This is a genomic window from Belliella kenyensis (genome assembly GCF_022549675.1).
Taxonomy (GTDB): Bacteria; Bacteroidota; Bacteroidia; order Cytophagales; family Cyclobacteriaceae; genus Belliella; species Belliella kenyensis.
The window spans coordinates 173,014-288,356 of record NZ_JAKZGR010000004.1; the positions used below are offsets into that span (position 1 = coordinate 173,014).

The window sequence follows — 115,343 nt, forward strand, 5'->3', positions numbered from 1 at the left end:
GCTGGATAAGAATATATTTTTCCTAGCTGGGTATTTACATCTCGCTTGTTTTCACCAATAGTTTTGGCTGAAAAGTACATGCTCCCATGTACTTTTTCGAAAGTTCTATTGAATTCCACTTGATTCTTGATTTCTTCGGGATCTTCCCAGCCTTTCTCACCTACCCTATATATCCCTTGTCCAATATACAAATGGCGACCGAAGGAATTCTCTTCCCACCATTTCACTAGGGTTTTGTACTCTGCCTTTTCGAATCCTATATGCCAATAAAGCTGTGGAGTAATATAATCTATCCATCCCTTTTCCAACCATTTCAAAACATCGGCATACAAATCATCATAATTGGTAACTCCAGCCTGCGTATCAGACCCTCTTGGGTCTTTGTCTTTGTTTCTCCAAACACCAAAAGGACTAATTCCAAATTTCACAAAAGGTTTTTCTTGCTTGATTCTTTGACTAAGTTCTTCTACGAAAAAATCAACATTGTATCTTCTCCACTCATCAATATCCTCGTAGCTTTCTCTACCATATTTCTCATAAGATTTATCATCTGGGAAGTTTTCATTTGCCACTTTATAAGGATAGAAATAGTCATCAAAGTGCACTGCATCAAGATCATAATGCCTCACTACTTCCATGATAGCATCAAATACAAATGCTCTAGCTTCTGGAATTCCTGGATCGTAGTACCATTTTCCACCATATTTCACAAACCATTCTGGATGCTTTACCATGGGATGTTCATCTGATGGGGTGAAATCCTTGCTCATACTTGCTCTGTAAGGATTGAACCAAGCATGAAACTCAAGACCTCTCTTTCTTGCTTCTTCTATCATGAAAGTCAATGGATTGTAATAAGAATCTGGTGCCGCGGACTGCTCACCCGTCAGAAAAGCGGACCACGGTTCATAGCTCGATGGATAAAATGTATCCGCTGTAGGTCGAATCTGCATGATGATAGCATTCATGCCTGAGGCTTTAAGCTGATCTAGTAGCTTTACATATTGCTCCTTTTGCAGCTGTGAACTCAAGCCACGTTGATTTGGCCAATCGATGTTTTCCACAGTAGCGATCCATGCAGCTCTCATCTCCCTTTTTGGAGCATTTTGAGCAAAGGAATCCTTTGGATAGAAAATATGGATAGTCAAAAAAATGATCAAGAAATATTTCATGGTACAAGTTGACATCATGACTGGATTTAGGGTTTATTTAAATATTTTCTAATACTGCTTTTACAGAGCCGTGTTTCAAAAGCAAAGCTTTGGCTTGCTCTTGACTAAGCTCAGGTAATACTTCTACTATCATCCTTATACCTCTTTGAATTAGCTTTTGATTGCTAAGTTGCATATTGATCATTTTATTTCCTTTCACTTTGCCTAGCTTGATCATCAGGGCAGTGCTGATCATATTGAGTATCAATTTCTGCGCTGTACCAGATTTCATTCTAGTACTGCCAGTGACGAATTCAGGTCCTACTACCGCTTCTATTGGGACATCCACATGTTTTGCCAATTCAGATCCTTCATTGCATGTAATGCATGCTGTCAATACACCATGAGCCTTGCTAGCTTTGACTCCTCCGATCACATAAGGAGTACGTCCTGATGCAGCTATACCAACCACTGTATCAAGATCTGAAAGATGATATGCTTGCAGGTCTTTCCAAGCTTGATCGATATCATCTTCGGCTCCTTCCACTGCCTTCCTAATGGCAGCATCGCCTCCAGCTATCAGGCCTACTACCAGATCTGGACTTGCTCCATAGGTAGGGGGAATTTCTGATGCGTCTAGAATTCCTAATCGCCCAGAGGTACCTGCACCTATGTAAAACAACCTTCCGCCTTGCTCGAATCTCGACACCAACTGATCTAGTAGAAGTTGAATGCTTGGTATACATTTTTGTACTGCCATTGCCACCTGTTGGTCTTCCTGATTTATCCCATTCAATATCTCTATCGTTGACATTTTTTCAAGGTCAACATATTTAGAATCTAATTCTGTAGTGGTCATCTCTAATTATTTTATTTGAATCTTTGATTTGAAAATCATCATACTTTGACGCCTGTATGATACTGTATCAATCCCTCCATGGGATTCTTGACGATCTGATTGATCTCAATATGCAACCTTGCAGCCTCCTCTACTATAAAAGATTTAAAATGAAAAGCCACAGATCCCACTATGGTAATTGGCAAATTTTCATTTTCTGGAAAGTATGGTAAAACAAAATATTCGAAAAACTTCCTGAAGTTTTGGCTAATCACCTGAGCAAACTCTTCCACCTCACTGTATTGCAAAAGGAAAGGCACAAAAGAAGCCAAAAACCTATTCACAAAAGGCAAGTTATACAAGCTATCTAAAATTTCTCTGTCATCTAATTGGTAGAAATCATAGAATTCTTTGGTAATGTCTACAGGAAGTTTTTTTTGCAACACTAGAGAAAGTACGTCTTTCCCCATGACTGCTCCGCTTCCATAGTCTGCCAGAAGGTATCCTAATGAAGGGACATTATTTATTATCTTTTCACCATCATACACACATGAATTTGCTCCAGTACCTATAATGCATGATATTCCGGGGGCATTTTGAAGAGTACTTCTAGCTCCTCCGAGTATGTCTCCCTCCACCTGAATATCAAAGGCATTAGGCAATACAGTTTCTAATACATTTTGGATGATTGAGGCTTTCTTAATTTTTCCGCAGCCTGCTCCATAGAACAATATCCTGTCCACATCATTCACTTGATTGCCCACTACGCTTGAAGCTACCTCCTGTATTTGACGTTCACTTACAAAATATGGATTCAGACCTATGGTGGTTTGAGTTTTGACTTTGTGCCCTTCAGCGTCTAAAAATATCCAGTTCGTTTTGGTGGATCCACTATCTGCAATCAATATCATAGATTTTTGAATAACGTTTAAAACATGCAATACCAAAATTGGCATTGACTCATCATTACAAAAATCAATTTTATTTTAGGCATTCATATCCCTGAAAATGGGGATTTCCTATAATCACTGAATCAACCTTTTCTTGTAAGCATTCTTGATCAATTCCGCTGTATTTTTTGCACCTAATTTGTAGAGCAAGTTTTTACGGTGAGTTTCTACAGTATTTTTGCTGATGAAAAGCTTGTCCGCTATTTCATTGGTGGTCAATCCAGAGGCTATAGACTCTAGTACCTCGAACTCCCTCTCTGAAAGCTTCTCTGAAATTTGTTGCTTAAAAGTATTTTTGATAAATGAGTTTAATAAGGTCTGCTTGACTTCATCGCCAAGGTAATTTTCTCCTTGATGGAGTGACTTGATTGCAGCCAGAAGATCTTGAGCCCCAGTATTTTTCAAAATGTATCCATGAGCACCAGCTTTGAGCATATCGGAAATAAAACTCCTGTCATTGTGCATAGACAAGCCCAAAATCTTCACCTTCGGATGAGTCAAAATCAATTTCTTTGTAGTCTCTATCCCATCCATCTCTGGCATATTGATATCCATGATCACGATGTCTACTTCCTTCGTTTCACAAAAGCTTAAAACTTCCTTTCCACTCATGGCTTGACCGACTACCTCTATCTCTTCTGAAAAATTAAGGATAGACTTCAACCCATCAATAAACATTTGGTGATCATCAGAAATCAAAATCTTAATCATAGTCGGTACCATTAGTTCCTTAAATTTCACAAAAATTAAATTGGAATTCCAAAAATATTATAAAAAAAGCCCCCAAACCGAAGTCTGAGGGCCTAACCAACTAATCAATCATTACTAAATCTCTACACTTTCTACATTTTTGAAATAGACTTGTTGATCTGCATCTAGATCTACCAATACTGCTGAATCTGGCTTGACATATCCAGCAAGAATCTGCTTAGAAAGCTCATTGAGCACCAATCTCTGCATGGTTCTTTTCAAAGGTCGAGCGCCAAACTGAGGATCGAATCCCACTTTTCCTAAGTAGTCTAAGACTTCCGCAGTAGCATCGATTTCAATATTAGATGCTTCAAGCCTTTTTTGAATTTCTCTCCATTGTATATCTACTATCTTCCTGATGACGCCCTGATTTAGGGGTTCAAACATTATCGTCTCATCTATCCTATTGAGAAACTCAGGTCTGACAGATAATTTCAACAGATCATAAACTTCTGATTTTGTCTTTTCCATCACCTCATCTTTGTTCCAAGCTTCCATCTCAGCAAATCGCTCTTGGATGAGGGTAGAGCCTATATTTGTTGTCAAAACGATTATGGTATTTTTGAAATTGGCAATTCTACCTTTATTGTCTGTAAGCCTTCCATCATCAAGTACCTGAAGCAGAATATTGAAGACATCAGGGTGGGCTTTTTCGATTTCATCAAGTAGTACCACAGCATATGGTCTCCTCCTGACTGCTTCGGTAAGTTGACCTCCTTCATCATATCCTACATAGCCTGGAGGTGCCCCCACAAGTCTGCTGACTGCATGCCTTTCTTGATACTCCGACATGTCTATTCTCACCATGGCGTTTTCATCATTGAAGAGGTACTCAGCCAAAGCTTTGGCTAGCTCCGTCTTTCCTACTCCAGTAGTACCCATGAATATAAATGAGCCAATTGGTCTCCTCGGGTCTTGTAATCCAGCTCGGCTTCTTCTCACTGCATCGGACAAAGCAGTGATGGCCTCTGTCTGACCAGCTACTCTTTTCCCTAGTTCATCTTCTAAGTGAAGAAGTTTTTCTCTTTCACTTTGGATCATCTTGCTGAGTGGTATGCCTGTCCATTTGGAAACTACAGCAGCAATGTCTTCATGATCTACTTCTTCTTTGAGTAGTGGCGAACCAGCCTGCATGGCTTCCAATTGATTTTGAAATTCTGCGAGCCTTTTCTCAGCTTCGACTATCTTACCATATCGAATCTCTGCCACTTTACCGAAGTCTCCTGCCCGCTCTGCTTGCTCTGCTTCAAGTTTGAGTTTATCTATAGATTCTTTCTCATTCCTTATTCCTGTGATTACGGACTTTTCGCTTTCCCACTTAGCTTTGATGCCTTGTCTTTTTTCTGAAAGCTCTGCAATCTCTTTACTCAGGACTGTCTCCTTATCCTTGTTGTTTTCTCGTCTTATTGCTTCTCTTTCGATTTCGAGTTGCATGACTCTGCGATTAAGCTCATCTAGCTCTTGGGGCAGTGAGTCTATCTCCATACGAAGTTTTGCTGCTGCCTCATCCATTAGGTCAATGGCTTTGTCTGGAAGGAATCTATCCGAAATGTAGCGTTGAGAAAGCTCTACCGAAGCTATTACAGCGTCATCCTTGATACGTACTCCGTGGTGAAGTTCATATTTATCCTTGATTCCTCTCAAGATAGAAATGGCATCTGCTGCGTCAGGTTCATCTACTATTACTGCTTGAAACCTTCTCTCTAGGGCTTTGTCCTTTTCGATATACTTTTGGTATTCTTTCAAAGTAGTAGCTCCTATAGCGTGCAGCTCCCCACGTGCCAGAGCAGGTTTGAGCAAATTCGCTGCATCCATAGCCCCCTCACCTCCACCTGCACCTATCAAAGTGTGGATCTCGTCTATGAAGAGGATGATTTCCCCTTCAGAATCAGTGACTTCTTTGATCACAGCTTTGAGTCTTTCTTCGAATTCCCCTTTGTACTTGGCTCCTGCCACCAAGAGCCCCATATCCAAAGAAATCAAAGTCTTAGACTTCAAGTTTTCTGGCACATCTCCACTCACTATTCTCTGAGCTAGACCTTCTACAATGGCTGTCTTACCTACACCTGGCTCACCTAGGAGAATTGGATTGTTTTTTGTCCTTCGGGCTAAGATTTGAAGTACTCTTCTGATCTCTTCATCTCTTCCTATGACGGGGTCTATCTTACCTTTTTTAGCAAGCTCGTTTAGATTTTTGGAATATTTTTCCAAAGCCCTATATTTTGATTCTGCATTTTGATCTGTCACTTTATTTCCTTTTCTAAGTTCCTTTATAGCTTCAATTGTGGCCTTTTCTGTGAGGCCATGGTCTTTTAACATTTGTGCGGTCTTATCTCCACCTTTCAACATGGCTAAAAATAGATGCTCTATGGTCACATACTCATCACCAAATTCCTTGGTGAATTGCTTGGCCGTGTTGAGTAAATTATTTGTAGCATTTGAAAGGTAGGGTTGTTGACCTGTTCCTCTTGGCAAGCCTTGAATCAACTCCTCCATTCGTCTTACCAAAGATTCCTTATTCACTTTCAATCTGCCGAAAATAAAATCTACTACATTTTCATCTACTGCAAATATGCCCTTAAGCACATGTGAAGGCTCTACAACTTGTTGCTGTTCTGCAATAGCCAACTCTGCAGCCTTTTGTATTGCCTCTTGAGACTTGATCGTATATTGATTGAAATCCATGATAGCTGTATTGGTTTTGTGATGATATTGATACAAAAACTATGGATCAAATAAGCAACCAGATCAAATAATCGGAAAAAATGTCATAAAAACCATCCTAAATACCTGAAAAGCAGACATATTGACACTTGTGTCCATATGTGTAGAAATAAAAAAGTCTGAACTCAGGAACATGGTAGAGTTCAGACTTGTATGATGATGCAAGCCTACTTTAGAGCAGCAAAAAGAAGCTAGCAACAAATTATTTTTACATGGTGAAAAACAAAGTCTTACTTCTCAATCTTCTTTTGATCTATACCGTTTGAGATCTCTTTCAAACTTTGCTATCTCAGCATTGGCTTTTTCTACATTAATTTCAAATTGCTTTTGTTTTAGCTCCATCTTGGCAATATTTTCTTCTGTAGTACCTTTTTGCTTTGCCTTTTGGATCTTGAGGTTTTGTTTAGACAAGCTTATTTCCTCTTTTTGCCTTTTTGTAAGGGCTTTATCATAGCCCTTTTGAGCTTTTTCCAAATTTTTAATTCGCTTAGCCTCTGCTTTTTCTGCTGCTTGGATTCGCTTAAGTTCTGCTTGTTGAGCTTTCAATTCTTTCTTTTCCTGAGCAAGCTTTTGCTTTTCTTCTTTTTGGGCTCTTTTGATTTCAGCAAGCTCTGCTTTGGTTTGCTCCATTTCGTTTGAACTCTGAGCATATGCTGTCCCTGATAGGATAAAAGCACAAAACAATGCACTAAGAATAAGTTTAATTTTTTTCATAACAATTTAGTTTATCAATTTTTGAAAATATTATTCTATATTGTATAGGTAAATATACCTTTGAAAAGCGAGAATTTGATTCAGTCAACTTTGTATTTAAATATGTATATCATCATCTAATATTTGTAAAAATTAGCATGTTTACACCACCCAATTCATGATAGATCAATTACAATTCAACTTACTTTCCGTACCCGTTTTCATTACAAGTATACTATTTCTTTTTCTAATAATTCTCAGCAAGAAAGATGGAAATGAATATGGTGAAAAGTATTTTAATTACCTCATGATAGCCTGCTTTTCTTACTCCATACTTTATGGCTTCGAAATAATATCTACAAGTAAGATCTACATCATTTGGATATTCAAATTGGAATTTATTGGTGGTGTTTTGTTGACTCCGCTTGTTTTGGCTTTTGTACTCAAATACTCAGGTAATGAAAAATATCTAAATAAATTTGGGAAAATTATAGTTTTTGGTTTTCCAGTAATTTTTTTAGCGACACTTTTCACTAATCAATATCATGGTATGTTCTACAAGAGTTTTGATATCATTGAGCATCCATCGTTTTATAGTATATCATTTGTTCCTGGACCAATACACTGGATATATGGGATTTACAACATCATTATCGTGATCATTTCCAACATCCTTTTGATCAGGATGCTCTTATATGTACCTAATGCATTTTCAAAGCAAGTCTTGATCATCCTACTTGCTACACTTATCCCATGGTTTACACACATATTAGACTTGTTTGAAATCGTCGAAACTCATTTGGACTTGGTGCCATTTTCATTGGCACTGAGTGCTATCTTCATGTACTGGGGGCTCTTCAGGCTGAATCTATTAAAGTCCATGCCTATTGGTTTTGAAAAGATTTTCAACGAACTCAATGATGGTATAATTATTCTGGACTACGAGGGCAGCGTGATCACCCATAACAAAACGGCCGGGTCACTCTTTCAGCTCAAGGGTTCATTAAACAAAAACAGTGTCATTAGCAAATGGCCTCAATTGAGCTCACTATTTGACACAAGCAAAGTCCCCAATGATATTGAGCTTCAAACTGAAAAAAAACAGACGCTTGTTCTAAAGCGAGAGTCAACCTTTGGGGATTCATCGGAGAGTGAGAGGATATTCTATTTAAAAATTCGAGACATTACTGGTGAGAAAGTAACCCAAGACATACTTCAGGCAAATGAGTGGAAGCTTCAAAAAGCAAATGCTGACTTGAGAAGAAATGAACAGATGCTGAAATCTATTGCTCAAGCTACCAAAGAACTGCTTTCGAACTCAGACTTTTCTACAGCCACCCAAAACGCAATCACCATCATTGGAAAGGGTTCATCAGTAGATAGAGCCTATTTATTCGAAAATAGTGAAGATGATTTTGGGAATATTTACAGTTCCCAAAGATTCGAATGGAGCACTGACGACGTCCCCGCAGAGATCAATAATCCAGAGCTTCAAAATCTCCCCATGGATATATATGGAGATGCCGTTCTCTTCTTAGCTGAAAATAAAATCTATCAAGCTATCGTATCACAACTTGAAGACGAGGATATCAAGAAACTATTAGAAAGTCAGAAAATCAAATCCATTTTACTGATCCCTATTTTTGTAGAAGATTACTTTTGGGGATATGTAGGTTTTGATGACTGCAAAAATGAACGGATTTGGAGCGAAGCAGAAGCTGCTTTACTTCTAAGCTTTGCCGATAGTATTTCGAATGCGATAGAAAGAAAGAACCTTGAGCAGAACTTGGTCCAGTCTATGCAAAAGGCAAAAGAAGCAAGCGTCGCAAAATCGGAATTTTTAGCTAACATGTCCCATGAAATAAGGACACCTCTTAATGGAGTCATTGGGTTCTCTGATTTATTGATGAGGACAAGTCTGGATCAGACGCAAAGAAACTACCTCAAATCGATCACCCAATCTGGAAACCTTCTCCTAGAACTAATCAATGATATTCTGGATTTTTCGAAAATTGAAGCTGGAAAGCTTGAATTGAACCCAGTGGAACTGAATCTCAAAGAGCTTGCGGAGGAGTCCATGACTGTCATAAAGCCGCAGGTTGAAGAAAAGAATCTCAAACTCATACTTTCTTTGGATCAGGAGTTGCCAAAATATGTGCTTCTAGATATAATAAGGATCAAACAAATCCTCATGAATTTACTCAGCAATGCTGTCAAATTCACCGAAAAAGGTGAAATAGAATTAGCTATACAGGTAAATGAATTGGACCAAAGATCTCAAACTGTATCCCTCACGTTTATAGTAAAAGACTCTGGCATTGGAATATCTAAAGAAAAGGAGAAAGTCATATTTGATGCATTTGCTCAAGAAGATAGCTCCACCACTCGGAAGTATGGTGGCACTGGACTAGGATTGACTATTTGTAATAAACTACTCGAACTTATGGACAGCAGACTAGAACTGGAAACTCAAGTGGGCATGGGTAGTAAGTTCTATTTCACAATACAAGCCGTTGTCAAAGAATCTGAAATGATAATCCATGACGACAGGTCAATTCAGCATGAGCTAAGTGTAGATACAGGGTTTCTTAAAAATAAAAGCTTCAAAATACTACTTGCCGATGACAATCCTGTGAATATGCTTCTTGCAAAAACAATCGTAAGAAATGTAGTACCTTCTGCTTCTATCTCCGAAGCTAGAAATGGACTTGAAGCAGTAGAGCTTTTCAAATTGCACAAGCCAGATTTGATATTCATGGATATTCAAATGCCCGAGATGAGTGGGTATGAGGCTACTCAAGAGATTCGAAGGATCGAAAAAGACACAAAGACTCCAATCATCGCTCTCACTGCCGGTACCGTAAAAGGAGAGTATGAAAGATGTCTTGAAGCAGGTATGGATGATTATCTAAGTAAACCAATTTTGGTTTCTGACATTTCAGCAATGCTTGGCAAATACCTCTTCAATAAAGAAGAGATCCTTACGCCAAAATACGAAACGAAATTTGAAGAATATAAACACACAGATCCTGAGTTCTTTTCTGAGCTAGTCTTGGTAAGTCATGAAAATCTAAAAAAACTTCAAAAAGAGCTCATCGATTATTCAAAAGGAAATAACATCATTCGGATAAAACAGACCGCCCACTCTTTGAAAGGCATCGCCTTAAACTTGGAATTGAATAAGTTAATCGGCTTGTCAGAATCACTGGAAAGAATAAAAGATATTCATGATCTAGATCACAACAATATCTTATATGATACCATAGCAGAAATCGGAAGTATTCTAGAAAAACTCCAAAAAGAAATCAAAAATTAACAATCATATAAAAATGCCTTTGTGCGTCAAGGCATTTTTATATGTGTCATGGAGGAATCTATGCGGATTTGGCTACATCTTCAATGGACTTCCACACCCTGAAGAAGTTCTTGCTACAAATTTTCTCTATATCTTCTTTTGAATATCCAAGCTTCAATAATTCAGCAATCAAATTTGGATACATCGAAGCATCTTTGAGTCCTTCTGGAAGTGTATCACCTACACCATCGAAATCGGAACCAAGACCAACATGATCTATTCCTACGAGTTTTGCAACATAATCAATATGCTCTGCCACTTTGGAAACGTGCACATTTGGTCTATTGTCAGCCATGTATTTTTGAATATACTCCTGAGCAGCGGTGTCACTTCTTGACAAACCTTTTTCTTCTAGCCACGAAGCAATATGTTCTCTATTGGCTGTATTTCTATCCGCAAAAGCCTGATCTACGAAGCTACCCCCGAAGGTAATCATGACTAGACCATCCTTCTCTGCTATTTTTTTGATAATCTCGTCAGACACATTTCTTTCAAATCCCGGAGTGAAATTCCGAGCTGAACTATGTGTGGCTACTATCGGAGCTTTACTAACTTCAGCGACATCAAAGAAAGTTTTATCAGTAATATGTGATACATCTATGATCATTCCCAACCTGTTCATTTCTGCTACTACTTCTCTTCCGAATTCGCTCAATCCACCATGTGTCTCCGAGTCATCATAAGAAGAATCACCCACAAGATTATCTTTACCATGCGTAAGTGTCATGTAGCGAATTCCTTTGTTGTAGAAATAGGCTACATTGTCGATATCATCTTCAATAGCAGCGGCATTTTCTATGCCCATTGGAAGAGATAAGAGTCCCTTTTTGAAATTGTTTTCAATATCATCTACTGATTTGGCTAATGCCACTTTATCTGGCCAAGTTGCTGCCATCCTTTCTACCATCATGATCAGCGTATCGGCCAATGCTTTTGCTCCTCCACGCTCTTGGTAAATAGCAGGTATATAAATAGCCATAAATGGTGCATCTATCCCCCCTTCTCTAGCCCTCACATAATCTATATTTCCAGACTCTTGTCTATTGATAAAGTCATAAATTTCTCCATTCATAGTATTGCCTAGGTTATACATTCGAAATGGCAAATCCATGTGACCATCTACGATGATTGTACTTTGAGCAATCTCTTTGGCAACCTCTAGTCTTTCTTCATCACTGAGCTGGGTGTAATCGACTTCTTGAGGTTCTGTACCACAAGCAAATGCCATAGTAGCTCCTAGAGCGATTGATAAAATTTTTTTCATAATCATAGCTTTTGTTATCCATTCAATTTAATGATTATTCAAAAAATCAAAACCTTAAGATTTATAAACGGTTATATTTATGGTATAAAACAACCAAAATCAAATACACAGTTAAAATCTAAAGCAAAAAGATAAATAAACTAAATAAAAACTAACTAAATCACCAAAAAACAAACCAATATGAAAAAGAATGTAATCACTTATTTTTCTCTGATGTCTCTTCTTAGCTTTTGGGCATGTAGCGGAGGATCAAAAGAAACTGTCAAAGAAGAGGATGAATTGGACAATATAGAAGAATTGTCTCCTTCACTGACACTCTTGTGGCAGACAGACGATGTATTATTGACCAATGAATCCACGCTTTATGATGCAGAGACTGGAAAAATTTATGTTTCCAACATCGATGGTGGTCCAAATGAAAAAGATGGAAAAGGTTTTATCAGCATAATAGACAAGGAAGGCAATATAATAGAAAAAGACTGGGTCACTGGAATCGATGCTCCAAAAGGTATGGGAATAAGTAGTGGCAAACTTTACGTCACCAATATTGATGAAATAGTAGAAATTGATATCGAACAAGCTAAGATAATAAAGAGACATAAAGTCGAAGGTGCCAAGTTCCTGAATGACATTGATGTACACAATGACAAAATCTACTTTTCGGATATGGAAACAGGAAAAATACATTACTTACTCAATGGAGAATTATTCGATTTTGCAAAAGATCAAAAAAATATCAATGGACTGCGAGTAGCTCCAGATGGAACACTATATGGGCTAGATGGTCAAGGATTGAAAAAATATGACGAAGAGGGTGAGTACGAAATGGTGAATGAAGCTGTCACTGGTGGGGACGGGCTGATTATCATCGATGATCATACATTCATCGCCAGCAGATGGCAAGGTGAAATCTACCTTATCAGAGACGGAAAAGAAACCCTCATCCTTGACACAAAGCGTGAAGAATCAAATACTGCTGATATAGATTTTATTCCAGAAGAAAACATTCTCTTGGTACCGACGTTTTTCAAAAACAAGGTCGTTGCTTATAAATTATCTTATTAATTAGGAAACTTAAATTAGAAATCTGGTTTTCCTTACATCAAATCAGTATAATGTCCGTATCTTTATAGGAGATTTCTCATTGTCAAAGCACTAGAACATTGTATTGTCAATGGAAAACAAGATTTACTATGAACAAGTCAGAACATATCAATTACGAATTAGAAAAGAATCTAGAAGTTATCAGCCAGCTTGATGCCTTCGTAGGTCATGCGGTAGACAATACCCTAGTAGATCCAGACGAATGCTGGCAACCTACTGACTTCTTGCCAGATATGAGCTCACCTGATGCATTTGATCAAGTCAAATTGCTTCAAGAAAGAGCTGCTGGCATTCCTGATACCATCATCACTTCCCTTATCGGAAACATGATCACGGAAGAAGCCCTGCCTAGTTATCAAACTTACTTCAACTTACTGGAAGGTATCAATCCTGAAGGCAACTTACTTAGCCCTTCTGGATGGGTAAGATGGTCAAAAGCTTGGACTGCTGAAGAAAATAGACATGGCGACTTGCTCAATAAATATCTCTACTTATCTGCAAGAGCTGATATGAAAAAAGTTGAGCAAACCATTCATAGACTAATTTATAACGGCTTCGATCCAAAGTCAGAAAAAGATCCATATCAAGCGATTATTTATACTTCTTTCCAAGAAAGAGCTACTAAAATATCTCACGTAAATACAGGTAAACTAGCAGATAAAGCAGGTGATGATGTCTTGTCAAGAATCTGTAAGACCATCGCAGGCGATGAAGCTAGACATGAGAAAGCCTATAAATCGTTCATGTCGGAGATATTCAATATAGACCCAAATGGAGCTATCCTGGCATTTGAAAAAATGATGAGAAAGCAGATAGTCATGCCAGCTGTACTAATGGGAAAAGGTGGATCCAATCCTACACTGTTTGACCAATTCTCTGCCATCACACAAAAAATTGGTGTGTACACAGGCTGGGATTATGCTAGAATCATAGATCACTTGGTAAAGTTATGGAAAATAGAATCTCTCACAGGACTAAACGATATGGCTTCCAAAGCTCAAGATTACTTGTCAAACCTTTCTGAAAGATACATGAGATTAGCGGATAGAATGAAAGCTCCTGACGAAGTTCAACTCGCATGGCTTAAGTAATATCGATTCTTAATCAAATATCCCTAAAAATACCGATGATACTCATCGGTATTTTTTTTATCCAAATAGGAACAAATTTACCATAATTTACATTACATGTATATACATTAATTACAAGCTATGAGAACGATCAAAAACATACATGCTGCTTCATATCACCCAATCGCTGACCTTATTACTTACAACCCATTACCTTCAGCAAAACTTTCCCAAATTGACCCATTTATATTCTTGAATCATCATGGTCACCAAACTTACCCCAAAAACAACCACGGGCTGCCATTTGGCCCTCATCCTCATAGAGGCATGGAGACGGTGACATTTATCCTTGAAGGTGATATCATGCACAAAGACTCTGGTGGACATGAGTCTGTAATCGAAGCCGGAGGTGTACAATGGATGACCGCAGGAAGTGGACTGATACATGCTGAAGTGAGCTCTGATAAATTTAAGAAAGAAGGAGGTGATTTAGAAATATTGCAATTGTGGGTCAACCTACCAGCAAAGTATAAAATGACCAAGCCAAGGTATTTGGGTCTTCAAAAAGATGAAATCACAAACTTCAAGCTCGACGAAGGCAAAGTAAATGTACAACTGATAGCTGGTGAATGGGAAGAGAAAAAAGGTTCTTTCGAAACCCTCTCTCCCATTACGATGAGTACCATACATATGAATACTGGTGGAAGATTTACCAAAAATATCCCTCAAGAAGAAAACATTTTTTTCTATGTCGTAAAAGGCACAGTCAAAGTAAATGGGGAGCTTATAAAGTATAGAAATCTTGTGGAATTCAATCAGGAAGGTGAAGCTGTGAATGTAGAAGCTACAGAAGACGCCATCATTATACTTGGCCATGCACTACCTTTCAACGAACCTATGGTAGCTCAAGGTCCCTTTGTGATGAATACACAGCAAGAGATCCTGCAAGCATATCAGGATTATCAAGCTGGTAAATTCGGTACTTGGAATCACTAATTGTATTTTGAGCTGGATAAGGGTATTTTAAAAAACAAAACCATTGGAGATAAGTAATGCTTCAATGGTTTTAATTTTTTTAGTAAACATAACAACACTTCTTGTATCTACATCGATAAGATCAGTGTCAAAAATACTTTATCAATTCACATCAATGATATCCTGCGAAATCAGTCGATATATTTCGGCTACTTGCTCGTTGTAATTCAAGAATTGAAAATGATTATCAAGTGTATTATAATCTCCACGGATTGCAGGGCCAGTTTGAGCACGTTTGGCTCCTATCTCTAAGCTTTTGCTGATTGACTCGATGATCAGTGGCTTGAGCATTTCAAAATCCAAGCCTTGTCTACCCATGATCTCTTCTGATAGGCGAAGCATATGATTGGTAAAGTTACTTGCAAATACGGCCGCAACATGAAGAGCCAGCCTATCTTTAGATTTGACCACATATACTTGGTCTGACAGACTTTTAGCCACCTTTTTCAAATGTTGCAAGGTCTCTTGATCTTCTGACTCCACTAGAAATGGGACATCATCAAAGTCTATCTCTCTTCCTTTGGAAAAAGTCTGTAAAGGATAGAGGATACCTGTATAGGAAGCTGAACTATACCCCAATATACTCAAAGGCACTGTGCCAGAGGTATGGACTAGAATACTACCTTCTGGCAAGATGATCTCATCTGCAATCTCGGAAATCGCACTATCGCTCACAGCTAAGATGAAAAGCTTTGCTTCACTTTCGGAAAAATCAAGATCATCTTTGGCTTCTGCTACATATACTTTGTCACAGACTTTGGATGCTGATAGTAGATCTCTACCATATACCTCAGTGACCGTATGACCAGCATGCTCTAGCGCTGGTACGAGGTGAGTAGCCACATTTCCAGTACCCAATACAGCTATCTTATAGTTCATCCTGAAAGATAAAGAATATAACCTTACTATTCCACCCCTTTGTCTCGCATCTTCGAAAACTCATCATACCTTCTGTATATTGCTACACAGAATCCAATGAGCATGATAATGGTACCTGCCCAAAGTATGTTGATCTGAGGCTTGATCATTGCCTTGAGTACGACGTAATCCTTTTGAGTCCTATTTACGGTAAAGATAAACTTGTTCTCCTCAGGAATGATGTTGGTCAGCTCTACTTTCACACCGAGTTCATCATCGATCACTGGGATTCTGCCTACCTGATTGTTTCGGATGATAAATATAGGCTCTAGAACTTTCTCTACATCGTAATCTTGCACTACAAGCCTAGCCTTTACTGCAACATCACCATCAAAAAGCTGCATACCATCCAATTCAGTGACCACATCTGCGCTTTCGAGCTTAGTCACCATGTCTGAGATATGCACCAGTTCTCCTGGAGATACTTCATAAGTTTCATCCTCTCTCCACTCTGGATCTTCAAGATCACTGATCACCGATACGAAGGTATATAGATCTTTGTCAAGAAATCTCCTTGAATCTGGAGAAGAAAGTAATCCCATAGATGAATTGTATTGTGCCATTGGGCTTAGCGAAAACTTAAATTCATCTTCTTGATAGTAATCGATTTTGAAGTAATCGTTTTCTTCTAGCACAATATCTACAAACTCACCCTCTCTGTGGTAAGTCTTTCCGTTCACAACTATATCAGCTAAAGCTATGGCTTGATTGACTTGTTCTGTTGGCTTGAGCAGCTTAGCATAGACAAGTCCTGGCACACCTACAACTTTCTTCTGTCTTCCTCTGTAAATGGCTGTGTACTCTTTGATTTGTGTTGGTTTATTGATCCATAGCAAGGCATGCTCCTTGTTCACTTCATCTTCGAAATCATTTCTGTATGTCAATCCTGACAAATTTTGAGAGATGACTTGCGAGTATCCAGAGGAAAACATCACCCCTATCAATATCATTCCAAGACCTATATGTGCCAATGAACCTCCTGCAAGCTTAAATGTAGACTTTTTGAGCAACTTACTCAAGATCGTGGCATTGGCAACAATCGTGAAAGTACCTGCCATCACGACCACCATGTAGCTTACATTGTACACTTTGCCCAAGACAATAATCCCTGCTGAAAGCAATACAGAAATGACATATGGAGTGACTAGTGTCTCTTTCAATGTCTTTGCATCCATCTTTTTCCACCAAAAAAACTGACCCACAGCTGTCAATAAAGCTAGGACAACGGCAAACCACAACTGAAACTTGGTATAGAAACCTACTTGATCGGCTGGAGGTGCCATATTTGATATACCACCGAAGCTTTCCACTATTGCATTCCATACAGGAATAGACGTAGGAAGAATGACTTGAAATGCCATAAGCCCTAAAGTGGTCGCTCCTATAAATATCCAAAACTCTCTTGAATAGACTGAAGCTTCCCTTTCCGAGCTTGGTATATGCTTCCAAGACCTTACGGCCAAGAAAATAGCCATAGCCAAAAAGAACAGCATGTATATCAACAATTGACCTGACAAACCCAAGTCAGTAAAAGAGTGTACAGACGAATCACCTAAGACTCCACTTCTTACCAAAAATGTAGCATAAAGCACAAGGATAAAAGAGGAAATTACGAGTACAATGGAGGTCTTCAGTGCTGTAGCACTTTTCTTGTATGTAATCATGGTGTGAATCCCTGCCACTAAAATCAACCACGGAACATAGACGGCATTCTCTACTGGATCCCAGTTCCAATACCCACCAAAGTTCAGGGTAACATAAGCCCAATAAGCACCCATGATGATTCCCATTCCTAAGATCATGGCAGAGAAAATCGCCCATGGTAAAGCTGGTCGAATCCACTCAGCATATCGCTTTGTGGCCAAGCCTGCCATAAGAAATGCAAAAGGCACTAAGGTACTCGCATAGCCCAAAAACAAAGTGGGAGGATGAATGACCATCCAAATGTTCTGCAGTAGCGGGTTCAGTCCTGTTCCATCTTCTGGAACAAAGTCAGGGTTGATCTGGAAGATCGGAGCAGAGACTGCATCTCTCAGTAAAATGAATGGAGAGCTACCAATCTTCAAATCTCCAATCACAACGCCTAATATCATGGAAACCAAAAATGCTTGCACCAAAGCAAAAACAATCATCACAGGTCCTTCCCAAGCTTTGTTGGTATGTATGACTACCAAGCCTAGCACCACATTCCAGAAGATCCAAAGAATAAATGCTCCTTCTTGCCCCTCCCAAAAACTAGAGATCATATAGTGAACAGGAAGCGCCGAGGAGGAGTGCGAATAGGCATAAAAATACTCGAATCTGTGATTGTAAATAATTTCAAAGAGTGAAATCGCTACAGTCACAGATGCTACTGAGTGTATGTAAAACATTACGCGACTAAAATTTCTCCAGTTGGCTTTGTCAAGCTCATTTGCTTGATAGTATTTATAATAAGAGAAGGCCGTAAGCACTGCACTTACAAAAGCAAGTATAGTAGCCATATGACCTAAATTACCCACAAAGGTATTAATCATAATTTCTAAATTTTCAGATTTACATTCCCGCCGTGCTCACCTCGTTTTCTTGATATTTGGATGGACATTTCATCAAGATTTTGTCTGCCATGAATATCTCATCATTTTTGTAGCCTCCTATCACGACTACTTGTTCTGACCTGTGAAAATCAGCTGGCACAGGTTCATTGTAAAAAACGCGCTGTTCGGTTCCGTCATTATCGACCATCAAAAAATAAAAAGATGTCTTATCTTCATTCACTTCAATTCCTTCTACTGCGCCAGAAGCGTTCTTTTTAAGTTGCCCCACTACATGTATAGCTTTGTCTTCTCCTTTTGCCTTCATCGCTTTGGCTGTGGCAAAGCTTTCGTATGTACTTGCATCACCCAGCATAGAAATAATAATGACTATGGCTATAGCTATAACTCCCAGTCCTAATATATGTCCCTTTTTCATATTGAAAATGATCTTTAATTGAATTTACTTCCCCTCCTGTACCAATTTTTCCAATCTAGCGATCTTACGATCAGTACTTATGATATAAACCAAGATTCCACCGAAAACAATCCCAATTATCCCCACTAATACGTAAATTTTCCCTTCCGAGCGCATTACGTCTGCCATTTCTATACTGGAATTTTGATAATCTTCTTCGGTGATTGCTATTTTTTCCTGAGCCATACCTTGCAAGCTGACCAAGAAAAACAAGATTACTATTAACTTCTTCATGATACTTGATTTATCAATTTATCTTCAATTCTTCTCTCAATTCTTTTTAACCTTACCCTGATCAAACTCATCCATGTGCCCAAAAGAGTCCATCCAATTACCGCTGGATAGAAAACCATACGAAGATTGCTATCCATATCGTAGGCATTGAAGCCTGGATTTCCTCCATTGCCTGGATGTAAGCTATCTGTAAGTCTTGGCAAAACGAATATTAGGGGTATAAATGCTGCAAATGCAAAAATATTGTATACTCCACCTATCCTAGCCCTTTGCTGTACATCTGTAAGAGAATTGCGTAAGATCAAGTAAGCAAAGTACATTAGCAAACCTATCGCTGAGGCATTTTGTTTGGGATCTCCACTCCAGTAATCTCCCCATGTAAATTTGGCCCATAGCATGCCTGTGACTATACCTAATACACCAAATAAAATGGCTGCATTGGTGAATTCTATCGCAATATCATCATGACGGAGATCATTGGTGCGAAGGTACTTGATGCTGTATATTACTGCCACGACTAGCATGATGATCATCCCAAACCACATGGTGACATGAAAGTATAAAGCTCTTATGGTTTCGTTAAGAATAGGTAGTCTCGGAACGTCTAATACTAGACCCCCAATGATGGTGTAGGCCAACAATAATATGGTCAAAATTTTCCACCAGCTAAATTTCATGTGTTAATATTTATCTTTATTTGATTTTTAAGTCTAAGCTGAATTCACTTCAAAAAAGACTTGCAAACAGAACGACACTACTTTGAAAGGCTTTACAGTAAGAAAAAGCCCAGCAAAAGGCTCAAGTATTTACATCTACCTCTAGCATTTCGAGTGCAAAAATAAGGTATAACTTCCTGATTCTTGCCTTTTTTATGAGATATTTGAAAAGCCTTGCCTGCTGAAAAAATAAAGCAATATTGAATTTTAAGAATACAAAATTCAGATTGGCTAGAATCTACTGATTCAATAATATATTCTTCTAAATCACCAATTATGACCAAAGTTTACCACTTTTTTAGGTTTTCCATGGAATTAAAAAACTAATTTTTAATATTTACAAATCTGTAAACATCAGATACTTAACACCCTTTTGTACCATATTTTTACCTCAGATTAATCTATGAATCAAGCTTTTACCAAAAGAAACATTCTATTTCTTGGATTAATGCTGTTTTCTATCTTTTCGTTTCAGCTAATGGCGTTAAAAGTTGGTCAAAAAGCTAATCTACCTTTAAGCCTAGAAGTTGATTTCGACTTTACCCATTCAAACACTTGTGGAAATCAAACAGTCCGATTTTTTCACAGATCTCCTTTGGGCACTCAATTGTCATACGCTTGGAACTTTGGAGATGGTAATGTATCAGATCAAAGAAACCCTACTCACACCTATAACATCGTAGGTATCGGAACACAAACCGTTTCTGTAAGCTTGACTGTAACAGATGAAGAGGGTAATACTGGCACCCGCATCCAAACCCTGGAGATACAAAGAATCCCCAGCTTAGACATGAGTGCTGATTCTAATATTGTCACCTTTGACAATATCACCTACTTCGTCATGTGCGAAAATAGTAATTCAACTTTTACATTTTACAATACTTCAAGTACCGCCCTCAACAATGAAACGTACACCATCGACTGGGGCGATGGATCTCCTCTGGCAACTTTACAAAACTGGAGTGAACTTAGTCATACCTATCCCATGGGAATTTATGACATAACTTACTCTATAACATCATCCACTGGCTGCACAGCGACGAAGAAATATGGTGTTTTTGTAGGAGGAAATCCTGCTGTAGGTCTAGGAAATCCAGGTAATACCAATGTCTGTACAGGGTCTTCAATAACCTTCCCCATATCTGGTACTGATAACAACCCAATAGGAACACGGTATATTGTGACCTTTTCAGATGATCCTAGCAATCCACAGATTTTCCAACATCCTGCCCCCAAATCTGTAACGCATACCTTTGAACGCGGATCTTGCAATGAAAATTCTAACAGCTTGTTCCCTAACTCTTTCTTTGTCACTATAGTAGCAGAAAACCCATGCTCTGGATCTCTTGCTACAGTAGTCCCAATTTACGTATCTGGAACCCCAGCACCTGAAATTCACATTCCAAACGATGTGTTGTGTGTAAATAATGGTGTCAACATCTCCAATATTTCACGATCTGGAGACGATATAAGCACCAATGGACAATGCTCAAGACCAAAGAATGTATGGGAAATAACTCCTTCTACAGGATGGAGTCTATCCAGTGGATCAATGGGAAGTATGATCAATCCAAATTCCGTAAACTCATGGGTAAGTGGTACTGAAAATATCCAACCCTTGTTCACCGAGCCAGGTACATATACGATTAAACTGACCACAGGAAATAGATGCGGAAGTGAAGTAACAGAGAAAACCATTTGTGTACTTCCCACTCCTGAACCCAAGTTCGAAATAGAGCAAAATAACCAATGTGGACCATCCACGGTCAAATTAAAAAATATTTCCAATGTACTAGAGCTTTGCGAAAATGACATGTTCACTTGGTCTATTTCCCAATCAAGAGGATGTGGTGTAAATGCAACCTGGTCATATACCACTGGAAATGACAGTTCTCCTGAGGCAGAAATCGAATTCAATAGCCCAGGTGAATACAGTATCACACTAAATGCAGTAAGCTCTTGTGGCGTCTATCGAGAAACTAAGAGTGTGGTAATCGCTGCCGCTCCCACAGTAAATCTCAACTTGCCTCAAAGTATATGTGGCTCATCGCCAATCAGACCATCTGCCTCTGTAGCCTCTTGTGGGGATGAGCAGACATCATACTTGTGGACATTCGAAGACGGGACTCCGTCCTCCTCATCTTCTATGATACCTGGAGAAGTTACCTTTACTGGATCTGGAACGAAGAAAGTTACACTTGCAGTCACAAATATTTGTGGTACCACCGAGATCACTCAGGAGATCACAATCAATGATTATCCCATTCTCGATCTGGGAGAAGATATAGAAGCATGCTTTGGAGAAACTATAGCACTAGGTAGTCAGGTTAGCTTTGAAGAAAATCATACGTATAGATGGTCGTCTTCTCCTTATGTCAACATTTCGAACTTTAATATCCATAACCCAACGGCCACACCACAGCAAACTACCACATTCTACCTGCAAGTAACAAACACACGAACAGGCTGTGTCATCTCGGATGAATTTACCGTAAAAGTAAACCCCGCGCCTTCCATAAGTTTTGATCAAAGCGATCAAAATATATGCTCAGGTGAAACATCTAATCTGGTAAACATCATTACAAATCCAGTAGGTGAAGATGTAAGCTGGACATTAGCTATTACTGATGTCGAAGGAGTGACTCAGACGACTGGAACTGGCTCTATTCCAGCACAGACCTTGATAAACAAAACCGGAACGGTGCAAGAGCTGGTATATACTGCTACTATAGAAGGCCCTTCAGCAGGAGACTGTAGAATCACACCTACTCAATATAAGATCACCGTACACCCAGAACCTGTTCTTCAGAATGATCAACTGGAAATCTGTAGTGACCAACCAATCAATTATTTTCCTATCTCTGGTATTCAAGGAATGACATATACTTGGACAGTCGACTCAAATCCGGGAATCATTGGGAGTATCGATCAGTCTATTGGATCTCCAAGTATCAATCAAACTCTTAGAAATATTACAAACACACCACTCAAAGTTTTATACACAATCACTCCATATTTGAATGATTGCAAAGGAGATGACTTTGAACTTGAGGTTACCATATTGCCTTCTCCATCTGTGAACTTCTCTATTGGCGAACAAAGTCTTTGTAGTGGCGAAGCCTCCCAAGAAATCCAAATCAGCTCAGACGTCAATGGGGCGGAGTTTTCATGGGAAGCGAAAGCGAATGGGATCGAAGGAGTAATCCCAAGCGGCACAGGAAACAGGATCCCCATACAGACATTGATTAACAACTCGTCTGCTCCAGTCGTGGTAGAGTACATGGTAATGGCTAGCACATCCGTTGGAGGAAATTGCTCTGGTGTACCGAGTTCATATAGGATCACAGTGTACCCGAGGCTTTCGATGACTTCCACCATTTCAGACTACTCTGGTTATGCGATTAGCTGTGCTGGTCAACACGATGGATATATCAACCCCATCATACAAGGTGGAGATGGAAATTACACGTTCTCTTGGATAGGCCCTAATGGCTTTGTATCGAGAGAACCTTACATTCAAAATTTATTTAGTGGAACTTATACACTATCAGTTGATGATGGTGTAGGCTGTCAAATCAGCCAAAGCTATACCTTGACAGAGCCTTTGCCGTTGGCCTTAAATATAGAAAATACTGTAGACATTCTTTGCGCTGGACTAAGTACAGGGGCTATCTACATGTCTGTGGGTGGAGGAGTGCCTCCATACAGTTATCAGTGGCAAAAGGATGGCGAATTACTTAATACCATGTCATTGCACTTGGAAAATGCTCCAGCAGGAAATTATATTTTGACTATCACAGATTCGAATGGTTGCCAATTAGAATCCAGCCAAGTAACGATCTCAGAACCAGACACTCCCTTACTAATTGAGCATACCAAAGGTGATATTTCTTGCTATGATGCCAATGATGGTTTTATCAATTTGAACATCACAGGAGGTGAGCCTCCATATCAAATCATATGGAGCAACAACTCTACACAGCCTAGTCAGCAAAATTTGGGACCAGGCACATACATTGTCCAAATAATCGACCAAATTGGATGTATCAAATCGGAGACGATCATCATCGAAGATGCACCTCTATTTAGAATATCTCCAGAATTACGGCAAATATCATGCTTTGGAAAGAACGATGGCTATATCAAACTGAACTTCGAAGGAGGTGTGGGACAGCCAAGTGTTCGGTGGGATCATGGAGAAGACAAAAGCGAATTGTTCAATTTGTCATCAGGAACATATGGTGTTACCATTACCGATGATACAGCCTGCGAAATCAGGAGTGTATTCAATATCATAGAGCCTGGATTATTGGTGATAGAGAGCGCTGTGACAGATGCATTAGACTGTAATATACCATCAAGTGGTGCAATCAATATAGAAATTTCCGGTGGCACTCCCCCTTTTACCTATTTGTGGAGTAATGGAAGTATTTCAAAAGATTTGCTAAGCCTCAATAAGGGTCAATATAGCCTTACTGTGACAGATGCAAATGGATGTCAATCCTCTAGTGTCTTCTCCGTAAAACGACCAGAACCTCTTCAATTATCAGCTATCAGACGAACCAATATCACATGCGAACCCAGATTGATTCAAGAAGAAATAGAGCTGTCGATATCTGGTGGAGTAGCTCCTTATACTATAAATTGGTCAGGTGGTGAAGTAAATCAAAACGGATATAATATGCAAACCAACCAAGCTGGTTTATATGCAGTTGAGGTCATTGATGGTCATGGATGTATTAGGCGTGAATCTTTTGAAATAGTACTTTCGGATGTTATTCTAGAGATAGGAATAGAATCTGCAAGCTTTGAAAGCTATCAGACTCATCTGGTAAATCATGAAATTCAGTTTTTAAACAAATCATTTGGTGATATCCTAACATTTCATTGGGACTTCGGGGATGGCAATTATAGCTTTGAGGAGAACCCAACTCATCAATATCAGGCAGAAGGAGAATATGAAATAACACTGAGAGTCACTGATATATATGGATGCTACTTGACGACAAGTCGAACAATACAGGTTTATGATTATTTTCTGAAAATCCCAGATGCATTTACCCCAAATGGTGACGGAACCAATGATTTCTACTTTCCAAAATTCCTCCATATTGAATCTTTAGAGTTTTGGATACTCAATAAATGGGGAGAAAACATTTATTATACAAAGGACATGATGTCAGACGGCTGGGATGGAACCATATCTGGTACAGAAGCCCAAGCTGGGAACTACGTGTACCGCCTAGAGTTCAAGACTCTTGATGGGAGAAAACAACAAATGACTGGGGTATTTTTACTATTAAGATGATGAAAAAACAAGCTTTGATACTATTCACAATATCATTGATATGCAGCAGTATATTGAAAGCTCAGGACTTTCATTATTCTCAATTTTATGCCGCACCATTATTTCTCAATCCAGCACTTACAGGTAGCACGGAGCTGACCAGGGTAGGTGCCAATTACCGAAAGCAATGGCCTGGATTGGGGCATGATTTCAATTCATACTCAGCATATTTTGACCATTACAGCTATGACCTTAGAAGTGGTTTTGGTATAGCTATAAACTCATTCCGTGAATCTAATTTCAACATTAGCACTACGGATTTTTCGATGTTTTATGCATATAACCTTCGTTTAAGCGAATCTATGAATTTTAGAATGGGTACCCAATTGGGACTAGTGAGAAGAAATGCCGCACTTGACAACATTATTTTTGGAGACCAAATAGATTTATTTTCGAGATCTATCAATCAAAACACCATAGATAATCTTCCAGATTTTGACCCTTACACGTATCTTGATATTTCCTTCGGAGGACTACTGACGGGAAACAGCTTCTGGCTCGGTGTCTCTACCCATCACATCAACAGACCTAGTTTGAGTTTCTATCCAAGCCAAGACTTTGGATACCTCCCCATGAAATGGAGTGTACATGGTGGATACACTTTACCATTAGGATCGAATGGATATTGGGGATCAACTTATGACAATCAGGTCTCCTTGTTGGTGAATTATAAAAATCAAGCTCCGTTCAAACAACTTGATCTAGGTACCCAAGCAATATATAAAGGAGTAATTTCGGGGGTCAGCTATAGGGGAATTCCTGGTGTCAGAAACATGCCAAATCAAGATTCGATAATCTTTCTACTTGGTCTTGCCCTTGATTCAGGTGTGAAAATTGGATATAGCTACGACTTCATGATTTCTAATATTGGAATTCAAACTAGAGGTGCCCACGAAATATCGATAAGACATCAATTCCTAATGGGAAATGCTAAATCAAGAAACCAAAGAAGTAGAATACTAAAATGCTTCGACTACATGATGTAATTTCAATTCATTGAAAAATAGTTCACCTTACCAAACTTTTCCTAAACCTGACATCTGATATCAAAAAGAAATTCTCAACTTCTCCACAGGTATGGAAATAAAATGTAAGCTGTAGCAGAAATGATTGCATTGATAGCCATCAGGGTAATGATTTTATCTAAACTTACACTCCAATCTAGGCCATCTATTGCATTTTTTGACACCCTTATAGCCATCAGAAGTATGGGGATGATTACTGGGAAACTTAAGATAGCCATCAATGTTGCATTATTGCTTGCTTTGGAAGCAATCGCCGAAACCATCGTGAGGCAAGCCGAAAATCCCAATGAGCCTAAGACCAAATTCAGCAAAAATAGCCCTTGATCTTCTACTGGATTGCCTAATATGATAGAGAAAACCAAATAGCCCAACAAAGCCAATACTAAAGTCAAAATCGAATTGTATATCATTTTAGAAATGATAATCGACTCTGGGGATGCGATCATGTAATAGTATAACTGCCTTCCTTGATGCTCCTGCACAAAACTCTTTGCCACTGCATTGACCGCCGAAAACAAAATGATGATCCAATACAAAGCATTCCATGTAGGCACCCCGATGTTTCCTTGCTTTGCACCTACGCTCAAGTAGGTAATAAATACCGCCGATATCACATACAAAAGTATCCCGTTCAAGGCATACTTTTGCCTCCACTCCAAAGTGAGTTCTTTGATGATTAGGGTATTTATTTGCTTTAGCATGAGAACAAAGTTAATACAAGATGAGGAGATCATCATGGTAATCGAAAAAAGTAAGGAAATTTAAAATTAAAATAAAAAAAACCAAATCATTCATCCAAACATCATTAGACTGGTTTGTATCGTATCGATACTAAATTTTATGGGGGGAGTCAAGCCTTATTGCCTTTGCAATCATTTATCGAGTAGATTCTCTAATCACTAGGGTTGTTTCCAGCTGTTTTGACATTATCGTGGTGTTTTTTTCTTCTATCATTTTGAATAAAATTTCAGCAGCATGCTTGCCAATTTCAAAAGCGGGTTGCTTTACTGTAGAAAGTTGTGGGCTTATATATTGTGCTATAGGCTCATCAGCATAGCCGATGACAGAAACTTCATCAGGAATGCCAATACCTCGCTTTTGCAATACTTTGATAGCATCATATGCATAATAGTCGCTAAAGGCAAAAATCCCATCCACTTCAAATTCGTCAAAGATTTGATTGAGCTTCTTCTCAAATTGCTCATCCTCACCCATCAAAATCAAATTTTCTTCAAGGGGAATATTATTTTTCTTCAAACCTTCCACATATCCCAAGTACCTATTGAAACTAGTCGAGATATATTCGGGCCCTTTGATGTGCAGGATTTGCTTACAACCCGTTTGAACCAAATACTGAACCGCATCCAATGATCCTTGAAAGTCGTCAGTGACTACGTAAGAAGTATTCAGGTCTTCACAAATTCTATCAAGAAGTACCAAAGGCGTCCCATCTTCTATGACTGTCTCAAAATGACTCAAATCATCCGAATCATTCCCTACCGCAGCCAAGACGCCATCGACTCTAGTATTTAAAAAAGCCATGCATGACTTTTCCTCTTTCTCTTTGAGTTCGTCTGAAGTACAGATAAAAAGTTGATAACCCTTCTGAAATGATACACTTTCGATACCTGCAAGAATGTTATTAAAGTAATTGTGGGTAAACTCAGGAAGAAGTAAGCCAATAGTAAAAGTTTTGTTAGAGACCATACTTTTGGCTATTTGATTAGGCCTGTAGCCTAATTCTTTGGCCAATTGAACAATTTGATCCCTTCTGGATACGCTGATACTCTCGTGTCCATTGAGTGCTCTAGAAATAGTGGAAGGTGTTACCCCCAATACTTTAGCAAGATCTCTTATACTTACTCTCTTCTTATGCATAGTCATAGGATATTCAAGATATAAAATTCCTTCATAATATCTGCTCCAAGTTTCAATCAAAAGTATAATATTCCATTTTTCAGTTGTGATAAGCCTGCTAATACCACCTAATTTGAATTCTTTTTGCTGACAAAGACGTAGACTATCTAGCTTCAAAACAAACGTTTGACTGGAATGGCAACAGATTTTAGCTTAACATTACCTACTCCAAACTTATTCAAACCCAAAATGAAGAAACATTATCTTGCCATTGATCTAAAAGATGACCCTCAATACATCTCTGCTTATGAGGATTGGCATAAAGAGTCATGGCCCGAAATCAAACAAAGCATTTTTGAGTCAGGAATTAATTCAATGGAGATATTCCGAACAGGAAATAGGCTGGTCATGGTGATAGAAACTGAACCTAACTTTTCCTTTATCAAAAAAGCCCAAATGGATGCTTCCAATCATAAAGTACAGGAGTGGGAAACTATAATGAATCAATATCAAGAACCACTCCCTTGGGCAAAAGAAGGTGATAAATGGACCATTATGAAAAGAATCTTCCACTTGTCCAAGCCTAATTCTAATTCCCAAAACGAAAAACATATCCCTTTCAATCATGAAAAATAACCTAAAAACACCCTTTATCTACCTTGTCATCCTAGCAACCTTTATAAATTCAAAGATTTATGCTCAAGAAGTTTTTCATGCTCCCATTGGCCCCAACAATGAACCTCAACAGTCGGGGAAATTTGAGGCAAATTGGGAATCATTAAGTAACTACGAAGTCCCAGAGTGGTATAGGGATGCTAAGTTTGGAATCTGGGCGCATTGGGGGCCTCAGTGTGAGCCTGGCCAAGGTGATTGGTATGGCCGTGAAATGTACAAGCAAGGAAGTAGGGTCTACAATTGGCATACGGCAAATTATGGACACCCTTCACAATTTGGCTTCAAAGACATCATTCGCAATTGGAAAGCAGAAAATTGGGATCCAGAGAAGCTTGTGGCTATGTACAAAAGAGCTGGAGCACAATACTTTTTTGCCATGGCCAATCACCATGACAATATGGATCTGTGGAACAGTAAATATCAAGAATGGAACAGTGTAAATCTTGGCCCAAAAACAGACATCATTGAGCGATGGGCTCAAGCAGCAAAAAACAATGACTTGCCGCTTGGACTAAGTGTACATTCAGCTCATGCTTGGCTATGGTATGAGACTGCCCAGCAATCGGATCATGAGGGGCCACTGAAAGGCGTACCTTATGATGGAATACTGACCAAAGATGATGGCAAAGGTACTTGGTGGGAAGGACTTGACCCGCAGGCACTATATGCTCAAGATCACCCTTTGAGTGAAGAAGCCAATGATATAGCTACCATTCATGGACAGTGGGATTGGAAAAATGGTGCTTCACTACCCACTGTTGCCTATAGCGAAAACTTCTACAATAGGACTATGGATTTGATAAATAAATTTAATCCTGAACTCATCTACTTCGATGATACAGCTTTACCGCTATACCCAGTATCTGATGCTGGTTTGAAAATAGCAGCACATTATTACAATCAGAACATGAAGCTAAATGACGGTAAATTAAATGCCGTGCTCTTTGGGAAAATCCTTACCGATGACCAAAAGAAAAGCTTGGTATGGGACGTAGAAAGGGGAGCTCCAAATGAAATTCAAGAACTCCCTTGGCAAACGTGTACTTGCATTGGGAATTGGCATTATAGCGAAGATTACTATAATAATGACAGATACAAGTCAGCCAAGGAAGTGGTTCATACTCTTATAGACATTGTAAGCAAAAATGGAAACTTATTATTGAGTGTGCCTATCAAAGGAGACGGTTCTCTGGACGACAAAGAAATCAAAATCGTCAATCAAATTGGTGACTGGATGGATGTGAATGGAGAAAGTATCTTTGGCACCAGGCCTTGGGTAGTCTACGGTGAAGGCCCCGCTGTGGAGACATCAAACCCTATCAGTGCACAAGGTTTCAATGAAGGTAAGATCAAGTTTGGATCAAATGACATCAGATTCAATCAAAAAGATAAAATCTTATACGCTAGCGTGTTTGGTATACCAGACCAAAGTATAAAAATCAAAAATCTTGGTAAATCTTCACAAAATGCTCCAAAAATTAAAAAAATAGAACTTTTAGGAAGCAAGGAAAAGGTAAAATGGAAAGTTGAGAATGATCATCTTACTGTTGAAAAGCCAAATGCAGCTCCAAATGAGGTAGCCTTAGTTTATAAAATCTACCAGAAATAATTCTCAGGAATTCCTTTGACCATATTGAAAAATATTCTAATAAGTGTTATTTTAACATTTCTTTAAACAAAATTCTCAATAGATACCAAAATACACAGTGAAATGGAAGTCAAATTGATTTTGGCTTCCATTTTTCAACAGTGAACTTATGAAATATATCGTCTGTGAAAACCCTGGAAAATTCACTTTAAAAGAAGCCCAAAAACCTATTCCAAAAAAAGGTGAAGTATTGATTGCTATCAAGAAAATTGGGATTTGTGGTACTGATATCCATGCATATGCTGGCAACCAAGCGTACTTTTCTTACCCTAGAATATTAGGCCATGAACTAGCGGCAGTCGTAGAGGATCCAAACGAGGCGGATTTTGTAAAGGGAGAAAAGGTAATCCTTATTCCTTATTTACATTGTGGCAATTGTATCGCATGCAAGTCTGGGAAAACCAATTGCTGTGTCAATATGCGTGTCATGGGTGTACATGTGGATGGAGGCATGCAAGAATACTTAGCTGTACCGAATTGGTCTTTGCTCAAAACCCCCAATTTGTCCTACAATGAAATGGCACTTGTAGAGCCTTTAGCCATCGCTGCTCATGCTATCAGAAGAGCAAATATCCAGACAGGGGAGCAGGTACTGGTGATGGGATGCGGCCCCATAGGCTTAGCTATCATGGCAATAGCAAAAATCAAAAGAGCCACAGTAATTGCACTTGACATCAACCCACAGCGAATAAAGTATGCAAAAGAGCAAATCGGTGTAGATCACGGAGTCATTGCAGGGCAAAATGCTGATGAAGAAATCAAAGTGCTGACAGAAGGCTCAAACTGTCAAGCAGTCTTCGATGCCACTGGAAGTAAAGTGGCACTAGAGTCTGGTCCCAACTATATGAGCCATGGTGGCAGGTATGTCCTTGTTGGACTATCCAAAGGTGAGCTGGTGTTCAGTCATCCTGCAATACACGCAAAAGAATCTACCATCATGTGCAGCAGGAATGCAACACAAGAGGATTTTGATTTTGTGATCAATATGTTAGGCGAAAAATTATTCCCTACCGAATCTTTTATCACGCATGAAGCAGCTTTTGAAGAAATGATGGCTGTTTTTGATAGTTGGATCAATCCTGAAACACAAGTGATCAAAGCTACTGTAAATCTCTAATCTCAGAACCCCCAAAATAACCCCATGTCACAATCCTTAAAAATAGACGCACATCAACATTTTTGGAAATATGACCCATTAAAACATGCATGGATTGACGATAGCATGTCTGTGCTCAAAAGAGATTTTCTTCCAAATAACCTCAAGCCAGTACTTGAAAAATCAAACTTAGATGGATGCATAGCTGTACAAGCTGATCAAAGTGATGAAGAAACTAAATTTCTTTTAGATTTAGCGCAAGATAACTCCATCATCAAAGGTGTAGTAGGATGGGTAGATTTACAATCTCCTCAGCTCGAATCCAAGCTAGAAAAATTTTCTTCCCAACCACTTCTCAAAGGATTCAGGCACGTACTTCAAGATGAAGCAGATGATGAATTTATTTTAAGATCGGATTTTATTAGGGGATTGGAGCTACTTTCCAAATTTGATTTTACCTATGACATTTTAATTTTTCCAAAGCAGCTAGCTGCCGCAAAAGAAGCGGTATCCCAATTGCCGAAGCAGGCATTTGTGCTAGATCATATTGCCAAACCCGCGATAGGTGGAAAAGTTACAGATACTTGGAAAAAAGGTATCCATCAACTCGCTCAGTATGAAAATGTATCTTGCAAAATTTCTGGGATGGTGACTGAGGCAAAATGGGATGAATGGAAGTATGAAGACTTTATTCCTTACCTAGACTTTGTATTAGAACAATTTGGAGCAGATAGACTCATGTATGGTTCAGACTGGCCTGTATGCACGCTTTCTGGTAAATACCATGAGGTATTTGGTTTGGTGAACCAATATATCAGCACATTATCTAGCTCAGAACAAGCTTCCATTATGGGGGAAAATGCAGTTAAATTTTATAAAATAAACTAAAACATGGACTTAGGACTAAAAGACAAGGTATACATAGTGACTGGAGGCTCAGAAGGAATCGGAGGTGGTATCAGCGAAGCAATAGCTCAAGAAGGAGGAATACCTGTGATTGCATCATGGTCAGGAGAGACCACAAAGGACTTTGTGAGTAAACTAAGAAATCAAGGAAGTAAGGCTGATTATATCCTTGGAGACCTTCAAAGCACTGACTACTGCAAAGATGTAGTAGACTTCACAATCCACAGATATGGAAAAATCGACGGCATCATCAATAATGCTGGGAGTAATGATGGCGCAAGCCTCGAAAAGGGCCCAGAAGCATTTCGAAAGTCTCTATTGCTCAATCTCAATCACTACTTTGATTTGGTACATTTTGCATTGCCTTATCTTAAAGAAAATCAAGGAAGTATTCTGAACATTAGCTCAAAAGTAGCACTTACAGGACAAGGTGGCACTTCTGGCTATGCAGCGGCAAAAGGTGCTCACCTAGCCCTTACTCGAGAATGGGCACTGGAGTTAGCTCCTTATGGGATTCGTGTCAATGCAATCGTACCAGCTGAAGTCATGACTCCCTATTATAAAAAATGGCTAAAAGTTACTTTTGACAATCCTGAAGAAAAGGAAAAACAAATCTCTTCAAAAGTTCCATTCGGAAGTAGAATGACAAAAATAGAGGAAATAGCATCCCTAGCAGTATTTCTAATATCCCATAAGTCCAACCACACCACAGGTCAGTTCCTCCATGTCGACGGAGGCTATGTGCATTTGGATAGGGCAATAACTTAAAAAAGATTGAACTATAAAAGAATGGAAATGCGATTTGGTTAGCTATTTCAACTCTTGGAATGACTTGAGCTTGGAATGAAGCTTATATCTTCAAATCTAGTCCATAGCCGACAATGAACAAACCCAAAACCCATCATGACTAAAAATAGCAGAAATGCGCTTGCATTTGTCTTAGTAACGAGCCTCTTCTTTATGTGGGGCTTGGCCAATAACATGACCGATACTTTATTGGCTGCATTCAAGAGGGTACTTAGTTTGACTGATTTTCAGACATCCTTTGTGCAAAGTGCCTTTTACGGTGCCTATTTTTGTTTAGCCCTACCTGCTGCATTTTTGATCAAAAAATATAGCTACAAAACAGGTATTTTGATTGGGTTAGGACTCTTCATTGCTGGAGCATTGCTATTCTACCCAGCAAGTCATTCTATGGTTTATGGTCATTTTCTATTGGCTTTGTTCATCTTGGCTGGTGGACTTTCGATCTTGGAGACAGCCGCCAACCCTTATATCCTAGAGATAGGCTCACCCGAGACTGCGACCAAAAGACTGAACCTAGCACAATCCTTTAACCCAATCGGATCCATTTCGGGAGTCATCTTGAGTAAGTACTTCATACTTTCTAAACTTGATCTGGCATCTATGGAAGAGAGGGGCAGTATGGACATTGGCATGCTTCAGGAGATACAGGGTAGAGAATTACAAGCCGTCATGGGGCCTTATGTAGGAGTGGCCTTAGTACTGGTAGTGTTATGGCTGATTATTTTCTTTTCTACCATGCCACAAGCCAAAGACAATGACCAGTTGTACTTGAAATCTTCATTCTCTAGATTGATCCAAAATAAAAACTACTTGATGTCTGTGGTAGCACAGTTCTTTTATGTAGGAGCTCAGATAGGAGTATGGTCTTTTACCATCAGGTATGTCATGGAAGAGCTTTCTATCATGGAAGCTGATGCCTCCACTTATTACATAGCAGCATTAGTTGTATTCTTGATTTCTAGATTCATATGCACCTATCTGATGAGCTACATCCAACCAGCTAGGCTATTGCAAATATTGTCAGTTGCAGCCATGCTACTCTTGGGTTTGGCTATTGTGGGCAGTGGCTATTTTGGTGTGATAGCTTTGATATCAGTTTCGGCATGTATGTCTTTGATGTTTCCGACAATTTTTGGGCTTGGACTCAAAGGACTTGGGGAAGACACCAAAATTGGTGGTGCAGGCTTGATCATGGCGATTCTTGGCGGGGCAGTGCTTCCTGTATTCCAAGGACAAATGTCGGATTACACTGGCAGCATCAAGCTGGCATTTATCATACCCATGGTCTGCTTCTCAGTGGTGTACTATTTTGGTAGAATATCAAAAGCCAGTTGAAAATCAAAATTTATAAATACTCAAAAATCGATGTCCATTAACCGAATTCTTCTAACAGAGATTCGCCCGCAGAAAAATCTTGGCAAGTCCAGTGCCATTGGTTTGCAGCAACCCGAAGGTGGCGATTTCGAAGCACTTCACTGGCAACCAAGCACAAACTGTGATAGAAGTACAAAGCTTGATTTAACCACTGAACCGCCGCTTTTGGCTAGTGGGCTAAATATTGTGCGTTCGGTGTTCGTTTTTCATCTCGTTTTTCAATGTCGTTTCTGTCTTGCGTTGGCTTTGGAAGCTCTTTTAAAAGCTTTGGTCGAGCGTTGGCTGGTGCGGCTTTTAAATGTGCTTACAATTGCTTTGCAATCACGAACTCCAATCAAATTAAAAGCTCGTGAGTAAATAGCGTGGGCTTTACATATTACTTATCAATTCCTTTGCTTTGTCCAACGTATAAGCTCCTTTAATTTCTTTTTTGTCAAATACCATAAAATAAGCAAAGTCTTGTCCAGCTTGCCTTTCCCATTCGTTTCCAAGTCGGCATTTTGCTTCACTGTCTGAACCGTCTAAATGGTCGCCTTTGGTTTCTATTAAAATGGTTTTGCCCGATTTGGTCTGCATAATGAAGTCAGGGTAGTGGTTGGCTTTAAATCCGTTGATGTAAAAACCTTTGCCACGTTCTAAGTTCCTATGCCAAAAGGCAACATTTGAAGAAGTTCCAATTTCCATGGCAACACGTTCTTCAAAATTATTCATTGAGCCTTCTCTTTCGTAAAGTGAATTTCCAATAGATGAACCGGTATTTCCCGGCACAATTTCATTACCCAATTTCCAATTTGCTTTGGTGTTGATTTTTTTAGATTTCAACAAGTCCATAAAACGTCCTTCGGCATAAGAGTCCGCTAATTGACGAATTTTACTTTTTATCTTGTCTGTGTAACTCCATTTTCTTACCAATATATCACGAAGTTGTTCGGTGTTCATACCGTTCAAAATACGACCAATGTAAATCTTGATTTCTTGGTCAGGAATTGGGTACATATTTCCAATAATCTGCATCATCTGGTGTGTGATGTCTGTTATTTGGTTGTCTTTTGGTTTAGCTAAAATGTATTCTGCAATTGGGTCTTTTACCATACTATCTTCAATCTTGGTAAAAGATGGACGGTACTCGTTCTTTTTAGATTCTTCTAAGTCAATTTTATATAAGTCGGATGAAATTTGGTCAAAGTCTATTTTGATGTTTTCGTCTGACAGTTTAAAATCCTTGAGCAAGGATTCACGATTAAGTAGCTCTTCATCTGTTCCAAAAATGTCGCTTGCGGTTACTTTGATAAAGAACTGCGGAAACTCAATTTTGTTAATGAAATCTTTGTTGGATTCTTTGACTTTAAAACGTTTTACCTTAGTACCCATTTCTTGGAATATATTTTCATCAACAGGTTGTTTTTCCTGTTCCTTTATTTGCGCTTCTAATTGTCGGTTTTGTTCTTCTGCAATGGTTTCAATTTCTGTAATTGCCGAGGTTGTCTCTGTTTCTTCCTCGTTTGCATTGGGGTTAAACGTAACTCTGCTTTTGTCAATAATTTCTTCCGTCTGCTTGGTTTGTTGCTCTGGGAAAAGGAAAGATTCAACGGGGTCAGTTTTAACTGTTTTCTTTTCTTCTTCTGTCATTTTATCGACTTTGCGATAATCTTTTTCACTAAAACCTGATTCTTGCAGTCCTTTTACAATGCTTTGTAAGGTTTCGTTGAATTTGGCAGATGCGGTAAGTACATAAGAAAGATTTAATTGAAATGATTTGTGTTTCTGAACATAAGGCTGACGTAAAACACGACCCAAAATTTGCTCCACATCCACCGAACTTGATTTGTCGGCCAGTGATGCCAAAATGTAAGCAAATGGACAATCCCAACCTTCTTTTAATGCGTTAATGGTAATGATGTAACGAACTTCGCATTCTTTGCTCATCAAGTCTATCCCCTTCAATTCATCAATACTGGCTGTTTTGATTTTGATATGACTTTCTGGAATGCCTAAACCTAATAATTGTTCTTTCAGTTTTTCAAATGTGGTGTTGTCGTCTTTGGTTTTTGGTTGTGCTTGAAACAACACAATCGGTCTAATGTATCTACCGCCTTCGGCTTCTTGCTTTTTAGCCAAGTTTTCTAATTTGCGTTGCAAATGCAAAGCGTTGTTGATGACTTCCGTTTTGTCGTGGTTGTTATACACGATTACAGGAAGTTTCACCATGTGTTCTTTTTTCAGCTCTATGGCGGGTACAAGACTTACAATATTGCTATTATCTTTTGGTGTTGCGGTTAAGTCAAGAATGAAAGAAGGATTTAAGTTTTTAAGCATATCTACACTCAAATCACTTTCTGCGTTGTGACTTTCATCTACCACCAAAACAGGATTGAGGTAACGCAACACATTGATTAGTGCCGTATCGTCCACACCACTCAAAATATGTTCGCTGTTTTTGTATTGCGAAACAAAAGATTCTAGCTGACCATTTTCTTGATATACTTTTCTATCTTCTTTTTTGTTGGCTCTCAAACTTGCAAAGCTCATAACAAAAACGCTCAACTGGTCTTTTACCACTGTGGGGTTGAAATTTGAACCTTGTAATAAATCAGATTTTTGGTAAATCTCTACTCGGTTGTTAAAAAGCGAATTGAGTTTTTGGCGATATGGATGTTCAGGATTGGAAAGGTTATTTACCGTTTGTTGTAATAAATTACTCCAAGGCACTAACCAAATTACGGCCTTGGGTTTTGCAGTATCATAAGCTGAAAAAATGGTATGCAAAGCATTAACTGCAATAAAAGTTTTTCCACCTGCCGTTGGTACTTTTACACAAACGTGGGCTCCATTAGGAATGTTGTTTTTATAAGATTCCATTCCTGTACCATCCAAGGGATTGTAGGGGCCAATTTTGTCTTCCCAATATTGATTGAAAGCTTTGGCTAAACTTTTATGTTCTTGAACATACTCTAAGTATTCTTCAAGATTCTCAATAACTTTTCGCTGGTATGATTTCAGTTCCATATTTCTTTTTTTTCACCGCAGAGGCGCAGAGGACGCTGAGGTTTTCTTTGCGTTCTTTGTGGTTAGTCTTTCAATTTCTTAATTTGTTTATCAAAGTCAGAAATGATTTTTTGTGTCTTATTAAACTGCTCGTATTCTTTGCCTGCTTTGGAAATAGCTTGCCCGTGAGACTTAGTTCCTTTACCTTCTAAAATTTTGAATTCGTTGAAGTTCAAAAACTTATCTACACTGTTTGCCAAACTTTCCATTGTAAATGTGTTTTCTCGCTCAATCAGGTTTTCGATATAATCAAAATAGCCTGTTACTGTGCGTTCCAATTGTTTGATCTCTTTTTCTTGTAGGTAGTTCTTGGCTATAGTAGTATCAGATTTTAAGATTCTGCCTTCAGGTGCGTTTTTCCAAGTGGTCAAACCCATATTTTCTTTTTTTGCATTAGCATATTTATAAATAATTTCAGCCGCTGTTTGTCCTGTAATGGCAAAATGAAATTTGTTTTGCACCATGGCATAAAAATTCTTGGTAATTTCAGCTTTTGGGTCGTAATCAATGCTGCATTCTGCAAAAATGTCTGTGATTTGCTGATAAATTCTGCGTTCATTGGCTCTGATGGAACGAACACGCTCCAATAACTCTTTGAAATAATCTTTGCCAAAGACTGCTTCACCTTGTTTCAATCGGTTGTCGTCTAACACAAAACCTTTGATAATATATTCTTTCAGGGTTTTGGTAGCCCAAATTCTAAATTGTGTGCCTCTCTGTGATTTTACACGGTAGCCAACAGATATGATTACATCAAGATTATAGAACTTCACGGGCTTGTCTGAACCACTAATGTGCAAAATTTGCACATTGCTTTTTTCTTCCAATTCACCTTCGCTGAAAACATTTCCTATGTGTTTGGTAATCACACTTCTTTCACGGTCAAAAAGCTGACTCATTTGCTCTTGGGTAAGCCAAATGGTTTCGTTTTCCAACAACACATTCAATTTTACCTCACCTTCTGGTGTCGTGTATAAAATAAAGTTGTTCTGCTTTGGTGTTAATTCACTCATATTTTTTATTCCTTTTTCAGTTGTTTCCAAAATGGAAATAGCTCAATTAAGCATTCATAATTCATCATTAAAACCGTGTAATGTCTCTTGGTATTTTTTTGAAAATGATGTTCTTCTTTGCCATAAAATCCTTTGGCAACAAACAATTGTCGGCATAGATTACATATTGCTCACCTTTGGTTTTGATGAGTTCTAATGCGTCAAAATCCAAAGTGGTTAGGCGGTCTTTCTCATAGATAAAATAATACACTGTTCCGTCCTTTACACCCAGTTCATATTGATAATTGATGGATTTGGATTGCGGATTGGTAGAATCATCAATCTGAAATCCAAAATCATAAATCGAAGAGCGGGTTTCTGAAAACCAAATGTATTCCCTGATTTTCGCTAAGCCAACTTGCTCGTTTAGGTTTTGGTTTTCGTCAAAGAGTGGCAAGCCAAGTTCGTAAAAATCAAATGCTCCGCCAGTACCTGCTACTGCTTTTGCACCTGTGCCAAATCCTTTGCTTACACGCTTTACTCTTTCTGCTGTAATATCATTAGCATAATCTTCCATTTCTACCAAAATGAATTTACGATTGCCACCGTCTTGTTTGTTCAAGTTTAAAACTGCGTGTGCCGTAGTGCCTGAACCAGCAAAGGAGTCGAGTATTATACAGGTTTTATCATTTATTATTGATAAAAAATACTTTATTAAAGATATTGGTTTGGGAAAATCAAAATTTAAGCCCATTAACTTCAACTCATTACTCATATTTTGAGTATTTCCCATATTCATTAGAGAACTAATAACATGACTTTGAATTCCTCTTCTTTTAATATTTTCTATAGCTCCATTTTCAGTGAGATAAAAATCTGTGATCTGGCCTTTTGTGTCTAAAACTGAGGACAAGCCATTCTCAATAAACAATTCAAAAATTCTTTTTGAACTCCAACCACTTTCCACTTCTACTGGAACTACAAGTTTATAATTTTCCACAATTGCGTCTTGATTAAAAAATGGAAAAACATCGTTTCTTTTTTTAATTATTCCTTTTTCGAATTTGGCTGGAAATCCAATCGGAAGCGTGATTTTACTTATAGGATTCTTACTTCCATTTTTCACTATCGTATTTACAATATCATCTTTAAATATTTTACTATTTTCATCAACATTAGGATCAACAACTTCCGGAAATGAAAAGGTCGATGCATTTTTTGAATAGCAAATTATATATTCGTGATTAATTTTAATTTTTGCCTGATTATCAAAATTACCATCTGTCCGCCAAGTAAATGTTGTGATGAAATTTTTTGCTCCAAAAATTTCATCTAGAATATGTTTCAAATTTTGATATTCTATATCATCAATAGATATAAAAATTACTCCATCATCTGCCAAGAGTTTATGCAATAATTTTAAACGAGGATACATCATACACAACCATTTGTCGTGTCGGGTAAGGTCTTCGCCATCTTTACCCACTACTTCGCCCAACCATTTTTTTATTTTGGGGTGGTTTACATTGTCGTTATATACCCAACTTTCGTTTCCTGTGTTGTATGGTGGGTCAATGTAGATGCACTTTATTTTTCCTTCATATTCGGGTAATAAACTTTTTAAGGCTTCAAGGTTGTCGCCATGTATGATTTTGTTTCCGCTATAGGTCGATTCTGTTTGTTCTCCATTTTCTGCTGTAAATCCGTATTTGTGTTCCAATACTCGGTACGGTACATCTTGGTGGTGGCTCACCACTTTATCTTTTCCTATCCAATTGAGTGTTGGCATACTAATTCTTTTCTTTGTTTGATATTATCAATTCTTTCACGTCAATGTCCAAAATCTCCGCTATTTCCATCAATGTTTCCAAGCGTGGTTGTTGTCGGTTTTGAGCATAAGCGTTTACCATATTGTAACTTTTCCCAAGTTTTTCAGCCAACCAAGTCTGCTTAATTCCTTTCTGTTCCAACACTTCCTTAATTCTGTTCATTGTTATTCGGTCTTGTCTATTTTCAAAGGTCTCATTGATTACTCACGGCACTACAATTTTTATTGGTGTTCGTGAATCTTTCAGATTTCGCTTTCGCTTATTTCAGACGTTATTTTGTCAGCTGCAAATTTAGTCAGTTTATTTTAAATATCTCAAAAAACTGTGTATATAATGTAAATATTCTGTTCAGGTGCTTTGGGAAGACGCAAGCTCTTTTGGTTTTTTAGCGTTGGTCCCGATAGCTATCGGGATGTCGGCAAAAACCAAATGTGCTTGACCGAGCATTGGCTTTTTACACTGACGCACAACTTTCATGTAGGCGAATCTTTCCATTTGGAAGTATCTCTGGTGTTGACTTACATGTACCCGTCATGATGTTACCACTATCATTGACTTGATGGTATCTCATGTCTATGTTCCCCTTGTCATCTACCAAGCCGATCAAATGGCCTTTGACTATCTTACCACCAGCGTATTCACAAGTAAGGATATTCCCAACTTGGATGTAATGGAACACCACTTCGGAAGAGACTTCCCCATTTGAAGAATTGCTGATTGCTTTGAATTTCTTGTTATGGTAATTGATCATAAAATCTATTTGTTTTTTTTCTCGGCATGACCAAGGCTCTTATTGGGAGCTATAATATCACGAACAAGCTGTTTCAATTCTGTGACTTCTGGAAATCCTCCCATTTTCTTTCTAGACCATATACAAGTATCATTGACATAGATTTCAAAAACCCCTCCTGTACCTGGCCGTAGCGTCATAGCGGAGATGTCTCCGTCAAATGTGGTCAACAACTCCTGCGACATCCATACACTTCTTAGCATCCACCTGCATTGTGTGCAATAATGAATTTCGATTTGGTTGAAGTTCTCGTCAGGAAAACTTCCTAGAAGTTGAGTAGGCTTTTCGGATTGCATAGATTTAATTTAAGATTAGATACATCAATTTATTAGAACTTTCTTTAAGGGGTTTCGGCACTAATTTGTTTCATATTCAAGACCTAGAAATTTTTCTTCAAATTTATTGATGAACTAAAGAAAATCTTTATTAACAATATGATTGCTCATCATTTACAAAATTAAAGAATGAAAAAGTAAACAGTTTTATAGTTATAATTTAGGTAGAATAAATTTCAAGCAAATTAATCAAAAAATAGAAATACAAATTCGCAAATCTAATAGTTCTTATTTCCTGCCGTGTAAGCCTTAGCGTAGGATTAACCACAACATCTCATTAGGTTTCAAAAGACCAATTAGTTAGAATCCTTAAAAAGATTTTGCAGAAAATCACCCCCCTCCATCACCTCCAATATCAAATCCATTTCAAACCCCCTTGACATCAAATACTGCTGGACTTTATATTTCCTTTTGAAGGAATCCGTTTCTTTGGTCATTGTCCATTTTTTCTCTGCGACTTGACAGAGGATTTGGAAATATTCCTCGGGATCTATTTCTTTCATCCCTGATTTGATGCAGTTGGGACTTACCCCCTTGATTTTCAACTCCTGCAAAATTTTATTTCTACCCCATTTTTTCAAGCGAAATCTACCTCTGACAAAAGATTGTGCAAAGCGCTCTTCGTTCAGAAAATTCTCACTGATCATCTCTGAAATCAACTCCTCCGCCTGCTCTCCATAGATTCCTTTTTCGTGGAGCTTGGTTCTGACCTCCCTTTGACAGCGATCCTGATAGGCACAATAAGCAGCTATCTTTACCTTTGCCTCCTGAAGGCTCCAGTACTTTTTAGGCTGTTCATTTCCATATTCGTTTCGTGGGTAGGACATTTTGTGTAATTTTGTGGCAAAGTAACGGCTTATGTTATTTTTTTCAAATCTATTAACCAAACCATTAATACCATGCGTAAGAAAATCGTAGCAGGAAACTGGAAAATGAATCTCACTTTTGATGAAGGTCAAAAACTAACTACTGAGATTGTAAATATGTACAAAGATGAAAACATCAAGGATGTAACCGTTGTATTGAACCCTCCATTTGTACACCTTTTCCCTGTCAAAAAACTTGTAGGTGATACCCCAAACCTATTTTTAGGTGGTCAAAACTGCTCTGACAAAGCTTCTGGAGCTTTCACTGGAGAGACTTCAGCACCTATGCTCAAATCTTTTGGAGCAACTTATGTGATCATTGGTCACAGCGAAAGGAGAGAATACTTCAATGAAAGCAATGAGCTACTTACTGCCAAAGTAAAACAAGCCCTAGAAAATGGCCTTACTCCTATATTTTGCTGTGGAGAGCCTTTGGAAATCAGGGAAGCTGGTACGCATGAGGATTATGTAAAAAACCAATTGACTGAAAGTCTTTTTGGCTTGAGTGATGAGGATTTTGCAAAAATCGTGATTGCCTATGAACCAATCTGGGCTATCGGAACTGGAAAGACTGCCTCTTCAGACCAAGCACAAGAAATGCACAAGGCATTGAGAGACCACTTGGCAAGCAAATATGGTCAAGAAGCAGCTGACAATACCTCAATCCTTTACGGAGGAAGCTGTAACCCAGGCAATGCCAAAGATATATTCTCCAAAGCAGATGTAGATGGAGGTTTGATCGGTGGGGCTTCATTGAAGTCACGTGACTTTGTAGATATCATCAAGTCATTCTAATTGCCAAAATTTAGACCTGCTAGGTTTTTATTCTACATTGATTTATCTAGTAATCGATAAAGAATAGCTGTTTGTCAAGTTCAAACCTGGCAGGTCTTTTGTCCCCATTCCAACACCAATTTATGCAGTATTTAGAGTTTAAGATTAATTGCAAAGAAGATTTTCGTGAGATCCTCATTGCAGAGCTATCAGAAGTAGGGTTTGACTCCTTTTTGGAAACAGAAAGGGGTATCGATGCCTATATTGAAGAGTCTACTTTTGACAAAGAAGCATATGATGCAGTCATAGCCAAGTATCAAGATGTTGCATCTATAGAGGTAGAGGAAGGTGTGATGGAGAAGGTCAATTGGAATGAAGAATGGGAAAAACATTACGACCCTATTCTGGTAGGTGATGCTGTGTATGTAAGGGCTTCATTTCATGCTCCGAAGCCTGAAATCAAGCATGAGATCTTGATCAACCCAAAAATGTCTTTTGGTACAGGGCACCATGCGACGACTTTTCTGATGCTATCTCACCAGCTCCGAGTGGATCATAAAGGAAAAAGGGTAATCGACATTGGCGCAGGCACTGGCATCTTGGCCATCATGGCACACAAGCTGGGTGCATCGCAGGTAGAAGCATTTGATATTGATGATTGGTGTGTAGAAAATGGCAATGAGAACTTTGACCTCAATGGAATGTATGATGTGCGAATGGGATTGGGTACAGTCAGAGAAGTTGCTCCTCAAGGTACATTCGATATCGTCTTGGCGAATATCAATAAAAATGTGCTTCTCGATGAACTAGGCATATATGCAACATTAGTCAAAACTAACGGCAACCTACTTTTAAGCGGATTCTATACTCATGATATTGCAGATATCGAACAGAAAGCTGTTTCTGTTGGATTCAAGATGATCGATCAAAAAGATAAAGACAATTGGGCGGCATTAATTTTCGAGAAAATATGACAGAATTAGTTATTTACGCCATCATTTTTTTGTTACTAATTGGCCACTGCTTGTTTGCGGGAAAAATGTACCGTACAGTTCACGAAGATAGCAGCCTTTCGATCTCTGAGAAAAACGATTGGAAGCTAAAAGCTTTGATTTTTCCTGCCTTGTTTTGGTATCAGTATAAAGCAAATAAAAAGGAAGTATAGACAGAACTATACTTCCTCTCTTTTTGAAGGTTTGCTATTTTCCTCAATCCAACAAATCACTATCAAAAGCAATCAAAGAAGCCAAAATCAAATCAACGGCAGCTTTGAAAAACTCAGGCTGAATATTTTCAAAAATATCTCTAGCTGTATGGTAATCTGGATGATCCTCTACACCGAAATAGATGAATGGAACCCCCTTCTGATGGAACTGTGCATGATCAGATGCATTTGTCCAATCCTGACTACCTGACCCTGGTACATCATGACCAAACATGAGTTTAGGGAATAATCTACCTTCAGCAACTCTTTCAAGACTTGGTTTTAAAAATGGATAATGGTGCGTACCTACAGCGTAAAGCTCATTATCATCATTTCTACTGACCATATCCATATTGATATTTACCCTCACTTGCTCAAGAGGGAAAGGGAAATCAGCCACCAAAGCTCTTGCACCTTGCATCCCCATTTCTTCAGCATCAAGTGCTACAAACATCATAGAATGCTTAGGCTTATTTTTTGCAAAATATCCAGCCAAAGCCATCATTGCGGCCGTTCCTGATGCATTGTCATCTGCACCAAGAATCATTTCTTCTCCTCTTTGACCTAGGTGATCATAATGTCCCATGATCACGATGATCTTTTCGGTCTCAGTACCAGGAATGAAGCCCACTATGTTAGCAGCTTTTTGATAAGTCCTCCCATCCCTTCTGTTTGTAAAATCAAAATACTGCGTATAGTCGGTATATTGACTAGTTAGACCAAGTGATTGAAATCTTTCTTTGATATACTTTCTTGCTTTCAAACTACCTTCGCTGAGAGGTTTTCTACCTTCGAGTTCTTCAGAAGCCAAGTATTTGATATCAGCTATCAATTGGTCATGATCTACCTGCTGCGCTTGCGCAGCAAAACTAAAAGACCAGCAAACCAGCACTATGAAACAAAAAGCTAATCTTTTATGCATTGAGAATTTCATTTGGGTTGATATATTTGTAAATCAATTGAATAATTATTTTCGACTGGTCACGTTCACTATATTCGTGATGTAATCAGAACTTTGGCAATATCAACAATATGAAGTATATCTCAGCAATGCTGTTGCTTTTTTTTATATCCATGGCCACGCGTAGTCAAAGCCTACCTGACTATTTTTTGGATGGAAAAGCTGTGGTAATGATTTCTGCTGCACCTCAAGCTAGGCCTTCCATGGATTGGAAAGCGATAGCTGAGGAAATACATCCAGCACTTGTCGCAGCAGGTGGTGATCCCGTGGCATATTATGAGCTAGAAGATGTAGCATTATCAGAGGAAATCCAAGCTACATATGCTCAATCCTTTATCAAGAGACAAGTCAAATGCATCATCATTCTAACGAGAAAAACAAATGCTGAAATTGCTTTGACGATCACTCCATTTACAAATAATAAAGCAATCATTTCAAATTCCAGTGATTTTTCTCTTCAAGTTGCTGAAATTCCAAGTATGTCACAGCGTTTGGAAGAGGTGGGTAAAATTATACGCTCAAAAAACATGCTTGTGGTTGATGTACCTGAATACCTGACACCAGAAGGCTCATCTTCGAGCTCGCAATCCCGGTTTCTTGCCCGCAACCCTCTTAATTTAGATGTGTTCAAATTAGGTGTCCCCCTTTCGGGAAGTGTGGGTGAGTCAGGCTTCCTGACGATGTATAGGTATGATCTTTTAGGCAAAACTGCCGAAACAATTGCTTCAGAACAGATGGCTGAAAAAAGAGGGATGGAGAGTATCTTGAATGCAAATTACCCATTTCAAGTGGCATATTTGACCGAGGCCAGAACAGAAGCTGAGCTGATCCGGGATCGAATCCAATTCATTCTAATGAGAGTAGAGGGTAGAGAGGCTGACCTAATGGAAAGTATGGGGCTTGAAGTGACAGACCCAGCTGCATCCACTCGAATTGTGGTCAAGTATTATATCAAATTCCTAGTTCGAAATGAATTGTACATTGGTCCAGTTTGGGATGCTGATCCGAATTGGCAAAAGTCTCTTAGTCAATTTTTAGAAAATCTCAAAATACAATAAGGACTCCGAAGAGTCCTTATTTAGCGATTTTGTGTTAAATCTGGGTGATTAAAAACAACTTTTCGCTTTTTATCTATCAATGGAACCTGTGACGCGTTTCATAAAAGTATTCATTGCCTCTTTTTTTTCCATTCCATCTTTGATCATCTGATTGACTTCAAGAGTACCATATAAATTGGAAAGTAGCTCACCCATGACTTCTATCTCTTCATCTTTCAATGAAGCTATTTCCGTCATATTCTCTAGTAGCTCTATAGTTTCCTTAACCCAGTCTTCATCATTGGCCTCAATGAAACCGAGTACATGTTTAATTATCGGCAATCTCATCTATCAATGTTTTTAGTCCTTCTTCTTTATTTGTCTGTACTTGATTGACTAATTTACCTCCTTTGAATGAAGCAAAAGTAGGCAAGTTTGTTACCGAAGCCAACTTTCGAGATTCGGGAAGTTTTTCAGCATCCACATATAAGAATGTAATCCCTTCATATGAACCTGCTAATCTTTTCATTTTAGGCTTCATGATTCTACAGTTGCCACACCAAGTGGCACCATATTGCACGACAACTTTTTCATTTTGATTAACGATCTCTTCTAGCGTATCCGTTTCTAATTCTTGTAGCATAGCTTATTTTTTATCTTCTTAAAGAAATACAAATTTACACCCTAATTGTTCGTAATGCTAATCGATAATATCAATGGTCAATTGAGAATCTAGATATAGATAGATTTATTGATAAATGGAATCAGGGCCAAGACCAAAGCTTGGGAATAATATTCTTTACGATTTACAGCTCCATTAGTCAAAATTCCCACAGCACCATTGCCTTGTTTTGAATTTTCTCTATTGAAAACCTGGTCATCAGCATCTCCTAGCTCCATACCTCCTTTGATCAAGTCAACGATCACCTTTGGAAGATAAAATGATGCCGTTCTAGCTTTACCAACTTTGTCTTCTCTGTCTATGACCACGACCCACGCAAAAGCTGACATCTCTCCCGCAGCATCTTCCTCTACCCCTCCTTCTATGCCCACCCAATAGTCAGCCTCTGGAAAGACCAACTTGGAATTTTTTGCCCTATTGAAAGCGCCCAAGTATGTCTGCTCACTTCCTATAGGCTGGTCTCCTACTTCTGAGCTCACATTTAATCCTTCGACTAAAAAAGCATCTTTTTCAAAAGCTTGGTGAAACGCCAAATCAGTACCACTGATCTTTACAGGGTTTTTACTCCCTACTATTACGAGCAATTGTCTTTGCTCTTCTTTAATGTTTTTTCTTTTCGGAAATGCCATGATACTTAGTTTATAAGAAAAATACCACGTCATCTAATTCAGTTTACAGGAAAATTTTAAGCCAAATACTTTAAAGTGGCATCTTATTTTCAAATATTGAATCAAGCTTTGACGTATACTTTTCAAGTAAAAAAACCTGCCAGAGTCAACTAGCAGGTATACTTTTATGCCATATTGGTGAAAACTTGATTTACATCATCGTCATCTTCCAACTTTTCAATCAATTTGTTAATCTCTTCTTCTTGCTCTTCGTTCAGCTCTACCGTAGTAGTAGGAAACCATTGAAAATCTGCATTGATGATTTCAATACTTCGTTCTTCAAGAGCTTTTTGCATATTCCCAAAGTCTTCAAAAGCAGTGTATACAAAGATCTCTCCTTCGTTCTCCGCCACTTCGTCCAATCCATAGTCAATCAATTCCAACTCCAACTCCTCAATGTCATGCTCACCTTGGGCAAATCTAAATACAGCTTTTTTATTGAACATAAAACTTACAGAACCAGAAGTGCTCAATGAGCCATTTGACTTAGAAAAATAGCTCCTCACGTTAGCAACTGTTCTGTTGGTATTATCTGTAGATGTTTCTATGATCACTGCTACACCATGTGGTCCATAGCCTTCATACAATACTTCTTCATAGTCCTTTTCATCTTTATTTGATGCCCTTTTGATAGCTGCTTCTATCCTATCCTTTGGCATCGCTGCCCCTTTGGCATTTTGAATGACCGTTCTAAGCTTAGTGTTATTTGCGGGATCCGGACCTCCTGACTTCACCGCCATTACTATTTCTTTTCCAAGACGCGTGAACACCTTGGACATTTTACTCCAGCGTTTGAATTTTCTTTCTTTTCTAAACTCGAAAGCTCTTCCCATATTTAAACAATTTTTACGATGTAAAAATAACAAAACTTTTTTATTGAACTTCTTTTAAGCCTCCTTGTTTGGTGCAAGTATTTAATAAAAATCAATTTTTTACGACCTTTTTTAAATAAATTCGTACTGATATTTAGTTCTTAACATACCTATCATGGATTTTTATAAAAATTCTCCGCTGCCAAATCTTCCAAAGTCTGACTTACCAAAGGTCGTCATCATAGGTGCTGGATTTGCAGGTCTGAAAATGGCTCGAAAACTTATGGGTAAACCATTCCAGGTTTTACTTTTGGACAAAAATAACTACCACCAATTCCAACCTCTGTTTTATCAAGTTGCAACTTCTGGACTTGAGCCTAGTGCCATTTCTTTTCCATTGAGAAAAGTCTTTCACCATTCTAAAAATGTAACTTTTAGAATGGCCGAAGCCAAACAAATTGACCAAGAGAATAATAGACTGTATACTAATGTGGGCTATGTAGATTATGATTATTTGGTATTGGCTCTCGGAACTGACACCAATTTTTTTGGATTAAAAAATGTGGAGGCTAAAAGTAGCCCAATGAAGTCTGTCTCTGAAGCCCTGTACATTAGAAATAAAATAATTGCAAACTATGAGACAGCCATCAATGTAGCAGACGTAAACGAACGAAAACCTATCATGAACATCGTCATTGTAGGTGGTGGACCTACTGGGGTGGAGCTGGCAGGTGCTGTTGCTGAGTTGAGAAATAATGTCTTCCCTAAAGATTATCCTGAGCTAAGTTTCAAAAATATGAAAGTGGTCTTGATCGAAGCAGGGCCAAATTTACTGGCTAGTATGTCAGATATCGCCAAAGAGAAGGCCAAATCTTATCTTGAAAATCTAGGTGTAGATGTAATGCTCGACACCCAAGTATCCGACTATGATGGAGAATTGGTCTATCTCAAAGGAAAAGAAAGTATAAAGACTAAAACTTTGCTTTGGGCCGCAGGAGTCAAAGCAAATAGAATCAAAGGCTTGATAGAAGACCAAGTTCTTCCTAACGGGAGATTGGTAGTAGACCATTACAACAAATTGACTTGTTCTGAGAATATATTTGTTTTGGGCGATATGGCTCTGATGATCACCGATGAGTATCCCAATGGTCATCCCCAAATTGCTCAAGTTGCGCTTCAACAAGGTAATAATCTCGCCAACAACCTCATCAATAACCCAAATGGGAAAAATTGGAAACCTTTCCAATACAAAGACCTTGGATCGATGGCTACCATTGGTAGAAAGCTTGCAGTCGTAGATTTGCCTTTTGTGAAATTCCAAGGTCTTCTCGCTTGGCTAACATGGCTTTTTGTACACCTTATGGCTATCCTAGGCGTGAAAAATAAGCTCTTCATTTTCATAAACTGGGCATGGAACTACCTGGCATTTGACCCAAGCCTGAGACTTTTGATTAGACCAAAAATGCCAAATAAGGAAGAGAAAGAAGAGTTAGTGGAGTCTTAATCCCAATTCTCTTACGTTTACTTTTTCTTTATTTGCGGGTATTTTTACCCAAAAAAATAATGACTTCAAGGCAAAATGCTTTGAAGTCAACTTCCACACCTCATGCATTGTCTTTGGAAAATAGAAAAAGGTCTACTATCAAACCTATTAGAATAAACTAGAATGATTGCTAAATCATCTAAGATCAGCATGTTAATTTTTTGCTAAAATGTTAATTTACTTTAAATTATGTATGATCTCATGAATTCATGCCTTATATTAACAATCATTTTAGTTTTTGGCCATGAAAGATTTTGATTGTCGTGATATGTGGGAGATGCTAAAAACTTTTACTTCAATAAATCACACAATCAAACACCATGAAAAACCTTTATCTCATTATCCTATCCATTCTAGTTGTTTCCTGTGGGAAATCTGGTGATGCCCTTCATTCTTCAAGCTTTGATGATATCACTATCAGCATGGACACCGTCATTGTAGATTCCAAAGATCAAATCCTTATGGCAGCAACAAGCTCCTATGGATATTCTTACAGCGATGATTTAGATAAGCTTTTCTATTGGGATGGAAGCTCAGCAAGTATGGAGATCATAGACCTTGATCTCATGGAACTAGTAGAAAAGAAGGGATTTGAAAAAGAAGGGCCAAATGGAGTAGGTCAATATGCTTATAGCTCCAAATATATAAATGATGAAATATTTGCAGTAGGTGAATGGAACGAGGTAAAAATCATTGACTTTGATGGAAAAGTCAAAAAAAGGATCAAGCTTGAAGACGATTGGATTAAGGAAAAGTTAGATGAGTCAGAGTCTTTGACTCCATTGGTTTTTTCATCTGACGGTAAATTTATGTATTGTGCCATCACAAATTTCTCTAAGATTAATTCCAATATCGTAGAAGTTGATTTAGAGAATAATACCACCAAGATTTTTGAATTGCCCGAATTTGATAAGCGAGAGAATTTCAGAGTAACTTTCAAATACGATGGTGGTGGAATGTCTATGTATGCACCTTGGATATCTACCTTGAAAAACAATGGTAAGATCATTTTTACTTCGGACGCATTTAGCAATATGTATGTCTACGATCATGCTACAGACTCTGTCACCTTTGAAATGATCACTTATAAACTCACTCCAAATGAGAAAATGGGCACTTACCCTAAAGAAGTCCATAGCCCAGAATCATTTCAAGAAGAAATGAACAAAATCAATCAGGAAATTTCCTTTTCTCTACCTCTTTGGGATGATAAAAATAAAGTATTCTACCGCTTCTCTCACTATACTAAGCCTAAACTCAGTGATGACGAGGAGGCCAAATACAATGTCTTTTTGAGTATCCTTGATCAAAGCTTCGAAGTAGTGGGAGAAAAGGATATCAGCGAACATTTCAAATCCAGACCTCAAGCACTGTTTGTCAAAGATGGGCTGATTTACAATTACTTGAATGTAGATGATGAATTGGGCTTTGTGAGGGTTAAAATCAATTGATTATTAAATAGCTAAGCAGTTGATGAAAAACCTACTAATTGTGATCGCTTTTATATTTTTGATTTCTTGCAAAGAGAAGAAATCTGGAATCTACGGCAATACTTACGACGAAATTCAGATAACTATGGACACTGTAGTCATTGACTCCAAAGATAAAATCACGATGGCGGTGACCAGTTTTCCAAATTTTCCCCAAAATTCTGATCAAAATAAACTTTACTTCTGGCATGGTAGAACTGCCAGTTTGGAAATCATAGATTTGGATAAGCTTGAACTCATTGAAAAGAGGGAATTCGAAAAAGAAGGGCCCAATGGAGTAGGTCAAAATGCCAATCAAGGGTTCATTTTAGGCGACCACTCACTTGCTTTGATCGACTGGGAACAAGTAACATTAGTCGATTTGGAAGGAAATGTCCAAGAGAGGATCAATTTAAATGATGATTGGATAAAGGATGGATTAGATGATAATGAGTCATTGGCGATACTTGGTTTTTCTGAAGATGGGGATTTGATGTTCTGTAGCATCAAAACTTTTTCAAGATTGAATTCCAATATAGTGAAAGTAGATTTGAAGAATAAAACTACACAATTACTTGAGCTGTCAGCGTATGACAAAAGGGAAAACCTCCGGATCACACATAAAATAGAAAGAAATGGAAGCACTTCAATGCTTACAATTTCACCGAGCCTTGAGTTTGAAAAAAGTCACCATAAAGTTATTTTTTGGTCAGATGCCTTCAATAGCATTTATGTCTACGATCCCATGACCGATTCACTAAACTTCAAGACAATCACCAGTACACTTACACCAAACGAGAAAATTGGAAATTTCAAAAATGATGTTACTTCCGATGAGTCTATGCAAGAAGAAATTCAAAAATACTTCTTAGAAATGACCTTTTCAAAGCTCTTAAGGGATGATAAAAACAAAGTATATTACAGATTTTCATCATATAATTTGCCCCAAGTAGCCGAAGAAAGCTTAAAAGGAAGAGTCTTTTTTAACATATTAAACGAGGCTTTTGAGGTCATTGGGGAAAAGGAAGTATCGGATTTGTTTAAAACTGTACCCACAGCTCAATTTGTCAAAGACGGATTAATTTATTGTTTTCTCAATGTGAATGACGAGTTGGGGTATATGAGGATGACCATTAACTAATGTAAAGATGAAAAAAATTATAATTGGATTGATTTCAGGACTGATCATAGTGACAGCTTGCTCTACTGAGAAAAACGAATCTTCGGAGAGTTTTGAGTTTAACCTCACTATGGATACGGTGGTGGTTGATCCAGGAGAAGGACAAATTGATTTACGATATGGGCTCAGCTATCCCGAGCTTTCAAATGATGGAAAATTTCTCTTCAATTATGTTTTTAATTCATCCAAATTTGATAAAATCAATTTAGAGTCATTGACCCTAGAAAAAACACTTCAGTTTGAGAGAGAAGGGCCTAATGGGATGGGGTCCTATATCGGTGGCTACTCCTTGACATCTGAAGAGCAAATTATGATCTGGTCCTATGGTCTCTTCGCAGTTTTTGACGAGTCGGGTAAAAAAGTGAAGGACCTAAACCTAGATAAATTTGGACCACAAGAAATCCAAGGTGCATCATCCTTTCCTATGGGATTGGTCGAACACCCTAATGATCCTTCACAGATTTATGGCTTTTTTATCAAAAGTGAGCCAAATGAATTTTTCCTCATGAAATTTGATTTGGAAAAAGAAACTTATCATAAAATTCCATTACCTGAGACAGAAAAGCTTGATGAATTCAACATGGAATTTACCTCTGGTGGTGCATTTAGTGTTGTTCCTTTTCCAATATTCAATGCTGGAAGAATTATTATGACCAATGATGCTTTCAATGAGGCTTATGTTTATGATATACCTTTAGATTCTTTGTATTTGATTCCTTGGGATAGCAAGCTTACAGATAATAAAAATGAAACTGAAATGCCCTCAAAAGTGGATTTAGAAAAAGGTATGGTCTTTAGAAGAAAGTTTTTTGAATCCATAAACTTTATGACTCCAAAATGGGATCCGGTTTCACAACAGTTTGCTCGATTGTCCTACATAAACAAGTATGGCGAAGAGCTAGATGAATATGGAGATCCAAATTTCTTAAGATCAGAAGTTTTTTTAACCCTCTTGGATAAAAATCTAAAAATCATCAATGAAACAAAATTAGAGCATTACACTAAGGAACCATCCAGATATTTCTTTTTAAACAATACCATTTGGCTTTATGAAAACATTGACGATGAATTGGGATTTGTAAGGATAAAAATTGATTGACGACTTATAAAGTATAACCATACGATTGTACGGCTTGCTGTCCGATGAGGGGACAGTTGCAAGCTAAGTTCGTTCATATCGAATCAATTTTATGTCGGAAGATTGAAGTTAATCCCTATTTCATACCCAATTGTGAAAGCTAGTCTATAGAACAATATTTGCACTTTACATTGAGCATTTTATTAAAAAATTGCTCATTTTGTTGTGCGTTTTTTATATTTGTAAAAATAGCATACTACTAAAATGGAAATATTATACCAGAAATTTGAAATCCTCTTGCAGAATACAACAACGGATTTCAAACGATATTTATATGATAGAGTCTCTTGGGATAGTCGCATGATTGGCATTATAGGTCCTCGTGGTGTAGGCAAAACCACTTTGATTCTACAACATATAAAGCTAAACCTAAACAGTAAAAATGCATTGTATGTCTCAGCAGACGATATGTATTTCAGTGAGAATAAACTAATTGAGTTAGCAGACGAGTTTTATAAAAATGCAGGAGAATATTTGTTCATTGATGAGATTCATAAATACGCCAATTGGTCGCGAGAATTAAAAAATATTTATGATTCATTTCCTTCACTAAAAATTGTATTCACAGGCTCTTCAGTACTAGATATACTTAAGGGTTCTTCCGATTTAAGCCGTCGTGCAATAATCTATAAATTACAAGGCCTTTCATTCCGGGAATACTTAAATTTCTTTCATAACTACGACTTTAAAGCCTATTCTTTACAACAGATTATTAATAATGAGGTTAAACTCGACAAGATTAAACATCCCATTCCACTATTTAAAGACTATTTGAAACGTGGATATTATCCATTTGGTGTTGAAAATGAGATGGATCTGCGTTTAGGACTAATAATTGTACAAACGTTAGAAACTGACATCCCCCAATACGCTAACTTAAATGTTGGAACCAGTAGAAAACTAAAAAGATTGCTTTCAATTATTGCTGAAAGCGTACCATTTAAACCCAATATGTCCAAAATTGCTGCAATGATTAACGTAAGTCGAAATTCTTTGGACGATTATTTTCTATATATGGAGCATGCAGGCCTTATTGGACAATTACGAGAAGAAACGGGTGGAATTAGAGGACTAGGAAAGGTCGACAAAGTTTACTTAGACAATGTAAATATCCTGTTTAATTTGGTTGGTAATAAATCAAATATAGGAAATATAAGGGAAACTTTCTTTTACAATCAAATGCGAGTGAACAATGAAGCAACATCTTCAAAATCAGCAGATTTTGTAATAGATGATTATACATTTGAAGTTGGTGGGAGCAACAAACAGCAAAAACAAATCAAGAAAGACGGTAAATCATTTGTGGTAAAAGATGATATCGAATTTGGTTACCTCAATGTAATCCCACTTTGGTCTTTTGGCATGAATTATTAATTGAAAATATTGACGATGAATTGGGATTTGTAAGGATAAAACTTGATAGATAGCTCATAAAGCTATACCGAACATTTATGTCTATTGTGCGGCTCACTGTCCGAAGAGGGGACAGTTGCAAACCTATTTAAAAGCAGATATCTGGATATTTAAATACAACATTCTTAAATTCAAACTGTTACCAAATTCACTGTATTGATGGCACTAAATTTTCAATAGCTTCCGAATCTCAATATCTCAATGCTGACCACTTGCTTTCGATCAAATTCTGTAATTTGAGATAAAATTTATCAAAGGTTCAGTCCATTGCTACATATTCCAGTTCCGTAGCGTGGATTACATTTAACCCAAATATTAATGAAAAGACTGTTATTATTGATTCTATCACTATCCCCAATTGCTTCGGCATTGGCCCAATTGGATGCTAGCCTGATGCGACATCCAGATGTTTCAGACACCCATATTGTATTCTGCTATGGAGATGATATTTGGTTGGTCGCTAAAGAAGGCGGTACTGCACACCGTCTTACTTCCCCAGAAGGCCCAGAAATGTATCCCAAGTTCTCTCCAGATGGAAGTCAAATAGCCTTTACCGCTAACTACAATGGCAACAATGATATTTACCTCATACCTTCCACTGGCGGAATTCCAAAACGCTTGACCTATCATGGGATGTCTGACCTTGTCCTAGGGTGGACACCTGATGGCAAGTCTGTCCTTTTTTCCTCAGGTCGTGAAAGTGGCAAAGAGAGGTTTTCACAGTTCTACACCGTACCAGTGACAGGAGGGCATCCTTCCAAGCTCGCAGTACCCTATGGAGAATTTGGATCATTTTCTCCTGATGGCAAATCTATCGCCTACACAGATAGAAGTAGGGTAAATAGAAATTGGAAAAGATACAGAGGTGGGACGGCTCCTGATATCACAGTGTTCAACTTGGAAAACTTTCAAACAGAAAACATTACCTCAAATGATGCCAACGATGAACTTCCTATGTGGATCGGTGATGCCATCTTCTACATGTCAGACAATGGGCCAGAAGGAAGAAACAACCTTTGGAAATATGATATCAAAGGCAAAAATCATAGTCAATTGACTTCATTTGAGGACTTTGACATCACTTTCCCTTCTAACAGCACCAAAGAAATCGTATTTGAGGCAGGCGGCAAACTTTACCTTTACAATATTGCCTCTTCAAGTAGCAAAGAGATCCCAGTCAAAGTTATCTCTGATCAAAAAGCACTCATGCCCATCCTTACAGATGCCTCTGACTATATGCAATCTGCAAGCATTTCTCCTGATGGTAAGCGAGTATTGGTATCAGCGCGTGGTGATGTTTTCAACTTACCTGCAAGTGAAGGATTTATCACCAATGAGACCACTACAAGTGGCGTTGCAGAAAGATATCCTTCTTGGTCTCCAGATGGTAGACTATTGGCATATTGGTCAGATGCTTCAGGGGAGTACCAGCTACATGTCAAAGATTTAGAAAAGAAATCTACCAATGAGCTTACCTCCTTCAAAAAAGGATTTTACTACAATATCTACTGGTCACCGGACAGTAAAAAGATCGTTACGATCAATCAGGCCATGGAGATCATGATGATTGATATCAACAGTGGTGCTGCGAAAGTCATTGACAAAGGCAAATACATGTTTGAAGGAAACCTACAAGGGTTTGAAGTAAACTGGTCTCCAGACAGTAGATATGTTGTCTACAGCATGTCTAAACAAAATAGAGCAACTTCAGAAATTTACCTATACGAGCTAGCCAGTAATAAGGTCAGTCAGATTACTTCTGGCTTCTATGCAGACAATTCACCAGTATTCAGTAGAGACGGTAAGTACCTCTTCTTCACTACGAACAGAAATTTTGACCCTCTGTATTCTGACATAGACAACACTTTCATCTATCCAAATACCACTGGAGTAGCTGTGGGTACTGTTGCGAAATCAGTTCCTTCACTGCTCACATTGAAAAATGATACCCAAGAAGTGAAAAAAAATGGTGATGATGATAAGAAAAAAGAAGATGATAAGAAGGACGAAAGCAAAGTTGATAAAGTAACTTTTGAAGTTGAAGGATTTGAAGAGAGGCTTGAGATGCTAGACATTGAAGTAGGTAATATTGTATCATTGGCAACCACCAAAGACAAGCTGATATACTTAAGGTACCCAAATTCAGGAAGTGCATCTGGAACTACCTCAAAGCTGGAGTTCTATGATTTTGAAGAGGAAGAATCCAAGACAATCATGGAACGTGTAGGTAGCTACCAACTATCCGCCAATGGTAACAAACTCCTCGTAAGCTCACGAGGCCAATGGGGAGTGATAGACCCTGCTCCTGGAAAAAACATTGAAGACGCTGTACCTACCAAGGACATGAAGATAGCTGTAGTTCCGGCAGAAGAATGGAAACAAATTTTCCATGAAGTATGGAGGCTCGAAAGAGACTATTTCTATGATTCTACCTTGCATGGTGTAGATTGGGATAGTATGAAAACCAAGTATGGAGCATTAGTAGAGCAAGCTACTTCTCGAAGAGATGTTAACAATATCATTGGAAACTTGATCGCTGAACTCAATGCTTCTCACACTTACGTAAGTGGTGGAAGTATGGAAAGTGCCAGTAGCATCAGTGTGGGTTACCTTGGAGCTGATTTTTCTTTCGAAAATGGTGCCTACAGAATCAAAAAAATCATTAAAGGTGCGCCGTGGGATCTTGAAGTGAGGTCTCCATTACAAAAACCTGGTGTAGATATCAAAGAAGGTGACTACATACTTGAAATCAATGGTCAAGCTTTAGGCAATGAAAACTCCATCTATGCTGCGCTTCAAGGTCTCGCAAATAAGATAGTCCAACTAACTGTAAATAGTAATCCAAATGTATCTGGTGCTAGAAAGGTCTTGGTCAAGTCACTTCCCTCAGAAGCAAGATTGAGAAATCTAGCATGGATCAATGGATTCAGGGAGCGCGTAGAAGAAGCAACTGATGGTAAAATCGGCTACATATTTGTCCCAAGTACGGGAGTAGATGGACAGAATGAACTCTTCCGTCAGTTCTACGGACAGATGAACAAAGAAGGATTTATCATCGATGAGCGATTCAACAACGGAGGACAGATACCAGATAGATTTATCGAACTGCTTGACAGAGGACCATTAGCGCACTGGGCAGTAAGAGATGGGGAAGACTGGGATTGGCCACCTTCAGGAAACTTTGGGCCAAAAGTAATGCTCATCAACGGCTTCTCTGGTTCAGGTGGGGATGCTTTTCCAGATTATTTCAGAAAAAGAAACCTAGGACCACTCATCGGAACCAGAACCTGGGGAGGTCTGATTGGAATCTCAGGTGCACCCGAACTCATAGATGGCGGCTCTGTAACAGTCCCGACTTTCAGGATGTATGATCCAAATGGCGAGTGGTTCAAAGAAGGTCACGGTGTAGACCCAGATATCGAAGTAGTAGAAGATTTTGGAAGCTTGGCCAAGGGTAAAGATGCGCAACTTGAAGCGGCAATCAAAGAAGTCTTGAGACTTCTTAACAGTCCTGAAGCTTACAAAAGACCAAATAGGCCAGCTTACGAAAAGCGATAGTCTGAGATCATATATTATTGACGTTCTGTTAAACTGAGAAGACTTGCCAGGTTTGTCCAAAGTGTTGGTCTTTATTTATCACAAGGTATATTTGAAGGAAAACATGGCAGTTCTAAACTAAACGACATTGAATCACAATTCTTGAACTTGATTTGATAGTAAAATTTGAAAAGCCTCCTTTCATCATTTGATAGGAGGCTTTTCTATGCTATAACACTAAACCACTAAAGTTTTCCCTTTAAATAGCTTCTCTTTGATAGTTTCTTTAAGAACTCTTGGTATCATATTTCTTTCAATTCACCAAATATTATATAATTCGGTGAATCAATTCACCAAAAAACATGATTTTTGGTGAATTGAAACTGATAAAGCCTCCTTCCGAGAAATCTACCTGATATTAATGAATGGGATTTTCAATAGCTACCCTATCTCTTACTGCTGCATGTATACCATCCCAAAGGACTTTTCTAGCCTCCAAAGCTTCAATGGCTGCCTGCTTGGTTTCATTCCACTTTTGCTCATTATCTCCGCAAAGATGTGCAAGCATTTTCATGGCTAAAGGTCCGTGATGATCTTCATCAAGATGAATATGTCTTTCAAAATAGTACTCTAATGTCTTCAACTGACCTGGCTTACTTTGGATCAAGTCATTGACAAGTTGGCGAAACAAGTCAGGGATCAATTCTTCTCTCCCCAAAGTAAAGGAAGCTGCAATCTGATGAGGTTTTCCTGATTGCACGACTGCATAATTGACTTGTAAAAAATGTTTGACTTCACTAGATAGATAGGCATTTTCCAAAACTTCTTCGAAAGTGATTCCACTTTTTATGCTTTCAATCAAATCACTGATTTTGGATGTGTCAGCACCAGCTTCTTTCATAGCCCTTAGGTATAGCTCAAAGTGACTACAATACCCCCCTTGACCATCTTCGTCACTTTCTTCTGCGAGAACGATATCATTGATCAACCTGGTGACCATCGGCTCATCAGACGGAACCCACGGTATACTGACACCAGTTAGTTTCAGTTGCAAAGCCTTCAATAAGGTCATAAAGTCCCAAACTGCATACACATGCTGCTCCATAAAAATCCTAAAGTCTTCCAAACTTTTCAGATCATTATAAATCGGGTGATTCAATAATGCATTTCTATAAGGAGCTACTTCCGCAAGAAGTTTATCTATTCTTTGATTCATTTTAATATAAGGTGTTTTAATTCTAAGTGTTAACCTACTGCAAAACGATATGTTTTTGATCAGAAGATCAAACCAACCTTGATAGGGATTAAGCTTGCATTTTGTTGTATCATCATACCAGATTTGAGGGAAATACGAGTATTGCCTGTCAAACGAATCATCGGCCCTACCAATATTTCTCCATAAAAATTGCGAGTACCCTTTTCATATTGATTCCATAGTCTGCCAGTTCCCAACTTCATATTGAACAGTGGAGAAATCTTGCTCCTATAATTGGCAAATTCAAAGTTTAAAAATCCTGAATAGCCATGATAGGATCTTGAAGTGCTATCGAAAAAATTTTGATACCCTAAACCAAATCCTGCATAAAAGAACTCCTTCCATACTAACCCATTGATCAAAGAGAATTCAAATCCATCTCTGTTTTCCAAGTGATGTCCTTGCCAAGCAGGCCCAGGATCAACATCGAGCAGCGTATTTTGAAACACAAGATAACCGGTTTCCATGCCTAAAGCATATCTTACTTGGCACAATGCTGAATTACTAAGTGCCATCATAGTGCAAAAGAATACTAGTCTTGATATCTTCATTAGATCCACCTATTCTGCAAACTGCAACCTTACCAGATTAGCATAAAAACCTTGATCTTGGCTGGCCAAAACATCATGAGTGCCTTCTTCTACAATTTCGCCTTCTTTGAGTACATAGATCCTATCTACCTTTCGGATAGTAGATAGTCTATGGGCTATGATGATGGTAGTCCTATTTTTCATCAATTCGTCCAAAGCTTCCTGCACTAGCGCTTCTGACTCTGCATCCAAAGAAGATGTCGCTTCATCCAAAATCAAAATTGCAGGATTTTTCAAAATTGCTCTTGCAATAGCAACTCTCTGTCTCTGACCACCAGATAACTTGATACCTCGCTCGCCTACTTTAGTTTCTAGCCCCTCTGGAAATTGCTGAATAAACTGCCAGGCATTGGCTTTCTTGGCTGCCTCAATGATTTCAGCTTCTGTGGCATCGGGTTTTGCATAGGCTATGTTTTCCCTGATACTTCCACCAAACAACAGCACCTCCTGTGGCACAATACCAATATTTGACCTCAATTGCCGAAGGTTCCATGCATTGACAGACTTACCGTCGACAGTCAGTTTACCACTACTTACTGGATAAAAATTCAACAACAACTGAATGATCGTAGATTTTCCAGCACCACTGTGCCCTGCCAGTGCCACTTTTTCTCCAGCGGCTATCTCCAGATTAATGTTTTTGAGAACTTCAATCTCTGGTCTGGTTGGATAATGAAACCTAATAGAAGAAAAAGAAACTTCACCTCTCATAGGTACTTGCTGAAAGTCCGACGTGGCAAGCTCTGGCGTCTCTTCCAAAATCTCCAAAACACGTTCTGAAGAACCTATTGCCTTCTGAATCTGACCGTAAATATCGCCTAAACCAGCTATGGATCCACCAATAAATGTGGTATATAACACAAAAGAAACCAGATCACCTATACTCATTGCTCCAGAAGCCACCAGACTTGCACCATACCACATTACAGCTACTATGCCACCAAACAATGCGAAGATGATAAAGGATATAAATGCTCCCCTATAACCTGCCGCTTTCAAAGCAACCTTAACTACCCTGTCAAGCCCAGTACGGTATCTGGCCGACTCATACTCTTCACCAGCAAAGGACTTGACCGTCATGATAGACTGCAAAGTTTCCTCCACAATAACATTGGCTGCTGCTAGCTCATCCTGTGCCTGCTTGGAGAGTGTACGAATAAACTTCCCAAACACTATCGCTATAATCACCAGGATAGGAAATGTGGCTAACATAAATAAGGTTAGTTTTGGAGTAGTCAGCATCAGAAAAATTACCCCAGCCACAAGGGTAATCAGCTGTCTAAATAGCTCAGCCAAAGTTGTCGAAAATGTATCCTGCAGCATACTCACATCCGCAGTAATCCTTGAAATCAGCTCACCTGTCCTTCTCTTGTCAAAAAAAGTCATTGGTAATTGTACCAGCTGTCTATAAAGGGATGTCCTCACATCTCGCATACTGCGCTCCGAGACCTTTGCAAACAACCATACCCTAAAGAATGAGAAAACACTCTGAATCAATAATATCCCAAGCAACAGCATAGCGATGCTATTGATCCCATTGATCAGCCATGTCTTGCCAGATGCTGTGTCAATTAGCTTGCCTGCTACAAATGGAAATGTCAATAGCGTAAGACTAGATAGCAACAAAAAAAACAGACCTAAAGCAAACGTCCATTTGTAAGGCAAGATAAATCTGAAGATACCCCCTAACTTCCCTAGACTTTCTTTGTTAAGCTTGCGCTTTTCATGTTCTTCTAGGGCATTACCTTTCTTCTTTGCCATTATGAGTTTTATTCAAAATTTTAATCGATCGCAAATTTACACAATCATTGCTGCTATGACTACCTGAGATATGATTTTTTTGAAAAGATTGATTTGGGTAAATTTCAATGTGAAATTGCTTTTGACAATTTCAAAACGAGAAGACCTTGAGGCTTTGGTAAGCCTCGAAAGGTTTTATGGCTAAATGAAATTGTCCAGAGTTGACATCACTCTTTATTCTTTCTACCAAAGATTCTTCTAAAGAATTGCTTCTCTTTCTCCCAAAAAAACTCAAATTGACCTAAAACAAAACCCCAAAACAATAACACCAACTGATACAAAGGAAGTACGAGAAGAAAATAGAGAACAGTTTTCCAAAAACCACCACGGTTCATACTCACACCAAGCAAATCAAAAATTGGCTTTTTGATAAACAAAATTGTAAATCCTGTCAAAGCGAAAACCAACAAAACCAAGAGTACTTGCTTAAGACTCTTCAATTTCCATTTTGCTTGAAGTTTTTGCAAAAATGTTGGTGATTGGTCTTTCTTTTTCATTGGACAAACCTGATTTTTTTCATAATCTCACCTTTTAACTGTTCTTTCAAAGCTTTTTTGGTTGTCAAATCAATCCTTTTGTTAAATATTTTTTCCAGAAACATTTCAAGTTTGAAGAATTTCCAACCTATTGGTTTTTCAAGTTCTACCAAAATGTCTATGTCACTCTTCTCATCAAAAGAATCATCATTATACGAGCCAAATAATCCAATTTCTCTCACAGAAAATTCTTCGTAGAGAAATGGTTTCAGCTCTGACAATTTGGACAATATTTCATTTTTTGTGAACATATAACAAATATAATCAATTTTCTACCCTATACACTGGATACCTGTTATGCTCTTTTTCTTTCCAAGGAGAGCGCTCGTATACCCATCTCAACTGTGCCGATCCGTTGCTTGCCAACTTCTCATCTTCCTGTTTGGCACGCTCCAGCTCATCCCTCAAGCTAGGATTTTCTTTCAAAAATGCCGCAGCCAAATCTTCAAAAACATAAGCCGAATATCCTTCCTTGGACTGAAGAATCATGTCAAAATAGTTCCAAGCAAAAAAACTATCCTCTCCCTCTGGTTCTAAGACTTCGATAATGAAATTATTAGCCTCTTGGTCCATCATTACCACTACATCTCCTTTACGAAAAGTAATTGTCTCTGAAGATTTCTCTACTGACACATTACTGTGCATAAAATGCCCCTCATATGGTCTCTGACTTGTTTGAAAATCTTTGATCTGATAAACAGTCACTACCATGCTCGAATCTTGCTGTAAAGGTTGTACCTGAACACCATTCCTTCGAAGATTATCTATCACGGTATGCCATCCTTGTGGGATAATGTAAGCTTTGGGCTTTGCTATCGTCAAGCCTGACTCGTAAGCATCATAAAACTTGATTTCGGTACTGAATGGTTTTTGTCTATCATAATATAACCTTGGGTGTCCAGAGATTTCGGAGGGCTTTTGACCTGATTCATAACCATGAAACTCCATCAGCTTGAACTTACTCCTATCAGACTTGTGATTAAGTTCAAATACGCTCTGTTGCTTGACTGCTTCCCTGTCTGCCTTCGACATGGAGACGATTTTCTCCCCATCTCGCTCAAACATGTCGACAAAAACCTCAAAGAGTGCATATGTAGAAGCAACCCTTTGATCATAGGGCTTTAGCATGTGCGTCTCGGGCATGAAGCTCAATGTCTTAAACAAAGCCGCATATCCACTACTGTACCTACCTATATCTTTGAACTGAGGCCACCCATCCTCTGGCTTGCTGCCATAAGCATTGACATATGGGATCATTGGAAAATCACGATCTTTCATTTTGGAGTATAGTTCAGGATTGAATGATTTCTCCAAATATGCTCCCAATTGCCCTCCCAATCTATCATGCTGTGTAGAGATCAAGGTCATCACATGCTGATAGTCCGCTCCATTACTCACATGTGTATCTATGAATACATGCGGCTTCATCCAATTGAAGATTTGATGAAATGAACGTGCATTTTTGGTGTCTGCTTTGATAAAGTCTCTATTGAGATCATAGTTTCTGGCATTACCCCTAAAACCAAATTCCTCTGGACCATTTTGGTTGACACGACTATGAGAGCCCCTGTTGAGATGACCTCCGATATTGTATACTGGAGTGATTGCTAGTACAGCATTGTCAGGAAACGACTTCTTACCCAAAAGAATGTCTCTAAGGAACATCATCGATGCATCTATTCCATCTGGTTCGCCAGGATGTATGGCATTGTTAATATAAACTACTAGCCTATCGTTATCATGCCAGATTACTGGATCAAACTCACCTTTGGCATCATAGATCACGACATGAAGTGGTAGCCCTGCATCGGTGACTCCCATCTCCACCATTTTGACCTGCTCAAAATCCTTAGCCAATAGCTCAAAATATTCTATAACCTCTTTATAGCTTGGTGTTTTTAGCCCTTGAGATTTTTCAAATAAAGTCTCGTAAGATTCCTGTGCAATGATCTCAGACCCCATAAGACACGCAACAGCTATCAATAGTAATTTCTTCATATTCGAATTTGATAAAAAAGTACCTAAAACGCTAAAAAGATTTTATAATCGGTTTTGAAAACCCAAAATTCGTTACGTACTTTGCGTTACGTAAAATACGTAACGCAAAGTACGTAACGCAAAGAAAAATCACATGCTCACGGAAGTGTATTCATAAGGCCAATAAAGTATGAAAAAGCCAGACAACCCATTTATACTCAACACCTATCACGGAAAGGCATACTTCTGTGACAGAGAGGAAGACCTCATCAGACTAGAGGAACATATTAGAAACGGACGAAATATCGTACTATATGCTTGGAGAAGACTGGGGAAATCAGCACTTGTACATAGGTTCTTCGAGGAGCTAGAAAGTTCAGGTGACTATGAGACAGTATATGTAGACTTTCTTGGTGCTATCTCCATGGATGATGCTGTCAATGAATTGGCCAAAGCCATTTTTGAAAGATTTGGAAAAACAAAAACTGGTCTTCATGCAACCATTCAAAAAATGATCTCATCCATCGGAGCCACTGTAGGGTTTGACCCTATATCAGGAACACCCACGCTGAATATTGGAGTCAACAGTTCCCCAAAAGAAGAACAATCTCTACATGCACTGGGGGAATTTCTCAACGAAAGAAAGAAAAAAATTGTAGTCGCAATAGATGAGTTTCAACAAGTATCCACGTACAACGAATCCAATGCTGAAGCCATATTCCGAGCCTGGACACAGAAATTCCCAAGTATCAGATTCATATTCTCAGGCAGTCACAGAGGGATGATGACGGAGATGTTTTTAGAAAAAAACAGGCCCTTCTATCACAGCGCACAGCTACTTTCATTGAATCCTATCCCCGCTGAAAAATACATTCCATTTATCCAAGGACACTTCCAAGCTAAAAAAAAATCGATCAGTGAAGAAATCATCCATTCTATCATTCATTGGGCAAGAGGGCAGACATATACCATACAATTGATTTGTAACTACCTCTACTCCCAATGTCAAGAAGTAAAATTAACTGATGTAGAAAGGGTAAAGGCTGATATCCTAGGACAACAACAAGCGATTTTCGCCAATTTTCCAAAAATGCTCACCAAAACCCAATGGAAAGTCTTTCAAGCCATTGCCAAAGAGGAACCCCTACAAAATCCACTTTCAAAAGATTTCATCAACAAATACAGACTTGGAGCAACTAGTTCGGTGAGTACAGCGATCAAGTCGCTTCAAAAACAAGAACTTGTTGTTGTAGATGATGACATCTATCTGGTTCATGAAGTATTATTAGCGAGGTGGATGGCAAGATTGTAAAAAAAGCCCTCTAGGGAAAATTTCCGAAAAGGGCTTTTTTTATTGATTAGCTAAAATCCCCAAGACCAGGTTGTAATCGATTGATTTATAATGTCAATAGAACTTCCAGTTTTCACTCGATTATCTAACAACTTATTGGTGGTGAATAAAAAACTGAATGGTCTACGGATTTGCTTTAATAGGTTTTACCAAGTAAACAAGCCATCATTGAGGCTCTGTAAAGCTTGCTTTTTGTATTGTGCATCTACCAAGAGAGATACGTTATGCCTACTACCACCATATGAAACCATACGAACTGGATATTCAGTAAGGCAATTCATGATTTGAGCTACACTACCTTTGGATTCGGCAATTTGGTTACCTACTATAGAAATGATTGCTTGATCACTGTCTACTTCCACAGAGCCATAAGTTTCTAATTCTTTTATGATTTCCTTCAAGTGAGTCGTATCATCTATGGTGACAGACACCGCTACCTCCGAAGTTGTGATCATATCGATTGAAGTCTTGTACTTTTCAAAAACCTCAAATACTTTTCTCAAGAAGCCATACGCCAAAAGCATTCTGCTTGACTTGATCTTGATCGCAGTAATACCATCTTTGGCAGCCAAAGCTTTTACGCCGGTACCTTGTTCTTTAGCTGTAATAGTTGTCCCAGGAGCGTCAGGCTCCATTGTATTGAGAAGTTTGACTGGTATATTATACTGCTGGGCAGGCCAAATAGATGCTGGATGGAGAATTTTGGCACCAAAATAAGCCAACTCAGCCGCTTCATCAAATGAAAGTTGCGCTATCGGACGAGTCTTGTCCACGATTCGAGGATCATTGTTGTGCATCCCATCGATGTCTGTCCATATTTCTACGACCTCTGCATTGATCGCTGCACCCATAAGCGAGGCAGAGTAATCAGACCCACCCCTTTTGAGATTATCTACCTCGTTTCTATGATTTTTGCAAATGTAGCCTTGAGTGACAAAAATGCTCTCATCAGGATAATTTATCAGAATGCTTTTAATCTTATCAGAGATTTTTTTGAGTTCTGGCTCATTGTTTTCATCAATACTCATGAAATCCAATGCGGGTAAAAATACCGCTGGCACATCAAGTTCTTGAAGCAAAGTATAAAATAGCTTGGTAGATAATAGCTCCCCTTGTGCAAGGATATCCCTATTGATGGCTTCGTTGAAAGAAATTTTGAGGATGATGTTCAAAAACTCAAAATGTTCCGCAATTATCTTTTCAGCCTTTTTCTGTGCAGAGCTAGTTTTTAGCAATTCCTTATAAAATGCTAAATAATGCTTGTGCAAGGTATCGATTCTCTCTTTAGCCAAATCTTTATTGGCATCTGCGAGAGCTTCGCCAATACCTACTAGTGCATTGGTCGTACCAGACAATGCAGAGAGAACAACAATCTTCTTCTTTTTGTCTCTTGTGATCAAATCTTTGACTTGATGCATTCTTTCGGGTCTACCTACAGAGGTGCCACCGAATTTCATGATTTTCATGGTTTATACTAGGTTTGATTAGTTTTGATTTTTAAAATCCAAGCATTTTGATTGCAGTTATGGCAGCTTCATCTCCCTTGTTTCCATGCTTGCCGCCTGCTCTGTCTAATGCTTGCTGCATAGTATCTGGAGTCAAGACTCCAAATATAACTGGCTTATTGTACTTCAATCCAACATTGGTGATTCCATGAGCTACTGCATCACAGATAAAATCAAAGTGTCGAGTCTCTCCTTGAATCACACAACCTAAACATATCACTGCATCTATCTCCTCTATCTCTGCTAACCATTGAGCTCCTAATGTAAGCTCAAATGACCCTGGAACTTCTTTTTTGTAGATATTCTCTTTTTTGACTCCGTATTTGAGCAAGGTTTCCAATGCACCACCGTAAAGTGATGATGTAATTTGATCATTCCATTCTGATACTACTATTCCAAACTTTTTGTTTGACATGTCTACGATATTTTTCTCAGAATATTCACTAAGACTTTTGAGTGAAGTTGCCATATGTGGATTTTTTTTTGATTTCTAAATGAGATAAGTATATAAAAAAAGAGTAAGACCTATGAGGCCTTACTCTTCTCTAATGCTTTGGGTACACAAGCATTACCTAGAGGCAAGACCTTCTAAGCGTGCTTTGTGCTTTCGTGCATTTGTAAATTCGTATGACTCGAAGTATTTCTCTTCAATTGTTTCGTAAGTTTTGATAGCGCTTTCGTTGTCTCCTGCTTCCTCATAGGCTATTGCCAACTTATTCAAGTATCTCGGGGTGAAATATTTGTTCTCATTTTCAGTGGCTGCTTTCCTGTAATAAGAAATAGCCTCTTTGGTGTTTGCTAGTTCTAAATAAGCATCACCTATCAAAGCAAAAGCCTTTGCTTGCACAAAGTAATCATCAGAAGAGAATTTCTTTAAATGATTTATAGCATCTTCAAATTTACCTTCTGAAAGATATATAGATCCTATGTAGAAATTAGCAAGTTTTGCTGCGTCAGTTCCTGAATATTGATCAGCGATTTTCAACAATCCTGCACTGTTACCATCACCATTCAATGCCAAATCAGTTTGATCCTGCTCAAAATAATAGACCGCTTGAAACATTTCTGCCTGAGCCTTCTTATTTTGATTTTGTTTGTTGATCTGGATGAACAATACTCCTGCTATGACAAGCACAAGGACGATTAATATTCCTCCAAAGATTTTGGAATTTTGCTTCACAAAATTCTCTCCTCTTTCTAATCTGGTTGCAATTACTTCTGGGTTCTCCAAAAGTTCGTATTCTACTTCGCTATTTTTTGTCTCTTTCTTAGCCATTCTATGAAAATTATTGGCGCAAAGATATATTTCTTTAAAACAAATGCAAAGTTATAATTAGAATACATAAAAACTTCTAGGTGTATTTGTCATAATTTAACTTCAATTGTATGACAAAAACAAAAAACCTCCACGTATCCGCAGAGGTTTTCAATATTTTCGACTTTTGAGACTATTCCATCACAAAAGGATAATCTTCCTGGATGTAAACATCTTTGAAAGCATCCTGACCGTCTGGCCAAGGAGACTCTTCTGCAAATTTCACAGCATCATCTACTTGTTTTTTGACCCTTTTGTCTATTTCTTTGATTTCATCTTCTGTTAATATATTGTTTTCTACTATTGTAGCTTTTACTTGCTCGATTGGATCTCTTTTTTTGTATTCTTCGACTTCCTCACGGGTTCTATACTTCTGAGGATCTGACATGGAGTGACCCTTGTATCTATATGTTCTGAACTCAAGCAAAGTTGGTCCATCACCTTTTCTTGCTCTTTCAGCCGCTTCAGCTACTGCTTCATGGATTGCTTCTACATTCATCCCATCTACTGGGAATGAAGGCATGTCATAAGCCTCACCTATTTTATAAAGCTCAGTGACGTTGGAAGTCCTTGCTACTGAAGTACCCATAGCATAGCCATTATTTTCTATAACAAAGATAACGGGTGTCTTATAAAGCATGGCAAGATTGAATGCTTCATGCACTGCACCTTGTCTTACTGCACCATCACCCATGTGACAGATGCAAAGGTTCTTTGTACCACGATACTTTTCAGCAAAGCCTATACCAAGCCCCATAGGTACTTGAGCACCTACGATTCCATGACCACCCATGAAATTTCTTTCTTTGTCAAAGATGTGCATAGAACCTCCCTTACCTTTGGTGGTACCTGTAGCTTTTCCATAAAGCTCTGCCATCACAGCTCCTGGATCAGTTCCGAGACCTAGTGGATGAGCATGATCTCTGTAAGCCGTGATCCATTTGTCGTCTTTTTCCAATGCTGTAATCGCTCCAGAAGCGCAAGCCTCCTGACCAATGTACAAATGACAAAATCCTCGGATTTTTTGCTGACCATATAGCTGACCAGCTTTTTCTTCAAACTTTCTCATCAACAACATGCTTTCATACCAGTAAGCATACGTTTCTTTGGAATATTTCGCTTTTGACTTTGCAGTCGTACTCTTCTTTGCCATATCGTTTGTTATAAAATATGCTAAATTTAGGCCTCAAATATAATCAAAAGGGCTGAATTTTAAGGCTGAATGCGAAAATACTCCAAAAACCCTAAGTTTCTAAATATGCACTTAAAAAATCTCCATCTTAATCAGTTTAAAAATTATAAATCCGCTAAACTTGAGTTTTCTGAGGAGATCAATTGTATGACGGGTATCAATGGTTCTGGTAAGACAAATCTTCTAGATGCGATTCATTATCTATGCTTGACCAAAAGCGCATTCAATACGCAAGACAATCAGAATATACTCCATAATCAGGATTTCTTTTCTTTATTTGGCTCTTTTGAATCTGAAGGTGGATCATTGGATGTGAGATGCATTGTGGAGTCAGGTAAGAAAAAGCAGCTTTTACAAAATGGAAAAATCTTAGAAAAAATGAGTGATCATGTAGGTACGCTTCCAGTGGTATTGATAGCTCCTGATGACACTTCTCTTATCAAAGAAGGAAGCGAAGAAAGAAGAAGATTCTTTGATTCCATGCTTTGTCAATTAGACAAAAGCTACATGAACGCCTTGGTCAGGTATCAGCATTTTCTAAAGCAAAGGAATGCATTACTTAAGCAATTCGCAGAAAATGGACGTGTAAACAAATTGCTAATTGAACCCTACGATGTAGAACTGATTCGACTATCACGGCAAATTTCAATGGCTAGGAAAGAATTCATAGAAACCTATAGGCCTATCCTCTTGGATCATTATGCTGAAATTGCTCAATCACGGGAAAATGTGGGCATCCAATACACGACCACCTGCTTGGAAGATACATTTGAACAACAATTTGTTCAAAATCAAAGTAGAGATATCTTGCTACGTCGGACATCAGCTGGTATACACAAAGATGATTTTGTATTCGAAATTGACCAATATCCCATCAAGAAATTTGGCTCACAAGGTCAGCAAAAATCCTTTCTAATTGCCCTCAAGCTAGCACAATTCGAGATATTCTATACCAAAAAATCTACCAAGCCTATTCTGCTGCTAGATGATATATTTGATAAGCTAGATGATCATAGAATTGAAAAACTCATGTTACTAGTCGGAGATCACCGATTTGGTCAATTATTCATCACAGATGCAAGACCCGAGAGATCAATTCAGATACTTAAAGGCATGAAGGCCCATGTTAAGTTTTTTCGAGTGAATCAAGGAGTAATAGAAGAAATACCTCATCAGTAGCGATTCTTCTTTCTAATCTGAGCATCCAAAGAATATGCACCAGGTCCTAAAAGAAACAAACTCACAAATACAGTAAGATACATCAATGATAGCTCTTTATCACCAAATGGATCACCAGCATGTGCTACAAATGCCGCCACCAGCATGGCAATGATCAGAGGAACTAACGATACTCTTGTCAAAAATCCAATGGCCAAAAATAGTGCACAGAAAAACTCCGCAAAGATTACTAACTGAAGCGATACTGCTGGGCCAAGGCCTATAGGGTCGGCAAAGTTCTGTAGATTGCTTGAAAAATTAGAAAGCTTGGCCCATCCATGTGTAGCCATCATCAATCCTGCCCCAGCTCTGAGTATCAATAGGGCCAAGTCTTTTAAAATCGTGTTACTAAAGAAAATAAGTCTTTTCATTCTTAAAGTTGGTTAAGCGTTTTCTTAATTATACGATCTATTAACAATATTGCGAATGAATGGTTAATTTCACGTCTTAGATCATGAAGATAATTCCTTAATTCTATGAAGTCAATAAAATGTCGCACTAAAACCCTCTTAGGGTTAATTTTATTCCTTTTCACTTGTACTGCTTCTTTTGGACAGCAAAGCTATTCTGACAATTTTGTATCATATATGTCAGGTCTTGAAAACTTTGTTCAAAACGATCTTTACAGCAAAGTAAGTCAATTCCTGTACGATGTAGAGGAAACCCCTGAGCCAGCAACCTACATAGAGTTTGTCCGAGATGTCAAAAAAGAGCTCTACCAGTATCATCAATCCCATAAATCAGACTTAATGGAAGATGAAGTAGATGCAGCAGAATCATTTATCCAAACAATGCTCATCCAGCTAGCTGAACTTTACCTTGATAGAGCCCAAGAGTATGAAATAAGTGTAAAGCAAAAATTTCTCCATGATTACCTTCGGGAATTGGGTTTGAATAAAGAAATTCAGGTACTCTCTGATGATATTGCCCGGTCGATCATGATGGCTCTCCATTCTGCTATGAAAATTCCATTCGGAATGACTAATGATGAAATTGCTTCTTATGTAGCTTCAAACAGAGAATCAGATAGAGAATTGCTCTTGGCCTCAAGTATCATCAATGACATGCTTATGCTGGCCAAAAGCTACGATCAAAGTGAGAAATCAATCGATACTTTCAAAAAAGAGTATCATGAGTCAAGCTATACTCCTACCATGGAAGAATTACTGACTTCATTAGAAAAATTAAAGCCTGGAGCTGAAGTAGAGAACTTTTCATTTATAGACTTGGAGGGTAAATCAGTCAGTTTGGAAAAATATAAAGATAAAATAATCTACCTTGACTTATGGGCAAGCTGGTGTGGTCCATGTATCCAAACTTTCAGAACAAAGACACCAGATTTTGAAATGCAACTCAGGGATCAATCCGATATCGTTCTAGTCTATGTATCCATAGATGAGAAAGAAGAATCTTGGAAAAATTTCTTGGACAAAAATCCATTGAGAGGCGAGCATTTGTATGCGGGAAAGGGTTTTGAAGCACCTATCATGAAGTATTTCAAAGTATGGGGCATACCTAGATACTTGATAATAGGTAAAGACAATAAACTAGTCAATCCAAATGCGCCAAGACCTGGAGATGAAGCACTTTCGGTATTGTTCGAGATGGTTGGCAAGTAGAGTTTTATGGCAGTTCATTCCACAAAGTCTGGGTAAGGTGTTATCCTAAAATGAAGGCCTTTTAACATTGGATCATTTCTAAATACAAAAATTAGCTTCATTCTCACCTTGTCAAATATCAAACTCGAAATAGACAAAATTGATATTTTAATAACTTCAAAAAACAGTCCTCTTCATAATATATGTGAAGAGGACTGTTTTATTAGAGGGAAATTTTTAATCAATGATTACCATCATCCCCATAGCGATTCTGGATATTCACCAGATTCATGCAGTGATTTGAGTGAGGTGATTACCACTGGTTTGTCTTCTGTATAGGTAACACCAAACCAAGTTTTTCCACCTTCTAATATTTCCACAGCAGCTCTTCCAGACTCTATAAGGTTATTTGCTACCAATGGGATAAAGAATTCTGATTTTATGTTATCCTTGTTTTTTGGCAAAAACTCTAGCCACATAGATTCGATATCATTGAAGATGGCAGGGTGAAATCCCCAAAAATTCATAGAAACGGGAGTGTTCTCTGCAATTTCTATAGCTTCATCATTTCCTCTGGCAATTATCTTTCCATCTTCACGCGCTATAGAAGTTCTTTCCACCATGCCTATCAGTTGATTCGAAGCATTTGTAGTACACACACCCCTACTAACGGTTCCGTTTTCGGACAATACATTTTGAATAGCATAGCCTACCATTGCATGAAGATTTGGTTGTACACCAGATTGTAAGAATTTACTCAAAATCTCAAAAGCTTCCTTGCCATAAAAGTCATCGGCATTGATCACAGCAAAAGGTTCTTTTACAGCTTCTTTTGCACAAAGCACTGCATGAGCAGTTCCATAAGGCTTGATTCGATCAGGATTTTGGAATTCTTTCGGTACAAAAGAGGTGATAGACTGCAAGACAAACTCAGCATCTATCTTACCCTCAATCTTTGGAAGAAATTTCTCTTTTGCTAGTTCTAAAATTTCTTCACGAACGATAAAAACTACTTTCCCAAATCCTGCTCTGATTGCGTCATAGATGGAGTATTCTAAAATTGTCTCTCCATTTGGTCCAAATCCATCGATTTGCTTATTACCTCCGTATCGACTACCCATTCCGGCCGCCAATACCAAAAGCGTTGGTTTTTGATTCATTATTGAAAATATAGGTTTTGATTCCACACATTCAAAATTAACCCTTTCCATCCACGATCAAAGCCTATAATGAAAAAATGTACATCTATTTCAATTATTTAAATCACCAATAAACAGATTATATGGTTTCAAAACGACCTATAAAAACGATTTTTATGTATTGCAATAAAGAATAAAGGTTGTTTTTTACCCCTAAAAATAATTTATAATATCAAATTACTTGAAAACAGGTTTATTTTTTATCTTGAATTATCTATTTATCAAATTTTGTTTTAGATTTGATGTTGAAATTCAAGAAAACCACTAATTCTTTGTCTAAAATGAAAAAAATTGAAGCAATCATTAGAACATCAAAATTTGAAGACATCTACAAATGTGTAGCAGGTCTAGGAATAAAATTCCTTTCTTTCTATGATGTGAAAGGTATGGGATTAGAGCATGCCAAGCCTCAAACTTACAGAGGAGTAGCCTATGAGCCATCATATATTCCCCGCACCAAAATAGAAATCGTGACTACGGAGGACTTGGTAGAAGCAGTGGTCAATTGCATCCTCAAAGAGGGTAAGACAGGTGAAATTGGAGATGGTAAAATTTTCATCTCTGATATCCAAGAAGCCTATAGAATCAGAAACAATGACACAGGTGCCTCAGCACTTTAATTCCAATCTAAAAACCTATTCAATCAATTAATAATCTTTACAAACCTATGAATCAAGAAATATTTACCATAAACAACCTCTGGATGATGGTGGCCACTATTCTGGTGTTCATCATGCACTTAGGGTTTGCGAGTCTGGAGGCAGGCCTTACACGAGCCAAAAACACCGTGAACATTCTCTTCAAAAACACTATCATTCCAGCGATTGGTCTTTTGACTTATGCCTTTATTGGTTTCAACCTTATGTATCCTGGAGATGATTTTATTGGAAGCTTCTTTGGCCTAGGAGGCATTGGAATATCTCTTCCAGAGGGTGGAAATACATTTGCTTACAATGAAGGTTATACGTTTTTTACCGATTTTATCTTTCAAGCAATGTTTGCAGCTACAGCAGCGACAATCGTATCTGGAGCTGTAGCTGAAAGAATCAAGCTAGGACCGTTTATCTTCTTTTCTATTCTTTATGTAGGCATCATTTATCCAATCGTGGGCATGTGGAAATGGGGCGGTGGATTCTTAGATACACTATCTACACCTTTTTATGATTTTGCAGGCTCTACTATTGTACATTCTGTAGGTGGTTGGGGAGCACTGGTAGGTGCTTACCTTTTGGGTCCTAGAATAGGAAAATACACCGAAAAAGGGATGAAGGCTATTCCTGGTCACAACATACCGATGGCTACCATAGGCGTCTTTCTGCTTTGGTTTGGATGGTTTGGATTCAATGGTGGATCGGTCTTGACCGCTGACCCAGGTACTGTATCTTTGGTATTTGTAACTACAGCTATTGCTGGTGCATCAGGTGCATTTGGAGCATTGTTAGCTTCATATTTGAAATTCAAATCTTATGACATCACCATGGTACTCAATGGGATTCTTGCTGGACTTGTAGGGATCACAGCAGGTGCTGATTTGATGAGTGTGGGAGAGTCAGCTATCATTGGATTTATCGGAGGAACACTCGTTGTTTTTGCTGTGGTATTCTTCGACAAAATAAAAGTAGATGATCCTGTTGGAGCGATCTCCGTGCACTTGGTTGGTGGTATTTGGGGAACTTTAGCTGTAGGTATATTTGGTGATTTAGCGAGTATGAGTCAGTTATGGTCACAGTTTATTGGAATAGCAGTGGTAGGAGCATTTTGTTTCCTCACGAGCTGGATCCTTTTCTTCAGCATGAAACGCACCATAGGCATCCGTGTAGATGAGAAAGAAGAGACTGAAGGTCTAGACATCAATGAGCACAGTATGCGTGCATATCCAGATTTTGCCACAAAAGATTAATTTCAGCCATATTTACACAAAAAAGGGGCTTTACCTATGGTTTTGCCCCTTTTTTTTTAATATGCCTTAAGACTGATATCAAGACTTTTGATCTGGTGAGTAAGTGCACCTACAGATATAAAATCAACCCCACAAGCTGCAACTTCCGGAAGTGTCTTTTCTGTAATACCACCAGATGCTTCTAGCGGATACCTTCCATTCACCATGCTGACAGCTTTTTTCATTGTATCATAATCCATATTATCTAGCATAATGAAGTCCACGCCACCTATTCTCAGCACTTCTGCTACTTCATCTAGATTTCTTGTTTCAACTTCAATTTTGAGATCAAGTTGATTTTCTTTAAGATATTGCTTAGTTGACAGAATAGCCTTCTCCAACCCACCAGCAAAATCCACATGATTGTCCTTGAGCATCACCATATCGTAAAGTGCATAGCGGTGATTGACACCACCACCTAATACCACTGCCCATTTTTCCATCATTCTGAAATTAGGAGTTGTCTTACGCGTATCCATAAGCTTTGCTTTGGTATGTGCGATAGATTGTTGTAATCTTGATGTTTTGGTTGCAATTCCACTCATCCTTTGCATACAATTCAGCACCAGACGCTCAGTAGTCAATATGGAAATAGCTTTACCTCTTACTAAAAGTCCAACATCTCCAGCTTTCACTTCATCACCATCTTCCAGAAGTAACTCAACTTCCAAGGTAGAATCATAGTGCTTAAAAATTTTCTCAGCTAACGCCAAGCCAGCAATCACTCCATCCTCTTTGATAAGTAACTTAGCTTGTCCCACACTTTGCTCAGGTACAGAAGCTAGCGAAGAGTAATCTCCAGGACCTACGTCTTCTAGGAGTGCAGCTTCAATGAATTGTCGAATAGCCGACTCGGTTAAATATGGCAGATTTTTCACAGCTCAAAATTAAGAAAAAATGTCCGAGCAACTGCTAAAAATCAATATTTCATGATCTCAATACTATATATTCTCATTTCGTCTCTGAAGATCTTACCTTTTATCAAGATTCTATAAGGTTCTCCCATGGATTGATATGTTCCAATATAATTTTTTATTTGCTCTCCAGAATTACTTTCATGGAGAATCTCAAAATTTTCTGGGGGATACTTTTTAAAAAAATCTCTTAGAACCAATTCCGCTTGATTTTTAGAGAACTCACCTTGGTTACCATTGATGTTCAACTCTACACTTTGCTCCATGAATTTTGCTATCTCTCTACTTGAGCCATTTTTGAATGTTGTCAAAATAGCATCATTAGTCTGATCGTTACTGATTGGAGCTATAATCGTACTGAAGGAAAGCAATAATAAATATAATATGGGTACTAACTTAATCATGATTACAAAAAAAACAAATTCTAAGCCAATCCTTAAACCGATTGTGGAAAATACCAGTATAAGGGCACAAGTTCTTTGAATCTGTTAATTCAATCTTGTAATAATGATGAAAGGAAAAATATTTTTTTAAAAGGCAAAACATTTTTTTTTAAAAAAGCTTGTCAACCAATGAAATTAATTTCATAAATGTAAATATTAAGAAATAAATCTGCCTCAGCTTTGGGATGATGAATAAGAATTTTCATTTTTGATCTTTGATTACAAATAAGGACAAACCTATAAGAAAAACCTATATTTGAGCTATGAACAAAAAAGTATTATTGATGATTTTGGATGGCTGGGGTATCGCTACCAAACCCGAGGTATCAGCGATAAATAAAGCCAACACGCCATATATCGATGGCCTTTTCGAAAAATTTCCTCATTCTAAGCTTGAAGCATCAGGGCTAGCTGTAGGCTTACCCGAAGGCCAAATGGGCAATTCTGAAGTAGGTCACATGAACATCGGTGCAGGCCGGATTGTGTACCAAGATCTTGTCAAGATCAATAAAGCAGTAGAAGAAGGCGAATTAAACGACAACGTTATACTAAAAGAAGCTTTTGAATACGCTAAATCTGAAAACAAAAAAGTACATTTTATAGGACTAGTATCAGATGGTGGTGTACACGCACATATCAATCATCTCAAGGGACTGTGCGATGCTGCTAAAGCAAATGGACTGGAAGATGCATATATTCATGCCTTCACTGACGGAAGAGATACTGACCCAAAGGGAGGATTACAATATCTGAGTGAATTGGATGATCACCTTTCACACTCAATAGGTCAGATCGCCTCTGTGGTAGGAAGATACTATGCCATGGATAGAGACAATAGATGGGAGAGAGTGAAGCTTGCATACGATGCCATGGTGCGAGGTGAAGGCGAAAAATCAAAGGACATTTTATCGTCTATAAAAAAATCTTATGACAATGGTGTGACGGACGAATTCATAAGACCTATCATCAAGGCTGACTCGAAAGGTAAGCCAGTAGGATTGATCGAATCAGGTGATGTAGTTATTTGCTTCAACTTCAGAACTGATAGAGGCAGAGAAATCACTCAAGTCCTTACGCAAAAGGATTTCGAGGAATATAAAATGAAAAAGTTGAAGTTAAATTACATCACTTTTACAAATTATGATGAAACATTCGAAGGTGTCAAAGTACTTTTCGAAAAAGACAATCTTCAAAATACCCTTGGTGAAACCCTTTCGTCAGCTGGTAAGAAGCAAATTAGAATAGCAGAAACAGAAAAATATCCTCATGTAACATTTTTCTTTTCTGGAGGTAGGGAAAAAGTATTCGAAGGCGAAAGTAGAATCCTATGTCCTTCTCCAAAAGTAGCTACTTATGATCTCAAGCCTGAAATGAGTGCTTTTGAGATCGCCAATAAAATCAAACCAGAGTTGAAAAAAGGAGAGGTTGACTTTATTTGTTTGAACTTTGCAAATCCAGATATGGTTGGACATACAGGCGTGTTTGAAGCTGCTGTCAAAGCATGTGAAGCAGTAGACAAGTGCGCCGAAGAAGTGATCAATCAAGCACTAAAAAGTGGCTATACCACCATTGTAATCGCTGACCATGGCAACTCAGACATGATGATCAATGAAGATGGAACACCAAACACAGCGCATACGACTAACTTGGTACCTTGTATCATGGTGGATGATCAAGATAGGTTAGAAGTGAATGATGGAAAGCTAGGCGACCTTGCTCCAACTATTCTTAAACTGATCGGAGTAGATATCCCAAATGAAATGACAGGGGATGTTTTGTTAAAATCATGATAAAAAAAACGATTATATTTTGCTTTGTACTTTTGCTAATGGCATGTGAAGACGAGCAAGTGAATAGGGGGGATTTTGTTCCTCCCTATTTTCAATTAGACTCTTTTATTCTCCTTCAAGACAGTCTTTTGCAAGCTCACGGTCTTGAAAAGACCGTGCAGTTGAATGAAAAACGAGAAGAGTTGAAATCAGATGGTAATGTGGATTGGCTAGGTGAGCTTGATTTTTTCACAAAAGCGGACATCAACAGCCCTGCATTGGCCGCAGCTTACTCAGAAGAAAAAAAAGGAGATAGCATTGTTTACAGATTAAAAAAAGGAGAAAAGAATAAAGTCAAAACATTGACAGTCAGGCTCTATGATGACGAGCGCCCAAGAAGCATAAGTTTCATTATGGAAAAAGATAACATTTTTTATCATTCAGAAACAAAAGGGGACATGCAAATAGACGCCAACACAGGTCTAGTCAGTGCTTACCAAATATCTGGAAAACAAAAAGTTGTCTTTCTTTCGCCCTTAGACATGAAAGTAGATGCAAAGGTTAGTAAAGATTAAAAAGAAGCGACCTGTAATTTCCGAAACTGATTTTGATATTTAATAATTTTACAGTGTAAGAGCGCTTCAGATTCCTATCTATGAAGACTGAAAGGATCAGCGATATACGTCTGCATTTCGATCTATAAGGAAGTCAAGAATTCCCTGACGATAGCCAGACTATTGTTCGGATCTTCATACATACCCATGTGTCCTACACCTTCCAGTTCATAATATAGCGAAGCACCAGACTTATGAGCTCTACTTCCTTCAATTTTTACAGCAGCATCTAGCACTCCTGCAATCATAAGCTTTGGTCTATCAAATGAGTGCCATACTTCAAACCTATCTTTACGATCTCTCATCATCTCTATGTAGGTGATTACGGTTTTTGAATCATTCATTTTCCCAAAGTCTATCAATTCTGCAATTTCCATTTCTAGTCTAGACCGACTAGCCTCTGGGAATAGAGGTGGCACAAATGATTCAATAAACTTGTCTACTCCATGTTTATTGATGAAATCAATGGTCTTGTTTCTAGTATGACGCTTTTCTTCATCATCTGAAAAAGCTGTAGAGTGGAACAAACCAACACCAGCTAAATCAGACCCCATTAGCTCTGTCATGGCAAGTGCCACATAACCCCCTAATGAATGACCAATCAATACTGGTTGATTTATCTCCATAGCATCTAGCCATTCTTGAAGCAAAACAGCCAACTCTTCGAGACTTCTAGGTAGTGGCTCATCATATTCATCTTTGCCAAAGCCAGGCAAATCAAGACAATAAACTGTGTGTAAACCTGCAAGTTGGGTCGCAAAATTACTCCACATCTCCTTTGCTTCGCAAAAGCCGTGAAGAAAGATAACTGGTTTTCCTTTTCCTTGTTTGGTATATGAGATCATAGGTATTTGTAAAATGACTTAAAATGAAACGGCTTAACAAAAAATAATTTACAACAAAGTATTCAAAAAGTGTACTTAAAATTAGCCTAGTGCCTTCAAAAAGTCTGTCACGCTGAGTGGGTGGGTGTACATCTCAAGCTTACCATGACTCTTTTTGGCCATTGCTCCTTCGGTCTATCCCAATAAAGTTCTGCCGTGTCCGTCTGGGTCATCAAGGTATTTAGCGAAAGAAACGCCATGATCAGAAAAGCCTTGCGGGATAATCCTACAAGGCTTTTCTATTCTTCTCAAGCTTTCACTTCCATGGTTATCATTTCTCTTACATTGTGAGCTATTCCTTCAGGATCGAAGCCACATTCTCTGTGTAATTCGATTTGATCACCATGTTCTACAACTCTATCTGGTATGCCCAATCTTCTGATTTGTGCGCTATAACCATGATCCATCATCCATTCGATTACAGCAGAACCAAAACCTCCCATCAGTGCACCATCTTCGATGGTTATTACTTTTTTGAATTTCCCAAACACTTCATGAAGTAAGTCTCCATCCAAAGGTTTGACAAACCTCATGTCATAATGAGCTGGATTCAATCCATCTTTGGTCAACATCTCGCAAGCTTCAACTGCATAATTACCGATATGACCTATTGTCAATATAGCCAAATCTTCCCCCTCTTTTACTATTCTACCTTGACCAACAGGAATTTCTCTCATTGGCGTCCTCCATTCTGGCATGACACCCTGACCTCTTGGATACCGTATGGAGAATGGTCCTTGATATTGAGTGGCTGTATACATCAAGTTACGAAGCTCTTCTTCATTCATAGGGGCAGATACTATCATGTTTGGAATACACCTGAAGTAAGGGATATCATAAGCACCATGGTGAGTAGGCCCATCAGCTCCTGCAAAACCAGCCCTGTCTAGGCAGAGAACAACTTGAAGATTTTGCAATGCTACATCATGCACCACTTGATCGTAAGCTCGCTGCATAAATGAGCTATAAATATTGCAAAAAGGAATCATTCCTTGAGTTGCTAGGCCAGCTGAGAAAGTAACAGCATGCTGCTCTGCGATGCCCACATCAAAAGCCCTATCTGGCATAGCCTCCATCATGATATTCAAGGAAGATCCCGAGGGCATCGCTGGTGTGACACCCATCACTTTGTCATTTTCTTTTGCCAACTCTACAAGTGTATGTCCAAATACATCCTGATATTTTGGAGCTTGAGGGACTTTAGGGACTTTTTTATAAATTTCACCAGTAACCTTGTCAAATAATCCTGGCGCATGCCACGTGGTCTTATTGCCATTTTCAGCAGGTGCATAGCCTTTGCCCTTTACTGTGACACAATGAAGGATTTTTGGGCCAGGAATATTTTTTAAGTCTTCTAATATTTCAGCCAAGTGGTTCACATCATGACCATCTACTGGTCCAAAATATCTTAAGTTCAGAGATTCAAACAAGTTACTTTGCTTAAGCACAGCAGACTTGATAGCTCCCTCTACCTTAGAAATGACTTCTTGAGCCGAAGTTCCAAACTTACTGAACTTCCCAAGTAGGTTCCATACCTCATCTTTTACTTTGTTGTAAGTATGAGAGGTGGTGATATCGGTAAGATAATCTTTCAATGCACCGACATTAGGATCTATCGACATGCAATTATCATTCAAAATAATGATCAGATTGGTATCAGAAACTCCTGCATGATTCATGGCTTCAAAAGCCATCCCCCCTGTCATGGATCCATCACCAATCACTGCCACATGCTGCTTTTGCTTTTCTCCTTTATATTTGGATGCGACTGCCATGCCTAAGGCAGCGGAGATTGACGTACTTGAATGCCCCACACCAAAAGCGTCATATTCACTCTCTTTTCTTTTGGGAAATCCTGAAAGACCTCCGTAGAGTCTATTGGTATGAAAACTATTTTTTCTACCTGTAAGAATCTTGTGCCCATATGCCTGATGGCCTACATCCCATACCAGTTGATCCTCAGGTGTATTGAGCACATAGTGCAGAGCTACTGTCAGTTCTACAACCCCAAGACTTGCACCAAAGTGTCCCCCATAAATAGAAACATTATCTATAATAAACTGTCTCAATTCTTCACAAAGTTGTACAAGTTGTTCTTTGGGAAGCTTTTTCAGATCGGAGGGTGAGTCTATCTGTGCGAGTAATTTGCCTGGAGTTATGATCATCTTAGTACCTTTGCGTCATTCAAAAATTATAAACACTTTCCAAATGAGATTGTTTTCAACGACTCAAGATTCAAGCCAGCAATCCAATTTTTCCTTCCACTTATTAAATTTAGCATTAATTTAAATATCTTTGAAAGCATTTGGAATGCAAAATTAAGATAAATTTAATAGTATCCAGTGAGTTTCGAGATCAAATTACCACTATTCGAAGGGCCATTCGATTTGATGCTCTTTTTCATCGAAAGAGATGAGCTGGACATTTATGATATTCCTATCTCTAAGATCACCAATGATTTCCTTGAATACATCCACCAATTGGAAAAAATGGAAATCGAGATAGCCAGTGAATTTATCCTATTCGCAGCGACTTTGATGAAAATCAAATCTAAAATGCTCATCCCACGACCTCAACTAAACGATGAAGGCGAAGAGGTAGATCCAAGGGAGGAGCTTGTCAGACATTTACTTGAATACAAAAAATATAAATCTGTTATTGCAGATCTCGCTACTTTGGAAGAAAATAGAATGTCAAAAGAGAGGCGAGGTAATATTGCCAGGGAGATTAAGCAACTTTCCAAAATTGACGACGTAGAAGCAGAAGTTCAAGATTTGGATTTATACAAACTTCTGAAAGTATACCAGCGTGTGATGTCAAAATTTGCTTCAAGAACCGATGACACCAAACACACCGTGATTCAATATCCTTACACGATTGAGCAACAAAAAGATTTTGTTTTGGAAAAAGTCAGTTTCAGAGATCGAGTCCCATTCACTGAATTTATCGAATACAAACCCGATAAGATTTTTGTGATCTATACTTTTTTGGCAATTTTGGAACTCCTTCAGCTTTCTGTGGTTACTATCAGGATAGGAGAAGGATTCAATAATTTCTGGGTGGAAAAAACAGAGCCCATCAATGCGGCTTAAGGTATGAAGTTAGACAACAAGAAGATTTTCGAGACACTCAATCCCAACAAAGTGTGGGTACCAGTATTGATTGGTCTTGGAATAGTGTTTTTAATGTTTTACTTAGACCCAAATGTCAACGCAAAGACATTAAGAGGTGTATTTGATGCGTCTTTTCATGGTATTTTCATAGCTATTCTATTTATACTCTTTAGAGATATAGGGTACATCTATAGGATAAGAACGATCACAGACAAGCACTTGACTTGGACGCGAGCATTGTATGTGATCATTCTGTGGGAGTTCGCTTCAGCAGTCACTCCCTCTATCGTCGGCGGTACGGCTGTGGCCATATTTATCCTCAATAAAGAAGGTATCAAACTAGGCAAGGCCATAGCTTACGTCATGGTAACGGCTATACTTGATAACCTGTTTTTTGTCATCGGAGCACCGATTATATTGTTCCTAGCAAAAGGCGAGATTTTCCCAAGTTCAAGGATAATGGAGATGAGACTCGGCAATAGTTTAGAAATCCTTTTCTGGGCTAGCTATGCTCTATATACCATTTATTCCATCATCATGGCTTCTGCGCTATTCTATAGACCAAGGGTTTTCAAATGGGTATTACTCAAAATCTACTCCATCAAGTGGCTTCAAAAATGGAAACATAGTGCGCATGATTATGGAAATCAAATCATAGAAGCTTCTAAAGAACTAAAGGGCAAAAAGAAAGAATATTGGTTACCTATAATAGGAGCTACTATATTTATTTGGAGTTCGAGGTATCTGATGTTAAACGCTCTGATATCTTCCTACGAAAGCTTGACTTGGATGGACCATATAATTGTCTTTGCTAGACAGGTGATTATGTGGATTGTGATGATGATATCACCTACCCCTGGTAGCAGCGGAACGGCAGAATTTTTCTTTGCTCAGTTTTTCCGAGAGTTCTTGAGTGGTTATACATTTGTGACAAGCATACTTTGGAGAATGCTCACCTATTATCCTTACTTGATCTTAGGAGCCATATTTCTACCTAAGTGGATCAAGCAAGTGTTTTTCAAAAAGAAGAAAAAGAAAAATTAGAATTCGATTCTTTATAAATGATACAAAACCTTAGCCTCGCCAATATTAGAAAAATACTTGGTGAAGATAACGTTGATTTGACGGATACAGATCCAGTTATTCAGACGATAATCATAGATTCACGTTCTGTGATTCAGCCTGAACATACCCTATTTGTAGCTTTAAGAGGGGCAAAATTTGATGGGCACCTATTTATTCCAAGTCTTGTAGAAGCAGGAGTAAAGCACTTCTTGGTCAGATCAGATTACAATACCCCCCAGGAGATAGAAAAAGATGTCGTATTGTTTCGAGCTTCTGACACAAAAATCGCTCTCCAAAAGCTCTCGACTTATATGCGGGATCAGTTTGATCGACCAGTGCTTGCTATCACTGGCAGCAATGGAAAAACGATCATCAAGGAATGGCTTGGCCAAGTGTTGAGTCAAAAATTTTCAGTTGCCAAAAGCCCAAAAAGTTACAATAGCCAAGTAGGTGTCCCTTTATCTGTATTTGGTATTGAGGCTTATCACCAAGTGGCTGTTCTAGAGGCTGGGATTTCAAAACCAAAAGAAATGCAGGTCTTGGAAAATATTATCAAGCCTGACATAGGGATATTTAGTAATATCGGAACCGCACACGAAGAAGGTTTTGCTTCACAAGAGCAAAAATTGAAAGAGAAGTCAAAACTTTTTATCAATTCAAAATACATAATCTATAGAAAAGATCAGAGGGAAGTCGAGGGTTTTTTGACGAGTCATTTTGACCAAGAAAAGCTAATAGCCTGGTCTGACAATCCTGGGTCAGATTACACTTTATCGATAAAAAGAGACTCAGAACACACTAAAATCATCTTGATTAAACCAGATTTTGGCATGTTTACTTTTCAAGTGCCATTTTTTGACGAGGCTTCACTGGAGAATATTCGGCACGTAATCATTGGAGCTATCACCTTAGGAATGAAAGAATCTGATATTCAGGAGGGGATAAACTTTCTCAAAGCTGTAGACATGAGGCTGACCCTCAAGCCTGGTTATCATCAGAGCCTTATCATCGATGATACCTACAACAATGATTTGGCAGGATTGAAACTTGCTTTAGATTTCATGGCTGCACAGCGTCCCAAAAACAGAAAGGTTCTGATCATCTCTGACTTGATGCAAGTCGGAAATGTGGAGGAGGTCTACCAAGAGGTTCAGAAGCTAATCATATTTCATGAAATCGATCTTCTCATAGGAGTGGGTCAACATATTCATCTTTTGAAAACGGGTCTATCCTGTGAGCAGCAATACTTTCAAGACACTGCTAGCTTGCTAGAAGGCTTACAGGAAGATGCTTTTGAAAATGATTTGATCTTGGTGACTGGTGCTAGGATTTTTGAGTTTGAAAAAGTTGTCAATAAACTGCAACAAAGAATACATGGAACTACCTTGGAGATCAACCTAAATGCTCTGACTCATAATTACAACTTCTATAAAACCAAAATTCTGCCAAGTACCAAAATCATGGTAATGGTGAAAGCCTTTGCTTACGGTGGTGGAGCTATTGAAATAGCAAATCACCTCCAACAGCTGAAGGCAGACTATTTGGCTGTGGCTTATACCGATGAGGGCGTCGCATTAAGAGAACAAGGAATAAGTCTTCCAATCATGGTATTGAATCCCGCTCAGGAATCCTTTCACCTTTTACAGAAGCATGAATTGGAGCCAGTGGTTTACAGTCCTGAATTTTTTATACAATTAGGTAAATATTGTAGACTCCAGCACTTTAAGATGAAAATTCATCTTGACTTAGATACAGGTATGCACCGACTGGGATTTGACTTGAGTCAATTAGGAGATCTTAAAGTATTGACAGAGCGATTCCCTGAGCTACAGGTCACTAGCTTGTATACACATCTAGTGGGAGCAGATGATGTTGAGCATGAGGATTTTTCTTTGAAGCAACTAGCTTTGTTTTCAAAAATGTGCGAACAAATTGCAGGATTTCTGGGTCATTTACCCCTTAGACATGCGCTCAATTCTGCAGGAATCATAAGATATCCTGCCTATCAATTCGACATGGTGAGGTTGGGAATCGGCCTTTATGGAGTGGAGGTCAATGGAATACATGATACATCACTAAGGTCTATTTCTTCCTTGAAAACAACCATATCTCAAATTAAGCATATTGAAGCAGGCGAAACAATTGGCTATAGTAGAAGGGGGAAATTGAAAGCTGCGGGAAAAATCGCCACAATTGCCATAGGGTATGCGGATGGATATGATCGCAGATTTAGCAATGGTGTAGGATCTGTGATGATAAATGGACAAAAAGCTCCAATCATAGGCAATGTATGCATGGACATGTGTATGGTGGATGTCTCATCCATCAATGCCAAAGAAGGTGATGAAGTTCTTATCTATGGCCCTGGTATATCGCTTAAAGAGCTTGCAAAGAACATAGGGACCATCCCATATGAACTGCTCACAAACATCAGCAGCAGGGTAAAGAGAGTGTATTACTTGGATTAATTTCCCTAAAAAACAGATTGTAAAAATCATCTGTTGAAATGTACCAATCTTAATATTTTATAGATTAAATGAAAAAGCCTTCAAAAATATCAGTGTAGATTTGAAGGCTTTTATGTATTAATTTCCAGATTTTGTAGTATCAGGCTTCGCAGCAGGTCTATTTCTGTTACCTAGCACCCCTTTAAGTACGTTTTTGGCTTCTTCCACTGCCCGGTCTTTGGTGTCAGCCACTTTACGCTCTGCTTCTCTTTTGGCAGAATCCTGCAGCGCTTCAGCCCTAGATCTTAATTCATTTTTCACACTATCCTCTGCTGCCTTGAATTGTTCTGTAGCTTTAGCTTGAAGATTCTCTCGTTCATTGTTGACTCGAGATCTTAGGGCATTGGTGAGTAATGTCTCTATGGAATTTCCACCAGCCAAGCCAACTCTGGGGTTTCCATATGTCCCACCCAAGGTAATTGCCACAGGAATCAAAGTTGAAGCATTAGCTTCTGTCCCTGCTATAGTAGCCAGTAAATTATTGGCCTGAGCACCAAATCTCCCTGCTGGAACTTGCATATTGAGGAGGTAATTAATACTTCCATCAAAACCTGTACTACCTTGAACGTTGGCTTGATAATCCCATAACCTAAGGTCAACAGGGCTTAGGTTCAATACCCCATTATCAATTTTGACAGGTAAATTTAGGTTTCTAAACTGTAAAGTATTCGTGTCATTTAGCCTTGTGAGATTGGTGACACTTTGTACTAGCGGACTATTTTGATAAGCTGCTTCTAGTACCCGTAAGACGCCCTTACCATCAAGTGACGAAAGTATGGGCATCATGTCTTGACCCAAAAGTCCAGAAAAGTCCATTTTTGTGGAGAATTTACCTGTAAGATGTTGCGCTACAGGGGCAAGGACCTTGACTGTATTCAGCTTATCAAATGCCTCAGCAATGCTTAGGTCTATTACATTGAAGTTGAAGTCAAACTTCGGCGCTGTAATGTCTCTTGGGTCATAGGAACCGTTCATCACCAATTGTCCTCCCAGAGCATTCATCGACGCATCGCTAAAGCTCAATACACCATCTTTAAGTGCCATATTACCTTTCACTTGCTTCAAGTTCAAATTGTCATAAATCACTTCCCCTGCATTCACAGACATGGTGAAGTCTATGTTCTTTGGTAATTCAATAACAGAAAGCTCTGACTCCTCAGCAGCGTCTGATTCTGTTAGCCATTGGTTCACATTGAATTTACTTGACTCTAAGCTAAGCTGCCCTTTTAATGTCTCATTTTCCTTCAATAAATAATTCATGTAATTTGATAGAAATCCAGTAGCTGTCAAGGGACTTTCTCCTACTCGCGAGTCAAACTTCGATAGGTTAATTCTTGCTGGAGTAAAATCTGCCTGTGCTTCATTGATCCTGATACCTTGAGGAAGATCAAGAGAAGTATAATAAAATTTTTCTACTCCTAAACTCCCTTTTGTATCCAGTCTATCGAACCTTTCGAGCTCGACATCTTTATAAGAACCTTTAGAGTTTAAGTCGGCACGAATTTTACCTTCCATGATGGTATTGTCCATGGGGAAGATGGCCATCAATTTCCCAATATCGACAGTCCCTTGAATAGCTCCATCCCATTGAAGTAGCTCAAAATCTCTGATTTGTAGATTACCAGTGATGTCTTCATCTTCAAGTTCAAATTCAAATTTGCTTAAATCAACCAAAAAATCCGTCATCTGACCTGAGTTATTGACAATACTCGCATTTACATTGAGTTTTTCTATCGGTGCAGGGTATTCATTACTTTTGATAAAACCATTGCTAAGCAGCATTTTGGCATTGATAGCTGGTAGCATATTTGCGACAGAATCATAGCGCCCTTTAGCAGTGGCGTTCACATCTAACATACCCTTCAATGCCATTCCTTCTATCGGGAAAATTGAGGTAACTTCCTCTAGGTTCAACTTGCCCACAAGTCTACCATCTATATCATAAGTCACTAGATTTTCTAAAAGCAGATTCCCTGAAATTGGGTTGCTTCCAAAGTTCAGAGAAAATGTCGGAATGTGAACTTTCGTTAGGTCAAGGTTATTGCTCGTATTTACAATTTGCATATCTAGCTGTACATCACTCACTGGACGTGGCAAATCAGGATATTGAAACATACCGTCTACTATCTTAAGACCTATATCAAAGGATGGGAAACTTGTCTCATTCATGACTCCTTTAAAGAACCCCTTGAAGTCCATTGTCCCAGACGTATTCAATCCTGAGAAACTTTCGGTGTATATACCTGGCACTAATGAAAGGATGCTTTTGAAGGTGTTATTTCTTCCTTCAAAATTCAAATCAAAATCAATGTCATCCGAAGGAAGTGCAACATGTCCATAAAGATCAAATAGGAAATCATTCAATTGAAAATCACCATCAGCAAATGCAAATTTCATATTAGCCATATCTACATCTATGGCAGTTTTTCCTTTAAAGTTCTTGTTTTTTAGGTAATTGGTCCCATCAAAAGTGACATCTGCTATCAAGGCTTCCATGGTCACTGGTAATCGGTATTGATCAGCAGTGAAATCGCCCTTTCCTTCGAGCTGGACATTTCCCAAAGCCATGAAGAACCCAGAGCTTCTATCATTATAAATAAAGTCTAAATTGTTAAGCTCTATCAAATCAATATTAATCTGAAAATTACTCTCAGATACTTCTTGAGATTCTGAGGGAATGGCTATATCATAATTTGCTTGACCATCTTCCAAAACCTTAACATAAAGACTTCCCCCATCTAAGTGTACCCCTGTCAATGAAGGGACATCTGAAAATAAAATGGACCAAAGGTTAAAATCTACCTGCATCCTATTCACATGGACTAAGGTGTCATTCTGAAAGGGGGGATTTCCTGTGATACCAAAATCCCTCAAGGTAACACTAATATCAGGAAACCTCCGAAATACACTGAGGCTGATGTTTCTAAAATCATAATGTACTTGTGCATTGACAGATCCTGCTATCTCTCTGTCCACACGTTCCAAGATTTTATCTTTAAAGATAAAAGGTGTAGCCACTAATGCTACGAGTAGAAATGCAAAAATCGCAAGTATAATATAGACTGCCTTTTTCATGTTTTCGAAAATTTAATTTATACTGTTATTCAACGGAAATCAACCATTAGAGATCATGACTCTCAGGCAAGTTTTTGAAGATTTGTTCTAGGAATGGGAAACTCTTCTCAAAAAGTCTTCGAGCTATTCAATATTCCAATGCTGCCGAAGAACTTTCCAAAACTCCTCGTGAACCTTGCCATTACTGGCTAAAATCTCCCTCCCAAAAATGAAATCATCACCTTTTCGAAAGTCAGTCACTTGGCCTCCAGCCTCTTGAACTATCAAAGACCCTGCCGCAACATCATAGGAATTCAAGTTGTACTCAAAATATGCGTCCATCCTTCCACACGCTACATAACATAAGTCTGCCGCAGCGCTACCAAGCCTTCGCAATCCGTGAGATTTCTGCATCAATGATTTGAGTATGGCAAGGTACTCATCAATACTTTCAAAAGCACTGTAAGGAAAGCCTGTCGCTATGAGACACTCTGATAGACTTGGAGCATTGCTTACTTTGATTTTTGTGTCATTACAGTAGGCCCCTTGCCCTTTCAAAGCATAGAAACATTCGTGAAGGTTGATTTCATAGACCACGCCGAGCACTATCTCTTGATCTTTCATCAATCCTATACTTACACAAAATATAGGAATTCCGTGGATAAAATTAGTCGTTCCATCTAGTGGATCTATGATCCATGTATAAGCCTTGGTTTCATCAGATTTTGTACCTTCTTCTGTTATAAAACCTGCCTCAGGTAAAATCTCACTCAACTTGGTTACAATGATTTTTTCAGCTTCTTTATCTACATAAGAAACCATGTCGTTGAGTCCCTTTGACTCAACTTTTGAAATGTCAAAAACTTGACGCTCTCTTCTAATAAATGCTCCCGCTTCTTTTGCTATGCTTTTAGTCTGATCCAAAATCAGGTTCAAATCAATCATAATATCTTTCAAAGTTTAAATAGGTGTAATGTCTTTATTAGTCAAAGCCCCTTTTAGAATTGTAGTGTATCCGCTTTTATACAAGAAGAAGTATTGCATACAAATAATAGATTACTTCGGAATTAGTATCAACTGGTAACTTTTCCGTCTAGGCAGATACAGCCCGCCACATCGGACAGTTATCTATTAATTTCTGGATCTTGAATATCCCAAATTGTGACTTGGTTACTGGCTTCTTTGCGGATATGCATTTGGATTAATAATCATTTGGTTTTGCCTTGTACGGTAAGGACGATTTCTCCTTTGATAGGATGCTCTTCATAATAGCTGATAAGCTCTTCTAAGGTCCCTCTTATATTTTCTTCATATAGCTTGGTCAACTCTCTTGAAACACAAGCCATTCTGTCTGGTCCAAATGCTTCGGAGAACTGCACCAAAGTCTTCATCAATCGGTGTGGGGACTCATAGAATATCATCGTTCTCTCTTCATGAATCAGGTTTTCTATTCGAGTTTTCCTTCCTTTTTTGTGTGGAAGAAACCCCTCAAAAACAAATCTATCGTTGGGTAATCCTGAGTTGACCAGTGCGGGAACGAAAGCCGTAGCACCTGGCAAGCAATTGACCTCTAGGTCAGCTTCCCTAGCAGCTCTTACAAGCAAAAAACCAGGGTCGGAAATGGCAGGTGTACCTGCATCGCTACAAAGTGCCAATACTTCACCTTTCTCCATCCTTTCTACAAGCTTCTCCACCGTCTTATGTTCATTGAATATATGATAGCTTTGAAGAGGTCTTTGAATCTCTAGGTGCTTTAGGAGCTTGCCAGTGGTTCTAGTATCTTCTGCCAAAATAACATCTACAGATCTTAGAACTTCAATTGCCCTCAATGTAATGTCTCCTAGATTACCAATCGGTGTGGGAATCAAATATAGACTAATGTGTTTCTCTTCACTCATATCAGATCGCATCGATCGCTTTTGCTAGTTTATGGTCTTTATCTGTAACTTTATTGCCTTCGTCATGAGTGGTAAGCTCTATAGAAACTTTATTGTATACATTACTCCAATTTGGATGATGACCTTGCATTTCTGCTAAAAATGCTACCCTTGTCATAAATGCAAAAGCCTCTTGAAAATCTTCGAATTCAAAAGTTTTGATCAATTTATTATCTCTTTCTTGCCACATATGCATTTTTAATTTTCTGATTATACGCTTTTTTGCCAGCAACTTCAATTCATTGGCTCAACCGGTTGTTAATGCTCAATATCCATAAGTATCCAATATCAATTTATATCGGAAGTTAGATAAATCGGAATTTTGTAATGTTATTGGCAAAGTTCCGTATATCCATATTGAATTTTAATGTTTATCCACCTCCATCCAGAAGATGTGTTTTTTTTAACTTAATATTACTTACAAATCAGTCCTTGATAGCGACTTATCCTCAAATGGTCAATAAATAAAGACTGGATTCATGATGGAAAATATCCAATAATATCTGACACTTGTATATGCGAGTATGATTCTACTAGCAGAATCTTTAGGGAAATATGTTAGTAGTTATCAATACCACACAAATCACGCCACTACAAGGATATCACTCCTTCAATCTTTGCTGCTCTTTCATATACATCAAGTACTGCGTCGCTTGATCCCATCATAGCTTTTATAGTAGCACTCACATAAGTACCTTTGCTTGAGCTTTTCAATTCCATCTCATTGTTTGGTAGCAATGCCGCCACTTCGTCTTCTTTACCGGCCTGTACGATAAATTTGAACATATATAATGCTGGAAATGTGGTCTGTGCTTCAAGCTTTTCTTTGAAAGCTTCTTTATCGAATGTGTTTTTCATAATTAACCCTAAGTTACCGCTTATAGTCTATTCAACCTGAAAAAATAAAATAAAATTCAGTCACAAAAAAACCCGTGATACTGTCACGGGTTTCTGTCTTATTATTTTCTAATCATTAGAAGAATTTATACCTATAGTCTTTCACATTAGCTAACTCTTCTAAAGCCATCATGATCATGTATGATGTTCTTTGTGAATTGCTTTGGGCAATGGACGCTTGATAACTATTGTAATCTGCTACATCTTTGGCAGGCGTTATGGAATTAAGCTTTGCTACGATTACACCCACATCTTCGGTGATTGGCTTTGTCATATCACCAGCATTTTTCAACCCAAAGATAGCACCGATTGCTTTTGGAGCAAATCCTACACCCGGAAGTACACTCGTTGCTAATGTAAGGTCTGCTGAATTATCCAAAGAAGCATCATCGCCAAATTCTGCTTTGATTTCTTCTAAGGTAGTTTTACCTTTTATTCTATCTGCGATTTTTGCAGCTTTCTTTTCATTTCTAACTTGTACTGTTACTTGTGCTCTAGCTTGATCTAGAGAAGCGGTACCTTCCTCATATCTACCTCTCAATAACGCAACAACATAAGTATTGTCTAATTCGAATACTTGAGAAACTTTACCAACTGATGCCTCATTGAAAGCCCATCGAATGATCTCTCTTGCATTGGTTTGATTATTTAAGTTCCTTGAGAAAGCTCCTATACCATTTGCTTGAAGCACCCTGTATCCTTCTGCTTGCGCATTTGCTTGAAATTCTTTAGCATTAGAAGATTGAGCAGCAAAAGTATCAGCTTTTCTGAAGATATCATTTCTGGTGGCATCGCTTGGGCCTAATTCTAATTCGATAGCTGCAATTTTGAAAGTCTCTCTCTTAGGTAACTCTGTGACATTGATAATATGGAAACCATACTCCGTCTCTACAAGCTTATTGATCAAACCTGTAGATTTGGCACCATACACTGCATCTGCAAACTCGGTTACGAAGTCATCTTTTGCGAACCAGCCTAAGTCTCCACCTCTTTGTGCGGTACCATCTTGTCCATACTGCGTAGCTGCTGTGGCAAAGTTCAATCCTCCTTGGATTTCCTTTAGGATGTTTTCAGCTTGAGACTTCACTTCCGCCTTAGCAGCATCATCCAGACCTTGCGTACCAAAAAGGATATGACTAGCTCTCATTCTTGGAGTGCCTTCATATTTATCTGTGATCTTGTAGGTGATATAAGTAGATCTCGAAGTAATAAATGGCCCATAAGTTTCTCCAGCTTGAATCACATCTACATTGGACGTCAAAGACTCTGGAAGAGCTTCACCTGGTAGGTATGTTCTAAATGGATTTGCTCCTTCAGTATTTCTGATAGCAAAAACTGAATCTGCATCAGAGGATCTAAGCTCTTCTGTCAGCTTCTTAATATCCGCTATGACAGCCGTAGAATCTTCTCCACTTGCGTAAAGGTTGAATACAACATAGTCTAGATCTGCGGCATCGGATACTTTGAACTTGTCTTTGTGCTTGCTGATGTAATTTTTCAACTCTGAATCAGTAACTTCAACATCAGCATCAGGAATCACATAGAATGGAATAAATACGTGATCTACATCAGCAATGGTATTTGCCATCTTATGCTGTAATCTACCTTCAGCTTTGGTTGCATATTCGGAGGTTGAGAGTAGATTATCATACTTGATTCTCAATCTAGCATCTGCAAATAACTTTTCTTGCTGAGCCCAAAAAGCTCGCTGCTCAGGACCAGCAGACTCCAGACTTTGAAGGAAAGCGATCAATTGAGATCTATCGAATTCACCTGTAGTAGGATTTACCAGCTGCTGTCTAAGCTCTGGAATGATGTTTTCACCTTGAACCATGTCTACTAGCTCTTCATCAGAGATTACTAGACCAAGCTCATCATATTGATTTTTGAAAACTCTTTCTACAATTAGAGCCTGCCATGCTTGCTCACGGATGCTATACATTTCGGCTTCGGAAGGAGTTCTTCCAGTATTTTGCTGAAAAGAGAATTTGGTTTCTTCGATTTTCCGAACGTATTCTTCATAAGAAATACTTTCACCTGCAATCTCACCTACCTTGTTTGAACTCCCACCCAAAAGGGTTGAATTCGGACTCAATATATCTCCTCCTACAAGGAAAAATATCAAGCCTACTGCAATTACACCGATTGCAAGACCTGTTCTCTGTCTGATTTTTTTAATTAATGCCATTCTTCTGGTTTTTTGAAGTGCCGCAAAATAATTACATCTAAGGGATAATTCAAAATATTATCGCTCTCAATAAATTACTTCTTGGAAATAGTTGTGAAATTGACCTTGATTTTCAAAGTATCTATGCGATGATCCTGCTTGGACACTACTGTAAATGTGTAGGGACCATAGGTTACGGACTCACCTTTGTTGGGAATATTTTCTGCCAAAGAAATAACCAATCCAGAAAGTGTTTCAAACTCCCCATATGGCAATTCCCAATTGTATTTTTCGTTTAAATAATCAATTTCGTGACGTGCACTCAAAAGATATTCATGATCTGAAACTTTTTGCTCGATAAGATCATCGTGATCATACTCATCTTCGATTTCACCGAATATTTCTTCGATAATATCTTCCATAGAGACTATGCCACTAGTGCCTCCAAACTCATCTACAACCAAAGCCAAACTTTTACGCTCTTGAATAAATTGTATTAGCAGTTCATTGGCAAGAGCAGATTCTGGTACAATGATGATCGGAGTCAAAATATCCGCTATTGTTTTGGGTTTCTTGAATAGCTCAAGCTGATGACAATAGCCTATGACATCATCTATACTTTCTCTATACACTATGATCTTGGAATGACCACTTTCTGCAAAGATTTCCTTGAGCTCAGATATGGGCTCATCGATTTCTACTGCTACAATGTCCGTCCTTGGAACCATACATTCTCTTACTCTTATCGTCTTGAACTCCACGGCATTGTCAAAGATCTTCGTATCCACCTCCATTTTCACATCATCTCCCGACTGCTGAACATTGGTCTGTAGAAAACTATTCAGATCAGTGACCTTAAAAACAGGCTTATCTTCACTATATTCTAATCTTAGCACTTTGGTAATAAAAAACCTCGAAAGCCCAACTACAAACCAAACCACTGGATACATCAAATAGTAAATAATCAAAAATGGTATTGATAAAGCTGAAAGCAAGCTGTTTGGATTCAGCATGAATATGCTCTTGGGAATAAACTCTGCTGTTATCAACACCAAGATAGTTGAGATTATAGTCTGTACTACCATTACAGTAGCTTGATTATCAAAGCCAGCTGGAAGGATATTCTTAATCTGTGGCTCTAGTAAACTTGCCATGAATATACCATAAAGTACCAGTGCAATAGTATTTCCAATCAAAGTGGTCCCAATAAATTGACCTGGCTTTTTTACAAATCTAGCTAAGATTCTTCCAGAAAGATGCCCTTGCTTACTTTGAAGTTCTATCTGAAGCTTGTTAGACGAAATGAAAGCTATCTCACCTCCAGAAAAAAGTGCTGAGAAGACCAGTGTGATCAACACATATGATAAATATTCATATTCCATTATTTCTTCTTTTTGGGCTTCCCTTTTGCCTTCAACTCTTCGTCTTGTATCAACTGTTCGTTTTTTCGATACCTGTACCAAAAGAGCATAGCTACAGCAAGCATAAAAACTGGATATGACAAGGAGATACCCACAGTGATTGTCAAATGTGTTCCGACCACAACCAGGGCTGCTGCCAATGATAAAAGTACAGTATCTTTTAACTTCATCTTATTTAATTTCCTTCACCTGGTATAATTGTCCTACTATCGATGACTGAATAAATCTCATATTCACTAAAAGACTCATCAGCCTCCATACCCGTTCCTTTAATTAAGCGCTGTGGATCTTGAATAGTTACAAATTTCTCTGTATAAATTTTCTTTTTTGTAGGATTCCAAAACAGCTCTTCAGAAGCAAGCTTTTGTTGCTTCTCAAGATTTTCTACTTGTACATCCCCCTCCCCTCTGTATATATCTTCTTTTCTGATATAGTATCCTCTGTCAGCTCTGATGGTGGTGGTCAACTCACCCTCTTTGTTGTAGAAGAATATTTCAATCCCTTCTGGAAACTCATTGTCACCATTGCTAAACTCCAGTTGTTTTTTTGCTTTCAAGTTGATTTTGATCACAGTACTATCAGAATGTGATAGATCTACATCGTAAGCTATGGAAGTAGGGCCTAAATAAGATTCAAGAAAACTGGTATCCTCTTCGCCCCCACAAGCAGTAAGTGCAATGATAATTAAGAAAACAAAAACTGCCTGAATCCTAGTCATGTGACAAATATACATAAAGCATACAAATCAAAAAAGACGGCTAAAAAAGCCGCCTTTTTCAATATCTCAAATTACTGTCGATTTTTTTAATCTCTTGTCGCCAAAGTCACAGTCTCACCTATCCAACAACCCGTGTTGATAGATCCTCCGACTTGCAAACCCTCAGTAAATAGTTCCTCTTTGGAAGGGAATCTAGATTTAGCCTGAGCCATTCCTGAAGAGTCACCAGCTCTTTGATAAGCATTGTACGCTGCAATATATACAGAGTAATCTTTGGCTCTACTTTCTCCACCTTTACAGTCATTGAATGAACCCATATAAAGTTGAGCGATCAATCTCCAAGCATCTTTAGACTTACTCTCGTCTAATTTTGAAGCTTCTAAGGCAGCAGATCTAGCAGCACTCTTTCTATTGGCCTGACCGTGAATTTTAGCCAGATCCATGTAAACATCTGCTTTCTGAGAATCATTTTCCGCCAAAGTCATTGCTTTTTCAAGAATTGGTTGAGCTTTTTCATATTCACCATTCTGCATCAATCTCATACCTCTTACTTGAGAAGTTGAGAATGAAGGATTATTAGTGTCAATGTACTCTAATGCCATGGTAAATGCCTCTGTATTTAGACATTTGTATTGAACAGAGTATTTGAAGATTTGATTTGCTAGAGTTTCATTGCTTCTATCCGCTTTGAACTTTGGCCCTAAAGTCTTCTCAATAAAGTCACAATCAATCAAATCCATAGCTACGATCAATTGGTCTCTAATACCTTCTGCTTGAGACACATCTCCACCATTGGCTTGAGCTTTTTCTACCATGGTGTTTATTTCATCATACTTGTTCACAACTTCTTCTTTGGAATAGGCATTATTCCAAGAGTAATTTCTGTAAATCAAATCATAGTATCCTCCAAGTAAAGATGGCGTACGGAACTCACCATTGACCTCGATCACTCTTTCGAACACCTTGATCGCAGTAGGCACCATAGCTTTATCTCCTCTGTAATAGTTGTAAGCGTAATATGCTTTATTCTCAATCCATGCTTCTTCTCTTCCAAAATTCTTCTCTCTCAATTCAAAGATTGTGATCACAGAATCTTGATAAGCTCTTTTTTGAGCAGCATCACTTGTAGCTGCCTGAGCCCCATTGTATACGTTTACTCCTTTGATATAGATAGACTCATTAAGATTAGGAGCATTTACAAGCAGCCAGTTAAGTGGTTTGGTCGCTTCTACAAATTGTTCAGAATTTAGATAATCTGAGTAAGCTGCATTATACTCTCTTGCTTTTTTTTCCATCTGCTCATCAGATGGCCAATTCCAGCCGTCTTGCGCCTGCGCAAATCCCGCTACCAATAAGGTCACTAATCCGGCTAATACAAATTTAAGTTTCATAGGTGTAATGTTTATTCAAATGTTCGTTTATAAAACCACGTGTTATCGTTGAGAGAAAATCCAAAACTTACGTTGAAATAATTTTCTCTAATGAGACCATTTCCAGTCGATCCTCGAGTACCAACTTTCAAGGCCACGTTCACCAATGACAGAGAGTTTACTGGTATCGATCCTCCAAAATTAATGCCAATATCTGTGATCTGTGATTGATTAACTATATAAGGAGTTTGAATGTATTCTATCCCTGTCCTATAAGTTCCTCTTTTGAAAATATTGTCCATCGAGAATACATCTGGAGTAAATTGAGCCCCTAAGCCTATTTTAAAACTTTCTCCTAATTCCCCTAACTCTCCAGCAAAATTCCTGTATTGGCTGAAGTCCTGGAACTGTGCTTCTAGTCCTACGACAAATTTATTGATTTTTTCAAAAGACACACCATATCCCATTCTGTTTGGCAGAAATATAGTTCCTGGATCATTATTATTGATAATATCTCCAGGAGAGTCAGGACTGCTAGCTTCGCCCAAATCTGCAACTTTGGCAAACTGTTTTCCTTTAACGTCTCCAAATGCATGATAAAAGGCTCCCAAATGAATATTGCTTTGCTTACCTGCTTTGAAAAAATAGTGCGCTCCAGCCTTGAAAGATATGTCTGAGACTGTTAATCTTTCATAATATTCAGAAGTAGCTCCCACACGTGAATTGGCTGTATCCAATAGAGTAAGCTGATTGGTTCTTATCGTCGATCCAAACAAATACGAACCATGAAGGCCTAAACTTAAATTCTTCGCCACTACATATCCAGCGGATATATAACCCTCGGTGATACCTCCATCTCCTTTGATCTGATTGATCGCTGTCAAGTCTGAGTTGGCTACTTCGCTATTTACGATGATATTGTAGTTTACACTAGATAATTGATTGATGCCCATGCCCATTGTGAATTTGTTGGGCTTGAATGGAAGCGACATAGCCAGATAAGATAATCCTCCACTCGATAGCGTTTCATTTTCTGAACTACTCGAAGCATCTATAGATCTGTAATTTAGTGCAGCTTGAAAGTTAAATGCAGTGTTTCTTGTAGAAAGTGCAGGATTTACATTGTTGATAGCATAACCAGTACCATAACTGACTCCAAGTCCTCCCATGGCTTGATTATGCGTAAGTCCACCGTAATTGAATTCACCTAGACCTAAGGCACTATAAGTAGAAGCACTTGTCTGGGAAAAAGCGTTGGAAAATATGAAAAAGACACCTATAGTGCCGAGTAATCGCAGTCTATTTTTTATTGACATTGTATGTTAATATTCTATCCAATCCGTATAGTACCAAATTGGGGATTACAAATATGTGGTCTTTTGTTAAAGTTTCAAAGTAAATTGAGTCTCCTCCGCAAATAATGACCTTTAAATCTTGATGTTGCTGCTTTAATGCCTCCACATAACCTTCGATTTCAAATCGAATACCGTGATAAACTCCGCTTTGCATGCACCCTTTGGTATGTTTTCCAATCAATTGTATTTGATCCAAACTAGGCAAATCTACCAAAGGTAGACGAGCGGTTTGCTGGTGCATTGCCCGAAACCTCATGGTCAACCCAGGTGATATGCTCCCACCTTGATACTTATCCTGAGCGTCCAAGAAGTCAAATGTGATACATGTTCCTAAATCTATTGTTAACAAATTCCCAAATGAAAATCTCCCTCTAGCTCCTATCACTGCTGCTTTTCTGTCTACTCCTAAGGTATCTGGTGATTCATAGCCATTGGTGATTGGTACAGGTGTATTTTTTGTCAAGTACAAATATTCAAACCCCAATACTCTCTTGAGCTGTTCATCATCATGATTTACGGAACTTATTAAGCATGCATCAAAAGATAGCTGACTTGCATAGAAGGCTAATTCCTCCAACCTTTCAAAATTTCGGATCTCTGTGACATCATCTTGCTCAAAGACCGCTGATTTGATTCTAGAATTACCAATATCTACAATTAATCTTCTCACATTGAAACTTTGACTGTTTTTATGATCGTCTATTCCTACTGTTCCTGGGTTTTTCATTAACAACTCGGCTAAATTAGTCATTTTCGAAGCAGACATGTTTTGAAAAGAATATTTTTAACTTTATGCCTAGATATTTAACATAAATTAACCAAGCCCATGTCGCAAACTTATCATATCATCGGACTTATGTCGGGCACATCATGCGATGGACTTGATATTGCCTATAGTACATTTACTTATACTGATGAGTGGAGTTTTGAAATCAAAAAAGCAAATACTGTGTCTTTTCCAATAGACTTGGAGGATAGATTGAAAACAGCTCACCTCATGTCTGGCCTAGACTTGCACCTATTAGATGTTGAGTTTGGAAAGTGGATGGGATATCAAGTGAAAAGCTTCATTAGCAATCACCAAATCAAAGTGGATGCCATAGCTTCTCATGGTCATACTATTTTTCATCAACCAAAACATCAACTTACTCTTCAGATCGGAAATGCTTGGGCACTGCATGTCGCATGTGGCACACCCGTGATCAATGATTTTCGAATGCTCGATGTGCAGCTAGGAGGTCAAGGTGCTCCCTTGGTGCCAATAGGTGATCAGATGCTTTTTCCTTCCTATGCATTTTGTCTCAATCTAGGAGGCATCGCCAATATCAGCATGGATATAGATGACAAAAGGAAAGCCTTTGACATATGTCCTTTTAATCTTCTCCTAAACCACTATGCCAATAAGCTTGATCTACCGTATGATGATGGTGGGAAAATTGCAAGATCTGGAACTCTGATTCCAGGTCTACTTGCTGAACTCAATGAGCTACCCTACTATCAAAATCAAGAGGCCAAATCTCTCGGCCGTGAAGACCTCGAAATATATTTTGAAATATTAGCGCAATTTGAACAATATAAGATTGAAGACAAACTTCATACCTTGGTAGCTCACTATGTATATCAGGTAAAGAAATCTATTGCCACACCATCGGGCCATATGCTTGTCACTGGAGGAGGAGCTTTCAATAAGTACTTTATGGAGACTTTGAGAAATGCTTTTGAAGGACAAATCCACATCTCTGACGCTAAGCCTATCCTTATAAACTTCAAAGAAGCTTTGCTATTTGCCTTTCTGGGAGTGCTACGTCTCAGAAATGAAGCAAATTGTCTAGCTTCAGTGACTGGAGCTATTAGAGATAACTGTGGAGGTATGATAGTAGGTATGTGAAAAAGCAGAGAGAGATCGATCTTAAAAATTTCATATTCAAACATAAGCCCTACTTATCTCCCAAATATTCCTATTTTTGTTAGCATAAAAACCCAAATAATAGAGATATGAAAGAATTACTCAAGAGGTTTGAGAACAAGCAACCTGAGATTGTATTTGAATGGAATGACAGTGAAACAGAGGCTGAAGGCTGGGTAGTAATCAACTCCCTGAGAGGTGGTGCAGCGGGAGGAGGTACTAGGATGCGAAAAGGGCTTGATAAAAGAGAAGTAGAATCGCTTGCCAAAACAATGGAAGTAAAATTCACTGTATCAGGTCCCGAAATAGGAGGCGCCAAGTCAGGCATCAACTTTGACCCAAACGACCCTAGAAAACCAGAAGTACTCAAGCGCTGGTACGCAGCTGTGATGCCACTATTGAAGAATTACTATGGCACTGGTGGAGACTTAAATGTAGATGAAATTCACGAAGTCATCCCCATCACCGAATCTTACGGCTTGTGGCATCCACAAGAAGGTGTGGTCAATGGGCACTTTCATGCCTCAGAGCCACAGAAAATCAGAAAAATCGGTCAGCTACGCCAAGGAGTATCTAAGGTATTGGAAGATCCTCACTATACTCCAAACGGACCCAAAAAATACACGGTGGCAGATATGATCACTGGCTTCGGGGTGGCTGAAGCTGTAAGACACTACTACAAAATCTGGGGAGGTCAGCTCAAAGGTAAAAGGGCTGTAATCCAAGGATGGGGAAATGTAGGTGCTGCTGCGGCTTGTTTTCTAGCAGTGGAAGGAGTGAAAATCGTCGGAATCATTGATAGAGATGGGGGGTTGATCAATCAAGAAGGCTTTTCACTTGATCAGATTCGAGAGCTTTTTATTAGCAGACAGGGAAATAAACTAGTATCTCCTGACATGATTCCATTTGAAGAAATAAATTCAAAAATTTGGGATTTGGAATCAGAGATTTTTATACCAGCGGCCGCTTCTAGGCTAATCACGAAAGATCAAGCTGAGCGAATGGTAAATGCAGGCCTGGAGGTCATTTCTTGTGGAGCCAATGTCCCTTTTGCAGATCCAGAGATTTTCTTTGGCCCTACTGGCTTGTGGACGGATGAACAGGTCTCCGTGATCCCAGACTTTATTGCAAACTGTGGTATGGCTAGGGTATTTGCTTACTTAATGTCGGATACTGCCGAACTCACTGATGACGCTATTTTCAAAGATGTCAGCAAAACCATCTCTAAGGCAATGAAAAAAACGCATGCTGTCAATCCATCAAAAACAAAGATAGCTCAAGCATCATTTGAAATTGCGCTTGGGCAACTTGTATAATAATTTCACCAATCATCAGCCAGTAGACAAAGATCAAAATTATTTGCTACTGGCTGAATTGATTTCACTAGTGGTTTTCATTCAAAATAAGTAGTTTAGCAGAACCGTATCTCATAAAAAACATAACCAAAAGAGATTTAAAAAAGCTGAAAACTAGGCTAATCTTTCGATTTACCCTTTAATATTATTTGAATGAAGAATTTTATTTCGGCAATTTTCCTATTTACAGGAATTATATTTGCCATACCTTTTTCAGAGGCTCAGACCCATTCCAGTTCTCAAACTGAGCAAAAAGATAGCGTAGATGCTGATGATCCAATCACAAGTGTGGCCGCTCACATACACGATGATGTGCATGATGATCATCATGACGCTCCGATCTGGTTAGTTATTCCATTTGTGATGTTACTATTGATGATAGCCACTGGTCCATTATTTTATGAGCATTTTTGGCATCACAATTATCCAAAAGTTGCCGTAGGTTTGGCCTTGATAGTAGTCTGTTATTATCTTTTTGTCTTAGGCAACTCTCACGGACCTGTGCATGCACTTGCCGAATATGTGCAGTTTATAGCGCTATTGGCCTCTCTTTATATAGCGTCTGGAGGAATTCTCATTGAAATAGATAAGGAATCAACCCCCTTAGCCAATGTGAGCTTGTTGCTCATTGGTGCAGTGATCTCCAATTTGATTGGAACTACAGGAGCATCCATGCTATTGATCCGACCATTTATCCGACTCAATAGAGGAAATATTCAGGCTTATCACATTATATTCTTCATCTTTATGGTGAGTAATATTGGAGGTTCATTGACTCCGATTGGCGATCCTCCATTATTTCTTGGATTTTTGAAAGGCATTCCATTTTTCTGGACATTGGAGCACAATTGGCCTGCATGGATCTTGGCTTTAGCAATACTGGCCATTATTTTCTACATTATAGATAGAAAGTATGGAAAATCTCAAGATGAGGAAATTGAAGAAGTCGTATATACTAACAAGTTTGGATTGATTGGAGCAAAGAATTTTGGTTGGCTGGCGATAGTCATAGGGTCAGTGTTTCTGGATCCTAATGTAATCGATTGGGTTCCAGCTATTCGTTACGATGGACAAAAATTCTCCTTCTTGAGGGAAATTATCATGCTTTCTGTGGCCTATTTCTCTTATCGATTTGCAGATCAAAAAGCGATAAAAGGCAATGAGTTTAACTTTGAACCAATCAGAGAAGTGGCTTTTATCTTCATTGGGATCTTTGGCACCATGATGCCTGCATTAGAATTGGTAGGGAATTTCGCCAAATCCCCCGAAGGCGCAGCCCTCATTACGCACAACACATTATATTGGGGAACAGGTCTCCTCTCTGGCTTTCTGGACAATGCGCCTACCTATTTGAACTTTCTGGCAGCCGCTATGGCTTCCCAAGGAGCAGAGATTAGCAATGTAGCGATGGTAAAAACATTCGCAATGGATGGTTATCATGATTCAGCATTTGAATTGATGGCCATTTCTATAGCTGCTGTATTCTTTGGAGCCATGACTTATATCGGAAATGGACCTAACTTCATGGTAAAATCTATTGCAGAGCAAAGCGGTATCAAAATGCCTTCCTTCTTTGGCTATATCATCAGGTTTTCAATACCGATACTGCTACCGATCTTATTCATCACTTGGTTAGTGTTTTTTGCATTTGTATAAATCTTTCCTTGAAAAAGATGCCTAATTTTCTTGAGTGATTTTACTCTAGGAATTTTACCAAGATAAATCCTTGATTGGGTATGGGTAACTTACTCCTATACCCAATTTTTTTTGCTCGGATGTTGGCAACAGAAAAGGGTGATGTGCTGCAAAACCTTGGACATTACCTAATTCCTTGATCCAATGTCTAACGTAGGCACCGTCTCCATCATACCTTTGGGCTTGACTTGGTATGTTGAAGTAGCGATTCTCCCTAGGGTCATTTCCAACTCCTGCCACATAAAGCCAATTGCACCAGTTAGAACAAACGTCATAATCAATCAATAAACTCTCGAAATACAAAGCACCCCATCTCCAATCAATGCCTAAGTCATTAACTAAAAATGACGCCACCAACTGTCTGCCTCTATTAGACATAAACCCAGTAGCATTCAACTCTCTCATGTTGGCATCTATAAAAGGAATCCCAGTTTTACCGCTTGCCCATTTTTGAAACACAATCTCATCCTGGCTCCAGCTATCAGACTTTGCTTTTATCCCCTCAAGCTTAAATATTTTTGATCCGTGCTTCTTGGCAATGAACTTAAAATAATCTCTCCATATCAGCTCAAAGATCAACCAGTATGTAGATTGATTTTTCACCCTTTTCTGCTCATAAGCCTTAACTTCCTCATAAATATATCTAGGAGAAATACATCCAAGTGCCAACCATGGGGAAAACTTACTGCTATAATCTTCTCCCAAGAGCCCATTCCTCGTTTCCTTATAACTTTTCAAGCAATCTCTTTCCCATATGTAATCCATTAGTCTTTTCTTTCCAGCAACTTCTCCACCGCGGAAATCAATTACACTTCTATCATCACCTATTGCCTCTTTAGAAAACCAATCTGGTATTTGGAAAAAGTCATTTCTAATCTCTGAAGGAACACAAATAGTATCGGGTTCAGGGAAAATTGGCCTTACCTCTACAAACTTCTCACACTCCTTTCGGAATTTTGTAAACACTTCTGGTGTATGTGCCACAGGAAAAGGTAAATCTTCTAAATGAAAGAGTGTGCTTTGCCAAAAACTACTTGTCTTTACTCCTACTTTCCAAAGATTTTTCTCAAGTGCGTACTCCACTTGCTTTTCTTCATAAGTGATCTCTTCGGAGAAATATACTTCTGACACATTAAAAGTATCAACAATCTCTGGAATAACCACTTCAGGCAAGCCATGGGTTACATACAAGTTACCCCCTTTGGATTGGATCTGCTGCCGCAGGTCCATTATAGATTCATACAAAAACTTCGAACGAAAGGATGCTGTTCTTTTTATGCCTAATTCTGAATCGACAAATTGCCTCGGATCAAAACAATATACTGGAATAATTTCATCTGACCTTTCTAAGGCCGAACTTAAAGCTTTATGGTCATGAATTCTCAGATCATTTCTAAACCAAACTATGACTCTTTTTTCTCGCATCGAAATAAAAACAGCTTGTTTAATTAAAGTGTTTGGGCAAATTAAAAATTCTTCTTTACTTGGTTATATAAATAGTTGGCTGACAATAATCGTTTCTATTTTGGTCAAATTAATTGTACAAAACTTAAATCATGAAAAAATCAATACTAATCCTCAGCATTTTCTTAACTTCAATTCCAACTTTTGCCCAAACTGACCAAACGGGTACTGAACATGGCTCATTGATGTTTTGGAATAATCTAAGCCTACTTTGTGGAAAATCATTTGAAGGTGAGATGGTAAATGCTTCAGAAAAGGATCAATTCTACGGAAAAAAATTAGTGATGCATGTAAGAACATGTGAGGATGGGAAAATAACGATTCCATTTCATGTAGGTGATGACCACTCCAGGACCTGGGTGTTGACATTGGAAGAAGGTAATATGATCAAGCTCAAGCATGATCATAGACATGAAGATGGGAGTGAGGATAGAATTACACAGTATGGTGGAATGAGTTCAAATACAGGAATGGCAAAAGTTCAGTTTTTCCCTGCAGATCAAGAGACTACTGATTTGATACCTTATGCAGCGACCAATGTATGGTGGATCACACTAGATGAAAAGTCCTTCAGCTACAATTTGAGAAGAATCAATAATGATACAGCCATCAATGTCAAATTTGACTTAAGCAAAGAAGTCGAGACACCTCCCACTCCTTGGGGATGGTAATTAAGGAAAAGACTTCACCCATTTTTAATTTCTACTTTTAACACTTGAACTACATTTTATGAAACGGAATAAAAACCTATCACTTTTGATACTAGTTAGCATACTCTTGGTAGCTGGCTGTCAGGATCATGAAGCAACTGAAAGTCTTCAAAGCCTAGTCAAAAATAAACCGAGTCTAAAAGGAAAAACTGAATACTTAGCGTCTCCATATGTGACTGCTGGTGATCGGCTGTATATGGTGGGTCATCAGGATGGAAGCTTCCCAGACTTAGGTTGGCATGTACATGGAGAAATGGGTGGTATTTGGAATCATCCTATAAAATTAATGGATGGATTTACCGCAAGTTTGATAACTGATGGCACTTCTTTATGTTTAGAAACTGCAAAAAGCTTCACTAATTATCCATTTGCGAATAAACATGAGTACACCATCCCCCAGCTTAATTTAGAGATAGAGAGGTTTCAGTTTGTACCAGAAGGAAAAGAGGGAATAGTAGTAGAATATTTGCTGAAAAATGAAGGCAACTCCAAGCTTGACTTGACCTTCAATTTTACTGGACATGTAGACTTGAGACCTGTCTGGCTTGGCGAGGAGTCAGGAATGGTAGATCATATAGATGACTTGACCTTCGATGAAGGTAAAAATTTTTGGCTAGGTAAAGACAATGGAAATGATTGGTATGTAATCTTTGGTTCTGATGAAGCTGGTAAACCACAAGCTGATTCTGACAAAAATTGTGAATATCAACCCATAGGAAAAGGAAAAGCAGCTAGCCTAAGCTATCAGATGAATATTCCCTCTGGACACCATAAAATCATTAGGTTTTATATTTCTGGATCTTATCAAAGCCAAAAGGCAGCAGAAGCTACATTTGATGAACTCAAATCAAGTCATGCGTCGTTACTGGAAGAAAAAATTGCACATTATGAGCACATTGCCAGCTTGAGCAAAATATCAATCCCAGATAAGGAAATAGAAGAAGCCTTTGAATGGGTAAAATATAATACCGAGTGGCTCGTAAGAGACGTACCTGAGCAAGGTAAAGGGCTAGGTGCAGGCATGCCTGATTATCCCTGGTGGTTTGGTGTAGACAATGAATATACCCTGAAAGGTGCCATCGCTACAGGCAGGAAAGACCTAGTATACAGCACTATCGATTTGATCCATAGCTTATCTGAGAAAAATGAAAATGGTAGGGTGATTCATGAAGTCAGTACAAACGGTGTGATTTTCAACCCTGGCAACATTAACGAGACTCCACAATTTGGCTCATTGATCTGGTGGGTATACCAATGGACTGGAGACAGAGACTTTTTAGAAAAATACTACCCTTTTGTAAAAAAAGGACTCAAATGGCTAATGGAAACAAATGATAAAGATGGGAATCTTTTTCCTGATGGATATGGTATGATGGAAATCCATGGCTTGGAATCTGAGATGATAGATGTCGCTGTCTATACCCAAAAGGCATTTGATGATGCAGCTCAAATGGCGCGTGTAATGGGCGAATCAGAGCAATCAAAAAGCTATCAAGAAACAGCCGATAAACTCAAGCAAAAGATAAACGAAGAGTTTTGGGTAGAGGAGTTTAATTCATACGCTGATTTTATCGGAACTACAGCAGAAGCACTTCATCTTATAGATGCCGCTATCATAAGAGCTGATACCTTGAATAAGCCGTGGGCGGTGGAAGAATTACAGCTAACAAAGAGAAAGTTATCCACCTATCCTAAAGATAAAAAGCAAGGCTTTGTACTTTTTCATAATTGGGTAGTAAATACACCAATGGAAATGAAAATTGCTGATCGAGAAAAAGCCATCAAAGCGCTAGATAAAGGAAAAAAATTCGTGAATCCTTTCGGTGTATTTGTCACAGGAATAGACAGGGATGAGCGCTCAGAATCCGCTGATGGGAAGTTTGAAGGAAGCAAGGTGTTTTCTTATACGGGCGCAGTGATGACCCTACCTACAGGAGTGCAGGCGATAGCTGAAAACAACTACGGAAGACCTGACGAAGCATTGGATTACTTGAAAAGAATGACACGCTCTTTTGGATTTGCCTTGCCTGGATCGATCTATGAAGTCTCTCCAGATTATGGAATGATGGCGCAAGCTTGGAATTTATACAGCTACGCGGTACCTATAGTCAGTCAGTTTTTTGGCATATCGCCTGATGCTGCCAATAAGATCATTTATATCAAGCCTCAAATGCCAAAAACTTGGACTCATTCATCGATAGAAAATGTAGTCATTGGTGAGAACAGTATTTCTATAACATATAAAAAAGAAGATGGAAAAATTCTAATTGAAATTAGCCAACAAAAAGCTGATTGGGAAATTCATTTTGATCCGAGCTTTTTTAATGCATCCTCACTTAAGTTAAACAAGAGCCATTATGAGCCTGTAGAAAAGGGGAGCTATTCAAGTAAAGGAAAAACGATAAACATAGAAATGAATACTAAAGATTCAGTAGAATAGATAATACACCAACATGAGCTATTGTGCAAATCCACTTTCATAATAATGGAATCTAATCAGTAGAATTAACCTGTGATTTGGAACCAAAATAAAAAATCTGATAGCATCTGTTTGAAGATTAAAGCTCGTTTATTTGATTAGTAGCAAAGTAGTGGATGTTCATCTTAGTCATTCCAATTTGAAAATCGAAAGGACAAACTAGTAAAAAAAACACAAGACTATTTCAAACACCAAATGCTGTCAAAACCAGACTTCTAGCTCCACCAAAATCTCTAAATTCACAAAGGTAAATTCCCTGCCAAGTTCCAAGGTTAAGTTTTCCACCAGTAATAGGTATTTGGAGACTATTCCCCAAAAAACTGCTTTTCAAGTGCGCAGGCATATCATCTGACCCTTCATAAGTGTGGATAAATCGTGGATAACTCTCTGGCACGAGCTCATTCACAAAGGTTTCGAAGTCCTTTCTTACCGTAGGATCTGCGTTTTCATTGATCGTCAATCCTGCTGAGGTATGTTTAATAAAAATCTGTAAAACCCCTTGATGAACCAGTTTGATTTCGGGAAATTGACTTTGGATCACATCAGTGATCAAATGATAGCCTCTAGGGTAACTTCTTAACTTTATTTCTTTTTGGAAGAGTTTCATTTTTCAAATTTTAGGAATAACGACCAATAGCTCCAATGTCATTCACCACAAAATTATCCTTTTCAATCCTACATACTAATCGAAGAATACAAATTATCCAGCTGTACTTATTGCTATTGTTCAATAACAATTGATTAAATCAATGAATTGATTTTGTTCACAATGAAGCGTTTAATCAAACCTTCTTAGCTTCCTATCAAGTAAAGATGGTGTGTATTAGAAATAGGATCAAACCCTTTAATAAATTTTCTGTCACAAGATCAAAACTCATTACACCAACTCGGCTCCTATCCCATTATCCTTTGGGAAAGTAATCGAATCTGAGGTAATCACTACACCCCTTGCAATATCTTCCTTTAGAAGCATAGCGCCATCCATATCTACATAATCTAATAATGCCGCAATGTGCGCAATGGCAGTGATGCCCACGGAAGACTCCGTCATACAACCTACCATGGTCTTCATACCAAGACTTTTGGCTTCATCTATCATCCTAAGTCCAGGCGTGATTCCTCCAGCTTTTACCAATTTGACATTGATACCATGAAATAGCCCATGACATTTCTTTACATCTGACGCTACAATACAGCTTTCATCAGCGATCACTGGAAGTTTACTATATTTAAAAACCTCCTTCATCCCCTCCAAATCATCCTTGCCTAATGGCTGCTCCATAAATTCCACGTTAAGCTTTTTCAATTCTTCTGAAAATAAAATGGCTTGCTCTGCTGTCCATGCACAGTTTGCATCTATTCTAAAAATTGCATTCGTATGCTTTCTTAGCTCTCGTATGATGTCCAGGTCATGATCTGTTCCCAACTTGATCTTATAAAGTGGCCAATCTACCTCTTTCATCTTTGCGATCATTTTTTCTACACTGTCTATTCCTATTGTGAAGTTGGTCAAAGGAATATCCTTTGGGTTAAGATGAAGGTATTCATACAGTTTCATCTTCTTTTTCTTAGTGTAAAGATCCCAAGCAGCCATATCTAAAGCACATTGGGCAAAAGGATTATGTACAAAACTCTCCTTGCAAAGCTCCCAAAGCTCTTCTGGACTATCCCAATTTCTAGCTTCTACAAGATGCTTGGCATTCTCTAAAGCTGAACAAATGTTGCTTTGAGTCATGCCGTAGAATGGATTAGTGGTTGTTTCTCCTAGCCCTATCAAGCCGTCTTCTTCTAGCATGACAATAACGGTATCTTGTACATCTCTACTTTGATGAGCGATGGTGAAAGTGTGTTTCAGAACTAAATCTTTGACAAAAAAGGTGAGTTTCATATTTGATAGGGTTTACAACAAAAGTAAATGTAATTTTTTGCCTAAGTTTACATTTTATGGAAAATCTTACCCTTTTCAATATGAATAAAGCCCTAATTCGACTATCACTGCTTTTGTTTTTCATGTCTTCTTGTGAAAACAAACCTGAAACTGTCCATCAAATCGATCTTGAGCTATATCAGAAAGCTTACGATATTTTCAAAGAGCAAAGCATTGACTCACGTAGATTCAAATACGATGAAGTGATTCACTTGGTAAAAGATCGAAAAGGCATCTTCGAAACGGTGGAAATTGGTCAATCAGTTCAAAAGAAGGCAGTATATCAAATGACCACTGGAAAAGGAAGTACTAAAGTGTTGCTTTGGTCGCAGATGCATGGAAATGAAAGCACGGCTACGATGGCTTTGTTTGATCTGATGAACTTTCTTGAAGGATCAGCTGATGAATTCGATACGATCAGAAGTAAAATTCTTCAGAACCTTCAGGTTCGAATCATCCCGATGGTAAACCCTGACGGTATGGATCTGTGGATTAGACGGAATGCCTTGTCTATAGACCTCAATAGGGATGCTGTAGCCCTTTCATCTCCTGAAGCAAAAATCCTCAAACAAGCAAGGGATAGTTTCGAGCCAGCATTTGGGTTCAATCTACATGATCAGCAAACCTACTATAATGTCAATCAGACCAATAAGCCCGCTACAATATCGGTGCTTGCACCAGCATTCAATTATCAGACTGAGGTCAATGAGGTCAGAAAAAAAGCCATGCAAGTCATCATCGGAATGGATGAAGCTTTGCAGAAGATGATTCCAGGACAGGTAGGAAAATATAATGATGCCTTTGAGCCAAGAGCTTTTGGAGACAATTTCCAAAAATGGGGTACGAGCACGATACTTATAGAATCAGGAGGCCTGATCAATGATCCAGAAAAACAGGAAATAAGAAAGTTGAACTTCCTAGCGATACTTCATGCTCTACTCTTGATTGCGGATGAATCATATCGAGATTATGTTTTGGATGATTATTATACCATTCCTGACAATGACCTGAAATTGATGGATCTATTGATCAAAAACATTGCATTGGAAAAAGAAGGTATGACTTACCGCACAGATATTGGAATCAAAAGAAGAGAAGTAGATACTTCCTATGATTATTATGTCAATGGAGCCATAGATGATATCGGAGATCTCTCAGTATTCTATGGATATGAGGAAATAGATGCTACTGATATGAAAGTAGTGGAAGGAAAAGTATTTCCAACCTATTTTGAAAATATGGATAACCTGACTCATGAAAGAGTAACTGAACTGTTGAGGGCAGGCTATCTAGCCGTAAAGGTGAAACATGTAACCACTGAGTCTTCACTCCACAAGCTCCCAATTCAAGTCTTGAATCAAACATATGAGCTTGCTACAAATATTTCCCTAGGTGCTACTGCAAACTTTTTCTTGCAAAAAGATGATCAGCTAAAATATGCAGTAATCAATGGATATTTGATAAATTTAGAAAGTGTCTCTATGAATGATTTCAAGATGAAAATCTACTAAATCAACTGCCAATTTGGAGAAAAATTCTGGCAAGAAAATGGATACATAATCCTAACTCAGCATATAAAAAAAAAGAATCTATGAAAAAGCACCTTACCGCAGCCATTTTTGCGCTATCTATCATCATTGCTGCCGCCATTTTAGGCAATGCCATCATCAATAGGAATAAGAAATCAGGAACAGTAGATGTGACTGGTCTTGGAGAGCAAAATTTCTCCTCCGACTTAGTGGTATGGGAGGGAAACTTCAGCAGAGAAAGCTATGATATCAAAGATGCCTATGCAGATTTAGAAAAAGATCGCAAAGCAGTCACTGATTATTTAGTAAAAAAAGGTATCAACAAAGATCAAATTATTTTCAAAGCTGTCAATACAAATCCTCGCTATCAGCAGAACTACAATAGCAGTGGCAACTACATGGGACAGACATTCCTTGGATATGAACTAAATCAATCGCTTCAAATCGAGTCAAAAGAAGTGGAAAAAGTAGAACAAATATCTAGAGAGATCACTGAACTATTGCTCCAAGGAGTAAAATTCTACTCTCAACCACCAAGGTACTATTACACCAAACTGGAAAGTCTCAAAATAGAAATGATCTCTAAGGCTACAGAGGATGCACGCTTGAGAGCTGAACGTATAGCCGAAAACTCCGGGTCAAAGCTTGGCAAGCTCATCTCTGCCAACATGGGAATCTTCCAAATCACAGGGCAAAACTCCGCAGAAGATTACTCCTGGGGTGGCACACTAAATACCAGTTCCAAAGAAAAAACAGCATCAATTACGATGAGACTCAGCTATAGTGTGAAATAACTTAGTAAGAATAGACAAGACAAAACCTCAGTATATTGCCCTTGGATATTCCTAAAAAGCAACAATTTAAATATGAACAATAACGACATTCTCAGAAGCCTTCGGTACACATTTGATTTCAATGATGAGCAGATGATTTCCATATTCAAAAAAGGAGCATTAGAAGTCAACAGAGAAACGGTAAGTAACTGGCTAAAAAAGGACGATGATCCCGCATTCAAAGCTATATATGATGTGGATTTGGCAGCATTTCTAAATGGCCTGATTGTCAAAAATCGTGGAAAGAAGGAAGGAGAAGATCCAAAACCAGAAAAAAGCCTGAACAACAACGTGGTATTCAGAAAACTCAAGATAGCTCTGAATATGAAGGATGAAGATATTTTGGATGCATTAGACTTGATAGGCTTTAGGTTTAGCAAACATGAGCTTAGCGCACTATTCCGCAAGCCCACCCAAAGCCAATTTCGTCCGTGCAAAGACCAAGTTTTGAGGTATTTTTTGAAGAGTTTGCAAGTAAAGTATAGACCCTCCACAGAGAGCTAATTGATAATGTTTACAAAGAGTATAGCCAAATACTAGGCTGCGTACAAGATAAAAAAGAGGCTGTCTCGTTGAAGTGACAGCCTCTTTTCATGTGTATGAGGTTATAGAAAAGAATTTAGAACAGCTAAATCAATTGATCCATCAGGCTAACGTGATGAGGACATCCCTAATACATTGCCCAATATTTTTAATATTTAACTTAGCCTCCCTCCAAGCAAAAAAGATTTGATCTAAACAGACAAAGAAATGTTTGGAACCATTCTAGCTTTGAATTTATGGATCAGTTCTTCAAAGTACAGGAAAGAGAAATTATCACATTATCTTCTAAAATCTATAGCAATTTTCCTATAGTTTTCATTTACTTTCACAGAAGCATTAGGTTGTAATTCAAACACTGCTCGAACAGCAGAAGAATTGGTAAGTTCTGGCACGGTA

Annotated in this window: 99 protein-coding genes (2 of these 99 only partly in view); 41 read left to right on the plus strand and 58 right to left on the minus strand. The window is 38.4% G+C overall.

Translation table 11 applies throughout. The features are described from left to right. The 6 genes from MM214_RS05655 to MM214_RS05680 all read right to left on the minus strand — a co-directional run. On the minus strand, positions 1-1,172 hold the 5' portion of the coding sequence (locus MM214_RS05655; protein WP_241292995.1) for a glycoside hydrolase family 10 protein. The gene continues 382 nt to the left of window position 1, outside the view; 1,172 of the gene's 1,554 nt are visible here — the first part of the coding sequence; it begins with the start codon at positions 1,170-1,172; its stop codon lies off the left edge, out of view. Positions 1,173-1,209: 37 nt separating this feature from the next. Beyond that, on the minus strand, positions 1,210-2,010 hold the full coding sequence (gene murQ, locus MM214_RS05660; protein ID WP_241292997.1) for an N-acetylmuramic acid 6-phosphate etherase: 801 nt from the start codon (positions 2,008-2,010) through the stop codon (positions 1,210-1,212). A 38-nt stretch (positions 2,011-2,048) separates the two neighbouring features. Continuing rightward, positions 2,049-2,900: an N-acetylglucosamine kinase gene (locus MM214_RS05665; protein ID WP_241292999.1), complete on the minus strand. Its 852-nt coding sequence runs from the start codon at positions 2,898-2,900 to the stop codon at positions 2,049-2,051. A 114-nt stretch (positions 2,901-3,014) separates the two neighbouring features. After that, positions 3,015-3,650: a response regulator gene (locus MM214_RS05670; RefSeq protein ID WP_241293001.1), complete on the minus strand. Its 636-nt coding sequence runs from the start codon at positions 3,648-3,650 to the stop codon at positions 3,015-3,017. A gap of 114 nt (positions 3,651-3,764) precedes the next feature. After that, positions 3,765-6,374 carry an ATP-dependent chaperone ClpB gene (clpB, locus tag MM214_RS05675; protein WP_241293003.1) on the minus strand — a complete coding sequence of 870 codons (2,610 nt, stop codon included), beginning with the start codon at positions 6,372-6,374 and terminating at the stop codon, positions 3,765-3,767. 276 nt (positions 6,375-6,650) lie between these two features. After that, the gene (locus MM214_RS05680; RefSeq protein WP_241293005.1) at positions 6,651-7,127 is read right to left on the minus strand and encodes a hypothetical protein; all 477 of its coding nucleotides are present in this window, start codon (positions 7,125-7,127) and stop codon (positions 6,651-6,653) included. Between the two features lie 157 nt (positions 7,128-7,284). Here MM214_RS05680 and MM214_RS05685 point away from each other — a divergent pair, with 157 nt between their 5' ends. Next, positions 7,285-10,422 (plus strand): histidine kinase N-terminal 7TM domain-containing protein, encoded by a 3,138-nt coding sequence (locus MM214_RS05685; protein ID WP_241293007.1) that lies wholly within the window; start codon positions 7,285-7,287, stop codon positions 10,420-10,422. A 58-nt stretch (positions 10,423-10,480) separates the two neighbouring features. Here the strand turns inward: MM214_RS05685 and MM214_RS05690 are convergent, their stop codons facing one another. Further along, complete coding sequence (locus MM214_RS05690; protein ID WP_241293009.1) at positions 10,481-11,725, minus strand: dipeptidase; 1,245 nt, start codon at positions 11,723-11,725, stop codon at positions 10,481-10,483. Positions 11,726-11,905: 180 nt separating this feature from the next. Between MM214_RS05690 and MM214_RS05695 the strand changes: the two genes are divergently transcribed. From MM214_RS05695 to MM214_RS05705, 3 genes are all read left to right on the plus strand, one after another. Continuing rightward, the gene (locus tag MM214_RS05695) at positions 11,906-12,790 is read left to right on the plus strand and encodes an ATP-binding protein (protein ID WP_241293011.1); all 885 of its coding nucleotides are present in this window, start codon (positions 11,906-11,908) and stop codon (positions 12,788-12,790) included. Between the two features lie 128 nt (positions 12,791-12,918). After that, complete coding sequence (locus tag MM214_RS05700) at positions 12,919-13,920, plus strand: acyl-ACP desaturase (protein WP_241293013.1); 1,002 nt, start codon at positions 12,919-12,921, stop codon at positions 13,918-13,920. Between the two features lie 120 nt (positions 13,921-14,040). Continuing rightward, positions 14,041-14,895, plus strand: coding sequence for a pirin family protein (locus MM214_RS05705; RefSeq protein ID WP_241293015.1), 855 nt, complete (start codon positions 14,041-14,043; stop codon positions 14,893-14,895). 141 nt (positions 14,896-15,036) lie between these two features. Here the strand turns inward: MM214_RS05705 and MM214_RS05710 are convergent, their stop codons facing one another. From MM214_RS05710 to ccsA (MM214_RS05730), 5 genes are read right to left on the minus strand one after another with little or no spacing between them, the layout of a single operon-like run. Beyond that, positions 15,037-15,813: a Rossmann-like and DUF2520 domain-containing protein gene (locus MM214_RS05710; RefSeq protein WP_241293017.1), complete on the minus strand. Its 777-nt coding sequence runs from the start codon at positions 15,811-15,813 to the stop codon at positions 15,037-15,039. 26 nt (positions 15,814-15,839) lie between these two features. Then, a complete protein-coding gene (ccsA, locus tag MM214_RS05715; protein WP_241293024.1) occupies positions 15,840-18,368 on the minus strand; it encodes a cytochrome c biogenesis protein CcsA in 2,529 nt (842 codons plus the stop codon). A 19-nt stretch (positions 18,369-18,387) separates the two neighbouring features. Beyond that, on the minus strand, positions 18,388-18,804 hold the full coding sequence (locus MM214_RS05720; RefSeq protein ID WP_241293026.1) for a cytochrome c maturation protein CcmE domain-containing protein: 417 nt from the start codon (positions 18,802-18,804) through the stop codon (positions 18,388-18,390). A gap of 24 nt (positions 18,805-18,828) precedes the next feature. Continuing rightward, positions 18,829-19,077, minus strand: coding sequence for a CcmD family protein (locus MM214_RS05725; protein WP_241293028.1), 249 nt, complete (start codon positions 19,075-19,077; stop codon positions 18,829-18,831). Further along, positions 19,074-19,754, minus strand: a complete 681-nt coding sequence (ccsA, locus tag MM214_RS05730; protein ID WP_241293038.1) for a cytochrome c biogenesis protein CcsA — start codon at positions 19,752-19,754, stop codon at positions 19,074-19,076. Before ccsA (MM214_RS05730) ends, MM214_RS05725 begins: the two co-directional genes overlap by 4 nt. A 442-nt stretch (positions 19,755-20,196) precedes the next feature. Between ccsA (MM214_RS05730) and MM214_RS05735 the strand changes: the two genes are divergently transcribed. Continuing rightward, the gene (locus tag MM214_RS05735; protein WP_241293040.1) at positions 20,197-25,101 is read left to right on the plus strand and encodes a PKD domain-containing protein; all 4,905 of its coding nucleotides are present in this window, start codon (positions 20,197-20,199) and stop codon (positions 25,099-25,101) included. After that, complete coding sequence (locus MM214_RS05740; protein WP_241293042.1) at positions 25,098-26,126, plus strand: PorP/SprF family type IX secretion system membrane protein; 1,029 nt, start codon at positions 25,098-25,100, stop codon at positions 26,124-26,126. Before MM214_RS05735 ends, MM214_RS05740 begins: the two co-directional genes overlap by 4 nt. 74 nt (positions 26,127-26,200) lie before the next feature. On the opposite strand, the gene MM214_RS05745 is transcribed toward MM214_RS05740, so the two are convergent. Beyond that, a complete protein-coding gene (locus MM214_RS05745; protein ID WP_241293044.1) occupies positions 26,201-26,866 on the minus strand; it encodes a heme exporter protein CcmB in 666 nt (221 codons plus the stop codon). 175 nt (positions 26,867-27,041) lie between these two features. Continuing rightward, positions 27,042-28,043, minus strand: a complete 1,002-nt coding sequence (locus tag MM214_RS05750) for a LacI family DNA-binding transcriptional regulator (RefSeq protein ID WP_241293046.1) — start codon at positions 28,041-28,043, stop codon at positions 27,042-27,044. A gap of 228 nt (positions 28,044-28,271) precedes the next feature. On the opposite strand from MM214_RS05750, the gene MM214_RS05755 reads away from it, so the two are divergent. The 7 genes from MM214_RS05755 (at position 28,272) to MM214_RS05785 (ending at position 34,885) form a co-directional block, all read left to right on the plus strand. After that, positions 28,272-28,658, plus strand: coding sequence for an L-rhamnose mutarotase (locus MM214_RS05755; RefSeq protein WP_241293048.1), 387 nt, complete (start codon positions 28,272-28,274; stop codon positions 28,656-28,658). Further along, complete coding sequence (locus tag MM214_RS05760) at positions 28,648-30,306, plus strand: alpha-L-fucosidase (protein ID WP_241293050.1); 1,659 nt, start codon at positions 28,648-28,650, stop codon at positions 30,304-30,306. The genes MM214_RS05755 and MM214_RS05760 overlap by 11 nt, the downstream gene beginning before the upstream one ends. Before the next feature lie 148 nt (positions 30,307-30,454). Then, a complete protein-coding gene (locus MM214_RS05765; RefSeq protein ID WP_241293051.1) occupies positions 30,455-31,462 on the plus strand; it encodes a zinc-binding alcohol dehydrogenase family protein in 1,008 nt (335 codons plus the stop codon). Between the two features lie 24 nt (positions 31,463-31,486). Further along, complete coding sequence (locus tag MM214_RS05770) at positions 31,487-32,329, plus strand: amidohydrolase family protein (RefSeq protein ID WP_241293052.1); 843 nt, start codon at positions 31,487-31,489, stop codon at positions 32,327-32,329. Positions 32,330-32,332: 3 nt separating this feature from the next. Continuing rightward, entirely contained in the window at positions 32,333-33,115 is a 783-nt protein-coding gene (locus tag MM214_RS05775; RefSeq protein ID WP_241293054.1) for an L-fucose dehydrogenase, read from the plus strand. A 135-nt stretch (positions 33,116-33,250) separates the two neighbouring features. Beyond that, on the plus strand, positions 33,251-34,489 hold the full coding sequence (gene fucP, locus MM214_RS05780) for an L-fucose:H+ symporter permease (protein WP_241293056.1): 1,239 nt from the start codon (positions 33,251-33,253) through the stop codon (positions 34,487-34,489). Positions 34,490-34,519: 30 nt separating this feature from the next. Continuing rightward, on the plus strand, positions 34,520-34,885 hold the full coding sequence (locus MM214_RS05785; protein WP_241293058.1) for a hypothetical protein: 366 nt from the start codon (positions 34,520-34,522) through the stop codon (positions 34,883-34,885). Positions 34,886-34,897: 12 nt separating this feature from the next. On the opposite strand, the gene MM214_RS05790 is transcribed toward MM214_RS05785, so the two are convergent. From MM214_RS05790 to MM214_RS05820, 7 genes are all read right to left on the minus strand, one after another. Further along, the gene (locus tag MM214_RS05790; RefSeq protein ID WP_241293059.1) at positions 34,898-37,534 is read right to left on the minus strand and encodes a DEAD/DEAH box helicase; all 2,637 of its coding nucleotides are present in this window, start codon (positions 37,532-37,534) and stop codon (positions 34,898-34,900) included. A 62-nt stretch (positions 37,535-37,596) separates the two neighbouring features. Continuing rightward, the gene (rhuM, locus tag MM214_RS05795) at positions 37,597-38,586 is read right to left on the minus strand and encodes a virulence RhuM family protein (protein WP_241293061.1); all 990 of its coding nucleotides are present in this window, start codon (positions 38,584-38,586) and stop codon (positions 37,597-37,599) included. A 67-nt stretch (positions 38,587-38,653) separates the two neighbouring features. Next, the gene (locus MM214_RS05800; protein ID WP_241293063.1) at positions 38,654-40,354 is read right to left on the minus strand and encodes a site-specific DNA-methyltransferase; all 1,701 of its coding nucleotides are present in this window, start codon (positions 40,352-40,354) and stop codon (positions 38,654-38,656) included. A 1-nt stretch (position 40,355) separates the two neighbouring features. After that, complete coding sequence (locus tag MM214_RS05805) at positions 40,356-40,556, minus strand: helix-turn-helix domain-containing protein (RefSeq protein WP_241293064.1); 201 nt, start codon at positions 40,554-40,556, stop codon at positions 40,356-40,358. Positions 40,557-40,848: 292 nt separating this feature from the next. Beyond that, positions 40,849-41,145 (minus strand): n-acetylglutamate synthase, encoded by a 297-nt coding sequence (locus MM214_RS05810; protein ID WP_241293066.1) that lies wholly within the window; start codon positions 41,143-41,145, stop codon positions 40,849-40,851. Between the two features lie 5 nt (positions 41,146-41,150). Next, positions 41,151-41,480: a SelT/SelW/SelH family protein gene (locus tag MM214_RS05815; RefSeq protein WP_241293068.1), complete on the minus strand. Its 330-nt coding sequence runs from the start codon at positions 41,478-41,480 to the stop codon at positions 41,151-41,153. A 335-nt stretch (positions 41,481-41,815) separates the two neighbouring features. Beyond that, positions 41,816-42,346, minus strand: coding sequence for a regulatory protein RecX (locus MM214_RS05820; RefSeq protein WP_241293070.1), 531 nt, complete (start codon positions 42,344-42,346; stop codon positions 41,816-41,818). A 72-nt stretch (positions 42,347-42,418) separates the two neighbouring features. Between MM214_RS05820 and tpiA the strand changes: the two genes are divergently transcribed. The 3 genes from tpiA to MM214_RS05835 all read left to right on the plus strand — a co-directional run bounded on the left by tpiA (position 42,419) and on the right by MM214_RS05835 (position 44,324). Continuing rightward, the gene (tpiA, locus tag MM214_RS05825) at positions 42,419-43,180 is read left to right on the plus strand and encodes a triose-phosphate isomerase (protein ID WP_241293072.1); all 762 of its coding nucleotides are present in this window, start codon (positions 42,419-42,421) and stop codon (positions 43,178-43,180) included. A gap of 122 nt (positions 43,181-43,302) precedes the next feature. Then, positions 43,303-44,133, plus strand: a complete 831-nt coding sequence (gene prmA, locus MM214_RS05830) for a 50S ribosomal protein L11 methyltransferase (RefSeq protein ID WP_241293074.1) — start codon at positions 43,303-43,305, stop codon at positions 44,131-44,133. After that, positions 44,130-44,324 (plus strand): hypothetical protein, encoded by a 195-nt coding sequence (locus MM214_RS05835; RefSeq protein WP_241293076.1) that lies wholly within the window; start codon positions 44,130-44,132, stop codon positions 44,322-44,324. The genes prmA and MM214_RS05835 overlap by 4 nt, the downstream gene beginning before the upstream one ends. 43 nt (positions 44,325-44,367) lie before the next feature. Here the strand turns inward: MM214_RS05835 and MM214_RS05840 are convergent, their stop codons facing one another. Continuing rightward, positions 44,368-45,285 carry a M28 family peptidase gene (locus MM214_RS05840; protein ID WP_241293078.1) on the minus strand — a complete coding sequence of 306 codons (918 nt, stop codon included), beginning with the start codon at positions 45,283-45,285 and terminating at the stop codon, positions 44,368-44,370. 110 nt (positions 45,286-45,395) lie between these two features. On the opposite strand from MM214_RS05840, the gene MM214_RS05845 reads away from it, so the two are divergent. Further along, a complete protein-coding gene (locus MM214_RS05845) occupies positions 45,396-46,382 on the plus strand; it encodes an NTPase (protein WP_241293080.1) in 987 nt (328 codons plus the stop codon). 69 nt (positions 46,383-46,451) lie between these two features. Here the strand turns inward: MM214_RS05845 and MM214_RS05850 are convergent, their stop codons facing one another. From MM214_RS05850 to MM214_RS05865, 4 genes are all read right to left on the minus strand, one after another. Continuing rightward, a complete protein-coding gene (locus MM214_RS05850; RefSeq protein WP_241293082.1) occupies positions 46,452-46,709 on the minus strand; it encodes a DUF6952 family protein in 258 nt (85 codons plus the stop codon). After that, positions 46,690-47,004 carry a thioredoxin family protein gene (locus MM214_RS05855; RefSeq protein WP_241293084.1) on the minus strand — a complete coding sequence of 105 codons (315 nt, stop codon included), beginning with the start codon at positions 47,002-47,004 and terminating at the stop codon, positions 46,690-46,692. The genes MM214_RS05850 and MM214_RS05855 overlap by 20 nt, the downstream gene beginning before the upstream one ends. An 89-nt stretch (positions 47,005-47,093) precedes the next feature. Next, positions 47,094-47,672: an inosine/xanthosine triphosphatase gene (gene yjjX / locus MM214_RS05860; protein WP_241293086.1), complete on the minus strand. Its 579-nt coding sequence runs from the start codon at positions 47,670-47,672 to the stop codon at positions 47,094-47,096. Between the two features lie 164 nt (positions 47,673-47,836). Beyond that, positions 47,837-48,544, minus strand: a complete 708-nt coding sequence (locus tag MM214_RS05865) for a YebC/PmpR family DNA-binding transcriptional regulator (RefSeq protein ID WP_241293088.1) — start codon at positions 48,542-48,544, stop codon at positions 47,837-47,839. A 154-nt stretch (positions 48,545-48,698) separates the two neighbouring features. On the opposite strand from MM214_RS05865, the gene MM214_RS05870 reads away from it, so the two are divergent. The 6 genes from MM214_RS05870 (at position 48,699) to MM214_RS05895 (ending at position 58,824) form a co-directional block, all read left to right on the plus strand. Continuing rightward, positions 48,699-50,027, plus strand: coding sequence for an NAD(P)/FAD-dependent oxidoreductase (locus MM214_RS05870; protein WP_241293090.1), 1,329 nt, complete (start codon positions 48,699-48,701; stop codon positions 50,025-50,027). 359 nt (positions 50,028-50,386) lie between these two features. After that, positions 50,387-51,517, plus strand: coding sequence for a DUF4221 family protein (locus tag MM214_RS05875; RefSeq protein ID WP_241293092.1), 1,131 nt, complete (start codon positions 50,387-50,389; stop codon positions 51,515-51,517). Between the two features lie 22 nt (positions 51,518-51,539). Then, entirely contained in the window at positions 51,540-52,676 is a 1,137-nt protein-coding gene (locus MM214_RS05880) for a DUF4221 family protein (protein WP_241293094.1), read from the plus strand. Between the two features lie 7 nt (positions 52,677-52,683). Continuing rightward, positions 52,684-53,814 (plus strand): DUF4221 family protein, encoded by a 1,131-nt coding sequence (locus MM214_RS05885; RefSeq protein ID WP_241293095.1) that lies wholly within the window; start codon positions 52,684-52,686, stop codon positions 53,812-53,814. 243 nt (positions 53,815-54,057) lie between these two features. Beyond that, entirely contained in the window at positions 54,058-55,227 is a 1,170-nt protein-coding gene (locus MM214_RS05890) for an ATP-binding protein (RefSeq protein WP_241293097.1), read from the plus strand. A gap of 357 nt (positions 55,228-55,584) precedes the next feature. Then, on the plus strand, positions 55,585-58,824 hold the full coding sequence (locus MM214_RS05895; protein WP_241293099.1) for a S41 family peptidase: 3,240 nt from the start codon (positions 55,585-55,587) through the stop codon (positions 58,822-58,824). 397 nt (positions 58,825-59,221) lie between these two features. Here MM214_RS05895 and MM214_RS05900 read toward each other — a convergent pair whose 3' ends face one another. From MM214_RS05900 to MM214_RS05925, 6 genes are all read right to left on the minus strand, one after another. After that, positions 59,222-60,019, minus strand: a complete 798-nt coding sequence (locus tag MM214_RS05900; protein ID WP_241293101.1) for a DUF3050 domain-containing protein — start codon at positions 60,017-60,019, stop codon at positions 59,222-59,224. Between the two features lie 59 nt (positions 60,020-60,078). Continuing rightward, the gene (locus MM214_RS05905) at positions 60,079-60,525 is read right to left on the minus strand and encodes a hypothetical protein (RefSeq protein ID WP_241293103.1); all 447 of its coding nucleotides are present in this window, start codon (positions 60,523-60,525) and stop codon (positions 60,079-60,081) included. 93 nt (positions 60,526-60,618) lie between these two features. Next, a complete protein-coding gene (locus tag MM214_RS05910; protein WP_241293105.1) occupies positions 60,619-62,409 on the minus strand; it encodes an ABC transporter ATP-binding protein in 1,791 nt (596 codons plus the stop codon). A 206-nt stretch (positions 62,410-62,615) separates the two neighbouring features. Next, entirely contained in the window at positions 62,616-62,945 is a 330-nt protein-coding gene (locus MM214_RS05915) for a DUF6787 family protein (protein ID WP_241293107.1), read from the minus strand. Next, on the minus strand, positions 62,942-63,235 hold the full coding sequence (locus MM214_RS05920; RefSeq protein ID WP_241293109.1) for a nucleotidyltransferase family protein: 294 nt from the start codon (positions 63,233-63,235) through the stop codon (positions 62,942-62,944). The genes MM214_RS05915 and MM214_RS05920 overlap by 4 nt, the downstream gene beginning before the upstream one ends. A 13-nt stretch (positions 63,236-63,248) precedes the next feature. After that, on the minus strand, positions 63,249-64,982 hold the full coding sequence (locus tag MM214_RS05925) for a M14 family metallopeptidase (RefSeq protein ID WP_241293111.1): 1,734 nt from the start codon (positions 64,980-64,982) through the stop codon (positions 63,249-63,251). Between the two features lie 169 nt (positions 64,983-65,151). On the opposite strand from MM214_RS05925, the gene MM214_RS05930 reads away from it, so the two are divergent. Further along, positions 65,152-66,273, plus strand: a complete 1,122-nt coding sequence (locus tag MM214_RS05930) for an AAA family ATPase (RefSeq protein WP_241293113.1) — start codon at positions 65,152-65,154, stop codon at positions 66,271-66,273. A gap of 185 nt (positions 66,274-66,458) precedes the next feature. Here MM214_RS05930 and MM214_RS05935 read toward each other — a convergent pair whose 3' ends face one another. The 4 genes from MM214_RS05935 to pdhA all read right to left on the minus strand — a co-directional run bounded on the left by MM214_RS05935 (position 66,459) and on the right by pdhA (position 70,285). Next, a complete protein-coding gene (locus tag MM214_RS05935; RefSeq protein WP_241293115.1) occupies positions 66,459-67,778 on the minus strand; it encodes an aspartate kinase in 1,320 nt (439 codons plus the stop codon). 31 nt (positions 67,779-67,809) lie between these two features. Continuing rightward, the gene (ribH, locus tag MM214_RS05940; RefSeq protein WP_241293117.1) at positions 67,810-68,286 is read right to left on the minus strand and encodes a 6,7-dimethyl-8-ribityllumazine synthase; all 477 of its coding nucleotides are present in this window, start codon (positions 68,284-68,286) and stop codon (positions 67,810-67,812) included. 99 nt (positions 68,287-68,385) lie between these two features. After that, the gene (locus tag MM214_RS05945; RefSeq protein WP_241293119.1) at positions 68,386-69,093 is read right to left on the minus strand and encodes a tetratricopeptide repeat protein; all 708 of its coding nucleotides are present in this window, start codon (positions 69,091-69,093) and stop codon (positions 68,386-68,388) included. Positions 69,094-69,265: 172 nt separating this feature from the next. Next, complete coding sequence (gene pdhA / locus MM214_RS05950; RefSeq protein ID WP_241293121.1) at positions 69,266-70,285, minus strand: pyruvate dehydrogenase (acetyl-transferring) E1 component subunit alpha; 1,020 nt, start codon at positions 70,283-70,285, stop codon at positions 69,266-69,268. Positions 70,286-70,390: 105 nt separating this feature from the next. Here pdhA and recF point away from each other — a divergent pair, with 105 nt between their 5' ends. Further along, positions 70,391-71,503, plus strand: coding sequence for a DNA replication/repair protein RecF (gene recF, locus MM214_RS05955; protein ID WP_241293123.1), 1,113 nt, complete (start codon positions 70,391-70,393; stop codon positions 71,501-71,503). On the opposite strand, the gene MM214_RS05960 is transcribed toward recF, so the two are convergent. Beyond that, a complete protein-coding gene (locus MM214_RS05960; RefSeq protein ID WP_241293125.1) occupies positions 71,497-71,913 on the minus strand; it encodes a DoxX family protein in 417 nt (138 codons plus the stop codon). The genes recF and MM214_RS05960 overlap by 7 nt on opposite strands. A 105-nt stretch (positions 71,914-72,018) precedes the next feature. Here MM214_RS05960 and MM214_RS05965 point away from each other — a divergent pair, with 105 nt between their 5' ends. Beyond that, positions 72,019-73,161 (plus strand): TlpA family protein disulfide reductase, encoded by a 1,143-nt coding sequence (locus tag MM214_RS05965; protein WP_241293128.1) that lies wholly within the window; start codon positions 72,019-72,021, stop codon positions 73,159-73,161. A 233-nt stretch (positions 73,162-73,394) separates the two neighbouring features. On the opposite strand, the gene MM214_RS05970 is transcribed toward MM214_RS05965, so the two are convergent. Beyond that, complete coding sequence (locus tag MM214_RS05970; RefSeq protein ID WP_241293131.1) at positions 73,395-74,300, minus strand: sugar phosphate nucleotidyltransferase; 906 nt, start codon at positions 74,298-74,300, stop codon at positions 73,395-73,397. 320 nt (positions 74,301-74,620) lie between these two features. Here MM214_RS05970 and MM214_RS05975 point away from each other — a divergent pair, with 320 nt between their 5' ends. Beyond that, entirely contained in the window at positions 74,621-74,959 is a 339-nt protein-coding gene (locus tag MM214_RS05975) for a P-II family nitrogen regulator (RefSeq protein WP_241293134.1), read from the plus strand. A gap of 47 nt (positions 74,960-75,006) precedes the next feature. Beyond that, positions 75,007-76,239 (plus strand): ammonium transporter, encoded by a 1,233-nt coding sequence (locus MM214_RS05980; protein ID WP_241293137.1) that lies wholly within the window; start codon positions 75,007-75,009, stop codon positions 76,237-76,239. A gap of 56 nt (positions 76,240-76,295) precedes the next feature. On the opposite strand, the gene nadC is transcribed toward MM214_RS05980, so the two are convergent. Together nadC and MM214_RS05990 are read right to left on the minus strand one after the other, a co-directional pair. Then, positions 76,296-77,156: a carboxylating nicotinate-nucleotide diphosphorylase gene (nadC, locus tag MM214_RS05985; RefSeq protein ID WP_241293140.1), complete on the minus strand. Its 861-nt coding sequence runs from the start codon at positions 77,154-77,156 to the stop codon at positions 76,296-76,298. Positions 77,157-77,197: 41 nt separating this feature from the next. Next, positions 77,198-77,596 (minus strand): DUF4783 domain-containing protein, encoded by a 399-nt coding sequence (locus tag MM214_RS05990; protein ID WP_241293143.1) that lies wholly within the window; start codon positions 77,594-77,596, stop codon positions 77,198-77,200. Between the two features lie 302 nt (positions 77,597-77,898). Between MM214_RS05990 and gpmI the strand changes: the two genes are divergently transcribed. Together gpmI and MM214_RS06000 are read left to right on the plus strand one after the other, a co-directional pair. Further along, positions 77,899-79,425, plus strand: a complete 1,527-nt coding sequence (gene gpmI / locus MM214_RS05995; protein ID WP_241293146.1) for a 2,3-bisphosphoglycerate-independent phosphoglycerate mutase — start codon at positions 77,899-77,901, stop codon at positions 79,423-79,425. Beyond that, positions 79,422-79,979: a hypothetical protein gene (locus MM214_RS06000; RefSeq protein ID WP_241293149.1), complete on the plus strand. Its 558-nt coding sequence runs from the start codon at positions 79,422-79,424 to the stop codon at positions 79,977-79,979. Before gpmI ends, MM214_RS06000 begins: the two co-directional genes overlap by 4 nt. Positions 79,980-80,101: 122 nt before the next feature. Here MM214_RS06000 and MM214_RS06005 read toward each other — a convergent pair whose 3' ends face one another. Together MM214_RS06005 and dxs are read right to left on the minus strand one after the other, a co-directional pair. After that, positions 80,102-80,863 carry an alpha/beta fold hydrolase gene (locus MM214_RS06005; RefSeq protein WP_241293152.1) on the minus strand — a complete coding sequence of 254 codons (762 nt, stop codon included), beginning with the start codon at positions 80,861-80,863 and terminating at the stop codon, positions 80,102-80,104. A 287-nt stretch (positions 80,864-81,150) separates the two neighbouring features. Further along, a complete protein-coding gene (dxs, locus tag MM214_RS06010) occupies positions 81,151-83,067 on the minus strand; it encodes a 1-deoxy-D-xylulose-5-phosphate synthase (protein ID WP_241293168.1) in 1,917 nt (638 codons plus the stop codon). 177 nt (positions 83,068-83,244) lie between these two features. Here dxs and MM214_RS06015 point away from each other — a divergent pair, with 177 nt between their 5' ends. Genes MM214_RS06015 through MM214_RS06025 form a run of 3 tightly spaced genes read left to right on the plus strand, consistent with a single transcriptional unit; the run spans position 83,245 to position 87,548 of the window. Beyond that, complete coding sequence (locus MM214_RS06015) at positions 83,245-83,994, plus strand: segregation and condensation protein A (protein WP_241293181.1); 750 nt, start codon at positions 83,245-83,247, stop codon at positions 83,992-83,994. Positions 83,995-83,997: 3 nt separating this feature from the next. Then, positions 83,998-85,059 carry a lysylphosphatidylglycerol synthase transmembrane domain-containing protein gene (locus tag MM214_RS06020; protein WP_241293183.1) on the plus strand — a complete coding sequence of 354 codons (1,062 nt, stop codon included), beginning with the start codon at positions 83,998-84,000 and terminating at the stop codon, positions 85,057-85,059. 17 nt (positions 85,060-85,076) lie between these two features. After that, on the plus strand, positions 85,077-87,548 hold the full coding sequence (locus MM214_RS06025) for a bifunctional UDP-N-acetylmuramoyl-tripeptide:D-alanyl-D-alanine ligase/alanine racemase (protein WP_241293186.1): 2,472 nt from the start codon (positions 85,077-85,079) through the stop codon (positions 87,546-87,548). Between the two features lie 117 nt (positions 87,549-87,665). Here MM214_RS06025 and MM214_RS06030 read toward each other — a convergent pair whose 3' ends face one another. The 12 genes from MM214_RS06030 to MM214_RS06085 form a co-directional block, all read right to left on the minus strand. Further along, on the minus strand, positions 87,666-90,662 hold the full coding sequence (locus MM214_RS06030; protein WP_241293189.1) for an AsmA family protein: 2,997 nt from the start codon (positions 90,660-90,662) through the stop codon (positions 87,666-87,668). Positions 90,663-90,785: 123 nt separating this feature from the next. Beyond that, complete coding sequence (locus MM214_RS06035; RefSeq protein ID WP_241293311.1) at positions 90,786-91,586, minus strand: inositol monophosphatase family protein; 801 nt, start codon at positions 91,584-91,586, stop codon at positions 90,786-90,788. 263 nt (positions 91,587-91,849) lie between these two features. After that, the gene (rsmI, locus tag MM214_RS06040) at positions 91,850-92,539 is read right to left on the minus strand and encodes a 16S rRNA (cytidine(1402)-2'-O)-methyltransferase (RefSeq protein ID WP_241293193.1); all 690 of its coding nucleotides are present in this window, start codon (positions 92,537-92,539) and stop codon (positions 91,850-91,852) included. A 1-nt stretch (position 92,540) separates the two neighbouring features. Then, positions 92,541-92,768 carry a 4a-hydroxytetrahydrobiopterin dehydratase gene (locus MM214_RS06045; protein ID WP_241293196.1) on the minus strand — a complete coding sequence of 76 codons (228 nt, stop codon included), beginning with the start codon at positions 92,766-92,768 and terminating at the stop codon, positions 92,541-92,543. A gap of 401 nt (positions 92,769-93,169) precedes the next feature. Then, positions 93,170-93,436: a DUF493 family protein gene (locus tag MM214_RS06050; protein WP_241293199.1), complete on the minus strand. Its 267-nt coding sequence runs from the start codon at positions 93,434-93,436 to the stop codon at positions 93,170-93,172. Positions 93,437-93,551: 115 nt separating this feature from the next. Then, on the minus strand, positions 93,552-95,663 hold the full coding sequence (locus tag MM214_RS06055; protein ID WP_241293202.1) for a peptidylprolyl isomerase: 2,112 nt from the start codon (positions 95,661-95,663) through the stop codon (positions 93,552-93,554). A gap of 74 nt (positions 95,664-95,737) precedes the next feature. Next, on the minus strand, positions 95,738-97,024 hold the full coding sequence (locus MM214_RS06060) for a hemolysin family protein (RefSeq protein WP_241293205.1): 1,287 nt from the start codon (positions 97,022-97,024) through the stop codon (positions 95,738-95,740). Next, positions 97,024-97,233, minus strand: coding sequence for a hypothetical protein (locus MM214_RS06065; RefSeq protein ID WP_241293208.1), 210 nt, complete (start codon positions 97,231-97,233; stop codon positions 97,024-97,026). The genes MM214_RS06060 and MM214_RS06065 overlap by 1 nt, the downstream gene beginning before the upstream one ends. A 5-nt stretch (positions 97,234-97,238) precedes the next feature. Next, positions 97,239-97,781 (minus strand): LPS export ABC transporter periplasmic protein LptC, encoded by a 543-nt coding sequence (gene lptC, locus MM214_RS06070; protein WP_241293211.1) that lies wholly within the window; start codon positions 97,779-97,781, stop codon positions 97,239-97,241. An 86-nt stretch (positions 97,782-97,867) separates the two neighbouring features. Continuing rightward, positions 97,868-99,172: a tetratricopeptide repeat protein gene (locus MM214_RS06075; RefSeq protein ID WP_241293215.1), complete on the minus strand. Its 1,305-nt coding sequence runs from the start codon at positions 99,170-99,172 to the stop codon at positions 97,868-97,870. Between the two features lie 11 nt (positions 99,173-99,183). Continuing rightward, the gene (locus tag MM214_RS06080) at positions 99,184-100,467 is read right to left on the minus strand and encodes a hypothetical protein (RefSeq protein ID WP_241293218.1); all 1,284 of its coding nucleotides are present in this window, start codon (positions 100,465-100,467) and stop codon (positions 99,184-99,186) included. Beyond that, entirely contained in the window at positions 100,451-101,272 is an 822-nt protein-coding gene (locus MM214_RS06085) for a type III pantothenate kinase (RefSeq protein ID WP_262916589.1), read from the minus strand. Before MM214_RS06085 ends, MM214_RS06080 begins: the two co-directional genes overlap by 17 nt. 60 nt (positions 101,273-101,332) lie before the next feature. Here MM214_RS06085 and MM214_RS06090 point away from each other — a divergent pair, with 60 nt between their 5' ends. The 3 genes from MM214_RS06090 to MM214_RS06100 all read left to right on the plus strand — a co-directional run bounded on the left by MM214_RS06090 (position 101,333) and on the right by MM214_RS06100 (position 105,423). Next, positions 101,333-102,394, plus strand: coding sequence for an anhydro-N-acetylmuramic acid kinase (locus tag MM214_RS06090; RefSeq protein ID WP_241293220.1), 1,062 nt, complete (start codon positions 101,333-101,335; stop codon positions 102,392-102,394). Positions 102,395-102,501: 107 nt separating this feature from the next. Next, positions 102,502-103,728: a Glu/Leu/Phe/Val dehydrogenase dimerization domain-containing protein gene (locus tag MM214_RS06095; protein ID WP_241293222.1), complete on the plus strand. Its 1,227-nt coding sequence runs from the start codon at positions 102,502-102,504 to the stop codon at positions 103,726-103,728. A 192-nt stretch (positions 103,729-103,920) separates the two neighbouring features. Further along, complete coding sequence (locus MM214_RS06100; protein WP_241293225.1) at positions 103,921-105,423, plus strand: sodium:proton antiporter; 1,503 nt, start codon at positions 103,921-103,923, stop codon at positions 105,421-105,423. Positions 105,424-105,477: 54 nt separating this feature from the next. Here MM214_RS06100 and MM214_RS06105 read toward each other — a convergent pair whose 3' ends face one another. Then, a complete protein-coding gene (locus MM214_RS06105) occupies positions 105,478-106,887 on the minus strand; it encodes a DASH family cryptochrome (protein ID WP_241293227.1) in 1,410 nt (469 codons plus the stop codon). A gap of 131 nt (positions 106,888-107,018) precedes the next feature. On the opposite strand from MM214_RS06105, the gene MM214_RS06110 reads away from it, so the two are divergent. After that, on the plus strand, positions 107,019-107,597 hold the full coding sequence (locus MM214_RS06110) for a hypothetical protein (RefSeq protein WP_241293231.1): 579 nt from the start codon (positions 107,019-107,021) through the stop codon (positions 107,595-107,597). A gap of 58 nt (positions 107,598-107,655) precedes the next feature. After that, positions 107,656-110,076, plus strand: coding sequence for an alpha-L-rhamnosidase-related protein (locus MM214_RS06115; RefSeq protein ID WP_241293233.1), 2,421 nt, complete (start codon positions 107,656-107,658; stop codon positions 110,074-110,076). A 223-nt stretch (positions 110,077-110,299) separates the two neighbouring features. On the opposite strand, the gene MM214_RS06120 is transcribed toward MM214_RS06115, so the two are convergent. Together MM214_RS06120 and MM214_RS06125 are read right to left on the minus strand one after the other, a co-directional pair. Beyond that, entirely contained in the window at positions 110,300-110,722 is a 423-nt protein-coding gene (locus tag MM214_RS06120) for a secondary thiamine-phosphate synthase enzyme YjbQ (RefSeq protein WP_241293237.1), read from the minus strand. Positions 110,723-110,992: 270 nt separating this feature from the next. Beyond that, positions 110,993-112,003, minus strand: coding sequence for a dipeptide epimerase (locus MM214_RS06125; protein WP_241293239.1), 1,011 nt, complete (start codon positions 112,001-112,003; stop codon positions 110,993-110,995). Positions 112,004-112,083: 80 nt separating this feature from the next. On the opposite strand from MM214_RS06125, the gene MM214_RS06130 reads away from it, so the two are divergent. The 3 genes from MM214_RS06130 to MM214_RS06140 all read left to right on the plus strand — a co-directional run bounded on the left by MM214_RS06130 (position 112,084) and on the right by MM214_RS06140 (position 114,908). Beyond that, the gene (locus MM214_RS06130) at positions 112,084-113,553 is read left to right on the plus strand and encodes a M14 family metallopeptidase (RefSeq protein WP_241293242.1); all 1,470 of its coding nucleotides are present in this window, start codon (positions 112,084-112,086) and stop codon (positions 113,551-113,553) included. A gap of 80 nt (positions 113,554-113,633) precedes the next feature. After that, a complete protein-coding gene (locus tag MM214_RS06135) occupies positions 113,634-114,365 on the plus strand; it encodes an SIMPL domain-containing protein (protein WP_241293245.1) in 732 nt (243 codons plus the stop codon). A gap of 72 nt (positions 114,366-114,437) precedes the next feature. Next, a complete protein-coding gene (locus MM214_RS06140) occupies positions 114,438-114,908 on the plus strand; it encodes a YehS family protein (protein WP_241293247.1) in 471 nt (156 codons plus the stop codon). 317 nt (positions 114,909-115,225) lie between these two features. Here the strand turns inward: MM214_RS06140 and MM214_RS06145 are convergent, their stop codons facing one another. Then, a protein-coding gene (locus MM214_RS06145) for a hypothetical protein (protein ID WP_241293249.1) crosses the window boundary here: on the minus strand, positions 115,226-115,343 show its 3' end. 356 nt of this gene lie beyond the right edge of the window; only the last 118 of its 474 coding nucleotides appear in the window; the start codon falls outside the window, past its right edge; the stop codon is at positions 115,226-115,228.

What these genes read in the sequence shown, in the direction of transcription:
- MM214_RS06125 (WP_241293239.1), bottom strand. Translation starts at nt 112,003, where the DNA reads ATGAAACTCACCTTTTTTGTCAAAGATTTAGTTCTGAAACACACTTTC.
- MM214_RS06055 (WP_241293202.1), bottom strand. Translation starts at nt 95,663, where the DNA reads ATGGCATTAATTAAAAAAATCAGACAGAGAACAGGTCTTGCAATCGGT.
- MM214_RS05990 (WP_241293143.1), bottom strand. Translation starts at nt 77,596, where the DNA reads ATGATTAAGTTAGTACCCATATTATATTTATTATTGCTTTCCTTCAGT.
- ribH (WP_241293117.1), bottom strand. Translation starts at nt 68,286, where the DNA reads ATGGCAACTTCACTCAAAAGTCTTAGTGAATATTCTGAGAAAAATATC.
- MM214_RS05970 (WP_241293131.1), bottom strand. Translation starts at nt 74,300, where the DNA reads ATGAATCAAAAACCAACGCTTTTGGTATTGGCGGCCGGAATGGGTAGT.
- pdhA (WP_241293121.1), bottom strand. Translation starts at nt 70,285, where the DNA reads ATGGCAAAGAAGAGTACGACTGCAAAGTCAAAAGCGAAATATTCCAAA.
- MM214_RS05750 (WP_241293046.1), bottom strand. Translation starts at nt 28,043, where the DNA reads ATGCATAAGAAGAGAGTAAGTATAAGAGATCTTGCTAAAGTATTGGGG.
- MM214_RS06130 (WP_241293242.1), top strand. Translation starts at nt 112,084, where the DNA reads ATGAATAAAGCCCTAATTCGACTATCACTGCTTTTGTTTTTCATGTCT.
- MM214_RS05945 (WP_241293119.1), bottom strand. Translation starts at nt 69,093, where the DNA reads ATGGCTAAGAAAGAGACAAAAAATAGCGAAGTAGAATACGAACTTTTG.
- MM214_RS05865 (WP_241293088.1), bottom strand. Translation starts at nt 48,544, where the DNA reads ATGGGAAGAGCTTTCGAGTTTAGAAAAGAAAGAAAATTCAAACGCTGG.
- MM214_RS06075 (WP_241293215.1), bottom strand. Translation starts at nt 99,172, where the DNA reads ATGAAACTTAAATTTGTATTAGCCGGATTAGTGACCTTATTGGTAGCG.
- MM214_RS05700 (WP_241293013.1), top strand. Translation starts at nt 12,919, where the DNA reads ATGAACAAGTCAGAACATATCAATTACGAATTAGAAAAGAATCTAGAA.
- MM214_RS05735 (WP_241293040.1), top strand. Translation starts at nt 20,197, where the DNA reads ATGAATCAAGCTTTTACCAAAAGAAACATTCTATTTCTTGGATTAATG.
- MM214_RS05820 (WP_241293070.1), bottom strand. Translation starts at nt 42,346, where the DNA reads ATGTCCTACCCACGAAACGAATATGGAAATGAACAGCCTAAAAAGTAC.
- MM214_RS06065 (WP_241293208.1), bottom strand. Translation starts at nt 97,233, where the DNA reads ATGAAGTTAAAAGATACTGTACTTTTATCATTGGCAGCAGCCCTGGTT.
- rhuM (WP_241293061.1), bottom strand. Translation starts at nt 38,586, where the DNA reads ATGAGTGAATTAACACCAAAGCAGAACAACTTTATTTTATACACGACA.
- MM214_RS05710 (WP_241293017.1), bottom strand. Translation starts at nt 15,813, where the DNA reads ATGAACTATAAGATAGCTGTATTGGGTACTGGAAATGTGGCTACTCAC.
- tpiA (WP_241293072.1), top strand. Translation starts at nt 42,419, where the DNA reads ATGCGTAAGAAAATCGTAGCAGGAAACTGGAAAATGAATCTCACTTTT.
- MM214_RS05740 (WP_241293042.1), top strand. Translation starts at nt 25,098, where the DNA reads ATGATGAAAAAACAAGCTTTGATACTATTCACAATATCATTGATATGC.
- MM214_RS05870 (WP_241293090.1), top strand. Translation starts at nt 48,699, where the DNA reads ATGGATTTTTATAAAAATTCTCCGCTGCCAAATCTTCCAAAGTCTGAC.
- MM214_RS05775 (WP_241293054.1), top strand. Translation starts at nt 32,333, where the DNA reads ATGGACTTAGGACTAAAAGACAAGGTATACATAGTGACTGGAGGCTCA.
- MM214_RS05960 (WP_241293125.1), bottom strand. Translation starts at nt 71,913, where the DNA reads ATGAAAAGACTTATTTTCTTTAGTAACACGATTTTAAAAGACTTGGCC.
- MM214_RS05840 (WP_241293078.1), bottom strand. Translation starts at nt 45,285, where the DNA reads ATGCATAAAAGATTAGCTTTTTGTTTCATAGTGCTGGTTTGCTGGTCT.
- MM214_RS06100 (WP_241293225.1), top strand. Translation starts at nt 103,921, where the DNA reads ATGAAGAATTTTATTTCGGCAATTTTCCTATTTACAGGAATTATATTT.
- MM214_RS05850 (WP_241293082.1), bottom strand. Translation starts at nt 46,709, where the DNA reads ATGAGATTGCCGATAATTAAACATGTACTCGGTTTCATTGAGGCCAAT.
- MM214_RS05680 (WP_241293005.1), bottom strand. Translation starts at nt 7,127, where the DNA reads ATGAAAAAAATTAAACTTATTCTTAGTGCATTGTTTTGTGCTTTTATC.
- MM214_RS05765 (WP_241293051.1), top strand. Translation starts at nt 30,455, where the DNA reads ATGAAATATATCGTCTGTGAAAACCCTGGAAAATTCACTTTAAAAGAA.
- MM214_RS05885 (WP_241293095.1), top strand. Translation starts at nt 52,684, where the DNA reads ATGAAAAAAATTATAATTGGATTGATTTCAGGACTGATCATAGTGACA.
- MM214_RS05875 (WP_241293092.1), top strand. Translation starts at nt 50,387, where the DNA reads ATGAAAAACCTTTATCTCATTATCCTATCCATTCTAGTTGTTTCCTGT.
- MM214_RS06000 (WP_241293149.1), top strand. Translation starts at nt 79,422, where the DNA reads ATGATAAAAAAAACGATTATATTTTGCTTTGTACTTTTGCTAATGGCA.
- recF (WP_241293123.1), top strand. Translation starts at nt 70,391, where the DNA reads ATGCACTTAAAAAATCTCCATCTTAATCAGTTTAAAAATTATAAATCC.
- dxs (WP_241293168.1), bottom strand. Translation starts at nt 83,067, where the DNA reads ATGATCATAACTCCAGGCAAATTACTCGCACAGATAGACTCACCCTCC.
- MM214_RS05770 (WP_241293052.1), top strand. Translation starts at nt 31,487, where the DNA reads ATGTCACAATCCTTAAAAATAGACGCACATCAACATTTTTGGAAATAT.
- MM214_RS06030 (WP_241293189.1), bottom strand. Translation starts at nt 90,662, where the DNA reads ATGAAAAAGGCAGTCTATATTATACTTGCGATTTTTGCATTTCTACTC.
- MM214_RS05815 (WP_241293068.1), bottom strand. Translation starts at nt 41,480, where the DNA reads ATGCAATCCGAAAAGCCTACTCAACTTCTAGGAAGTTTTCCTGACGAG.
- MM214_RS05725 (WP_241293028.1), bottom strand. Translation starts at nt 19,077, where the DNA reads ATGAAGAAGTTAATAGTAATCTTGTTTTTCTTGGTCAGCTTGCAAGGT.
- MM214_RS05760 (WP_241293050.1), top strand. Translation starts at nt 28,648, where the DNA reads ATGAAAAATAACCTAAAAACACCCTTTATCTACCTTGTCATCCTAGCA.
- MM214_RS06120 (WP_241293237.1), bottom strand. Translation starts at nt 110,722, where the DNA reads ATGAAACTCTTCCAAAAAGAAATAAAGTTAAGAAGTTACCCTAGAGGC.
- MM214_RS05845 (WP_241293080.1), top strand. Translation starts at nt 45,396, where the DNA reads ATGAAGTATATCTCAGCAATGCTGTTGCTTTTTTTTATATCCATGGCC.
- fucP (WP_241293056.1), top strand. Translation starts at nt 33,251, where the DNA reads ATGACTAAAAATAGCAGAAATGCGCTTGCATTTGTCTTAGTAACGAGC.
- MM214_RS06110 (WP_241293231.1), top strand. Translation starts at nt 107,019, where the DNA reads ATGAAAAAATCAATACTAATCCTCAGCATTTTCTTAACTTCAATTCCA.
- MM214_RS05925 (WP_241293111.1), bottom strand. Translation starts at nt 64,982, where the DNA reads ATGAAGAAATTACTATTGATAGCTGTTGCGTGTCTTATGGGGTCTGAG.
- ccsA (WP_241293038.1), bottom strand. Translation starts at nt 19,754, where the DNA reads ATGAAATTTAGCTGGTGGAAAATTTTGACCATATTATTGTTGGCCTAC.
- MM214_RS06095 (WP_241293222.1), top strand. Translation starts at nt 102,502, where the DNA reads ATGAAAGAATTACTCAAGAGGTTTGAGAACAAGCAACCTGAGATTGTA.
- clpB (WP_241293003.1), bottom strand. Translation starts at nt 6,374, where the DNA reads ATGGATTTCAATCAATATACGATCAAGTCTCAAGAGGCAATACAAAAG.
- MM214_RS06135 (WP_241293245.1), top strand. Translation starts at nt 113,634, where the DNA reads ATGAAAAAGCACCTTACCGCAGCCATTTTTGCGCTATCTATCATCATT.
- MM214_RS05745 (WP_241293044.1), bottom strand. Translation starts at nt 26,866, where the DNA reads ATGCTAAAGCAAATAAATACCCTAATCATCAAAGAACTCACTTTGGAG.
- prmA (WP_241293074.1), top strand. Translation starts at nt 43,303, where the DNA reads ATGCAGTATTTAGAGTTTAAGATTAATTGCAAAGAAGATTTTCGTGAG.
- MM214_RS06080 (WP_241293218.1), bottom strand. Translation starts at nt 100,467, where the DNA reads ATGTCAATAAAAAATAGACTGCGATTACTCGGCACTATAGGTGTCTTT.
- MM214_RS05720 (WP_241293026.1), bottom strand. Translation starts at nt 18,804, where the DNA reads ATGAAAAAGGGACATATATTAGGACTGGGAGTTATAGCTATAGCCATA.
- MM214_RS06140 (WP_241293247.1), top strand. Translation starts at nt 114,438, where the DNA reads ATGAACAATAACGACATTCTCAGAAGCCTTCGGTACACATTTGATTTC.
- MM214_RS05670 (WP_241293001.1), bottom strand. Translation starts at nt 3,650, where the DNA reads ATGATTAAGATTTTGATTTCTGATGATCACCAAATGTTTATTGATGGG.
- MM214_RS06105 (WP_241293227.1), bottom strand. Translation starts at nt 106,887, where the DNA reads ATGCGAGAAAAAAGAGTCATAGTTTGGTTTAGAAATGATCTGAGAATT.
- MM214_RS05975 (WP_241293134.1), top strand. Translation starts at nt 74,621, where the DNA reads ATGAAAAAAATTGAAGCAATCATTAGAACATCAAAATTTGAAGACATC.
- MM214_RS05810 (WP_241293066.1), bottom strand. Translation starts at nt 41,145, where the DNA reads ATGATCAATTACCATAACAAGAAATTCAAAGCAATCAGCAATTCTTCA.
- MM214_RS06020 (WP_241293183.1), top strand. Translation starts at nt 83,998, where the DNA reads ATGAAGTTAGACAACAAGAAGATTTTCGAGACACTCAATCCCAACAAA.
- MM214_RS05965 (WP_241293128.1), top strand. Translation starts at nt 72,019, where the DNA reads ATGAAGTCAATAAAATGTCGCACTAAAACCCTCTTAGGGTTAATTTTA.
- MM214_RS05900 (WP_241293101.1), bottom strand. Translation starts at nt 60,019, where the DNA reads ATGAATCAAAGAATAGATAAACTTCTTGCGGAAGTAGCTCCTTATAGA.
- MM214_RS05980 (WP_241293137.1), top strand. Translation starts at nt 75,007, where the DNA reads ATGAATCAAGAAATATTTACCATAAACAACCTCTGGATGATGGTGGCC.
- MM214_RS05690 (WP_241293009.1), bottom strand. Translation starts at nt 11,725, where the DNA reads ATGAAAAAAATTTTATCAATCGCTCTAGGAGCTACTATGGCATTTGCT.
- MM214_RS06005 (WP_241293152.1), bottom strand. Translation starts at nt 80,863, where the DNA reads ATGATCTCATATACCAAACAAGGAAAAGGAAAACCAGTTATCTTTCTT.
- MM214_RS05895 (WP_241293099.1), top strand. Translation starts at nt 55,585, where the DNA reads ATGAAAAGACTGTTATTATTGATTCTATCACTATCCCCAATTGCTTCG.
- MM214_RS05705 (WP_241293015.1), top strand. Translation starts at nt 14,041, where the DNA reads ATGAGAACGATCAAAAACATACATGCTGCTTCATATCACCCAATCGCT.
- MM214_RS06115 (WP_241293233.1), top strand. Translation starts at nt 107,656, where the DNA reads ATGAAACGGAATAAAAACCTATCACTTTTGATACTAGTTAGCATACTC.
- MM214_RS06045 (WP_241293196.1), bottom strand. Translation starts at nt 92,768, where the DNA reads ATGTGGCAAGAAAGAGATAATAAATTGATCAAAACTTTTGAATTCGAA.
- MM214_RS05685 (WP_241293007.1), top strand. Translation starts at nt 7,285, where the DNA reads ATGATAGATCAATTACAATTCAACTTACTTTCCGTACCCGTTTTCATT.
- lptC (WP_241293211.1), bottom strand. Translation starts at nt 97,781, where the DNA reads ATGACTAGGATTCAGGCAGTTTTTGTTTTCTTAATTATCATTGCACTT.
- MM214_RS05890 (WP_241293097.1), top strand. Translation starts at nt 54,058, where the DNA reads ATGGAAATATTATACCAGAAATTTGAAATCCTCTTGCAGAATACAACA.
- yjjX (WP_241293086.1), bottom strand. Translation starts at nt 47,672, where the DNA reads ATGGCATTTCCGAAAAGAAAAAACATTAAAGAAGAGCAAAGACAATTG.
- MM214_RS05755 (WP_241293048.1), top strand. Translation starts at nt 28,272, where the DNA reads ATGAAGAAACATTATCTTGCCATTGATCTAAAAGATGACCCTCAATAC.
- ccsA (WP_241293024.1), bottom strand. Translation starts at nt 18,368, where the DNA reads ATGATTAATACCTTTGTGGGTAATTTAGGTCATATGGCTACTATACTT.
- MM214_RS05920 (WP_241293109.1), bottom strand. Translation starts at nt 63,235, where the DNA reads ATGTTCACAAAAAATGAAATATTGTCCAAATTGTCAGAGCTGAAACCA.
- MM214_RS06090 (WP_241293220.1), top strand. Translation starts at nt 101,333, where the DNA reads ATGTCGCAAACTTATCATATCATCGGACTTATGTCGGGCACATCATGC.
- MM214_RS05835 (WP_241293076.1), top strand. Translation starts at nt 44,130, where the DNA reads ATGACAGAATTAGTTATTTACGCCATCATTTTTTTGTTACTAATTGGC.
- MM214_RS05665 (WP_241292999.1), bottom strand. Translation starts at nt 2,900, where the DNA reads ATGATATTGATTGCAGATAGTGGATCCACCAAAACGAACTGGATATTT.
- MM214_RS05855 (WP_241293084.1), bottom strand. Translation starts at nt 47,004, where the DNA reads ATGCTACAAGAATTAGAAACGGATACGCTAGAAGAGATCGTTAATCAA.
- MM214_RS05930 (WP_241293113.1), top strand. Translation starts at nt 65,152, where the DNA reads ATGAAAAAGCCAGACAACCCATTTATACTCAACACCTATCACGGAAAG.
- MM214_RS05800 (WP_241293063.1), bottom strand. Translation starts at nt 40,354, where the DNA reads ATGCCAACACTCAATTGGATAGGAAAAGATAAAGTGGTGAGCCACCAC.
- MM214_RS05805 (WP_241293064.1), bottom strand. Translation starts at nt 40,556, where the DNA reads ATGAACAGAATTAAGGAAGTGTTGGAACAGAAAGGAATTAAGCAGACT.
- gpmI (WP_241293146.1), top strand. Translation starts at nt 77,899, where the DNA reads ATGAACAAAAAAGTATTATTGATGATTTTGGATGGCTGGGGTATCGCT.
- rsmI (WP_241293193.1), bottom strand. Translation starts at nt 92,539, where the DNA reads ATGAGTGAAGAGAAACACATTAGTCTATATTTGATTCCCACACCGATT.
- MM214_RS06025 (WP_241293186.1), top strand. Translation starts at nt 85,077, where the DNA reads ATGATACAAAACCTTAGCCTCGCCAATATTAGAAAAATACTTGGTGAA.
- MM214_RS06050 (WP_241293199.1), bottom strand. Translation starts at nt 93,436, where the DNA reads ATGAAAAACACATTCGATAAAGAAGCTTTCAAAGAAAAGCTTGAAGCA.
- MM214_RS06060 (WP_241293205.1), bottom strand. Translation starts at nt 97,024, where the DNA reads ATGGAATATGAATATTTATCATATGTGTTGATCACACTGGTCTTCTCA.
- MM214_RS05785 (WP_241293058.1), top strand. Translation starts at nt 34,520, where the DNA reads ATGTCCATTAACCGAATTCTTCTAACAGAGATTCGCCCGCAGAAAAAT.
- MM214_RS06085 (WP_262916589.1), bottom strand. Translation starts at nt 101,272, where the DNA reads ATGTCTGCTTCGAAAATGACTAATTTAGCCGAGTTGTTAATGAAAAAC.
- MM214_RS06035 (WP_241293311.1), bottom strand. Translation starts at nt 91,586, where the DNA reads ATGATTGATTTGAACCTGATTTTGGATCAGACTAAAAGCATAGCAAAA.
- MM214_RS05910 (WP_241293105.1), bottom strand. Translation starts at nt 62,409, where the DNA reads ATGGCAAAGAAGAAAGGTAATGCCCTAGAAGAACATGAAAAGCGCAAG.
- MM214_RS05790 (WP_241293059.1), bottom strand. Translation starts at nt 37,534, where the DNA reads ATGGAACTGAAATCATACCAGCGAAAAGTTATTGAGAATCTTGAAGAA.
- MM214_RS05935 (WP_241293115.1), bottom strand. Translation starts at nt 67,778, where the DNA reads ATGAAAATCATGAAATTCGGTGGCACCTCTGTAGGTAGACCCGAAAGA.
- murQ (WP_241292997.1), bottom strand. Translation starts at nt 2,010, where the DNA reads ATGACCACTACAGAATTAGATTCTAAATATGTTGACCTTGAAAAAATG.
- MM214_RS05880 (WP_241293094.1), top strand. Translation starts at nt 51,540, where the DNA reads ATGAAAAACCTACTAATTGTGATCGCTTTTATATTTTTGATTTCTTGC.
- MM214_RS05695 (WP_241293011.1), top strand. Translation starts at nt 11,906, where the DNA reads ATGAAAAAGAATGTAATCACTTATTTTTCTCTGATGTCTCTTCTTAGC.
- MM214_RS05915 (WP_241293107.1), bottom strand. Translation starts at nt 62,945, where the DNA reads ATGAAAAAGAAAGACCAATCACCAACATTTTTGCAAAAACTTCAAGCA.
- MM214_RS05905 (WP_241293103.1), bottom strand. Translation starts at nt 60,525, where the DNA reads ATGGAAACCGGTTATCTTGTGTTTCAAAATACGCTGCTCGATGTTGAT.